We start from the raw sequence: 114,563 nt of genomic DNA, 5'->3' as shown, positions 1-114,563 counted from the left end.
AGTGAAGCGGCGATTTGATGCAGCCCCTTCGGCTTACAGCGCTTCGATGTTGTCCTGCACGGCTTCGAAGCGCTCCCCTCCGGGGCCGCGGAAGAACATGATCCTCAGCTGCGATCCCGCATCGCCGCAAACGGCGAACACGTCGGAGTCGCCGCCTGTCAAAGGGCGGTCGAACTCCAAGGGCGGATCGAACGGGCCCGCCTCGACGGCAACGCCCTTCTCGCCTAGATGCGCGACGAAGCCGTCCATGTCGTCCACGCGCAGCGCCACATGGTTGAGGCAGTTCGCGGCGGCCTCGCAGGTGGACTTGTCCTCGCATTCCAGCAGCTCGAAGACAAGGTTCCCTCTCCTGGCCCATGCCATCTTGAGCGGCTTGTCGCCCTCCAGGGCGTCCGACTTGAACAGCAGCCTGCATCCGAGCACGTCCTCGTAGAACGCGATGGACTCCTCGATATCGCGGCAGTAGATCCCAACATGGTGAAAGACCGATTCCATGGTTTCCCCCAATCGCATGTATTCGGCAAGAATCGGGATGCGCGTGCGAACTCGGTCGACGCGCATCCCAAAATGATGGTTTGCGGACGTTAGCCCTGGTCGCTCGACGTGGCGGCCATGACCTCGGCCACGGTGGCGTTTTTCATGCGCAGCTCGCGGATGCACGCGACGTCGGTGTCGAACTCCGTGACGCTGTTGCAGCCGCCGGCGTACACGTCGTCGGTTGCAGTGCGGCGCTTGGTGAGCCGGACGGCCTTGTCCGCGTCGTAGGGAATGAGCTGCTCCTTGGGCGGGTTCGCCTTGGCGACCCAGTTGGGCATGGTCGTCTCGGGATCGGGCATGGTCTCGATCTTGCGCACGTCGCCGTACTTCTCCACCAGCTCGTCGATGGGGCCGAAGTCCAACGCGCGCATGGGGCAGGAGGCCACGCACAGGGGCAGCTGGCCTTTCTCCAACCGGTCGATGCACATGGTGCATTTGCTCATCTTGGTGCCGGGCTCGTCGCTCGCGAACTTCGGGGCGCCGTAGGGGCATGCCTGGAAGCAGTTGCGATCGCCCTGGCACTTCTCCTGGTCAACCAGCACGGCGCCGTACTTCTCCTCTTTGAAGATCGCGCCATGCTCGCAGGCGGAAACGCACACGGGGTTGTCGCAATGGCCGCAGCTGAAGGCCAGGATGCCGATGGACGTGAGCGGGAACGCGTTTTTCTCCCACATGTAAACGCTCATCCACTTCTCGGGGCCGGGTGCGATGTCGTACCAGTCCTTGCAGGCCACCGAACAGGCTTTGCAGCCGTAGCAGCGTCCTTGGTCGAAGAAGAATCCGTACTGGGTCATGTTATTCTCCCACCTTCCTGATCTCCACAAGGCCGGCCGTCAGCAGCGCGCCCACCACATGCGGCAGATGCGTGTCGCCGATGAGGAGGTTGCAGTTGCCGGCTTCGTCGATGCCGTAGGGCATGAGCTTGGACTTTCTCACGTTGTCGAACTTCGACCATTCGCCATGCCCGATGGACACGGTGCCGGGCAATAGCTTCGACGAGACGTACGCGGTGATCTCGACCTCGCCGAACTGGTTGTACACCAGCACGCGGTCGCCCGTCTTGATGCCGCGGTCGGCGGCGTCGGCGGGGGACATGCGCACCATGTGCTCGTAGCAGTCGCCCTTGAGCCAGGGGTTCTGGTCGTTGGACGAGTGCTGGCGGTACGTGGACACCGGCGTGACCATGGACAGCGGGAAGTTCTTCGTCCACGGGTGGTAGTAGCTGTCGTTCGCGGGCAGGTCCTGGTAGGTGGGCTGCCAGCGCGGATAGGCGTCCATCTGCCCACCGTAGCGGGTCTTCGTCAGGTCGTTCTCCTTCACGAAGGAGCTCTCGAACTCGATCTTGCCGGACGGCGTCTTGAACGGCGAGCGCCCCCATTCGACCGTGTTCTTGAAGGGATAGAACCACTCGCCGGGCTCGCCGGGAACGCGGACGATGGGCAGCTTCTGGAACTCGTCCCACGAGGGCGGCTCGATCTCGTAGTAGCCCAGAAGACCGTTCTCGTCCTCGGCCCATTTCTCGTAAGCGGGCTTGTAGATGCGCTCGATGACCTGCTCGTCCCAGTCGCGCCAGTCGGTCACGTCGAGCATCTTCGGGCAGTACTTGTCGGCGAAGCCGAGGCGGCGGGCCAGCTCCATCCAGACCCAGTCCTTCGAGCGGACCTCGCCCGGAGGGTTCACGCCCTTGCCGGCGAACAGGAAGTAGTTCATCATGCCGGACGGCGAGTTCCAGAAGCGGTTGATGCCGAAGAAGTGCATGTCCGTGGACTCGAACTGGATGACGGGGGAGGGCAGCACGATGTCGAGGAACTCGATGGAAGGCTGGTCGTGGAAGTACTGCCAGCCCCAGGAGAACTCCATGTCCGCGAAGCCCTGCATGCGCTTCGACACGTGATGCTGGTTGTTGATGTAGTTGTTCGGGATGATGGCCATCTTCAGGTTCGGCAGCGGGCTGTCTGACGGGCAGCCGATGCGGCGGCGGAACTCATCCTCGGTGATCTCGCCGGCGGCGTAGAGTTTCTGGCAGTGCATGACCTCGGTCACCTTGTTGTTGTTATTGGTGATAGGGTTCACCACGTCGCCCTTGATCTGGCCGGTGTCGGGCACGGGGGCGAAGAGGCGGGGCTGGGTCACCAGGTTGGCGCCGCCGCCCTCGCAGCCGCCGGGAATGGACAGGTTGCCGGTCATAGCCTGCAGGAGCATGGCCACGGCAGCGGCGTAGTCGCCCAGGTTGCGCTTGGACACGCCGTACATCTGCTGCAGATGGACGGGCTTCATGGAGGCGTAGTAGCGCGCGAAGGCCTCGATGGTCTCGGCCGGGATGCCCGTGAGGGGCTCGGCCCATTCCGGGGTGTGGGCGACGCCGTCCACCTCGCCGACGATGTACCGGCGCCACTCCTCGAAGCCCTCGGGCTCCACCCACTGCGCCACGTACTCATGGTCGTAGAGGTCCTCGGTGTAGAGCACGTAGGCCACGGCCAGGCCGAACGCGGTGTCGGTGCCGGGGCGGATGGGGATCCACTGGGCGCCCAAGGCTTCGGCGCTCACGTTGTACACCGGGTCGATCAGGATGAACTTGCAGCCGCGCTCCTGGGCCAGCTTCATGTAGTAGGGCACATGGCCGAACCAGGACACCATGGGATCGAAGCCCCAGAGCACCACGAGCTTGGAGTTCAGCAGGTCGGGAGCCTCGAAGCCGGGAAACGCGTCGGACGTTCCCTTGATGAGGCAGTCGGTGAGGCGCACGCCTAGATGGAAGTCCTCGGCAGCGGCGCCGCCGGAGGTGGAATGGTCGCCCCAGCCGGTGATGGTGCCTGGCATGTAGGAGGCGAACGGGAAGTCGGAGCTTTCGAACGCTACGTAGTAGCAGTAGTACAGCCAGGGATTGTCGGGGTTCTCCTCGGCCATCTGCTTCATCTTGTCCGCGATGGTGTCGAGCGCCTCGTCCCAGGAGATACGCTCGAAATGGCCTTTGCCGGAGCCTTTCCCGCCCACACGCTTCATGGGATACAGCAGGCGGTTCTCCGAATAGAGTTCCTGGCGCCACGCATGACCCATGGGGCAGGCGCGGGCTTGGAGCATGCCGGTTTGGACGGCGTCCTCGTTGTCGTCCTCGCGGGCGACGCCCGGATTGACCGAGTCGTCGGGCTCGATGGCGACGATCTTCCCGTCCTTCACGCTGCACTTGATAAGGCAGGTGGCGTCCCAACAGCCGTTGTTATGGCAGGTGGTGTAGAAGAAGTCGACCCCCTCGTGACGCTCGCCTAGTTTCTCGACTACCGATTCTCTTGACATCGTGCCCCCTTTCGTATGAACTGCTCCCTCGAAAGAACGCGCTCGCGCCCATGGACGCAACCCGCTTGCCTGCAGGCTACTGAGCGCCGGAGGGGGTTCGCAAGGTATTTTCTGCTTTTCGGATATACGGGAATATCGCATGGTCCGAATTTTGCGGATTCCCCTCATTGCGAAGGATGAAGCGTCCCTGAAAGTCCAGATGCTAAAATGAACGGAGAAGTCTCGGAAAACGGCGCGCCGGCAGACGGGGTGGCGCGCCGTAAAGGTTGTTCGCGCATGCGGGGCAAAGGCGCCCGCATTGCCGGCCGGGAGTTTTCAGGGGAAGGACAGGGGGGCGATATGGGATACTCCGGATACCCTTATTCGGCCTTGACTCAGGCAGAGTTCTACAAAGCGGAGGCCGAGCTGATACGGTTCGGCGAACGGCTCGCGCACAGCCCCAGCGCGAAGTGCATGAAGGACACGCTTCTGGCCATCGACGCCATCTTCGCCATTCGCATGTCGCATGACGTGACGCTTCCGGCCGTCCCCTTGATCACCGCTTTCGACCTATCGAACTGGAAGTATCGTGGCGACGCCAACCAGGGCATACGCATGCAAAGGCCGGAGTTTCGGTTTCCCGACGGCTGCCTGAACGCCGCCCTGCAGGCGATCCATTACATGCAGGCCATCGAGTGGGCGACCGCGGTGAGCGGGCAGGATGCCGCCATCACCATGGAGACCGTCCTGCACCTTCACGAGATCCTCTTGAGCGGGAAGACGGGCGACAACCGCTACCACGGCTTCAGAAGCAACTTCCTGCCGCACAAGAAGGGGTCCGATCCCACCGCCATCCCTTTGGAGATCAGCGAACTCTGCGCTTTTGCGAGCAGCGAGGCGTACTCGCCGTTGGGGCAAGCGTCTATCATCCATTGGGCTTTCGAGAGAATCGTTCCGTTCGACACGATGATCGACCGGACGGGGCTGGTGCTTGCCTTCATGCCCATGTTCAGGCGCGGCCTTTTCTCGAACGGCTACATGGTGCCCGTATGCTGGGGCGCCTCCATCGGAAGGGAATACCGCCGGAAGCTGAAGGACTCCTCCCGCGTCGATCGCTCGGCGGGGAAGGGGGAGGACCTTAGAGAGCACTGGGCGGTCTACAATGCGCAGAACACGTACATGTCGGTGGTTGTCGCGGATTCGTTTTTGGCCGAAGCGGAGAAGCTGAGCGCGAAGTGGAGGTCGCAGAACCTGCGCATACCAGCCCATTCCGCGCTGGACAAGCTGCTTGACCTGCTCCTGGGGAACCCGGGGCTCTCCACCATCCGCGCCGCCGAATTGATCGGAAAGAGCTACGGCGCCACCAACGAGGCCATAAGGCAGTTGGCTCGGGCGGGGATCGTCAAAGAAGTGGCGGTTGACGGCAGGGAGCGCATCTTCGTGTGCCGGCAGTCTGCCGCCATGATCACCGATTTCGTGGAGAGCCTGGTCAAAATGGGCGACGAAGCGGAATCGAGCGGGGTGCGCTGCTAGGCGCACCCCGCTCGTCGGAAGGAGTCGTATCTTCTCCGCTTTTGATGGTACGAGCCTACTTCGCGGCTTCAGCGGTGGTGTCGCTATGGAAGTTGGAGAAGCCGCCGACGGCGTTGGCGACGAACCTGCCTTCGCCTTTCGAGAAGAACACCTGCGCCACCATGAGGTCCTTCAGGCTGACCCCTATCTGCGCCATAGCCTCTTTCTGGCTCATTCCCGCTTCGATGAAGACGTTCAGCTCTTCCGCCTTCTTCGATGATTCCAGAGCCATGAACTCCTCGCGATTCATAAGGTACCTCCCCAAGGATCGTCAGCCGCCGATACGCAAGCCCATTATAGGAAGGGGAGAGGCGTTTCCTAAGAACGTTTCCGTTTGGCCCGACAACGGAAACGTTCCCCATCGAAACCTAACAGCGAATACGCGCAGACGCGAATACGAACCGCGTTGCGCATATTGCTTGCCTATGGCAACACTAAGCAAGTTTCTTGGAGACGCGCTTCATCACGGCGCGCGATCGAATGTTCTGGCAAGAAGAATCCACTCCGATCTGGTAGATCATCAGACTCGTCAGATCCTCAATAAACGAGCGGAGCTTCGGAGTGGGGAGGGCGCCGAGACGATCATAAGCAAGCCACAACCCGTATACAAGGAGAATAATGATCGCCGCCATCACAATCTCGAAAATCAAGAACGCTACCACCTCTTCGAGCGACATACCATGCTCGAGCAATCCCACCAGATGATTGACGGTCGCGGCTAAAATGACCAAGACAACGGCATCGAATGTATATCGAATGATGGCAGCCCTACTTCGCTCTTTCCGATCCAACATCTCTGCTGCTTCGTTTCGCACGAGCTCTATCTGTCCATAACTCACAAGCCCTATTTCTTGATATACATCACGAAGACTCTGGGAAAAATCTGCAGCATGCTTAACCGAATATCCAGGCAGCCTTCGATGGAACGAGATGGATGTACGAAACGTGAGAAGCGTTAAGACCAAAAACAAAAGAATACCGAAGCCGAACAAATAAAGAAGAGAATGGTCGAACTGTACGATAATGCTGAAAGCAATCAGCGCAAAATCCGAAAACAAGAACAGTGCGATCATGAGTCGCTCCGGCAAATTCATGCTCCGCCAAACTTCATTGAACTTGCTGAGCGTCGGAGCAATCCCGCGTTCAGCCTTGTCGATTTCTAACCACGCATTGAAATAGGGCTCAACCATATCCATTCCTTGATAAAACCTAGAAGCTGGCTACTACAATTCGACAAGCACCGACTATGAAGAAAGACCTAGCTACTGTATGCTACTCAACTTTACATAAGACATGTTATCAATAAATCATCGATCGTTGCGGGGTAGTGTGTTATCCCCAGGTGGAGCTTCCCTTGGGCGCGTCGGGGCTTGTTCCCAGGTTGGAGCCTAGGTTTCCGTAGTCGCCGGATTCAAGGGCCTCGAGGACCATCGGGTACATCAGGTACGCCGAGATCGCATTCAGCACGAGCGCTATGCCGCATATTACGATGGCTGTTATGCAAACCCGCTTCAAGCGTTTCGCAGCCATGGCGAAATCACTGTTCTTTTTCGCCAGTCCGTTCAGTTTGTAGAGCGCAACAATGGCGCACACCAATCCGGCGGTGCTCAAGAAAACGCCTCCGATGAATATCGACACCGGACCCGCAAGGCTCGCCACCATGGCGAGGTTCTGGGCTACCTTCAGGGTGCGCATGTCTTGCATGTTCGGCTGGGGTTTCGGCTTCTGGTACGGGGGTTCGGGCGATTTCGAGGGCTGTGACGGCCTGTTTTGCTCGTCCATGGTAAATCTTGTCCAATCTTTAGAAAAACAACGTGTTTGACCTGCGGTTTTATAAACGAGGCTCTGAGAGCCGTTCTAAGGCCCTATCTTTGCTTCGGATGACTCCTAGGTCGTGCAAACGAGCCTTTTTCTTGTTCCGTTCACGCACTATAGCACGTCGGACCGATTCGGGTGATTGGTCGACTCCAAATCCACCGTAGCGGCATGGAGTCGTTTCAAACTTTCGTCCAACTCCTCGCGCTGGTATTCGAGCACGGTCTCTTGGGCTCGAAGTATCCTCAGGCGCTCGGGCTGCGTGGCGGAGCCTTGCTTGCAAAGGCGTACGAAATACTGGATGCCCTCGATCGAGAGCCCGCTTTTTCGAAGGGCTTCCACAAGGTGCAGTTGGGCGATGTCGGCTTCGGAAAACGAGCGCACGCCGCGTTTGTCTCGGTGAAGATCGGGAAAGAATCCGCACTTGTCGTAATAGCGAATGGTGAACGCCGATATGCCCGTTATGGAAACGACGTCGGCGATGCCGTATGCAGGATCACGATCGCAACCGGACGAACCTTCGAAGCCGATTCGGTCGATCTGTTCGGTATCGTCCATGGCTCTCCTTATGCTTGGGTTCTCGGTCGCGAGATTCGGAAGCAGACCATCGCATTAGAGTAACTCTAATACGAAAAACAACTTGCTTAGAGTAGCTCTAATGCAAACAATTCTAACTTAGAGTTACTCTAAGTGCAACGATGCGCTGCCGGTTGCGTCATGATCGGCCGTTGGTTCACCGCATGCATTCGAGGACGAAGAGGAGTATCGCGTCAGTTTCCCACGCCGCTGCTGCCGAAGCCTCCCGCTCCTCGATCGGTCTCGGGGAGATCGACGCACGGTTCGAACGTCGTATCGGCCACGCGCATGATAGCCAGCTGCGCGATACGATCTCCACGCTCGATAACGAACGGCTCATGCGGGTCGAGATTGACGAGCACGGCTTTGATCTCGCCGCGGTAATTGCTGTCGATGAGCCCCGGCGAGTTCACCAAGGACATGCCGTGCTTCGCGGCCAACCCGCTGCGCGGCAGAACGAAGCCCGCGTATCCTGCAGGAATGGCCACGGCTATGCCGCAGGGCACGAGCTTGCGCTCGAACGGCTGCAGCGTCGTGCCCTCGGTTGAGCGCAGGTCGACGGCGGCGTCGCCCGCATAGGCGCACGAAGGTATCGGAAGATCGGGGTCGAGCGACTTTATAGGCACGCGCAACTGTTCCATCAGCGCAGCCCTTCGAGTGCGGCGGCGAACTCGCCGACGTTTTGAAAGTCCTTGTAAACGCTCGCGAATCGAACGTAAGCCACGTCGTCGAGCTTGGCCAGGCGAACGAGAGCCATGTCGCCCAGCTCTTTCGACTTGATCTCGTTGCATGACGCGTTGCGCAGCTCGGTCTCGATGCTGTCGATGAGCGAACCGATCTGTTCGGGTGATATGGGCCGCTTCGCGCAGGCGATGAGCAGCCCCCGCATAAGCTTCTGGCGATCGTAGGCTTCGGAAGACCCGTCGGCCTTGACGACGATGAGCGGATTGTCGCCAAGGCGCTCGTACGTGGTGAAGCGCCGTCCGCAATCGAGGCATTCGCGACGGCGTCGAATGGCCGTGCCGTCTTCGGAAGGACGCGAGTCGACTACCTTCGATTCAGGGTTTCCGCAGGAAGGGCAGCGCATGAGAGCTCCTTTTGCTCGACTTTGGCTCAGCCTAACATACCAGATATTGTGGTTCAATCAACATCGTCGATCCATGCAAAAAAACCCGCCTTGCAGCTAGAGACGGGGACGCTCCTTCATGCTTGGGAGACGCGCTTGGACGCGCGTCTCCCCTGTTCGTCAGTGCTCGATCCGCACATAGGTGTCCCCCACCCCTTCTCGGGTCGTCCGTTCCACGTCGAACACCCATCTCGACGTTGTGAGCGCCTCGAGGAACCGCTCGTCGTGCGACACGAGCACAAGCGCGCAAGGGCAATCGGCCAGCACGGTTTGCAGCGCTTCGATGGATCCGATGTCCAAGTGGTTCGTAGGCTCGTCCATAACGATGAGGTGCGGCCGGCCCATGAGGCCCTGCGCCAGCATGAGCTTGCGCATTTCCCCGGGGCTGAGCTCGTCGCCGCCCAAGATGCGCTCCGGCGGAGAATCCAAGCGTGCGACGATGGAGAGCAGGCGCCCGCGGTCCGACGATCCCATGGCTTTCACGGACGCGAGCAGCGCTCGCCCGCGTTCGCGATCCATCTCTTGGGGAATGCTCACCACGCCCTCTGCGAGCGTAACCTGCTCGAGCATTGCGGCGAGCAAGGTCGATTTCCCTGCCCCGTTTTCCCCTACGAGGCCGATGCGATCCTCGTTGCCGATATGCAGCGCAGGATGATGGAGAACGCGACGGTTGCCCAGCGCTATAATGCCGGCTTCTTTCGAAGCCAGCACCTTTCGCTTGGCTGGCGCTGCGTCCAAGTCGAGAGGTCCGCCGTACGTTTTCTCGACGCGCGTCTCGGCCAAGCGCTTCTCGGCTCGTTCAACCTGCTTTCCCATGTGCGACGCCAGCCGCCCGGTTTTGCCGTCTTGGCCGGAGACCACGGCCAAGCCGATCTTGGCCCGGCCATCGTGGTCGCGCGGGTCGAGATGCCGCGCAGAGCGCCGAGAGGCGGAACGCGCGGCGACCCCTTCCCTTCGGGCGCTTTCGGCTTTGATGCGGGCAAGGTCGCGGCGCGCGTTCGAGCGCTCTGCGGAAGCGGTTCGACGCCGCAGGGCCATCTCCTCTCTCGCCTGCGTGTAGGTGCCGGAAACGGTTGTAGCCCGCCCCTTCTCAACGAACACGCAGGAACCGACGAGCTCGTCGAGAAGCGATCGATCGTGGGACACGAGCAAGCCGACTCCGTCATAAGCGGCAAGCGCTCGGGCGACTTGCCTGCGTGCGTCGGCGTCCAGATGGTTCGTGGGTTCGTCGAGCGCGAGCAGCTGCGGCTCGGCGGCGAGAGCGCACGCTATTTGGATGCGTTTGCGCTCGCCGTGCGAAAGCGTGTCGAACCGCCAAAGCCACGCATCGTCGATACCGAGCAGGTACCTGAGCCTCACGGCCGTCGGACCGTAATCGCAGGCGAACTCCTCAAGATCGGACGGCGGCTCGTCGGTCGACTGAGCGCAGACGTATCCCTTGATCCGCGGCGTCACGTTCCCTGTTTGGAGTTCCATGCTTCCGCAGACCAGCTTGAGCAGCGTGCTCTTGCCAGCCCCGTTCGAGCCGACAACGCCGGTCCAGCCGGGTGCGAACGCGACGGAAGCGTCGTCAAGGGCGGCGCTGTCGGCGCCGTCGTAGATGTACGTGAGGTGATGTGCGGTAACGAACATGAAGGGCCTCCCTTCGAGAGGCACCGGATGCGCGGTGTTTCGCCGAGATCGTTCGAACGGATCGATGAGATGGTTCGAATAGGGGATGAAAACGCGAGGAACGATAACGAAAGCGCACCCGATGCGTATCTGACATGATATGCGGGTGCCCGAAGGCTTTCGTTAGTGCTTCATGTTCCTTGTCTCCCTATCGCATGCGCCTTGACGTGGATGCCATACCATGACGCGGATGTCGCTGCCAGCGTCGAACGACCTTGCGGCTCATGCTCGACGTTTAACGCAGTTTATCACAAGCGCCCTGCCTGCGAAGCAACGTTTGGATGAAAACGGGCGCTCCCGGGGTGGCGGGAGCGCCCTGCAGCCACAGAAACGCAGCATCTGTGGGTATCGAAACGGCCGTTACAGGCCGACGAACATGCTCGCAAGCGCCAAGGCGGAGAAGACGCAACCGGCGATGGCCGCCTGCCACGGCCTTACGCGACCGTAAGCGCAGCCGCCTATGCTGCCGAAGCGGAAGGCGTGCGCCGTTCGGGAGGCTTCCGCGTAACGCGACGTGGAGGCCGCCCGAGCGGAAACGTCGCGGATCGCATCGCGCTCCGGATACGCGAGGGCGCGTCGGGAGGCGCGCCCGGGAAACTCGATGATAGCCCCCGTGCTCATGGGCGCGTAATCGAATTCCGGCTGCAGAGCCGATGTGCCATCGGTGGCGCACCGCACCTCGAAATTCTTCATCTTTCTGCCTCCTAGCCCTTGCGTAGAACCTTTGTTCGCATATATAATAGAGCGAACAAAGGTTCATGTCAATATGAAATTAAAACATTTGTTCGCCAAGGGAAAGGACGGGGCATGTCCGAAAAAGTGACGAAGCGCCAGAAGGCAGTGCTCGACTGCATCGAGGAGTGCATTCGCGAGAAGGGCTACGGCCCCACCGTGCGCGAGGTCTGCCAGAGCCTGGGCCTTTCCTCCCCCTCGACGGTTCACGTGCATCTCAAAGCGCTCGAAGACAAGGGGCTCATCAAACGCGATCCCCTCAAGTCGCGCTCCATCGCGCTCACCTATCCGTTGGATAACGTGGAAAGCCCTTCCAACGTCATCCAGCCCAGCTTCAACAAGGTGGTGAACGTGCCGCTTGTGGGCAACGTGGCGGCCGGCTCCCCCATCCTCGCCGAGGAGAACATCACCGACACCATCTCGCTGCCTACCGACATCGTGGGCGACGCGCCGTCGTTCTTGCTGTCGGTACGCGGCGAATCGATGATCGAGGCGGGCATCAACGACGGCGACTACGTGGTGGTGAAGGAGCAGCCCGTCGCCAACAACGGCGACATCGTCGTGGCCATCATCGACGACGGCGCGACGGTCAAGCGGTTCTACAAGGAGTCGGACCACATCCGCCTTCAGCCGGAGAATTCCACGATGGATCCCATCATCACCACCGACTGCTCCATCGCAGGCAAGGTGGTCGCGGTGTTCCGCCGCCTGTAAAGGCCGTCGGGACCGTAGCGAGGAAAGCCTTTCTTTCTCTCACGCACGGCAAGAGGCTGGGCATGCTGGTCCCCGCTGGGTGCGAGTTGCTGCCCGCCCGGTGCAGTAAGGCTTAGAGTCGAAAAATCAAGCGGCGAACGCACGGTGCGCTCGCCGCTTGATCGTTTTTACCGCCCGGTTTCGTGCCGGGCAGGCAGCAACCCGCCCTTGCGAGTGACTTAGAGTAACTCTAAGAGCGCTCGATCGAGAACGGACGGAACAGTCCGGCATAGGAAGGCGCCGCGAGCATGACGATGTGCGTGCCGCCCTCCTCGTGCGTTTCGGACAGGATATGGCATCGCTCGTGCGCGACGGACACCAAATCGCCGCGCCCGTAGGGCACGAGAACGTCCAAATGCTCGTCATGCGCCGAGGCCAAGCGGGCGATATGGTCCACCAGCTCGCCGATGCCCTCCCCTGTCGCCGCCGACACGAATTGCGCCTGCGATTGGCGCGCCTCGAGCGCGGCAAGATGTTCCTCGTCCAACAGGTCGCACTTGTTGAACACGAGCACGCGTCGGAGGTCCTGCGCGCCGATCTGCCCGAGCACGTCCTCTACGGCCCGTATCTGCGCCTCGTACTCGTCGGAAGACGCATCGACGACGTGCAACACGAGGTCGGCCCCCGTTATCTCGTCAAGCGTCGACTTGAACGCCTCGATCAGGGTGGTGGGGAGTTTCTGGATGAAGCCAACCGTGTCGGTGATGGTTATCTCGCGACCCTCGGGCAGCACGAACTTGCGCGTGGTGGAGTCCAAGGTTGCGAACAGCTTGTCGTAGGCGAGCACGTCGGCGTTCGTCAGGCGGTTGAGCAGGCTCGACTTTCCCGCGTTCGTGTAGCCGGCCAGCGCGACCTTGAACATGCCGCTTTCGTAGCGGCTCTCGCGCTGCACGGCGCGCACGTCGGCCAGGTGCTTGAGCTCGCGCTTGATGGACGTGATGCGCTTGCGGACCATGCGGCGGTCGACCTCAAGCTGGCTTTCGCCCTCGCCGAAGCGCGACCCCACGCCGCCGCCCATACGGTTCGAGGCCAGGTGAGCCCACATACCGCGCAAGCGCGGCAGCAGGTACTCGTTCTGGGCGAGGCGCACCTGCAGGCGGCCTTCCCTGCTGGTGGCGTGCAGCGCGAAGATGTCCAGGATGAGCGCCGTGCGGTCGATGACCTTCACGTCCTTGCCCACCACCTTCTCGAGGTTCGACTGCTGCGAGGGGCTCAACTCGTCGTCGAACACGACGAGGTCGGCGGCATGGGCGCGCGCCAACTCCGCCACCTCCTCGGCCTTGCCGGATCCGACGAACGTGCGCGGATTCGGGGCGTCGAGCTTCTGGGTCGTGGTCGCCACGACGTTGGCGCCCGCCGTGTCGACGAGCCGTTCGAGCTCGGCCAGCGACGATGCGAGCGGCCAGGAAACGCCGGGGCGGTCGACGCCCACGAGGACGGCGCGCTCGCGACGCTCTTCGGAAACAGGGGTCATCCCCCGCGTGATAACGGATTCGAATTCGGACATGGAGCCAACCTTTCAACGCATCGAGGCACGCGGCGGGAAGCGGCGTGCGGGAACAGTCAGATTGCCTTTCGCCGCGATGGCGAATCGGCCGTTAGATCACGAACATAGCTGGCTGCATGCTGGTTGCTCCGTCCTCGAACTGCAATAAGGCGCGCAGGCGGTAGCGTCTGCGCGCCTATCATAGCATATTCGCCGGCGCCGCCGAAAACAGGCGGGATACGGCGCTACATCGCTTCCTTGATGCGCCGCACCGCTTCGAGCAGCCGGTCGTCGGGCGTGGTGAGCGAGATGCGGACGAAGCCCTCGCCGTCCGGACCGTAGCCCGAGCCCGGCGTGACGATGACGTGGGCCTGCTCCAACAGCTTCGTGGCGAACGACGCCGACGTCTCGCCCTGCGGAACCTTCGCCCATACGTAGATGGTGGCCTTCGGCGCCGTGCATTCCACGCCGATGGCGTGCAACGCGTCCACCACGAGGTCGCGTCGGCGCTGGTAGAGAGCGCACAGGTCGGCAATGCAGCGTTGGTCGCCCGTCAAGGCGGCGATACCCGCATCCTGCACGGCCGTGAACTGCCCCGAGTCCAGGTTGTTCTTCACTGTGCCGAGCGCTCCCACCGCCGTCGCGTTGCCGCAGGCGAAGGCGATGCGCCAACCGGTCATGTTGTAGGACTTCGACAGGCTGAAGAACTCGATGCAGCATTCCCTAGCGCGAGGCCGCTCCAAGATTGAGGGCGCCGCGTACCCGTCGAAGCAGATGTCGCAGTAGGCGTTGTCGTGCGCGAGCAGGATGTCGTGCTCGATGCAGAAGTCGATGGCGGCATCGAAGTACTCCTCGGTCGCGCAGGCGCCCGTGGGGTTGTTCGGATAGCCCAGGAACATGATCTTCGCCTTGGAGAGCACCTCGGCGGGAACGTCGGCGAACTCGGCGAGGAAGCCGTTCTCCTCCCGCATGGGCATGAAGTACGTGTTGGCGCTCATGAGCGTGGCGCCGCCGGAGTACACCGGGTAGCCGATGGACGGAGCCAGCACGTAGTCGCCGGGATCGACGAAGGCGGTGTGCAGGTGCGCGATGCCCTCCTTGCTGCCGATGAGCGCGAGCACCTCGGTCTTCGGATCGAGTTCCACGCCGAAGCGGTTTTGCATCCACAAGGCGGCCGCCGTGCGGAACGCGGGCGATCCGGCGTAGTCGGGGTACTGGTGGTTCTCCGGCTTGCGGATGGCCTCGGCCATGGCGTCCACGATATGCGCCGGCGTGGGCAGGTCGGGGTCCCCGATGCCGAGCGAGATGACGTCGACCCCCTGCGCTTTCAGCGCATCGCGCTTCGCGTCGATCTGCGCGAACAGGTACGGAGCCATATGGTCGAGGCAGGAAGCGGTTTTCACGGAAAGATCCTTTCAGGAGTGGCGGGCAAGGCGGTTGGATCCATTTGCGGAAGCCAGGGGTTCAGCAAACGGGCGGCAGCGGACCGCTTCGAGCGGGAGCGGCTAGAGCTCCACGGTGCCGCGGTACACCTCGACGGCGGGCCCCGTCATGTGTACATGGTCGTCGTCGCCCCAGACGATGCGCAGCGTGCCGCCGCGCAGGCGCAGGTCGTTCTCGCAACCGGCCCGTCCCGTGAGCGAGGCGGCCACGTTCACCGCGCAGGCGCCCGTGCCGCAGGCGAGCGTCCCTCCGCAGCCGCGCTCGAACACGCGCATCTCGATGCCCTTCTCCCCCACGGTCGCGAACTCGATGTTCGCTCGCTCGGGGAACGCGGGGCAACGCTCGAAGAAGGCTCCGATCTTGTCCAGATCAAGCGTGGCGAGGCGCTTGTCGGCGGATGGGAACAGCGCGTCGGGAAACGATTCCCAATCGTCGACGAAGCAGACGGCGTGCGGGTTGCCCATGGAGACGCACGTGAAGGAGAACGCTCCCCACGGCGATTCGACCGGCAGCTCGCGCACGAAGGCGACGCCCTTCGCGCTTCGGGCGTTCGCCTGCGCGGCCACAGGGACCGAAGCGGGATCGAGCACCGGACGCCCCATATCGACCGTGGCCAGCGTCATGCTGCCATCGGCGTCGACCTCGAAGCGGATCGGCTTGGGACCTGAAAGCGTGTCGGCTGTGAGGCGCTTTTCGCTTGCGGGCACGTAACCCCGATCTACCAGGTACTTCGCGAAGCAGCGCACACCGTTGCCGCACATCTGCGACAGGCTGCCGTCGGCGTTGAGGTAATGCATGTACGCGGCGCAGGCGGGATCGTCCGAGGGCCGTATGAGGACGACGCCGTCGGCGCCGATGCCGAAATGCCGGTCGCACAGGAATCTGACCTGATCGTCGGTCAGCTCGATGTCGCGCGAAAAGTCGTCTACGAACACGAAATCGTTGCCGGTGCCGTGCAGCTTGGCGAAATGCAGTTCCATGGGGCTTGCGCGCCTCTCCTTCGTAACGTTCAGCCGTTCGAGGAGGACGTCCTTTCGATCGCCTCGTCCGTCAGCGACTCGACATCCCGGTCGCGCACGTCGATCCACTGGATGCGCTTGTCTTTGCGGAACCACGTGCGCTGGCGCTTGGCGTAGCGATGCGTGGCCGTTTTGATGCGCTCGGCGGCCTCCTCGATCGTCGTCTCGCCGTCCAAGGCGGCGACGATCTCCTTGTATCCTATCGCCTGCGGCGCCGTGACGCCACGCCGGAAGCCGCTCTGTAACAAACGTTTAACCTCGTCCACGAGCCCTGTCTCCAACATGGCGTCCACCCGCGCGTCGATGCGCTCGTTCAGCACGGCGGGGTCGACGGCCAGCCCCACGAACCGGGCGGGCACGAGCTGCGGGATGCTCGCCAGACGGGCCCGCTGCTCGGCCAGGCTCGTGCCGTCCTCCAAAAGCTCGAAGGCGCGCACGACGCGCTTGACGTCGGCCGGCGGCACGATGGCGGCGCTTCGGGGGTCGCGCTCGCGCAGCAGCTCCCAGAGCGCCTGAGCGCCCTGCTCGCGCGCGATGCGCGCGTAGCGCTCCCGCACGGCGTTGCCCACCTGCTCGCCTTGGGGAAACTCGTAGGCATCGATGGCGGCGCGCACGTACAGGCCGGTGCCGCCGCAGAGCACCGCGCGCTTGCCGCGCGCGTCGATGTTGCGGAAGCAGGCGCGGGCGTAGTCTTGGAAGAGAGCCGCGGAATAGGGTTCGCCGGGATCGACGAGGTCGAAGCCGTGGTGCGGTACGAGGCGCTCGTTCGAGGCGAGCTTGCCCGTGCCGATGTCCATGCCACGGTATATCTGCATGGAGTCGGCGCTCACCACCTCGCCGTCGAGGGCGAGGGCAAGGGCCTGCGCGAGCGCCGTCTTGCCCGAAGCCGTGGGCCCCACGACGCAGACGACGGGCGATGCGAGGGCGAACGGCTCGCGGGGCGATCGCGCTGGATCAGCGGCCATCCGCCGCTCCCGCATGGCCGGCAGCCCCGTCGTCTGCGAGCGTGCCCGATAGATACCACGTCTTCGCCTCGTCGATGCGCACCGGCACCACGGTGCCGGCGAGCTCGCCGGCCGAGACGCCGTCGGGCAACGGGGCGTGGACGGTCTGGTTCTTCGGGCTGCGGCCTGCGAGCAGGCCGGCGTCGCGCTTGGACGCTCCCTCCACGAGCACGTCGACCACGGCGCCGAGATCGGCCTGGTTGGCCTCGAAGGCCCGCTGCTGCACGAGGTCCACCAGGCGGTCGAACCTTCCTTGGATCACGTCGCGGGGCGTGGGGTCGTCGACGGAGGCGGCCGGCGTTCCCTCGCGCTTGGAGTAGATGAACGTGAACACCTGATGGTAGCCCACCTCGTCCACCAGGCGGTACGTGTCCTCGAAGTCCTTCGCCGTCTCGCCGGGGAACCCGACGATGATGTCGGTTGAAAGCGCGATATCCGGCAGCGCCTCGCGCAGCTTGCGCACGAGCTCCAGGTAATGGCCGCGCGTGTAGCGGCGGTTCATGGCGGCGAGCACCGCGTCGGAGCCCGATTGCACGGGCAGGTGCAGCGCCGGCATGAGGGAGCGCAGCGTGGCGAACTTGCCGATGACCTCGTCGGTGAGGTCCTTCGGGTGGCTCGTGGCGAAGCGCAGGCGCTCGACGCCCGTGGCGTCGAGCGCGTCGAGCACGGCCGCGAAGCGCGGGCTGCCGTACAGGTCGCGCCCGTACGAGTTCACGTTCTGGCCGAGCAGCGTGATCTCCTTCACGTCGGCCGCCACGTAGCTTTCCGCCTCGGCGACGATGTCCTCGAGCGGGCGCGACTTCTCGCGGCCGCGTACGTAGGGGACGATGCAGTACGAGCAGAAGTTGTTGCAGCCCACGGTGATGGGGAGCCACGCCGCCCAGGCGTGCTCGCGCGCCGTCGGCAGCTCCGTGGGGAACGAGGACGCGGCGTCGAGCACCTCCACGTGGTGCCCTCCCTCCTCGAGCGCCGCCTCCAGCAAGCGCGGCAGCGATCCCAGGTTGTGCGTGCCGAACACCACGTCGAGGTGCGGGAGCTCTTCGACGAGCCGCTCGCCGTCGCGCTGGCCGATGCAGCCGCCCACGGCCACGACGCGCTTCGAAAGCGGCGTGCCGGCGCGCAGCGGCGTGTTCTTGAGGGAGGCCACCTGGCCGTAGAGGCGCGTGTCGGCGGCCTCGCGCACGCAGCACGTCATGAACACGACGATGTCGGCTTCCTCGATGCTCTCGACGGGAAGCGCGCCCAGGCCCTCAAGCATGCCGGCGATGCGCTCGGAGTCGTGCTTGTTCATCTGGCAGCCGAACGTGCGGACGCAGAACGCGAGGTTCGTGAAGGGGGTATGGGTGTGCATGGGAGTCCTCAGAGCACGGGGTCGGTCGGGGCGGTTTCGGCTTCCCCGCCGCCGGCGGGCGCGGGTACGCCGCGCGTGTAGCGGGGTTCGACCGCGAAGCGGATGGCCGTGCGGTATTCGCCGTCTATGACGATGTCGGCGAACGAGGGAACGCAGACGATCTCGATGCCCACCGGCGAAAGAAAGCCGCGCGAGATGGCGATGGCCTTGACGGCCTGGTTCACGGCGCCGGCGCCGACGGCCTGGATCTCCACGTTGACGCCGTCCTTCACCATGCCGGCTATGGCGCCGGCCACGGATGCGGGCGATGATTTCGATGATACTTTCAGGCAGCCGATGTCCTGCTTGTGCTCAGGTGCGGTCATGCATATCCTTCGTCGTTTGAGTCCGTTGCTCGTGCGTTTGCGTGCGTTCAATATGCGTGCGGCGCGCTGGCGCCGTTTTTTCCGGTACGGCTATTCTAGCCATTAATGGTATGGCTTGCAACCTGCGGATATGGCCCGTCTGGCCGCATCGGCGCCGAAACCGGGGCGTCAATCGAGTTTGGTCACGGGGATGTGGATGCGGATGCCGTCTTTACCCACGCGCACCTCCGGGCGCGCGTCGGGTTCCAGATAGTAGCGTCGTGCGATATCGCGGTAGGCGGCGGCCACCCGATCGGAGAAATCGTCCAGATCCTCCGGGGCGATCTTGAGCCCGCGCGCGTCGTGGGCGCGGCGCGGCGCCTGCTTGCGCGCTTCCGGAGGCTCGGCCGCGTCGCCCTCGATGCGGATGCGGTCGAGCAACGGCGAAAGCGGCGCGATCTCGCCGTCGAGCACGCGCCGCGCCGAACGCTCGGACAGCGCGAGCCCCAGCGTCTCCGCGAGGCCGGCGAGCTCGGCGGGATCGGCCGCCAGCGCCAGGCGCTTGCACACCGGCAGCTCCTCGGTGCGGCCGAAGGCGCGGGCGGCGGCCGTGAGCGACGAGAGTCCGAACGCGTAGAGCGTGGCCACGACGTCGGTGACGGAGCCCAGGTAGACGGTGCAGTCGCGACGGCATTCGAGCGCGAACTCGCATACGGTGCGCAGGATGTTCTTGGGCCCCCGCACCGCCACCGTGCCGGCGTCGGTGCGCTCGAACACGGGGAAGCTGGACTGGTCGGCCTTTTCGCCCAAGCGTCCCAGATCGGTCTCCACGACGAACGAGGCGCCCTGGCCCTGTTCGGAAGCTGCTATGCGCGCCGTCTCGGCGTTCACGGCGATGGAGTAGAGGGCCATGCCGCGCCCGTGCACCCCCCATTTGTCCAGGTGCATGCTGTCCAGCTTCGAGGTGACGCGCGGCTCGAACACGCGCTCGTGCAGGGCGGGCGGCACGCCGTCGCCGTCGTCCACCATGACGATGTGCCGGCGGCTTCCCTCGCGCGACACGGCCGTGAACACGCTCTTGGCGTGGGCGTCGCGCGCGTTGCGCAGCATCTCTATGACGATGTCCTCCGTGGAGCGGATGTCGTGCGCGGCCTGGCGCCGCTCGGCCTCCGCGCTCCTCAAACGGACGAAGCCATCCCCGAGGTCCGCTTCGACCCGGAGATGGCTGTCGCCGTTGACGTTCTCTATGAATGATTCCAGCGAGCCGTCGGCCATGCCGAGCTGCGCCTTACTTCGCGACGCCGACCGCGCGGCTCTCGCGGATGACCACGACCTTCACCTGGCCGGGGTACTGCATCTCGTTCTCGATGCGGTGCGCGATGTCGTGGGCGAGCACGGTCGTGGCGGCCTCGTCGACCACCTCGGGCTCCACCATGACGCGTACCTCGCGGCCGGCCTGGATGGCGTACGTGCGCTCCACGCCCTTGTAGGAGTTCGCGATCTCCTCGAGCTTCTCGAGGCGCTTGATGTAAGCGTCGAGCGTCTCCTTGCGGGCGCCGGGGCGCGCCGCGGACACGGCGTCGGCGGCCTGCACGAGCACGGCGAGCACGCTCGAGGGCTCCACGTCGTTGTGGTGCGCCTCGATGGCGTGCACGATGTCCTGCTTCTCGCCGAAACGGCGCGCCAAGTCGGCGCCGATGACGGCGTGGCTGCCCTCGACCTCATGGTCGACGGCCTTGCCCAGGTCGTGCAACAGGCCCGCGCGCTTGGCCGGGATGGGGTCGAGCCCCAGCTCGGCGGCCATGACGCCCGAGAGGTAGGCCACCTCGAGCGAGTGGTTCAGCACGTTTTGGCCGTAGGAAGTGCGGTAGCGCAGACGGCCGAGCGTGCGCACGAGCTCGGGATGCAGGTCGTGGATGCCGGTGTCGAAGGCGGCCTGCTCGCCCGCCTCCTGCACGCGCTGGTTCACGAACGCCTCGGCCTTGCCAAACATCTCCTCGATGCGCGCCGGATGGATGCGCCCGTCGGCGACGAGGTTCTCCATGGTCACGCGGCCGATCTCGCGACGAACCGGGTCGAAGCACGAGATGGTCACGCACTCCGGCGTGTCGTCGATGATGAGGTTCGTGCCGGTGAGCTGCTCGAACGAGCGGATGTTGCGGCCCTCGCGGCCGATGATGCGGCCCTTGAGGTCGTCTGACGGGATATGGATGGCGCTCACCGTGTTCTCGGCCGAGTGGTCGGCCGCCACGCGCTGGATGGCCAGGCTCAGGATGGAGCGGGCCTTCTTGTCGGCCTCCGCCTTCGTGCGGGCCTCGGAGTCGCGGATGATGGCCGCCGACTCGTGCACGACCTCGTCCTTGAGCGTGTCGAGCAGCTCGGCCTTCGCCTCTTCGGGCGTCATGCCGGCCACACGCTCCAAACGGCGGTTGATCTCCTGAGCGGCCTCCTCGAGGTCGCGTTCGCGGCGGTCGAGCTGGCCCTGCTGGGACGATATCTGATGCTCGCGGGCGTCGAGAGACTCGACGCGGCGATCGAGCGACTCCTCGCGCTGCGACACGCGGTTCTCGGCCGCGCGCACTTCGCGCATGCGTTCCTTGTTCTCGGCCTGGGCATCCTGCTTCAGCTTCAAGACCTCGTCCTTGGCTTCGACGATGGCCTCGCGGCGCAGCGTCTCGGCCTGGCGCTTCGCGTCCGCCACCACGGTCTCGGCCTCTTGCGCCGCGCGTTTCGTAGACGCGTTGACCAGGAAACGGGCGACGACGAAGCCGAGGACGATGCCAACCACCAAGCCAACGAACAGCCAAATGATTTCGGGCATGCCTCCCCCTTTCGTTGCGTTTCGGTTGTGTGTTGTTCAAATTGCTCGTTTACATGAAAAAGCCGGTTCCATGAACCGGGCATGAGCGATGAGCACGCAATACGGGGTCGATCATATGGAGTTGTTTCTATATGAAATACCCTATCGGGTACGTCTCACTCAAGCTATACCACATGATAAGGCTTGTTCGCCGTTTGGTGAAGTCCTGTCAGAAAAATAGCGGAAAACGAGGTCGTCGGCCGGTTTGAGGACGGTTCGGAGCGCGGTGAAGCGCTCAAGGCGATCGACGGTACCGTCCGGCACCGTGCCGTCATCGAGCCAACAGGATCGTTCTGTCGGGCCATTCGGCGCTGACGACCAGCGTTCCCCCGAGACTCGCCACGTAACGAGAGAGCGTGTCGATCCTCATCGATGCCAGCCGCCCGCTTTCGAGCTCGGAAACGCGGCATTGGGAAACTCCCATCTGCGCTGCCACCTCGCTCTGCGTGAGGTCGAGCTCCCTGCGCGCTTGCGCCAGGCTGTAGGCGTCGATCTTCGCTTTGGTATCGCGCTGCGCTTGATCCCGCATCTCCTGGGTGACTCCACGCATCGCGGCGTATTCGTGAATGTTCATGCCCAACCGCCCTCTTTCAGATGCTCGAAGCACAGCTTTTCCGCTCGGGGAATCGCCGTTTTGTACCAGCCGTTCCATTTCTCCCGATCTCTTTTCCCCGACGATTTGTCGCCGGCAAAAAGCATGATGGCTTGTCTTTCTGGATCGAATGCGAACAGAATGCGTATCTCGGATTTACCGGGCGAAGCGGGACGCAGCTCTTTCATATGGTGAACGCTCGATCCTTTGATGCGATCGACAAGCGGCCTGCCAAGCCTCGGCCCCTCCTTCTCGAGCTCGCTGATCGCAGCTTCGATATGAGCGATGGTCGCAAGATCCTGATTGTCGAGCCAAGGTTTGATCAGATCGATGCCAACGGTCCAGCTCATCGATCCTCCTTATAGGGTAAGGGTAATAATATAAGGTTTTCCAAATACTGTCAAGCATAAGGGATGCACGGAGTCGGACGAAACGCGTTATGGGGTAACGCCAAAAGGATTGGGCGCTTGCGGCAGGCGGTTAGAAAGGCTCGTCCGCGTGCGCTTCGGCCCATAGGCGCGCGGCTGTGGACGACACGGAGGCGCCGAAGCCCTTCTGCGCGAGGCGGCGGTAGGCGGCGTCGCGCTTGTTCTTCGCGCGCGGGGGCTTCCGCTCGAGCAGCGCGAGCGCGCGGTCGACCTCGCTGTCGTGGTCGACGGGAAACTCGTCGGGCCACCCCGGCACGACGGCTATGTCGATTCCCAAGCCGTCGAGCTCGGCCGCGATGCCCTGGGCGCCCCGGCCCTGGGACACGCGGCTGCGCACGAGCACCTCGGCGTAGCGCGCGTCGTCCACGAGCCCGCAGGCGAGCGCGCGATCGACGGCCGCGGATGCGGCGCTCTCCGAGAAGCCGTCGCGCGCGAGGCGCTCCCGCAAGGATGCCGACGCCTGCTCGCGCGCGAGCGCGAGCCGCTCGATCTTGCGGAAGGCGCGCTCGCTTTCGCCGGGCCCTCCCCCGCCTTCGACGGGATCCGGCGCCGCGGCGTGTTGCCGCGATCTCGCAGCTTCGAAAACGCCGTCCAACGCGGTCGCACCCGCCGGGACCGAGCCCTTGCGCTCGGCGAGCTCCTCGAGCCGAGCCGCGGCGACGGCGACGGGATCGACCGAGCGAGGCTCCTCGCTCGGATCCGAGCAGCCTGCGGCTTCTCGCGGCTCTTCGGCGAAGGCGCTGCGACCCGACTCGATGGCGGCGATCTGGGCGCGCAGGCGCGCCTTCACCTCGGAGGCGTCGGCCATGCTATTTCTTCTTGGTGGGCTTCGCCACGGGCGTCATGGCATCGGCTTCGTCGGCCGAGCGGGTGATGACGGGGATCTCGAACGCCTCCCGCACCTTCAGCTCGATCTCCTCGCGCAGGTCGGGGTTCTCCTTGAGCGTCTGCTTCGCCGCCTCGCGGCCTTGCCCCAGGCGCTCTTCCCCGTAGGTGTACCAGGCGCCGCTCTTCTTGGCCACGCCGGCCTCCACGGCCATGTCGACGATGCATCCCTCGCGCGAGATGCCCTCGCCGTACATGAGGTCGAACTCCGCCTGCTTGAACGGGGGCGCGACCTTGTTCTTCACGACTTTGGCGCGCACGCGGTTGCCCACGATCTCGCCGTCTTTCTTGATGGAGTCGATGCGGCGGATGTCGATGCGCACGCTGGAGAAGAACTTGAGCGCGCGGCCGCCCGTGGTGGTCTCCGGGTTGCCGAACATGACGCCGATCTTCTCGCGCAGCTGGTTGATGAAGATGCACGTGGTGTTCGACTTCGACAACGATCCCGCCAGCTTGCGCAGCGCCTGCGACATAAGGCGCGCCTGCAGGCCGACCGTGGTGTCGCCGATCTCGCCTTCGATCTCGGCGCGGGGAACGAGGGCGGCCACCGAGTCGATGACGATGCAGTCGATGGCGCCGCTCCTCACGAGCATGTCGCAGATCTCGAGGGCCTGCTCGCCGGTGTCGGGCTGGGAGATGAGCACCTCGTCGATGTCCACCCCGAGGCGTGCCGCGTACACCGGGTCGAGCGCGTGCTCGGCGTCGATGAACGCCACGATGCCGCCCATGGCCTGCGCCTCCGCGAGTATCTGCAGCGCGAGCGTCGTCTTGCCGCTCGACTCGGGCCCGTACACCTCCACGATGCGCCCGCGGGGAACGCCTCCGATGCCGAGCGCCGCATCGAGCGGCAGCGCGCCCGTGGGGATCACGCCGATGTTGAGCTCCTTGCCGTCCTCGCCGAGCTTCATGATGGATCCCTGCCCGAACTTCGACTCGATCTGATCGGTCGTGAGTTTGAGCATCTTCGCTTTTTCGTCGTTCATGGTCCTTCTTCCCCCGGCGTAGCGGCTTTTCGTCATTCCCTTATTATGCGTACAAATGTTTGTCTGTCAAGTATCGACGCCCATTTTGCCGCGTGAAAAGCATAGCGCCGCGACCTTGCACGCCGACCGTAATCGAACCGTAGGAAAACCGGCGAAACCTTGCACGCATCCAACGGATCCGCCGTCTGCTTTTGGACGGGTTCCCAACGGGCATCCAGCGGATTCCCAACGCGGATCCAACGGAAAGCGCCCTCCGAGCGCGACCCTACGCCTCGACGTCCTCTAAGGCCTCTTTGAGGCGCCTCAACGCCGCGCGCACCGTTTGCAGGCGCACCTGCGTGCGGTCGCCCGGGAACTCGTGCAGCCGCGCGTCCGCGAACCCCTCGCTCGCCAGCCCGATCCACACCGTGCCCACCGGCTTGCCCGGTTCGGCTCCGCCCGGACCGGCGATGCCGGTGACGGACACGGCCACGTCCACCCCGAGGTCGCGGCGCGCGCCTTCGGCCATGGCGCGCGCCGTCTCGGCGCTCACCGCGCCGTGGCGCTCGAGGGTTTCGCGGGGCACGCCCAGAACCTCGCGCTTCACGTCGTCCACGTAGCTCACCACGCCGCCGCGCACCGCGTCGGAGCTGCCCGGCACGGCGGTGAGGGCCGCCGCTATCAACCCGCCCGTGAGGCTCTCGGCCGTGCCGACGGCCGCGCCCGCACGACGCGCCGCGTCGAGCACCTCGCCCGCCAGCGTCCCTAAAGCCGCCGGCTCGATGGCCGCGATCTCCTCCGCCGTGATCTCGCGTGCGGACGAATCGTTGTCGCCGTCGGCGGCGCGCGAGCGGCGCGCCTTCGGCCCGAAGCCGATCAGGTGGCGCGCCTTCGCTATGTAGTCGAGCATGGACACGACGGTGAGCACGAGCGCGACGAGCATCACGCCCCAGCTCAACAGCCACAACCCGTCCGAGAACGCCGCGTTCAAGCTTCCCACCATGTAGGATTCCTTGACGCAGAACAGCACGATGGCGACCATTTGGAACACGGTCTTGAACTTGCCGTACCAGCTGGCGGCGATGACCACGCCTTCGGTGGCGGCCACCATGCGCACCCCCGACACGATGAACTCGCGAGCCAAGATGACGAGCACGACCCAGCTGGGAAGCGCACCCAACTCGATGAGCGCCAAGAGCGCGGCGCACACGAGGATCTTGTCCGCCAGCGGGTCCATGAACTTCCCGAAGTCGGTGACCTCCCCCCTGCTGCGCGCCAGGTAGCCGTCGAGCCAGTCGGTGCACGATATGAGGATGAAAATGCCGGCCGCGATGAGGCTCTTCGCGTCGTCGGCCACCTGCGGCAGCCCCAGCCACTGCGGCCAAGGGCTCAGCAGCGCCACCACGAACACGGGCACGAGGCAGATGCGCACGAGCGTGACGACGTTCGCGGGCGTCCACAGCTTGTCGGTCGACATCGGTTTCTTCTGGTCGCTTGGAGCCATGGAACCCGTCACGCACCTTCCATCTCGTAGAGCAGCGTGTCCTCCACCCTCACGCGCACGATATCCCCCACCTCGCCGGCCTCGAGGTACGTGACGCCGTCCACCTCGGGCGCCTGGCACATGGCGCGGCCGAACAGCTGCCCGTCTTCCTCGCGGCCCTCCACGAGCACGTCGAGCTCGCGCCCTATGCGCGCGGCGATGCGCGGAGCGCACACGGCGTCGGCCAAATCGCGCAGGCGCTGCGCGCGATCTGCCTTCTCGTCCTCGTCCACCTGGTTCGGCAGGTCATGGGCGCGCGTGCCCTCCTCGCGGGAGTAGGGGAACACCCCGATGTAGTCGAAGTCGGCGTCTTCCACGAAGGAGCACAGCTCCTCGAACTGCTCGTCGGTCTCGCCGGGAAAGCCCGCGATGAGCGTCGTGCGCAGCGCGGCGTCGGGCATGCGGCGGCGCACGCGGGCCGCAAGCGCCTCGAAGTCCGCACGCGACCCCGTACGGTTCATGGCCCGCAGGATGTCGGCGTCCACGTGCTGCAGCGGGATGTCGAAGTAGTCGCACACGTTGGCGTGCGAGGCCACGGCCTCTAGCAGCTCGTCGGTCAGGCCTTCCGGCTGGATGTACATGAGGCGGAACCACGTGCTCGGATGCTCTTCGGCCAGCGTCGACACGAGCGCGGCGAGCGTGGAGGGCTCGGGGAAGTCGGCGCCCCAGCGCCCGGTGTCCTGGGCGATGAGCACGATCTCGCGCACGCCGCGATCCACCTGCTTGCGCACCTCGGCCCGCACGTCGTCGAGCGGGAAGCTGCGGTAGCGGCCGCGGATGAAGGGGATCGTGCAGTACGAGCAGAAGCGGTCGCAGCCGTCCGATATCTTCACGTAGGCCGACACGGGGCCGTGCGGTGCGGAAGATCCTTCGACTGCGGCGGCTTCGCCGCTCGTCGCTTCGCGACGCCTCCCTGCGCTCGCTTCGCGTGCTCGGGAGTGCGACAGTCCACTGGACTGTCGCATGCTCAGGATGACAGGGGTAGCGCCCGCCTCGCCGCCCGTCGTTTCCCCTTGCTTCCCCGCGCTCGAAGCGGCGCAGGGGGCCGCGCCCTCGCCATCCGCCTTCCCTATCGTTTCGGCCAGTACGAGCGCTATGTCGTCCTCGCGCGAGCACGGCACGAAGGCGCCCGCCTCCACGAGCTCGGCTTCGAGGTCGGCGCCGTAACGCGCCGGCATGCATCCGGCCACGACGAGCGCCGCGCACCCGCTGGCGACGTTCGGCAGGTCGGCCGCCTCGAAAACGGCCTCGAGGCTCTCCTCGGTGGCCGCCTGGATGAACGAGCAGGTGTTGACAACGATCGCGTCGGCGTCGGCGGGATCGTCCGCGAGCGCGTAGCCCGCATCTGCGACGCGCTCGCGCATATGCTCCGTGTCGACCTCGTTCTTGGCGCAGCCCAACGTGACGAACGCCACGGACTTCCGCCCTTCGGCCTGTCGGCTCCCCTTCCCGTCCATCGCGGAGCCTAGCGGTAGTTGACGTACTGGAGCGGCTGGCCGTAGTCTTTGCCCTTCAGGAAGGCGATGACCTCCTGCAGCGTGTCGCGCGAGGCGCTCGAAACGCGCAGCTTGTCGCCCTCTATCTGCACCTTCACCTTGAGTTTCGTGGCTTTGATGTCCTTGTTGATCTTGCCGGCGGTGTCCTTGTCGATGCCCTCGACGATGCTCGCCGTCTGCCGCACGCTCTGGCCGGCGGCCGCCTGCGGGTCGCCCCACTTCACAGCGCCCAAATCGATGCCGCGCTTCACGAGCTTCGTGGCGATGACGTCGATGACCTGCTTGGCCACGAAGTCGGCCGGAGCGGCCACCGTGATGGCCTTGTTCGCCTTGTCGAGCGTGATCTCCGCGCCGGAATCCTTCAGGTCGTAGCGCTGGGCAAGCTCCTTCTTCGCCTGCTGGAACGCGTTGTCGACCTCCTGCATGTCCACGGTGGACACGACGTCGAAACTGGACTCTTTCGCCATGGATGGATCCTTTCCTCACCGGCCCGCCGCACGCGCGGGCCGCCTCGTTTTCCGTTTCCGACCAGCATACCTTATTTCTCGGCGCACGCCGCGCGATTGCAGGCGAGTTCCACAGGGGGCGAAGGGAAACGGCGTGGAAACGAGAACCGCCCGCTTGGCCAGCGGGCGGTTCGGTCGAAGCGCATGCGGCGGGAGCCTACGCGCCCGTCGAGGTTCCGGTTCCCGTTTCCGTGCCGGCGGATCCCGTGGTGCCCGTCGTCGCAGCGGTTGGATGGTCGGCCTTCCACTGCTCGAGGATGGCCGGGAAGTCCACCGAGTAGGTGTAGACGCCGATACTCTCGTCGACCTCCGGTTCGAGCTTCGTGCCGTTCACGGTGACGGTGACGGCGTCGGGATTCGACGTGACGAGCTTCCACGTGGTCGTGACCTCGACCTCCTGCTTCGAAGGCCCGTCGACGGTACCGCCGGAGGTGATCTCGTCATCGGTGTAGACGTCCATGTAGGCCGATTGCCCCGAGGCAACCTCGTACACGACCTTGGCGCTCGTTGGCGCCGTCTCCACCGGGGCGGGCGTCGGCTCCTGCGTCTCTTGCCCCTCCTCGCCCTGCGTGGTGTCGTTGATGCCCGTCACCGGCACGGCGGGCACGTCGTCGCCTCCGCCGCCCTTGTTGCCGAACGCGAACACGAGTACGATGATCAGCAGCACCAGGATGACCGCCCCGGCTATGACGAACGGCAGCTTCGACTGCACGCCGCTCGGGGCCTTGGGCCCCGCGTAGAAGTTCGTGTACTGGCCGTTCGGCAGCGCCGTGTGGCGGCTCGTGTGCGTGCGCCCCTCGGAGTACAAACGCCCGCCGACCGCCCCGCCCCGCTGCTGCTGCCCGTAATCCGAGCGGCTGTAGGACGTCCGATCGTCGTAGAGCGTGCGGCCGAACGCGTTCTGGCGCGCTGGACGCTCCTCGGGCTCCTCGATCTGGGACGCGCGGGGGCTGCGCTTCGTGCGCGACGCGCCGCCCATGTCGAAGCCCGACGGCCGCACGTCCGAGCGCGCGCGCCCCACCTGGTAGGCGTAGGCCTCGTCCAGGTACATGCGCGTGATCTCGGTGGGGTTGAGCCCCAGAAGCCGCGCGTAGGCGTTCACCATGTTGCGCGTGTAGCCGCGCGGGGGCATGCGCGCGAAATCGTCGGCCTCGATGGCGCGCAGGATGTCGGGCCTGATGCGCAGACGACGCGCAGCCGCGGACAGGTCCATGCCCTTTCGCTCGCGGGCCTCCTGCAAAACCGTTCCGAATGTCACCTGTGCCACGTCGTCACTCCTCGCTTGAGTCCTGCGCCTCGAACGCCTTCAGCGTTTCCAGCTCCATGGCGTCGACCAGGACCTCGCGGGGCTTGCTGCCGTTCGGCGGCCCCACGACTCCCTTTTCCTCGAGCATGTCCATTATACGCCCGGCGCGAGAATAGCCAACTTTCAAGCGCCGCTGGATGTTCGACGTCGATCCCAAACCGCTCGAGACCACGATCTCGGCGGCTTCCCAAATGAGCGGGTCGTCCGACGTGCACGAGCCGCCGCTGCCGTCGGGTTGCGATGCCCCCAGCGTGATGAGGTTCGTCTGCAGGATCTCGGAATGGTACTCCGGCTCGCCCTGCTCCTTCAGCATGTCCACCACGGCGTTGATCTCGTCCTCGGACACGTAGCAGCCCTGGATGCGCTGGGGCTTGGCCAGCTCCGGCTTCGAGAGCAGCAAGTCGCCCAGGCCGATGAGGCGCTCGGCGCCCGGCGTGTCGAGCACCACGCGGCTGTCGATGCCGCTGGCCACGTTGAACGCGATGCGGTTCGTGATGTTCGCCTTGATGAGGCCCGTGACCACGTTCGTGGACGGGCGCTGCGTGGCCACGATGAGGTGGATGCCGGCCGCGCGCGCCAGCTGCGCGATGCGGCTGATGGAGAACTCCACCTCCTTGCCCACGTTCATCATGAGGTCGGCCAGCTCGTCGATGATGATGACGATGTAGGGCAGCTCGTCGCCGAGCTCCGAGGCGGGGGGCTCCTTGCCGGCGTCCTCCGCCTTCTTGATGGCAGCCTGCTCGGCCTGCACCTTGGCGTTGTACTGCCCGATGTTGCGCGCGCCCACCTTGGAGAACACCTTCAGGCGCCGCTCCATCTCGGCCACGCCCCACGACAGCGCGCTCGCGGCCTCGCGGGCCTCGGTGACCACGGGCACGTACAGGTGCGGGATGCCGTTGTACGGCGTGAACTCCACGCGCTTGGGGTCGATCATGATGAAGCGCACCTCGGCCGGCGTGGCGCGCATGAGGATGGACATGATCATGGCGTTCACCGACACCGACTTGCCGGAGCCCGTGGTGCCGCCGATGAGCAGGTGGGGCATCTTCGCCAGGTCAGACACGATGGAGCGGCCCTCCACGTCCTTGCCGATGGCCACCTGCAAGGGCCCGGCCGGCGCGTCTTTCAGCACGTCGCCCAGAAGCACGGTCTGGCGCGTGCGGTTCGGCACCTCGATGCCGACGTAGTTCGTGCCGGGGATGGGCGCGAAGATGCGCACGCCGGGCGCGGCGAGCGCGAGCGCGATGTCCTGCTCGAGCGCCGTGATGCGGCTCACGCGCACGCCGGCGGGCAGGTCCACCTTGAACAGCGTCACCGTGGGGCCGGCCACCCAGCCCACGACCTCGGCCATGATGGTGAAGCTCTCCAGCGTCTCCTGCAGGCACTCCGCCGTCTCGGAGAGCTCGGCGTCGGTGGCCTTGTCCTTCTTGGCCGACGTGCTCGTGGCCAGGATGTCGAAGGGGGGTAGCTGGAAGCCGTCCTCGGGGCGCGGCGTGGCGAGCGGCGTCGAGGCGGACGACGACGCCTTCGCGGCGGCCGGGGCCTTCTTTCCGGCATCGGCCTCGGCGCGCGCGCGGCCGAGCTTGCGCGTCAGGGGCTGCTCGACGGCGTCTGGGGCGTCGAAGGGCGCGCGCCGTCCTCCGATGACCTGCGTTTCGAGGGACGCCGAAGCGCGGCGGGGCTTGCTCTTGGCCCCTTCCTCCGCCTTGGCTTTCCCCTTCTTCGCGCGCGGCAGCAGGCTCGTGGCGGCCGCGCCCTCGCCGGCCGTGAGCGGCACGAAGCCCGCCGCCCCCTCGGCGCGCTGCACGCGGGCGTAGGCCGGCGCTCCCAGCACCCCGTCGTCGGAGGCCGCCTCGGCGCGCTTGTCCTGCACGCGCTCGATGAGCTTGGAGAGCGAGAACCCTATGATCACGAGCCCGGCCGCCACGACGCCGAACATGACGATACAGGAAATGACCTGGCCGAACAGCGTGAAGCCGACCCAGGCGACGCCGGCGCCCACGTAACCGCCGCGCGCGGAGAGCTGCGCGGGGTCGAACAGGGCCGCGGGCGCGCCCGTCTCGCCGGGGGCGAGCGGGGTGAACAGGGCCAGCAGCACGAGCACCGCCACCAATATCATGACGAGGCCCACGGCCACGCGCGCGGGCACGCGCTCGCGGTCGAAGCGGACGAGGAAGCTCGCGCCGATGACGAGCAGGAAGAACGGCAGCAGGTAGGCGCCCAGGCCCAGCGTGAGGTGCAGCGCCGTCGACACGAACGACGTGACCACGGCGTTCGTGGGCATGACGGCCGCCACGAACAGCACCACGGCCGCCACGGCGAACGCCACGCCGGTGATGTCGCGGCGCGCGCGGTCGTCGATGATGCGGCCCTCTTCGGCGGCGGGAGCGGGCGCGGCTTTGCCGCCGCCCTTGCGGGCGCTCTTCTCGGCGGGGGACGCCGCCTTGCCCTTCGGCTTGGCGCCGGAGGACGGCTTCGACTTGTTCGATGCGGGTGCTGACTGTCGGGCCACGGCCCAGCTCCTTTTGCTGCGTTTAGAGTGCGTTTCTGGTTCGGTTGCGCGACCGGAGAGCCGCATGCGCGCAGGCGCATGCGGCCATTATAGCCTAAACCTCCAGCAAGTTCACGATGACCATGGGGCGCTGCTTCGTGCGCTCCCACAGAAGCGAGAGCAGCGCGTCGCGCGCGGCCTTCTTGAGCTCCTTCTGGCCCCCGCCCTTGCCCAGCTGGCGCTTGAGGGCGTTCTTCACGGTGTTGCGGGCGTCGCGCACAAGGTAGTCGTCGTCGCCGCCCGTGATGCCGTGCATCTCCACCTGCACCTCGCCGACCACGTCCTTGCGCTTCGACGAGATGGCGGCCGCCACCGAGGCGAAGCCCTGGGACCCCAGCGCGTTGCGCTCGTCGAGCACGTCCTGCGACGTGTCGCCCACCGACAGCCCGTCCACGAACACGATGCCGCTCTGCACGGTCTCGCCGCGCTTCACGCCCTTGCTCGACAGCTCCAGGCTCTCGCCGTTCTCGCAGATGAACACGTTCTCCGCCGGCACGCCCGTCGCCTCGGCGAGCTTGGCGTGGGCGCGCAGGTGCGTCGCCTCGCCGTGCACCGGCATGAAGGCGTTGGGCTGCACGATGGACAGCACGAGCTTCAGCTCCTCGGCGCCGGCGTGGCCGGACACGTGCACCATGGCGCGCTTCTTGTCGTAGACGTCCGCGCCGATCTTCGCCAGCGAGTTGATGACGCGCGTGACGGCCTTCTCGTTGCCGGGAACCGGCGTGGCCGAGATGATGACGGTGTCGCCCTGCTCCAGATCGATGGTCTTGTGCTCGCCGTTGGCGATGCGGGCCAGCGCCGAGAGCGGCTCGCCCTGGCTGCCCGTGCACATGATGACCACCTGCTCGGGCGGGATGCCCTTCAAGTCGTAGGCGTCGACGATGTCCTCGTCGGGGATGTTCAGGTAGCCCAAGCGGCGCGCGATGTCGGTGTTCTGGATCATCGAGCGGCCCGTGACCACGACCTTGCGCCCGTTGTCGCGCGCGGCGTCGCAGATCTGCTGCATGCGGTGGATGTGGCTCGCGAACGACGCGATGATGACGCGGCCCTTCGCCTGCGAGATGATCTTGCGCAGCTCCTTGCCCACCTCGGCCTCGGAGGGCGTGAAGTTGGGGTTCTGGGCGTTCGTGGAGTCGCTCATCATAAGGTCCACGCCCGTCTTGGAGAACTTGGAGAGCGCGCCGAAATCGGTGGTCACGCCGTCGATGGGCGTTTGGTCGAGCTTGAAGTCGCCCGTGTGCAGCACGTTTCCGGCCGGGCTCTGGAAGAACACGCCCACCGCGCCCGGGATGGAGTGGTTCACGGCGAAGAACTCGGCGGTGAAGCAGCCGAGCTTCATCTGGTCGCCCGGCTTGATCTCGATGAGCTTGGCGTTCTTGATCTTGTGCTCGGCGAACTTGCCCTCGATGAGGCCGAGCGTCATCTTCGTGCCGTAGATGGGCACGCTCCGGTCGAGGTCCTTCATGAGGTAGGGCAGCGTGCCCGTGTGGTCCTCGTGGCCGTGCGTGATGACGATGCCGCGCAGCTTGTCGGCGTTCTCCAGCACGTAGGTGTAGTCGGGCAGGATGAGGTCGATGCCCGGATGGTCGTCGTCGGGGAACATGAGGCCCGCGTCGTCCAGGATCATGTCGCCCTTGCACTCGAACACGGTCATGTTCTTGCCGATGGCGTCCAGGCCGCCCAGCGGGATGATCTTGAGCGTGGCGTTCGGATCCTTCTTGGGCGAGTTGAAGTTGCGGCGCGCGTTCTGCTGGCCGCCCTGCTTCTGCTGGCCGCTCTGGCCCGCCTTCGTGAGCTGGGGCCGGTGGTGCTCGATCTGCACGTGCTTGTACGAGCGGGTCTTCTTCTCGTCGCCCGAGCGCGCGGCGCCCTTGCCTCCGTTGCGGGCGTTGCCGCCGCGGGACTGCTCCTGGGCGCGCCGCTCGGAGCGCTGGTTGTTCTGTTGTTCCATAAATTCCTTGTCTTTCCGGTCTTGCGCGATCGGGCGCGCATAGGCGAAGAGCCGGGAATCCCGGCTTCGCCCCGCCCGCCGCCTACCCCGCGTCGCGGAGCGCGGCATGCAAGGACGCACCATGAAGAGGCGCGTCCGATCGTCGCGGTTGTCTATCGCAGCACCGCCCGAAGGCGGCGCAACCTTTCGTTGTCAGTTCGGACGCGCCTCACGCGTCCAGCACGCCGACTTCCCTCATGATGGCGGCCAAGCGCTCGGACTGCTCGGGCGTGGCGTCCACGAGCGGCAGGCGCACGCCTCCCACCGGGAAGCCCAAAAGCTTGAGCGCCTCCTTCACGAGGATGGGGTTCGACGTCTCGAACAGGCCCTTCATGAGCGGCATGAGCGCCTCGTTCGCGGCCGCGGCCGCTTCCCAATCGCCGGCCGCGCACAGGTCCACGATCTCCTTCATGCGGGCAGGCGCCACGTTGCCGATGGTTGAGATGACGCCGGTGCCCCCCAGCTTCATGATGTCGAACGTGACGGCGTCGTCGCCCGAGTACACGGCGAAGCCCTCGGGGGCGGCGTCGATGATGGCCTTGATCTGGTCCATCTTGCCCGACGCCTCCTTGACGGCCACGACGTTGGCGCAATCGCGGGCCAAGCGCAGCGTGGTCTCGGCCTCCATGTTCACCACGCAGCGGCCCGGGATGTTGTACAGGATGATGGGCAGCTCCACCGCGCTGGCGATGGTGCGGAAGTGCTGGTAGATGCCCTCTTGCGGGGGCTTGTTGTAGTACGGCACCACGCACATGAAGCCGTCCACGCCGAGCTCGGCCACCTCGCGCGCGAAGCTCACCGTGTCGGCCGTGCAGTTGTCGCCCACGTTCGCTATGACGGGAACGCGGTCGCCCACGGCCTCCACCACGGCGCGGAACAGGTCGATCTTCTGCGGGTAGAACACGGTCGGGCTCTCCCCCGTCGTGCCGTTGATGATGAGGGAATCGCTGCCGCCGTCCACGAGGCGCACGGCAAGCGCCTGGACCTTGTCGAGGTCGAGCTCGCGGTTCTCGTCGAACGGGGTGACCATGGCCGGGATCATACGGCCGAAACGGGGCTGCGACATGCTGACTCCTCACCTAACTGCGCGGCGGTGGAAACGCGCACCGCCGAACCTTGCCCTTACGTACAAACGTTTATTATGCCATGGACGCGTCCTGCCGGCGCGCTCACGCCATGAAGTTCTCCAAACCTACAATCAGGCCCGATCGCTCCCCTGCGCTGCGGATGCCCAGCAGCACGCCCGGCATGTAGGACTCGCGGTCCCACGAGTCGTGGCGGATGGAGAGCGTCTGTCCGAGCGAGCCGAACACGACCTCCTGGCTGGCAACGTAGCCCATCGAGCGCACCGAATGCACCGGCACGCCCGCCACGAGCGCGCCGCGCGCGCCCTCGGCCCCCTCGATCTCGGTCTCGCGGCCGGGAGCCTCGCTCGCGCGGCCTCCGCGCGCCTCGGACACGATCTCGGCCGTGCGCACCGCCGTGCCGGACGGGGCGTCCTTCTTGTTGCAGTGGTGGAACTCGATGACCTCGGCTTCCGGGAAGTACGGGGCGGCCGCCTTCGCGAACTCCATCATGAGCACGGCGCCCGTCGTGAAGTTCGGCGCGTAGAACAGGCACGTGCCCTCCGGAGCGAGCGAGGCCAGCTCCTCGAGCGTCTCGTTGGACAGGCCCGTCGTGCCCACGACGCAATCGACGCCCGCGGGCAGCGCCGCGCGCAGGTTGCCGGCCACGACGGAGGGCTGCGTGAAGTCCACGAGCACATCGAAGTCCGCGCCGTCGAGGGCCTCGGCCACGCTCGCGAACACGGGGAACGCGCCCGTCTGCCCGTGCGGGTCGATGCCGCAGACGACTTCCATGTCGTCGGCCGCGCCGACGGCCTCCACCACCGTGGCCCCCATGCGCCCCGCGCATCCCGATACAGCGACTTTTATCATGTTTCAGCCTTTCGCTTCGCGATTTCTTCCTTATCGTACCACGCAACGCCGAGCGTCCCGCGCATTGTTGCCCCGACGGCATCGAAGGTCGGAGTGCGGCAGCCCGCCCGACAGGGGTTTCCGCACCCCAAAAGCGAAGGGCCGCTTGCGCGGCCCTTCCGGTGGTGTTTCCTAGCCCTCGTGGCGACGGCGCGGCGTGCGGCCGTTGCCGCCGTTGCCGTTGCCGTTGCGGTTGCTGCGGCCGGGGCGGTTGTCCTTGTCGCCGTGGTCGTCGCGGCGCGGGCGGTCGCTGCGCTCGCGGCTGGGGGCCGATCCCTCGGGGGCGTCCGGCTTGTCCAAGCGGTCGAGCGAGATCTTGCCCGTCTTCGGATCCACCTCGAGCACCTCGACCTTGATGACATCGCCCAAGGTGAGCACGTCCTCCACGGAGCCCACGCGGCCGTTGGCCACGCGGCTGATGTGCAAAAGGCCGTCCTTGCCGGGCGTCAGCTTGACGAAGGCGCCGAAGTCCTTGATGCCCACGACCTCGCCGTCGAACGTCTCGCCCACCTCGGGCTCCTTCACGATGCCCAGGATCATGGCCTTGGCGGCCTCGCCGGCCGGGCCCTCGATGGCGGCGATGTGGATGGTGCCGTCCTCCTCGATGTTGATCTGGGCGCCCGTCTCCTCCTGGATGCCGCGGACGACCTTGCCGCCGCTTCCGATGACGTCGCGGATCTTGTCGACGGGGATGTGGATGGTCTCGATGCGGGGCGCGAACTGCGAAAGCTCCTCGCGCGGCGCCTCGATCTCCTTCAGCATGGCGGACAGGATGTGGGCGCGGCCCTCGCTCGCCTGCGCCAGCGCGCGGGCGAGGATGTCGACGGACAGGCCGCGCGCCTTGTTGTCCATCTGCAGGGCGGTGATGCCCTTCTCGGTGCCGCACACCTTGAAGTCCATGTCGCCCAGGAAGTCCTCGATGCCTTGGATGTCGGAGAGGATGACCACGTCGTCGCCCTCCTTGATGAGGCCCATGGCGATGCCCGACACGGGCGCCTTGATGGGCACGCCGGCGTCCATGAGAGCCAGCGTCGAGCCGCAGGTGGAGGCCATGGACGACGAGCCGTTGGACTCGAGCACCTCGGACACCACGCGGATGGCGTAGGGGAACTCGTCCTCGTCGGGCAGCACGGGAATGAGCGCGCGCTCGGCAAGGGCGCCGTGGCCGATCTCGCGGCGCTTCGGCGCGCCCATGCGGCCCGCCTCGCCCGTGCAGTACGGCGGGAAGTTGTACTGGTGCATGTAGCGCTTGCCCTCGGCGGGGTCGATGGTGTCGAGGCGCTGCCACTCGTTGAGCATGCCGAGCGTCACCACGGAGAGCACCTGGGTCTGGCCGCGCTGGAACAGGCCCGAGCCGTGCACGCGGGGCAGATAGCCCGGCTTGATGTACAGCGGGCGGATCTCCTCGGGCGTGCGGCCGTCGGCGCGCTCGCCGGTGGCGATGACCATGGCGCGCATGGCCTTCTTCTCGAGCTTCTTGAGCTCGGCGGCGATGTCGCCCTTCCAGGCCGCGCGCTCCTCGTCGGAGAACTGCTCGGCCTTGACGCGCTCCTTGAGCTCCTCGACCTTGGCCATGCGGGAGAGCTTGTCGGCGTCGTGCAGGGCGGCGGACATCTCGCCCTCGAACGGCGCGATGCGCTCGGCGATGGCCGGGTCGGCCACATGGACGGGCCACTCGACGGGCTGGATGTTCGCGCGGTCGAGGAAGCGCTGCTGCACCTCGCAGAACGCGGCGATGGCCTCCTGGCCGAACGCCATGGCGGCGAGCATGTCCTCCTCGGAGATCTCGTCGGCCCCGGCCTCCACCATGGAGATGTAGTCGGCCGTGCCGGCGATGGTGAGCTCGAGGTCGGAGTGCTCGGACTCCTCGAACGTGGGGTTCACGATGAACTCGCCCGTCTCCACGTCGCGCCCGATGCGCACGCAGGCGGCCGGGCCGTCGAACGGTGCGGCGCCCAGCATGAGGGCGGCGCTGGCGCCCATGACGCAGATGGTGTCGGGCGGGTTCACGCTGTCAACCACGAGCGTCGTGCACACGACGTGCACCTCGCGCTTGAAGCCGTCCACGAAGCCGGGACGGATGGGGCGGTCGACCATGCGCGCCGTGAGCGTGCCCTTGTCGGAAGGACGCGCCTCGCGCTTGAGGTAGCCGCCGGGGATGCGGCCGACGGCGTACATCTTCTCGATGAAGTCGACCGTGAGGGGGAAGAAGTCGTAGTCCTTCTCCTGCCCGATGACCGCCGTGACCAGCACGGTGGTGTCGCCCTGCGTGACGACCACGGAACCGGTCGCCTGCTTGGCCAGTTCGCCCGTCTCCAAGCGGTACTCTTTGCCGTACAGCTCGAAGGATTCGACGATTTTTTCCATATGCACATTCTTTCTCTTCACCTTGACCGCCCTAGTGCGGCCAAGCTTCTTCGGCACCGTCCGCTCCTTGCGGGGGCCGCGAGCAGAAGCGCCCTTGCGCTTCCGACCGCCTCTACGTTTTCAATCCCGTTGTCCGAACGGGATGCGACGCCTATGCGAAAAAGCCCGCGGAGGCGGGCTTTCGTTGCTAGATGTTGTCGCGGATACCGAGCTTCTTGATGAGGGCGCGGTATTCCTCGATGTCGCGGCCCTTGACGTACTTCAGAAGGCCGCGGCGCTTGCCGATGAGCATCATGAGGCCGCGCTGCGTGTGCTTGTCCTTCTTGTGCACCTTCAGGTGCTCGGTGAGGTTGCGGATGCGCTCCGTGAGGATGGCGATCTGCACCTCGGGGCTGCCGGAGTCGCCCTCGCCCTTGCCGAACTCCTTGATGAGCTCCGCCGTGCGCTCCTTGGTGATGCTGAGCTTGTCTGCCATGGTTCTCCACCTTTCTGAGCGGCCCTCGCGCGCCGCCTTCGCGTGCGCCGCCGCCCTGCCCGGGCGGATGCGCCTTCGTTGCGCTCCCCTCTGGGTGAACATGCGGTGAAACATGCGGACCAAGCGGGAAGTGCCTGCGTTTTCGCAGCTGGCCTATTGTAGGCGAACGCGCGCCTGCGGGCAAGGCGGGTCGGAAGCGCCCACAGGTTGCCCACATTGCGGGCGGCCCGACCGCGCGCGGATGCGCCCTTTGCCGTCCTGGTCGAACGAAACGCGCCCTGTCATCCTGAGCGGAGCAGACGCAGTCTGCGGAGTCGAAGGATCCCATGCGGCGATAGCTGAAAGACCTCCGGTTGACACCGCACGGGATCCTTCGACTCCGGCCTACGGCCTCCGCTCAGGATGACAGGGTGTGTTACGCGAGGTCCAGCTCCATGAAGACGTCGGCCAGCGGGTTGTCGTCGTAGCGCTCGATGTCCCGAAAGCCCAGACGGCGGTAGAGGCCGATGGCGTTGGCGGACGTCGAGATGGTGTCGAGCCGGATGGCGCGGCATCCTCGCTCGCGCGCATGGTCGATGGCGCGCTCGGCCAAACGGCGGCCCAGGCCGCGACCTTGAAGCCGCTCGTACACGAACAGCGTTTTGAGCTCGCACGCGTCCTCGGAAAGCGGGCGCACGCCCACGCAGCCGACGACCTCGCCGTCTTCCACGAGGCACCAGAAGGCTTCGTAGCTCGCCTCGACGTCCAGCAGATGCGCGTGGCGGCCCGCCGGGTCGAAGGATCGGCCCGATTCGGGCAGGCAGTTCGCAAGGAACGAGAAGAGCGCGCCGTGGAGGGCGGGCCCATAGGGCTCGAGTTCGATCATGCGGGTTTCCTTTCACGTGCGAACGGGGATTTCCCCAGGATAGCGCGGAGGTGTTTCGCGGACGTTACGCGACCGGGCCGCCGGCGCGCTCGGTCTCCGAGTTCGCGGGCGGAATGCTCGGGCCCTGCGGGATCCACACGGTGAACGAGGTGAGCCCGGCGTCGCTGCGCGCGTAGATGTCGCCGCCGTGGGCGCGGGCGATCTCCCGGGCGATGGCCAGGCCGAGACCCGCGCCGCCCTCGTCGGAGCCGCGCGCGGCGTCGGCGCGGAAGAACTTCTCGAAGATGCGCTCGAGGTGCTCGGGCGAAAGCTCCCGGCCCCGATCGCTCACGGTGAGCTCCCACCACACGAAGCCGTCCGGGGCGCACACCAAACCCGTGCGCACGCGCACCTCGGTGCCCGCGTCGGCGTAGGCCACGGCGTTCTTCAGCACGTTGTTCAGCACGCGGGCCACGCGCCCCGCGTCGGCGAACACGGGCAGCTCCTCCGGCCCATCGTAGACGAGGGCGAGCGAGCGCCCTTCGGCCAGCGGATAGAACTCCTCTATCACCTGGTTCACGAACAGCGCGCCGTCGAAGCGCGAGCGCTCGATGGGGATGGTTTGCAGGTTGTAGCGCGTGATCTCGAAGAACTCGTCGAGCAGCTCCTCCAGCCGGTACGCCTTGGCCAGCGTGATGCCGGTGTAGCGCGCCCGCACGTCCACCGGCAGATCGGGCGACTCGTCCATGAGCGTGAGGTAGCCGATGATGGACGTAAGGGGCGTCTTGATGTCGTGCGCCAGGTACACCACGAGCTCGTTCTTGCGCTCCTCGGCGGCCTTCGCCGCGCGCTCGTTCTGCTCGCCTTCGGCCTTGATGTTGTTCAGGAACAGGGCCGTGGGGGCGAGCTCGCTCGGCAGCATGACGGGTCCCTCGCGCTTGGCCAGCACGTCGGTCACGGAGTCGAGCAGCAGGTCGAAGTAGCGCAGCGCCCGGTTGATGCCGGAGCGCACCACGAGCACGATGCCCACCACGAAGCCCACGGCCACGCACAGCAAAAACAGGTTGGCGATGGTCGTGTGGGCCCAGTAGCTCTGCCCCACGAGGTTGTACACGAAGTTCGAGAGCGGCGAGCCCAGCGTGAGCATGAAGCCGAAGAACAGCACGAGGTACACCACCGCGAACACCACCACGTTCACGAGCGTGCGCCGCAGCACGGCGTTCGAGAGCCGCCTTGTCTGGTCCTGTTTCGCCAGGTCGAACCCGGTCGCGTCCATTGTATCCTCCTCGCATCGCCGATACCGCGTAGGCGGTCCTGTAGGGGCGATCTCCTGATCGCCCGTTCCGGCGAAGCCGGAAAAGCAGTCGCAGCCCGCGTTATCGCGCTTTGCGTGATCGGGCGATCAGGAGATCGCCCCTACGAGCGGCAACGCTGTCGTGACTTAGCCCAGCTTGTAGCCCACGCCCCACACCGTCTCTATGAACTCCTGCGAGGAGTCGATGGCGGCCAGCTTCTTGCGCAGGTGCCTGATGTGCACCATGACGGTGTTGTTGCTCTGCGCGTTGGCCTCTTCCCCCCACACCGACTCGAACAAATCGCGCGACGCCACCGGTCGGCCCTCCGCGCGCAGCAGGCAGGTGAGGATGGCGAACTCCTTGGGCGTGAGCGCGAGCGGCTCGCCGTGGAGCGTGGCCGCGTAGGCCGATTCGTCGACCGCGACGTCGCGCGCTTCGAGCAGCCCCGACCCGGCTCGCGCCTCGTCGAGCGGAACCGAGCTGCGGCGCAGACGGGCGCGCACGCGAGCCAAGAGCTCGCGCGGCTTGAACGGCTTGACCACGTAGTCGTCGGCCCCCAGCTCGAAGCCCACGACCTTGTCGATCTCCTCGTCTTTGGCGGTGAGGAAGATGATGGGCACCGAGCTCGTGCGCCGCAGCTCCCGGCAGCAGGCGAACCCGTCCATGCCCGGCATCATGATGTCCAAGACGACGAGGTCGAACGTCTCGCGCTCGGTCGCCGCCAGCAGGTCGGCGGCCGCATAGAACGCGCGCACCTCGAAACCGCTTCCCACGAGCAGCTGCGCCACAAGATCGGCGATGGCCGCCTCGTCGTCGCACACCGCTATGGTCTTAGCATCCGCCACGGCCCGTCCCTTCGTCCTCGTATCCTTGCGGCCATTGTATCGGCCTGCCGCGCTCCCAAGCCGCGCACGGCGGTAATTTTAAGGAAAACTTAAAGGTTTCGTAGCCGGTTCTTCTGAGACACGGCGCTCCGACATGCGGATACTGGTGAAAGAGGCGAGAGGATCGGTTGCCCGCGTAGGGGTGCCCTCCAGAGCGCCCGCTCGCGCGGAGCGCGAAATGCGCCCCTCGGTTGCTTTTCCGGCTTCGCCGGAACGGGCGCTCTGGAGAGCGCCCCTACAGGGTGTCGAACGATGGGAGCTCCCCGCCGTCGAAGAAGAAAGGAAGCGCTATGACGTACACGAACTCGTTCGGAACGCCGCGTAGCAGGACGGCGGCACGCGCCGCGCGCATGTCCGCGACCGCGCCGATGCCGCGCACGGGGAGCGCCGGCGCGCGCACTTATTCCCGAACCTCGTATCGCGCTCCGGTCCCCTCCGCATCGCGGCGGCGGCGAGCCCTGTTCGCCCGCGCGACGTTGGCGGCGGCCCTGGTTTTGGCGATAGCCGCAGCGGGCTGGTACGCGGTCGGGGCGCTCACCGCGCTTGGACACGGCGGCGCGGCCGGCTCGACGTCTTCGACCGCGCCCCAAAGCACGCCCCGGAGCGCCTGGCGGGCCGGCGAGGTGCCCGCGCTGTACCAGCGCGACCCCGCTTGGGCGCAGGCGAGCTACGCGGGCGACGCCTTCGGCGAGAGCGGATGCGGCCCCACGTGCCTGACCATGGCGTACGTGGCGCTCACCGGGAGGAGCGACCTCACGCCCGCCGACGTAGGGGCCCTTTCCGAGCGATTGGGATGCGCGACGGCAGACGGCACCGCCTGGGCCTTCATGACCGAGGGGGCCGCTGAACTGGGCTTGATCGCCGAGGAGATACCGGCCGACGAGGCTTCCGTGCGCCAGGCGGTCGTGGCGGGACGGCCCGTGATATGCAGCGTGGGCCCGGGCGACTTCACCACCACGGGGCACTTCATCGTGCTCACCGGCGTGAACGAACGCGGGCAGTTGACGATACGCGACCCGAACAGCCCCGAGCGCACGGCCGAAGCCTGGGACTTCGACACGGTGCTCGGCCAATGCCGCAACCTGTGGGCTTACTCGGCCGCCTGAGCCGCGCGCAAGCCGCGGACGAGCTGGTCGGCGCACGACGTGGAGCGGCGGCCGCAGGTGTTGCCCTCCAGCTGAGCGGCGATCTCGTCGACCGTCATGCCCTGCACGAGCTTCGACACGGCCTTGAGGTTGCCGTCGCAGCCGCCGACGAACTCGATGCGCGACACGCGATCGCCGTCCAGCTCGATGTTGATGGCGCGCGAGCACACGCCGCGCGGGGTGTAGGTGTGCATGGTTCCTTCTCCTTTTCGCGAGCTTTCATTATCGCACAACCGAACGGTCGGCATCGGCTCGTTGCGACGGGCGGGCCGCCTAGAACAGGCCCGAGGTGAACAGGAAGTCGAGCGATTTCAGCTTCGAGCCCACGTGCTCGCGCACCCATTGCTGGCAGAAGCGCAGCACCGAAAACGATGCGGACGGCTCGACGTTCAGGGCCTCGATCTCGGCGAACGTCGAGCCCATGAGAACCCGGCACCATCCGACGGTGCCTGCGGGCACGGCCACGACCTCCATCGAAGGGCGGCAAGCGGGGCATACGACGCCCCCTTCGCGGAAGGACACGAACGTCGACCCGCCCGGCGGGGAATCCGCGACGTCCGCGCCGCACCCCACGCATGCCTCCAGGCTCGGGCGCAGCCCGGAGAACGCCAGGGCCTTCAACAGGTGCGCCGCGCAGAAGGCGGGCGCCTGCGCGGTTTCCGCCCCGTCGAGCCAGTCGAGCGCCGCGGCGGTGAGCGCGAAGAGGCGCGGGCTCTCCAAACCCGCCTGCGTCACGCGGTCGAGAAGCTCGGCCATGGGGGCGGCGCAGGCGGCGTGCTCCAAGTCGCGGCGCAAGCGCTCGTGCGAGGCCGCGATGCGCGCCTCCTTCACCAGGTCGAGGCTGCGGCCCTTCGAGCACAGCACGTCGACGACCGAGTACAGCTCGAGGCGTGCGGCGAACGAGCTCGACGGCTTGCGCGCGCCCTTGGCCACGGCTCGCAGCTGCGAGCCGTCCTCGGCGAGCAGGGTGACGATGAGGTCGCTCTCCCCCAGCTTCGTCTTGCGCAGCACGATGGCGCGCGCCGTGTACGTCGCGCTGGCCACGCCCTAGGAGATGCTCACGATGTTGTTCGAGTCGTCCCAGACGATGGTGCCGCTCTTCTGCTTGGCCGAGCCGCGAACCGTCTCGCCGTCGAGCGTGGTCACGGCGGCCGCCGTGACGGTGAACGACGTTTGGTTGTACGCGGTGTACTCCACGCCGTCTACCGAGACGATCTCGTAGGTCGTTCCGCCGAGGGAGATGGTGCCGACGCTGCCGAGGTAGTCCTTGGCCGCGGCCACGAGCACGCTCGCGCGCGACTTGGCCACGTTCACGGTCACCGTGGAGCCGGAGGCCAGCTTCTCTCCGGCGGCGGGGTTCGTGCCGACGACCGTGCCCTCGGGCACGTCCTCGGTGTAGTAGTACGCGACGTCGGGCACGTAGGTGGCCTCCTCGAGCGCGGCCTTCGCGGCGTCGAGCGTCTGGTTGGCCACGTCGGGAACCGTGAAGGGCACGGCCACCGTCACGGTGACGTTCGTGGTGGCCTTGGCCTTCTCGCCCGCCTCGGGGCTCACGGCCAGCACGGTGCCCTCGGCCGTGTCGGATTTCTCCTCGACGAACGTCACGCGCTCGAAGTCCTCGGCCTCGAGGAGCTTGGCGGCCTCTTCCCTCGGCTTTCCCACCACGTCGGGAATGGTGCGCGACACCGCCACGTGGATGACCACCTCGGTGCCCTTCTCCGCACGCCAGCCGGCCTCGGGGTCGGTGAGCAGCACGAGGCCTTCCGTCTCGTCGGACTTCACCTGCGTGGCGCGCACGGTGAATCCCTTGCCCTCCAGCTGGTAGGTGGCGTCGGCGCGCGTCATGCCCGTCACGTCGGGAACGATCTTGCCTCCCCACATCTCCATCTGGTACGTCACGCCGGCAGCCGCCGCGGCGGCGAGCACGAGCAGCACGAGCACGATGACCACCACGCGGCCGCGGCCGTGCTTCTTCTCGCGCGGGTCGGGCGCGCGGAACTCCTTCTGCTTCGGGGCGGCCTTGCCCTCGACGCGCGGCATCTCCATGGTGCCGCCCGAGCGCCAGGCCGCTTGGGGCGGCGTGTAGCCCGGATCGACGAGGCACTCGTCGAGGCCGGAGAGATCGGCCGTGACCGCGGCGCTCGGCGCGTCCGCACGGGCATCCTGCGCATCGGCGTCGTCGATGTCGCCGAAATCGAACTCGTTGCCGTCCTCGTCAACGTCGACGCCCGCCAGGCCTATGACCGGCAAGCGCGAGGGGTCCAGAGGTCCCGAACCCTGCGAGGGGCGAACCGGGGCGTCCTTTTCGGGCTCGGGCTCGGCGACGTCGTCTTCGCGGGAGCCCTCTTCGGATCCGGCGGCCTCCGGAGCCTCCGGCTCCGCCTCCGCGTCTTTGGCGCCCGCGTCGCCCGAAGGGGCGTCGAGGACGGGTTCCTCGTCGGCGGGCCCTCCGTCCGCTATCGAGCGCAGCGTCGCGTCGCTCGTCGAGGCGGCGGCCACGGCGGCCATGCGCCCCGTCAGCGGAAACCCGCACTCGTTGCAGAATTTGGCGCCCTCTTTGTTGTCAGATCGGCAATTAGGACAGATCATGCTCATGCGTCTCCCTCGCGAAGTCAGCTTCGCTGCGTATTGTACCGGAAAATCCGCGGATACAACGGAGCATCCGAACGATACCCGGTTTCGTGACAATACCTGCAAGAAGAGGGAGCGGCGATCCTCGCAAGGGTGTTCCCGGGAACACCCTTGCGATCTCAATCAGGACGCAAGGTCGCGATCAATCCGCAAGCTTCCTAAGCCGCAGAGCGAACACGAGCGCGCACGCCGCAGTGATGATGGACACCGTCAGCGCGACGGGCATGCCGTCGACAACGCCCATCACACCCAAGATAACCGTGTAGATGGCTGTTCCGATGGAACCGCCCAAGTTTTGCCCCACCTGGATGATGGAGTTGCCTTGAACGCGGATGTCAGCCGGCAGCTGGATCTGAGGACCGGCCGAGAACGCCGAACTCTGCACGCTGTTGTAGCAACCGGCTACAACCATGATGACGTAGATGACGAATATGTTGGCGTCGGGAGCGACGAACAAAAGAAGAGCGCTCGCAACCACGATGCGCATGATGCAGCCGAACGACAGCACGCCGCGCGCGTTACCCGCCTTGCCGATCATGCGGCCGAGGATGGGGCTGAGGAACAAGCCGACGAATGAGTACACGGTGGTGACGAGCCCCGCCTCGGTGGCCGTATGCCCCATGACCGTGATTACGTACATGGGCAAGAAGAAGAAGACTGCCATGTTCGAGAACATGCAGAAGAAGTTCGCGATGCCGAAGCTCAAGGTGTTACGGTTTTTGAGAGCCGTTGCCGGGATGATGGCGTCTCCTTGCTTCTTGCGGATTACCAGAACGAGGGCGACGAGGGCGACGAGGGCGACGGCGAACAAGACGTTGCTGGCCATGCCCCCGAACGGGGCGAAGCTCGTTCCCAGCGAGAGCGCAGAGATAAGGGCCGTCAAAAACACGACGACCGCAATGGTGCCCGAAGTGTCGAACTTGCCGCTCGCGCTGGCCATTCCTGCCGTCTCCTCCTTGGTTGCCTTGACGCCGAAAAACACCATAAGTCCGCCCGCGAGCAGGATGGGCCAGATAACGTGGCAGACGATCCGCCAGCTGGCGACGTCCATGATGAATCCGCCCATCACGGGACCGGCCAGCATGCCGATGGCCATCATGGTGCCGCACGCCCCAAGATAGGTGCCCGCCTTCTTCTGGTCGTACATGTCGCGGATCATCGAATAGCCGAGCACGAAGATGCCGGCGGAAACGAAACCCCACAGCGTCGACGGTACGACGAGCGCCATCATGGTCGGCGCGAGAGCGCGAGCAAAGATGACCGCGGCTCCGACGAGGAGAGATGCCGTGAACAGCGGCCGCTTGATAGCCGGATTCTTGGCCCCCAAATAGCCCCATAAGGGCATGACGGCGACGCTTACAATGCCGGACAGCGTGCTCGCCAACGAATAGTAGTCGAGACCTCCGATCTCGCCGACGGCCACCGGCAGCAACGTAGACAGCGTCGACGATTGGACAATGGATCCGACAACGGCGATGTAAATGCCAACGAGCGTGATCGTCTTCTTCGCTGTCGGAGCCGCCATGAATGGATTCGTGCTCTTCGAAGCCGGACTTCCCTGCTTTAATTCGCTTTCCATAACTCCTCCCCCCTTAACGAATAACGCTGATTGATTCTTCCGGGGCAAAACTGCGTTGTCGCACCTCTTCGACGGAACGACCTCAGCAGCAGCTCATCCCGCCGTCCACCGATATCACTGCCCCGTTGATGTGGCTGGCATCGTCGCTACATAGGAAGAGACAGGTTCGCGCAATGTCTTCCGCATCTCCGAACCACCCTTGCGGCATGGCGGCCACGATGCTTGACAGACGTTTGCCATCCGCATGGTATGCGCCGCCGGAATGGGCGCCGATATCGGTGCGGGTCCCTCCCGGATGGACGATGTTGCAGCGGATGCCCTTGTCCATGAATTCGAAGGCGATGCTTCTCGTCAACCCTTCCAACCCCGCTTTGGCGGCCGTGTAGCTCACGCCGTGGTTGCCGCGCAGGGCCGCGTACGACCCGATGTTGACGATGGAGCCGCCGGTATCGAGCATCAAGGGGACAACGCAACGGCATAGGCGAAACGGGGCCTTGAGGTCGACGTCAATGACCTTATCCCAACGTTCGTCGTCAGTATCTAAGAGCGGATAGTTGAGATCGTTGATGCCGGCGATGTTGCACAGCGCATCGAGCCGTCCGAAACGTTTTCTCGTTTCAGTCGCCAGCCGTTCTAAGTCCTCGATTCTCGTAACGTCGATATCGAGCGGAACGACGTTGCGCACCCCATACCATTGGGCCAGATCGTCTTTTCGCACATCGACAGCGATCACATGGGCGCCTTCATCCGCGAAGAGCTGGGCCGTGGCACGGCCCATGCCGTTTCCGGCACCCGTGACGATGGCGACTTTGTTCTGAAGCCTCTTTCTCATTCGAGCAGCCTCGATCCCATCGTCTTTTCGCGCATCAATTAAAAAATTTCCCAGACCTGCCGTTGCCATAGCGAAACCACCTCCTGCACCGTTGCTTCCATTCGGAGAGGTCGGAAAGAACGTTCAACCTCCCCGGCATTCATCAATGCCCGTCTCCCCTCACCATGCGGAAGAAGGGACCCTCAAAGGTTAGCGATGATGGCCTCCACCGAAACCTTGGCGTCGCCGAGCAACATGTCGGTGTTGTCGTTGAAGAACAGCGGGTTCTGAACGCCCGCGTAACCGGCGTTGCCCATGGATCGCTTGGACACGATGACCTTGCCCGCCTCCCACACCCGCATAACCGGCATGCCGGCGATGGGAGAGTCGGACTCGGTTTCGGCAGCGGGGTTCACGGTGTCGTTGGCTCCGATGACCAGAACCACATCCACCTCGCCGAACTCGTCGTTGATCTCGTCCATCTCGAACACGTTGTCGTAGGGAACCTTGGCCTCGGCCAGCAGCACGTTCATGTGCCCCGGCATACGTCCGGCAACGGGGTGGATACCGAACTGGACGTCGACGCCCATGTCGATGAGCTTGCGCGTCAGCTCGGCAACGGGATACTGCGCTTGGGCAACCGCCATGCCGTAGCCCGGCGTGATAACGACGCGCTTAGCCTCCTTGAGGAGCTGTGCGACTTCGTCGGGGGACGTTTCCGTGTGATTGCCGTAATCCCGAGCCTCGCCGGACTTCGCAGGAGCGTCGCCGCCGAAACCGCCAAGGATGACCGAGACGAAGGAACGGTTCATCCCCTGGCACATGATGTAGGACAGATACGCACCCGACGAACCGACCAGCGCGCCGGTGATGATGAGCAAGTCGTTGCCCAGCGTGAAACCGGCCATGGCCGCGGCCCAGCCGGAGTAGGAGTTGAGCATCGACACCACGACTGGCATGTCGCCGCCGCCGATGGCGAGGACCAAATGGGCGCCGAGAACGAGCGAGACAGCGGTGAGAACGCACAGGGGCACCAACCCCTCCCCGACCCCGGTGGTGTTGATCGCCCAAGCGATCAGCGCGATGCAGGCGACGAGCATGACCAGGTTTATGGCGTTGCGGCCGGGAAGCGTGAGCGGTTTGCCCGATATCCTCGCCGAGAGCTTCAGGTAGGCCACGATGGACCCGGTGAGCGTCACTGCGCCTATGAACACGGCCAGCCCGACCTCGCCCATATGAAACGCATTCGACGCGTCTCCCGCCATGCCCGGTTCGGTGAAAAACGAGTTGAAGCCCACGAGCACTGCAGCCGCGCCAACGAACGAATGGAGCATGGCGACAAGCTCGGGCATGGCGGTCATCTGAACCCTGGCGGCCTTCCATATGCCGATCGCCGCGCCGATGACGACTGCGGCTAAAATTAAGGCGATGGTAAGAACCGCAGCCTCTTGGTCTTGGAATACCGAAACCGCCACGGTGGCGATCAGCGCGATCGCCATACCGACAACGCCCATCGTATTGCCTCGCCTGGCGGTCTTTTGTTTGGACAGGCCTGCAAGGGCCAAGATGAACAGAAGCGCCGCTAGAATGTAGGCAAGCGATTGGAAACGCGTCAGGGCGTCGAGCACCTCGGCGGAGGCGTTGAAGCCCGAGAGCAGGAAGGTATCCATTATTCAGAGCTCCTCTCGAACATCTTGAGCATGCGGTTGGTGATCAGAAAGCCGCCGAACACGTTGATGCTGGCGATGACCATGGCGATGAAAGACAGGGCGGCCACAAGGGGATTGCTCGATCCTATGAGCAGGATGGCCCCCACGACGATGATCCCCGAGATGGCGTTCGTCACCGACATGAGCGGCGTGTGGAGCGTGTGGGTCACGCTCGTGATGACGTAGAAGCCCACGACGACCGCCAGCTCGAACACGATGAAATGCCCCGCCATCTCGGAAGGAGCCGTCACGACGAGCGCCACGCCCAGAACGCCCAAAGCTATCTTCCACCACCATCTCCTCCAAGCGGGCGCCTCGACCGCTTCTCTCGGCTCCTCGGCAGGTGGAGCCTGAACGGGCGGGGCGGCGGACACCTTCACCGGAGGCGGCGGCCACATAACGCTACCCTCTACGGTCACCATCATGCCGCGGACGACCTCGTCCTGCGCGTCCCACACGGGCTCGCCGTCCTTTTTCGAAGTGACGAGCTTGAACAGGTTCACGACGTTCTGCCCAAAAAGCTGCGAGGATTGCCCTGGAAGCCGACTCGGCAGATCGCCGTAGCCGATGATCGTGACCCCGTTTTCGGTCGTATAGGCTTCCCCGGGCCGGGTAAGCTCGCAGTTGCTTCCCAGCTCGGAAGCGCCCATGTCCACGATGACGGAACCGGGCCTCATGCCCGCAACCGCCTGAGCGGTGAGCAGAAGCGGGGCCGGGCGGCCCGGGACTTGGGCGGTCGTAATGACGATGTCGCTTTTGGCGGCTTGCTCCTCGTAGACCTTGAGAACCGCTTTTTGCTGCTCGTCCGCCAGCTCCTTCGCATAGCCGTCCGAGGACTCCTGCTTGACGGGTATCTCGACGAAGGTGCCGCCGAGGGATTCAACCTGGTCGGCGACCTCGGGCCGCACATCGGTGGCAGACACTTCGGCGCCCATGGAACCCGCAGCGCCGATAGCCGCCAAACCCGCAACCCCCACGCCGATGACGTAGACCTTGGCGGGCGGCACCTTGCCTGCTGCCGTGACCTGGCCGGCAAACAGGCGCCCGAAGCGGTTGGCGGCTTCGATGACGGCGCGGTTGCCCGCCACGTTCATCATCGAAGAGCGCACGTCGAGCGCTTGGGCGCGTGAAATGCGCGGCACCATGTCGAGCGCCAGCGCTGTGACGTTCATGGCGGCAAGCCGCCCGACGAGCTCCGGGTTGGCGCCGGGGTTCATGCGCGCGAGAAGCACCGCCCCTTCCTTGATCAAGGAGAGCTCTTCGGCGGGCGGCGTGTCCAGGCACGTCACGATGTCGCAGCCCCACGCCTCTTCCTTCTCGACGATCCCGGCACCCGCTGCGAGGTACTGGTCATCGAAGTAGTCGGCGCGAGCGCCCGCTCCCCTTTCGACGACAACCTCGTAGCCCAGCTTGATGAGCTTGGCGACGGTGTCGGGCGACGCGGCGACCAGGGTTTGCCCTTCGAAAGGTTCCTTCGGTATACCGATACGCATAATCATCCTCCTTTTTTCTCCAGCCTGCGTATAAAAGCCCACAGTGGTTAGCAAGTTCGTCCGCGTCGACGGCTTCGCCGGCAACCCGCGATATCGAATCGTTCAGGTGCGTTAATACAGTTGGAAAGGGGCGATGCCGCATGGCCCGGACAGCGCGGCTGCGATGCCCGTCTGAATGTCCTTCGGGTCTTCGAAAAACGCGACCGGGACCTTCTCTTCCATGGCGACATCGTCAAGCTCCTCCAATTTCATGAGCTCGCTGCCCCTAAAGCCCCCTGCTGGCACCCAGATCAGCGTGGGAATGCCCAAGCGCAGGCATGATTTCAGCAGTGGCGCCGTCCGGCAGAGATCGCCCGCGCAGTCCACGACCACGTCTGTGCCCACGTGGCCGAGCACGTCGAGGAAGCTCGACTCGTCCTCGACGGGAAACCCCGTCGGGCCGATTCCCGCCACAACTCCCATGTCGCGATCGTCCCTTTCCCCTCCGACGGCGCCGACCGCCAGCACATCGGAGCCTTCGAGGTTCCGCAGGCTCTCCAGGCCCGGCTCCGAGAGGGGCTCTACGAACACTGCAAACAGATTCTCGTCGCGCATAGCGGCCCCTTCCCCTCCCGCAGCCGCTCGCCGCGGAAGGATTTTCGCCTCCCGAGGAAGGCCCCACCCCTCCGAGGAGCGGGGCCGGTTCGTTTAATCGAGCTGTTTGACAACGGACATGGCGTACTTTCCGCCGTCCATGATGATGTCGCATCCCGTCAGGTAGTCGTGCCCGGGACCCATGAGCTTCACAACGAGATCCGCCATCTCCTCCGGAGTTCCGAAGCGTTTGAACGCGGTTCTCTCGGCGATGCTCGCCTTGTCTGTGCTGCCCCCTTGCAGCATCGGGGTGTCGAAGGAGCCCGGGGCGATAGAGAAGATGCGGGATCCCTTCTTGCCAAACCGAACCGTGTTGGCCATGGTGTAGTACATGACGAAGCGCTTTGATCCGGCATAGTACGTGTAGCCGTCGTCGAGGAAGCTCGGCTTCGGATGCTCTCCGGCGGCCACCGCCGCCTTCCACTTCTCCCTAAAATTCACGGCGGTCGGATCATTCCAGACGGCAAGGTCTTCAGCGAAGGGAGTGTAGAAATAGCCCGTGATGGAGGAGTAATGGACCATGACGCCTTCGTCAAGATAAGGAAGGAAGGTCTCGGTGGTGTTGACGACGCCCTTCATATTGACGTCGATGATCATATCGGGTGTGACGCCCTCCCAATCGACGCCCGCCGCATTGACGACGCTGCCGATATCGCCGAGGCTTCGGGCGTATTGGGCGAACTCCTCGACCGAGCCCGCATCGGAGACGTCGCAGGTCTTGCCGTAGGCCTCGACACCCGCCGCCTTCAACTGCTCGAGAGCTCCTTCCAGGCGCTTCTCGCTACGCCCACCGACGAGCACGGGGCCGAATTTGCCAAGCTCGATGGCATTTGCCAGACCCATTCCGGAGGTGCCGCCCGTTACGACTTGGAGTTTTCCCATTAGTGTCATTTCTCTTCCTTTCTCGATGATCCGGCATTCCCTCAACGAGTGGTCTCCCCTTGCCGCCGAGGAAGCTGCTGGATCGCTTTAACGGCTACTCGCCGTTTATCCTGAAAATGACCTTCATGCCCTTGTTTTTATCGCAAGCAGTCTCAAAGGCTTCCATCGCCTGGTCGAGCGTGAACTCCGAGGTTATGATCGACGCGATGTCGACGGCCCCGTCCTGGAGCACCTCGATGACCTCCTTTATGTCCTCTGGCGCATAGGCGCGTGAGCCCGTTACCGTGAACTGCTTGCTCATGAACTCGGCAGGGTTGATGGTGATCGGGCGCGAATCGAGGCCGAGCGTGGCAAACGTGGAGTTGCAGCGGCCGTTTTCCATGTACTCGTTGATGAGGGCCCCGAGGCCGACGTAATCGAGGTACCGGTCGACGTTCGCTCGTTCATAGGAATTGATGCTGACGATGCCGAACTTCTCGCCTGCGTAATCGATGGCGCTCTTCTCGGTGTTGTCGAATACATCGGCCCCTAGGTTGCGTGCGAACTCGATGCGCTCGGGCATCTGCTCGGCAATGAAAATGTTCTCGACACCCTGGTGCCGCATGGCCGCCCATCCCATGAGGCCGATAGGCCCCGCACCCCACATGAGCACGTTGTCCGTCGCCTGCACGCCGCCGCGGTTCTTCGTGTGCACGGCGACGCCGAACGGCTCGATGAGCGCGGCGCTGCGAAGCGGGACCTCGTCGGGGATGACGAAGACCGTTTCGTCCTTGATCGCCTTGTAGGTGCCGCAGTACTCGCCAAAACCGCCCGCCATGCAACAGAAACGAGGATCTGTGTTGCTGAAGGTGGGGTCGATCCATACCCGGTCCCCCAAAGCCAAATCCTCGACGTCCGCGCCAACCTCGACGATGGTGCCGACGAACTCGTGCCCGAACTTCGAGCCGTCGCCCAACCCGCCGTACCTGCCGCCTTTGGTGAAGCCGTGCACGTCCGAGCCGCATATGCCGGCGTAGGCGACTTCGACCAACACGCCGTCGTCCCCGTACGAGGGAATGGGAACCTCCGTTAATTCCACTTCGCCTTTTGTTTTGAAGATCAGCTGTTTCATTGAGCCATCCATAGTGATACCCCTTTCTGAAAACATCCTGACTTGCTTTCGCACGGCATGGCGGCCATGCGAAACGAAGGGTGGCGGCGCCCCTTCAAGGGCGCCGTTTTTTCAAGCGGATTCCAGCAGGCGCGGCAATCCACGCCTGCATTCTGGGTAAGCCCTCAGCCCTGCTCTTGGCCTTCGAGCTTCTTGAGGAACAGTGAGCACATGAGCGCAACGCCCGCCGCAACAGCGGAAATCGTCAACGCGATCGGCATGCCGGCCACAACACCGAAGCTCGCGAGGATGATCGTGTAGATCGCCGTGCCGACGGAGCCACCGAAGTTCTGGCCAAGCTGTATGACGGAGTTACCCTGCATGCGAATCTTGGCAGGCAGCTGGATCTGGGGGCCGGCGGAGAACACGACGCCGAAGGTGACGTTGTAGAACCCACCGACGAACAAGATCACGTACAAGACGAAGATGTTCAGATCAGGTGCCAAGAAGAACATGAGCGCAAGGGCGATCAAGATGCGCAGAAGGCTTCCGACCGCGAGGACGCCGCGTGCGTTGCCGGCCTTGCCGATCATGCGCCCGAGGATGGGGCCCATGAACAGGCCGACGATGGAGAGCATCGACGTGGTCAAACCGGCTTCGGTGGCGGACAAGCCCATCGCGCTGATGGCGTACATGGGGATGAAAAAGAATATGGCCATGTTGGAAAACATGCTGAAGAAGCTCCCCGCCGTGAAGAGCAGCGTGTTGCGGTTCTTGAGCGCGCTGAGCGGAACGACCGCGGAGTCCTTCTTCTTGGCCACCACGAAGACGAGCACGACGAGCGCCGCGGCGGCCAGGATGAAGACGATGTTGCTTGACATGCTGCCGAACGGAAGGAAACTCGTTCCCAGGGAGAGCCCGCAAATGAGGCAACCAAGACATACGACGACGGCGAGCGAGCCGGGCGCGTCGAACTTACCTGTAGCGGTGGCCATGCCGGCGGCCTGTTGCTTCGTCGCGCCGACACCGAAGAACACCATGACGGTGCCCACCGCGATGATGACCGCGATCAGCACGCAAGCGGCACGCCAGCTCGCGAAGTCCATGACCAATCCTCCGACCACGGGTCCGGCGAGCATACCGATGGACTGCATGGTCGCACAAATGCCCAAATACATGCCAGCCGTTTTCGAATCGTACATATCGCGCATCATGGAATAGCCGATAACGTAGAGGCCGGCGCTGGGAAGGCCCCAGAAAAGCGATACGACGATCATGAACGTCATGTCCCCCGCGACTGCGCGGCCGACCAAACACACAAGGCCGCACACCATCGATACGACGAACAACGGCTTCTTGATGGCAGGGTTCTTTGCTCCGAAAAGCCCCCAGAGCGGCATGGCGATAACGCCGACGGCACCGGAGAGCGTGTTGGCCAGCGAGTAGTAGTCAAGGCCGCCGATCTCCCTGGCTGCCATCGGCAGAAGCGTCGATGCCGTCGCGGACTGAAAGATGCAACCAACCAGGCAGATGTAGATGCCGACGAGCGTCAGCATCTTCTTGCTCTTCGGCGCCGCAAAGAACGGGTTGCCCGCTTTCCCCTCTTCTCCCTGTTTTGCTTCCGTTTTCTTGGTATCTGCTGTATCCATTACCCCTCCTTAAGGTTTTGGATGAACAGGCCCGGGGATCCGAAGATGCCCCGAGATACGTCACGTGCCCATTTTTCGGAACGGATTAGACCCGTCCCACCCTTCGGCGAGCTTCCTGCACATGTCGACCAGGTACGGCTGGGGATTGTGTATTTCGACGTAGTGCCCCCACAGGTCAAGGCAGTCGATGTAGGCGACCGTCAGCCCCCCACTCGACTTCATGAGCATGGCAACCTCGAATCCCGCATCCTCGAAGTCTTTGACGGCGCCTTCGAAATCGTCGACCCATACCGAGAAGTGGTTGAAACCCAAACGTCCCGGCACGGTGTAGGGAGTCGGATCGGTGCTCGTGGGTTTGATGAGCTCTATCTGAAGATCTCCGTACATGCCGTAGGCCACGTCGACCGTGTTCTTCACCTCCTCGTAGTGAAAGACCGTGTTCTCGGGCTCAGGGGCGGAAAAATAGACGAACGGCCCCGATCCGAAAAGCCTCGAGTGGGCAAGAGCCGCCTGCTCGAGGTCGTTTACCACGTAGCCCAGCTGGTTTATGGCGTACTTGTTCAAAAGCCTCTCGTACATGACGGGGCCTCCATTCGCAGGATTAGTCCGTAGACGCTAACTAGGTTTATTGATACGTTTTTGCTGTTTCGACGCTGTCGTTACGGGCGGGGTGCCCCCGGAGCCTTGGGGGCGGTAGGGACTTTGGGGGCGTTCGGGATTTTCGCCGCCGAATCAAGGTTCGCCTGATCGGCGTCGAAATCCTTGATTGCATTTTCCAATTCGGCTCCGCACGCCTCGCACACCTTCGCGACAGGCTTGTTGACCTTGCCGCATTGAGGGCATTTTTTCATCGATACCTCAGCTGGTCTGAAACACATGGTTCGCTCCTACCTCTATCCGCCCGCAACCGCGCATTCGCCTACCGTTTCGGGCGCCTCTAGTTTCCCGGCCGGGCGACTCCTTTCGAAGCCGCCCGGCCAGCATCGTTACGCCAGGGCTACATCACCCAGACCCAAGTCCTTTTCCATCGTGCTTACCTCAAGCGACTTCGTCTTGCCGCCGGCTTCAATGGACAGCATCCAATCGGCATCGGGGAGGCCGCGCAACCAGAAATCCCCCCAGTCGTCGGTCGTGGCGGTGAAGGTTCCGCCCTCGCCCGTTGCCGTCACCGTCGCGCCGACGACGACCTCCTTGGTTTCGGGGTCGTACACCGTGGCGGCGATGAACTTCTTCGGCAGGCCGCGGTAGAACACGCGTGGCTTCGTGCCCCACTCGGGATGCAGCACCTCGGTGCCGTCGAGGTCGAGGTCCGCTTCCTCGCCGAACGTGATGACGTCCACATGGCAGTTGTCAACGCAGCGCGGCACGCTGATGGGATGGCCACCGTCGAGAAGATGCGCGCAACCGGTGCACTTCTGCGGGATGTTGAGCTCGTCGTTCCAATAGACGGCATGGTACGGGCAGGCCTCCACGATGGCCTTCTGGCCTTTCGCCTTCACCGGGTCGATGAGCACGAGGCCGTCCTCGCGGCGGTACACCGCGCCGTCCTTGGCAGCCTTCATGCACGGCGCGTTCTCGCAGTGATTGCACATCACGGGCATGTAGGTGACCTTCACGTGCGGGCGGGCACCGCGCTCGTACTGGTTCACCTTGAGCCAGAACTGGCCCACTTCGGGCTGGGGTTTCGCATAAGGTGACCAGTCGTTGCCCACATGCTCGTCCTTGCAGCCTATCTGGCAGTCGTGGCAGCCCACGCACTTATCCAAATCGATGAGAAAAGCTTTCATGATGAGCCTCCCTTTCTACTCCACGACCCAGGAGTTGTAGTTGATGCCGATCGCCGGATCGTAGTCGCGAGCGAAGGCGTCGGGATAGTCTTGCTTCCACCGGTCCATCTCGGCATCCTCGACCTTGGCGGCCTCCACCAGGTAACCCGAGACCGCGAAGCCCTTGCAGTGCTTGGACACCTGGTTGTTCGGGCTGATGAGGTTGGCCGCTCCGCCGCGGTCCAGATGCGGGGCGATGGGGTCGACGCGCGATCCTTTGTGCACCATGACAGCGCCGGGAATGACGCGCTCGGTAAGATAAGCAGCCGTGAGGATGGTGCCGCGGTCGTTGTATATCTTCACGATGTCGCCGGCTTCGATGCCGCGGGCCGCTGCGTCGGCAGGGTTGATCCAGATCGGCTCGTAGCTGTAGCCGTCCTTGCCCTTCACCTTCACGTTCTCGATCTCGCGGAACCACTTAATGTCGTCGCCCTGCACGTGCACGCGGAAGCGGGCGGGGTTCGCCACCAACAGCAGCGGGTAGTCGTGGCAACGCTCGCCCCACAGGGTCTCGTCATGCGACCAGCCATCCTCCTTGGGTCCGCCGACGATCCACTTGGCCATGGGCTGGCGCTCCATGTCGTCGGGGAAGTTCTCGGCTAGGGCCTCTGACCAGAACTCGAGCTTGCCGGACGGCGTGTCGAGCGGCCAGTTCTCCGGATCCTCGTAGAAGCCGCGCATGCCGGGAAGCACCTGGTCTTGATCGGGATCCTGCTTCGGAATGTAGAACAGCTTCTCGTTAAGCTCTTCCCAGGTGATCTCTTCGCCGAGGCGCGACTGCTCGAACCCGTAGCGGATCCACTCGTCCTGGGTCATGCCCATATCGATCTGGTCGCGGACACCGAAGCGCTCGCCGAGCTCGCATGCGATCTCGAAGTCGCTCTTCGACTCGCCGACGCGGTCGCAAGCCGGAGGCGTAAGGGAGTCGTGACGGACCGAAACGACCATCGATCCGCCCATAGCGTCGTTGTCTTCGACGCACGTCGTAACCGGCAGCACCAGATCGGCGAACAGCGAGTCGTTCTCGAGCCACTGGTGGTTGGTCACGAAGAACTCGACCTCGTCGGTGCGGATGGAATCCTGGTAGTTGAAGCCGCCGTCCCAGCAGTTCATGTTGCAGGGTTTCTCAGACCACAGCATATGTATCTTGTTGAACTCTGGCATGTTCTTGAGCTTCTCGTCGATGGCAGCCTGCAGGTCTTCGAGGGACTTGCCTTGGGAGCGCGCCAACTCGGGTGACACGGTTCCAAGCGCCGCCGCATAGGTCTCCGGGGTCGTCGGGTAGCTGTTCATCTGGAACTGCTCGGAAGTCTCGACGTACACGATGGCGGGAGAGCCCCACCATTCCGCATGCCCGTTCTTCAGAGCCTCGGCAACGAGCGTACGCGGGATCTTCTGTTCGCTGGGATAGAACATGCGGCACTGATTGATGGACGAGAAAGGAGACGACGTCGAGCGAGCGATGGTCTCCTTGCCGATGAGCGAAGCGTTCATGAACGCCTGCTGCACGCCGGGCTTGCCAAAGCCCTGCATGCCCAAGAGGTAGGCATGGGTGCGACCGGGCTCGTGAGAGTAAGGGCCCTTGATGGCGCCGGAGCTGAAATGCACCGAGGCCGTGACTTTCTTCGCGCGGTTGCGCGCGTATGCCTTGATGGTCCACTCAGGAACGCCGCAGCGCTCGGCGGCCCAGGCGGGCGTCTTGGCGATGCCCTCTTCGTCCTCGCCAAGGACATATGCCTTGACCTTGTCGAAACCGACGGAATGCGTTTCGATGTACTCCTTGTCGTACAGGTCCTCGGTGATCCACACGTACATGACGGCGAAATCGAGCGCCGCGTCGGTGTTCGGCAGGATGGGGATCCACTTCATGGTGTCGTGGCAGACCGCCGTGTAGTTGCAGAACGGGTCGACGATCACGAACTCCTTGCCCACCTTCTCCCAGAACTTGAGCAGGCGCGACCACATCTGGCTGGCATAGTTTTGCGTGAGCTCCCAGTCGCCTGCGGCGAACGCGATGAGTTCGGTATGCTCGGAGATGTCGCGCAGGACGTGCCACGGGTTGTAGCCGGTCTGCGGAGGGGCCGGCATGCCGAGGCCCTTGTTGCATCCGGAGCCCCAGAAATGCTTGGCACCCCAGTACCATCCCTCGACGGAGTCGGGCGTGCGCACTTCGCGCGTGTAACCGCCCAGCTTGCTCATGAACGTCGAGTGCATGCCGCCGCCTGCATGAAGGTTCTTCGACTCGCGATGGCCGTCCTCGCCGATGGTGAGCACCGAGTAGGGGCCGTACTTCTCGACGATGCGCTTGACTTCGGACTCCATGATGTCGAGGGCTTCGTCCCAGCTGATGCGCTCGAATTTCGACTTGCCGCGATTGGCGGCGTTGATTTTGGCGGGATCGCCGCCCGGCTCCCAGTCCACGCGTTTCAAGGGATACCGCACGCGGTTCTTTGAGTACACGCGGTTCTTGTATGCCAGTGCGAAGTAGTTTGGTGCCGACTTGTAGCCGGGCGTGAACACCTCGTCGCCCACCTTGATTTTCCACATCGAGGGCTCGAGCTCCTCCTCGGTGTAGGTGTCCAGGTAGTTGATGGGGCGAATGCGGACAATCTTGCCGTCCTTGGCATCGACCGCCGTCAGGTCTCCCCCCGTGCCGCCGCAGGCGATGCTCTGCAACGTGGTCGTCTCAAGCTCCCCGCATGCGCCGACGGCCGTGCCGCTCTTCTCTTCCTTCATCTGTTCTCCTTCCCACAACAGGAATCTCGACCCTCTCTTAGAGGTTCGCGTGATTGATATTGTAAGAAGGCCGTCTGCCGGCGGTAATCCTCCGCCGGCCCTAAATGGACCGGGCCGATCAGGTTGGATTCGAAAGGAAACGGAAGAACACTTGCCCCGTTCGACCCCTTCCGAGGCCGAACGGCTCCACGCAAGGCGAAGGGGGTTAATCGACGAGGCCGACGCGAATCGCGTACACGGCAATTTGAACGCGATTCGATAGATAGAGCTTCTGCATGAGGGCACTCAACTGCTTTTTCACTGTGCCGGCGCTCAGGTACAACTGCGCGCCGATCTCCTCGTTCGAAAGGCCTTTGGCTACGAGGCGAAGTATCTGGATTTCGCGTTCAGAAAGCTTTGCGGGAGCGCCTTGCTCGTCGCCTCGCGCAACAAGATGGCGTTGCGCGCGACTCGACCCCAATTCTCGAAGCACCCGTTCCGTGACCGCATCGGAAAGAACCCCTCCTCCCCGTATGACGCCCTGAAGACGGTTACGCAGTTGGCGCGAGGGCATGTCTTTCAAGATATAGCCGCGTGCGCCGTTGTAGAGTGCGCCGAACAGGTACTCGTCGTCATCGGTCACTGTGAGCATGACCACGGCGATCCCGGGATGCGCGTCGCATATGATGCCCGTCGCCTCGACGCCGTCCATGACGGGCATCTGGACATCCATGAGCACGAGGTCTGGAACGCTCCGACGGCAGAACTCCACAGCCTCCCTGCCGTTCGACGCTTCTCCCGCCACTTCGAACTCCGGCCAACGGCGCACCAGCCCGCACAGGCCCTCTCGATAGAGCACCTGATCGTCCACGAGGAGCACTCGTGCAGGCACTTCGTGCGCCGCTGTTCCGGTTTCGTCCATATGGCCTATCCTCTCATGCCGTCCAATCTGTCCAGCGGGATATCGATGCAGACCGTTGTGCCGTTCAATCCTGAAATGATGGTGAGCTTGCCATCCACCACGGCGGCGCGTTCGTGCATGATCTTGAGACCGAGCCGCTCCGAAGGCACGGCGCTCGGATCGAAACCGCGTCCGTTGTCCTCCACCGTCATCGTGAGAAAGCGGGTGCTTTTCTCAACCGTCACGACGATGCGCGTCGCCTCGGCATGCCTAAGCGTGTTCGAGAGGCATTCGTTGAGAATGCGTGTCAACTGCAATGACGTCTGCAGGGATATGATGAGCGGCTTGTTCGATGCCTTCATATGGAAGTCAACGGGAATACCCCAGTTGGCTTCGAAATGGGCTAGGCAATCCTCGACGCCCGTGATGAACCCGTCAGTGTGCTCAAGGGGGATGCGCAGCGAAAGCATCTCGTCGCGCAGCATGTGCATGACCTTACTACTCAACGCTTCCAATCGCTCGAGATCCGCTCGCACCGCATCCTCGTCGCCTGCCTCGTAGGATGCGAGAATCGCAGCGACGCTTAGGGAAAGCGATCCGACGAGCTGCGATATGTTGTCGTGTATCTCCGAGCTAAGACGCTTTCGCTCGTCCAGAACCTGCAGTTCGCCAGCCTTCTTCGTGATCTGCATGCGCTGGATGGCCACGCCCAGCACGCGACCGATTTGCAGCAGGTAGGCAAGGCCGTCCTCGCTCCATTCCACAGACGTCTCGTAGACGATCGAGCACATGCCCAGAAGCTCGTCGCCGGCCAGAAGCGGAATGCTCACGGCGCTTTTGAGGCCGCTTTCGAATGCCTCGGGCGGGATCTCGTCTTCGCAGTTGGGATGCTCGTAGTCCATGACGATGGGGTTGTGTGTCCTCATCATCCATTGCGTGCGGCCCGTCGTTGCGAGCAGCACGCTTTCATGAAAGGCTTGCTGCTGCTCGGAGGCGTGGTAGGCGAGTTTTACGAACCGATCGCCACCCACCGTTATGAGGTGCAGATGTGCTTGGGCGCAATGCAAAACATCTGCCACAGCGTCGATCATGCGCTGATAGGCGAGACCGGGCTCGGCGGACCAAGCGGTGGCCTCGCAAATGCGCGTCAAGCCCTCGCAGCGATAGCGCCAGTGAAGAGAACCGGCTTCTTCGCGCGTGTTCTGCGAGAGCAGTTCAGCAGCGTTTCGGATGTCATCCATCACACTTCTAATCCCTTCAAAGGGAGTCGACTGCAAGGAATGTACCATCCTCGCAGTCGACTCGTCAAACGGAAGGCAGCGTGTTGAAGGGCGCCGTACGCCCGGTCGACACGTTGAGCCATGTGCCGCAGATCTGCACGTACAGCGGTCTGAGCACGATGCCTCCGCCGTGCCTCCCCGTTCCTAGGTAGAGCACGTCCGGCGTTGCACTTGCGGCCCAGATATTTGTCTCGATTTCGCGGTATGCGCGACCGTCGGTACCGATCAGCAAAGAGTGTTCCCAGTCCATGTCGCAAACGGGGACTTCCTCTACCGCATGCTTCCCTGCGAAGGCCTTGGATTTTTCTGTAACGCTCCTATGCACCCGCGCCTCCCCTCGTCGCATCGTGCCGCATCACGATGCGAGCGACTGTTTCAACCGGTCGCACCCACATGCGCAACCTGCCGGATGCCTTTCGCACTCGATGGCCGACTCTCGCACGATGGACACAAGTTCAAGAGAAAACGTTAGATCCTTTCCGGCCAACTCATGATTGAAATCAAGTGTCACCGATTGATCGCCCACCTCGACGACTTTGACGGTCAGCGGCCCCGCCGGACTGGAAAGCACAACAATATCGCCGTCATGCAGTCGCCCGGCACCGGGCAGTGAATCCATGGGCACGGTCTGTATGAGGTCTTCGTCGTAAACGCCGTACGCTTCGTCGGCCGGTATACGCACAATACGTTTTTCACCGATTTCCATCTCGTTTACGGCCTTCTCGAACCTGGAAAGCATCGTTTTCGAACCCACGACGAGCTCGAATGGTTCGCCGCGCCGCGCGCTGCTGTCGAACTCGGTTCCATCATCGAGCGTACCCGTGAAACGAAGACGAACTTTTTGCCCGATATCAACCACAATCTCCCCTTTCCCCAGCGATCCTCCGTCGCATGCGACGGAGGATCGCTCTCCCACTCAGATGTCATTGTAGACCTCCGCCTGACCAGAGAGGGAACGTTCGGCCCAAGTGGGCCGAACGAGGGGCGCATCAGGCAAACATAGAGGATCGCCCTTGCGGACCAAATCAAAATACGATGATGCTCAAGCGCCCTCGCCGTAGCCGAAGCGGCGGATCTGGGCGGCGTCGCGGCGCCAGTTTTTCTTCACCTTCACGGACAGGTCCAGGTACACGCGCGTGCCCAGCAGCTGCTCCAGGTCGGCGCGCGCCTCGGTGCCTATCTGCTTGATGGCCGCGCCCTTCTTGCCGATGATGATGCCCTTCTGGCTGTCGCGCTCCACGTAAACGACGGCGAAGATGCGATGGAGGTCCTTCTTCTTGTCGTACTCCATCTCCTCCACGCGCACGCCGATGGCGTGGGGCACCTCGTCGTGGAAGGACCGCAGGATCTTCTCGCGGATGAATTCGGACACCACCACGTCGATAGGCTGGTCGGTCTCCATGTCGGCCGGGAACCAGGAAGGGCCCTCCGGCAGCAGGTACACGACCTCCTCCACGAAGGCCTCCACGTTCTTGCCCGTGGCCGACGACAGGCCCACCATGGCATCCCATGTGCCCAGGCGCTCGGCGGCCTCGCGCTGGGCCTCTATCTGCTTCGGCGTGGCCAGATCGACCTTCGACAGCACGCATATCTTCTTCGCGCGGGCGCGCTTCAGCTGCTCGGCCACCCACTCGTCGCCACGGCCGATGGGCTGCGAGGCGTCGATGAGCATGGCCACCACGTCCACGTCTTCGAGCGCCTTGAGCGCCGAGGTGTTCAGCTCCTCGCCGAGCGCGTCGTGGGGCTTGTGCAAGCCGGGCGTGTCCACGAGGATAAGCTGGAAATCCTCCCGCGTGAGCACGGCGCGGAAGCGGTGCCGCGTCGTCTGCGCCGTGTCGGATGTGATGGCGATCTTCTTGCCCATGATGGCGTTGACGAGCGTGGACTTGCCGGCGTTCGGCCTGCCCACGAGCGTGACGAACCCAGATTTGAAGTGCTCGGGCGCGTTAGATTCCATTGACCGTTCCTTGTCGTCGAGCCGGCCGCGCCGGCATGCCTTGTCCTATCGTCGAGCCGCGCGCGACACTTGCCTCAGCCGAACACCAGCGCCCAGGCGGGCGGGATGAACACGACGCAGGCCACCACCACGGCCACGGCGGCGAATATGAGCACGGCGCCGGCGGCGCAGTCCTTCGCGCGGCGGGCGAGCTCGTGGTACCCGGGCGACACGAGGTCCACCACCGACTCGATCGCCGTGTTCACGCATTCGGCCGCGAACACGGCCGCGATGCACAGGATGACGGCGGCCCACGAGGCCGTGTCGATGCCGAACGCGAAACCCAACGCCACGGCGACCACGGCGATGACCAGGTGTATCTTCATGTTGCGCTGCGTACGCACCGCATAGGCTATGCCGTCCCAGGCGCATTTGAACGCGCAGAGGAGCGGGAAGCGCGAACGCGCGCCCTTGTCCGCGTCGTTGCGCACGAACCCCGCGCCGCCGCAGCGGGCGCTTCCGTCGCGTTCGGCCTGGCCGTCCTCGCCGGAGGTGCTCACGGGCTCGTCCTCTATCGCCGTTTCAGCGGACATGCTACACCGTGCGCTTCGACCACGCCTCGAGGATCTCCGCCTCGCGCTTCTCCATGACCTCGGCCTCGTCGTCCTCGATGTGGTCGTAGCCGCACAGGTGCAGAAGGCCGTGCACGAGCAGCAGGCTGATCTCCTCTTCGAACGTGGTGCCGAACTCGCGCGTCTGACGGCTGGCCACGTCCGGCGCGATGATGACGTCCCCCAGCTCGAAGACGGGGTCCTCCGCCAGCGTCATGGCCGACAGGTCGTCGTCCACGCCGTCGCACTCGAAGGACAGCACGTCGGTGGGCCCTTCCTTCTTGCGGTACTTCTCGTTGAGCTCGGCGATGGCCTCGTCGGTGACGAAGCTGACGGAGACCTCCGTGTTGAAGGGCTTGTCCTCGCGGGCGAGCACGAACTGCGCCAGCTCGTGCAGCGGCAGCTTCTCGAGCTCGTCTTTGCGGTAGTCGTAGTTTATCTGGATGTCCATGTTCCTAAGCCTTCCCGGTGGCCTCGTCGTAGGCGGACACGATGGCCGCCACGAGCGAGTGGCGCACCACGTCTTTGCCCGTGAAGTCGCAGAACGCTATGTCGTCGATGCCCTCGAGGATGGCGCGCACGCCTTTGAGGCCCGAGATGCCGCGCGGCAGGTCGAGCTGGGTCACGTCGCCCGTGACCACCATCTTCGAGCCGAAGCCCAGGCGCGTGAGGAACATCTTCATCTGCTCGGGCGTGGTGTTCTGCGCCTCGTCGAGGATGATGAAGCTGTCGTTCAGGGTGCGCCCGCGCATGAACGCGAGCGGGGCGATCTCGATGACGCCGCTCTCGATGAGCTGCGTGGCGCGCTCCATGTCGGTCATGTCGAACAGCGCGTCGTAGAGCGGGCGGATGTAGGGGTCCACCTTCTCGGTGAGGGTGCCGGGCAGAAATCCCAGGCTCTCCCCCGCTTCCACCACGGGGCGCGTGAGGATGATGCGGCCGACCTCCTTGCGCTTGAGCGCGGCCACGGCCATGGCCATGGCGAGGTAGGTCTTGCCGGTGCCCGCGGGCCCGATGCCGAACGTGATGGTGTGCTCGCGGATGGCGTCCACGTAGCGCTTCTGCCCGGCCGTCTTGGGGCGGATGGCCCGACCGCGGTACGTGAGCAGGATGTCCTCGCGCAGCGCTTGGGGCGAGAACTCCGCCGTACGCAGCAGGTCGATGGCGCGACGCACGTAGTCGGCCGTGGGCTCGCCGCCGCCTTCCGCGAGTTTGATGAGGTCGGAGAACAGCGCCGTGAGCGACTGCACTTCCAGCGGGTCCCCCTCGAGCACGATGGTGTCGCCGCGCACGGTGATGCGCGCCTGAAACGCGTCTTGCACGAGATGGAGGAGTTCGTCGGCCTGGCCCACAACGAGCGCCATGTTCACGCTCGTGGGCGCCGTGAGGGTGATTTGCGTCTGGTCTGTCATGGGGGCATTGTACCACGCGCAAGGCTCACCTGCGCCGTTGTCATCGAACCGACAGAGGGAAATAGTGCGGATGCACAAGAACTTCGGCAAACAACGGGGCGCGGGGCGTCTTCCGCCATTCGAACCGACGCCCTGCGTCAGGCGCGACGGTAGGCGTAGAGGGCCTGGGTTTGGCCGAGAACCTGCTGGACGTCCCAACTCTTCGCGGAACGCTCGGTCGAGTACGGATCGTTGACGACGAGCGTGCCGTCGTCGGCGAAGCCCGTTACGACGAAGAAGTGGCCCGCCGAAGTGAAGTCGCCCGGCCCCACGTTGCAGATGACGAGCCCGCCGTCGGAAAGCGCGGCGGCGAGCGCGTCGGCGCTGACGTCGATCTGCGTGCACGACAGGCCGAGCGCGGAAGCCTCGTTCACGAGGAACGTCGCGTCGGTGCCGTCGAACTGGGTCTCGTAGCCGCCTTCCCTCGCACGCACGCCCATGTCGTAAGGCGACAGGTCGTTCTTACCGGTGAGGCCCTGGTACACCATGGAAAGCGACGTGGGGCAGCAGCCCGTGAGCGCGAACGTCGTGGAGCTGTACACCGTGTAGCCCCAGCGCTGGTCCCATTGGTAGAGCAGCGGCGCGCCGCCCTGGGTCTTCTCGCCGCCCGAACCCTCCCCCGTCTCGGCGGGGTACCGCTCCGGAAACGCGCGCACGAAGGGCACGGCCTCGGGCTCGTCCGCGGCGAGCTTGAGCAGCTTGTACTGCACCGCGTCGCCGTCGACCGCGTACTCGTCGGCGTGGTTCGCTATCCAGGCCACGTCGGCGTCGTTCGCGGCGGCTTGCACGAGGGAGGTGGCCAGCTCGGCATCGAGGTAGTCGGGCACCGACACCGTCTCGGGCTCGGGCCCTTCGTTCTGCTCCCCGCTTGCCGGGACGTTGTCGACGGGCTCCGGCGCGTCGGCCGCGCATCCGCGCGCCGCGAGCACGACGGCCGCGACGAGCACGAGCGCGACCACGCCCGCCGCGACGAGCGTGCCGCGCGGGCCGAGGATTCCGAAGAGGCGCGAGGCGGCGTTGCGCGCGGCGGAGAGAACGCCGGCGACGGCCGACGGGAGCGGCGAGCCGGCAGACGACGCGCGGGGCGCGGCGGGGGAAGGCGCACCCGCTTTTCGCGCGGAGCCTTTCGGAGCGCCGACGCGGGACGATGGGGCTCGGGAAGGGCGGCCCTCCTCTTCGTGCATGCGGGCCCGGCGCGCCTCGAGGCGCGCTCGCGCGGCCGCACGTTCGTCGGCAGCCCCGTTTCGATGCTCGCGATCGGAGATGGCCCGCTCCTTCCCCTTGCCGTCCATGCGCACATTCTATCACGACGGGAAGCGCAGAAGCCTGCCTGTAACGCAATGCGGGAGCGGCGGCGAAAGAACGCGCCTTCGCGCACGCGCGCCATCGGCATACGCTCGGGGCCTTTCGGCACAAAAATCACCGATGCCCCCGCACCCAAGGTCGCCGCCGGGAACCTTCGAAGCCCGACCCTGCAAGAGTCGAGCGAGTTTCCGCAGGTCGCGGAAAACGACAGGCAGAGAGGTCGCCTCGAGGGACCTTCAAACACGGGGGCGTCGGTGATTTTTGTACCGAAAGGACCCCATTGGCTGTCAAACCACCGTTAACATTACGCAAGCCAGCGCGTCGTCATCCTGAGCGAGCGGAGCATTCGACGGTCCGGCGGGCTGTCGAGGCCCCGGGCACGCAAAGCAGGCGCAGGGAGGCCCCGCGGAGCGGGGACGGGAGTGCAACAGTCCGCTGGACTGTTGCATGCTCAGGATGACAACCTGGCCGGATGCATGTCGATGCTGGTTCAACAGCGGCGGCACGCCATGGCGGCTCCCGCCTAGCCTCTGGGGAACGTCACTTCCACGAGCGAGCCTGCCGGCGCGCCCTCGGGTGCGGGGAGCTCGAAGTAGCTTTCGGTGAGGGCCGTTCCGCCCGGCTCCACGACCGCGAGCTCGCGCGTGCCGGCGCGGCGCGCAAGCTCTTGGGAGCGCAGCGCGCGGCCCGTCTCGCGCAGGCGGCGCGCGCGTTCGGCCTTGACGGGCGCGGGCACCTGGTCACAGCGCGCGGCCGCCGGCGTTCCGGTGCGGATCGAGTACGGGAACGCGTGGATCTTGGCGAAGCGGCAGCGGCGCACGGCCTCGAGCGTCATCGCGAAGTCGTCTTCGGTCTCGCCGGGAAAGCCCGCGATGACGTCCGTTGACAGCGAGAGCTCGGGCACGGCGGCGTAGAGCCCGTCGACGAGCTCGCAGAAGCGCTCGGCCGTATAGGGGCGCGCCATCTCGGACAGCACGCGCGTCGACCCGGACTGCAGCGGAAGATGCAGGTGGCGGCACACGCGCCCCTCGGCCGAGGCCAGCAACGACACGAACGCGTCGTCCACGTCCATGGGCTCGACGCTGGACACGCGGAAGCGCGCGTCGGGGCCGCCGCTGCGGGGTCCCAGGCCGCGCGTCTCGTCCAGCAAGCGCTCCAGCAACCCCGCCAGGCGCAGGCCCTCGTCGTCGTAGGAGCCCAGGTTGATGCCCGTGAGCACGACCTCCCGCACGCCGGCGGCGACCAGGGCCCGCACCTCCGCCGCCACCCCGTCGGCCGGCCGGCTGGTCGCGCGCCCGCGCGCCACGTGCACGATGCAGTACGTGCAGGCGTTGTCGCAGCCGTCCTGCACCTTCACGCCCACGCGCGTGCGGAAGCCCTCCCCCGCCCGCAGCGCGGCGTCGTTCGGCGCGGCCGCCGCGAGCTCGCCCTTGGGCACGACCTCCACGCGGAGGTCCATGGACGAGAACGCGTCCGCGTCGAGCGCGGCGGCGCATCCCGTGACCACGACGCGCGCCGTCGGGTTCGCGCGCAGGGCGTGGCGCACGGCCTTTCGCGTCTTCTTCTCGGCCTCGCCGGTGACGGTGCACGTGTTCACCACCACGAGGTCGGCTTCCTCCTCGGCCGCCGGGACCCCGCCGCGGGCCATGAGCGCGGCGGCGAATGCGTCCGACTCCACGCGGTTGACCTTGCAGCCCAGGTTGACGATGGCGAACCTCATCGCACGCCCCTCGTCTCGCGCGGGAACGAGAAGGCCCCTTCCCGCGCCCCTTGGCTTCGCCGCGCGAGGCGGTCGAGCTCGTACAGGACGAACGCGGGCGCGACGATACCCGCCGTCTCGGTGCGCAAGATGGAGGGCCCGAGCGTGACGAGCGAGGAGCGGGGGTTGCAGCCGAGAAGCGCCTCGACCTCGTGCTCGGCGAGGCCGCCCTCGGGGCCCACCACCACGGCCACGCGGGCATCCTCGGGAAGCGCGCCCGCGCGGGCCAGCCCCTGCGCGATCGCTTCGTCGATGCGCGCGGTGCGCGGAGCCTCCTCCCAGCACACGAGCAGGACGGTGGCGCCGGCCAGCAGCGCGCACGCCTCCCCGACCGTCGCCGGCTCCGCCACCTCGGGCACGGCGCGCTGGCCCGACTGCATGGCGGCGCTCTTGGCCACGGCGCGCCATCGCTCGGCGCGCGCGGCCGCCTTCTTGGCGTCGAGCCTCACGATGGAGCGCTCGCACGCGAGCGGGACGAACCCGGCCACGCCCAGCTCGGTGGCGTGGCGCACCACCGAGTCCATCTTGTCGCCCTTGGCGAGCCCTTGCACCAGCAGCACGGTCGGACGGGGTCCCTCGTCGTCGAGGCGCTGGGCGATGCGCACAAGCGGCACCGCGTCGGAGAAGTCGACTACCTCGCATTCGAAGTAGTCGCGCGCAGCGTCCACCACGGCCACGTGCTCGCCGGGAGCCAGGCGCAGCACGCGCGCGTGCTTGGCGTCGTCGGGGGCCAGGCGCAGCGGGAACACGCCGTCGGCCTCGTCGGCAAGCGCCTGGTCTTCGAGATAGAAATGAGGGAGGGACATGGAAACCCTTTCTCCGACGGATGTTGATGCCTGTCATCCTGAGCGCAGGCCGTAGACCGAAGTCGAAGGATCCCGCGCGGCGTCAGCGGGAAGCGTCACAGCTATCGCCGCACGGGATCCTTCGCCCCCGCTCCACAGGGCCTCCCTGCGCCCGCTCCGCGTGCTCGGGAGTTCGACAGTCCACCGGACTGTCGAATGCTCCGCTCGCTCAGGATGACAGGGGTACCGCCTGATGACAGGGGCGCCGCTGCGCTCGCTCGGACAAAGAGGCAGCCAACCGGCCCGTCGGCTCTACTGGAACGCGTCGCGCAGCTTCTGCAGCGGCGTGCGCTCGTCGGGCACGTCCTCGCCCATGTCGGCGGCGAGCTGCTCCAAGAGCTCGCGCTGCTTCTTCGTCACCTTCTTCGGCACCACCACGTTCACGTGCACGAACAAGTCTCCGCGCGCATCGCTGCGGAACTTCGGCATGCCGTGGCCCTTCACGCGCACCACCTGCTCGTTCTGGCAGCCCTCGGGAATGCGCACCTGCACCTTCTCGTCCTCGAAGATGCCGTCGATCTCGATCTCGGCACCGAGCGTGGCCTGCACGATGGACACGTTCGCGCGCGCATGCAGGCTGTCGCCGTCGCGCTCGAAGAACTCGTGAGGCTGCACACGCACCGTGACGATGAGGTCGCCGGGCGCCGCGCCCTGCAAACCCGCCTCGCCGAAGCCGGACAGGCGCAGCTGCTGCGAGTCGCGGATGCCCACCGGCACCTCCACGGTCACGCGCTGACGGTCGGGCACGCGACCCTGGCCCTCGCACTCGGGGCAGGGGTTCTCCACCGAGCGGCCCGTGCCGCCGCACTTCTTGCACGTCGTGGCCGACTGCATGTCGCCGAGGAACGTGTGCTGCACCGTGACCACGCGGCCCTGGCCGCCGCACTCGGGGCAGGTGACCTCGCGCCCGTCGGGGCCGAGGCCCGTGCCGTCGCAGTCGGGGCACGGAGCCAGGCGGTCGTACACGATCTCCTTCTTGGCGCCCGCCGCCACCTCTTCCAGCGTGACGCGCAGGCCCACGCCCATGTCGCGGCCCTCGCGGCGCTGCGCCTGACGCGCGCCGCCTCCGCCGAAGAACGAGCTGAAGATGTCGCCCATGCCGAAGCCGCCGCCGAACAGGTCCTCGAAGTCGACGTATCCGCCGCCGTAGGGGCTGCCGCCGCCGGCTGCGCCGGGAACGGTGCCGAAGCGGTCGTACTGGGCGCGCTTGCCGGGATCCGACAGCACGTCGTACGCCTCGTTCAGCTCCTTGAACTGGTCCTCGGCGTCGGCGGCTTTGTTCACGTCGGGGTGAAGCTCGCGCGCGCGGCGTCGGAACGCCTTCTTGATCTCGTCTTCCGTGGCGTTCTTCGAAACGCCCAGAACCTCGTACAGATCCTTGGCCATTGCTCTTCCGTGCACCTTCCTCGTGAACGGCGCCGCCTCCGTGCCGGCGCCGTGCGAATCCTATACGTCCTGAAGCGCGGCGGACGCGATGCGCACCGCCCGCAACACCTTCGAGTAGTCCATGCGCGTGGGCCCGATGACGGCCACGACGCCGGCCGAATCCCCGCGCCCGTAGCGGCTCGCCACCACCGACACGCCCGCCAGCTCCTCCGCGTCGTTCTCGCGCCCGATGCGCACGCTGGGCGTGCCGTCGACCTGCTGCACCGCCTCGTCCAGGATGTGCAGCATCACCGTGTCGTTCTCGAGCACCTGCATGACGGGCAGCAGCGCCTGGGACTGGCTGAACTCGGGCTTCGTCAGAAGCGAGCTCACGCCCAGCCGATGCGCGCGCGAAAGCTCGCTCTCCTGCAAGCACGACAGCACCTCGTCGAGCGCCATGCGCACGAGTGGGTCGCGGAACGCCTCGGCCATGCCCTGGCCCAACCCGTCCTCGATCTGCTGGAGCGACTTGCCCGTGAACACGTCGCCCAAGAACACCTGCACGCGGGCGAGGTCGTCGGGAGCCACCTCTTCGGCGAACTCCATCTGGCGGTTGAACACCTGGCCGTCCTCGGTGACGAGCACGACGAGGGCGCGATAAGGGGAAAGCGAGATGAGGGAGAGCTGCTTGATGTGCAGGTTCAACACGGACGGCGCCAGCACGATGGACAGGCAGTCCGTGATGCGCGTGAGGGCCGACGACGTCTGCTCCAACAGCGCGTCGAGCTCGCTCGCGCTGCGCCGCAGCTCGTCCACCACCGGGCGGTACCGTTCGTCATCGCCCGTGAAGTCGGTCGTGAGCAGGTTGTCGACGAACGCGCGGTACCCGGTGTCGGTGGGTATGCGGCCGGCCGAGGTGTGCGGCTGCGTGATGTAGCCCCCGTCCTCGAGCACCGAAAGCTCGTTGCGCACCGTCGCCGGGCTCACGCCCAGCTGGTAGCGCTCCGTGAGCGTGCGCGAGCCCACCGGCAGAGCGCGCGCGACGTATTCTTCTATGAGCGCGGCAAGCACCCGCTGCCTGCGATCCGATAGCACGCCTCTCCACCTTCCTCTCTCACAGGACCTCCCCGCCCCCGCATCCGAGCCGTCCCCCGGCTCGCGCGAGCGGCGATGCCTTCGCCTTGACGACGCCAAGAAGACATTTTAGCAGCCGATGCAAGAGAGTGCTAAGAAAAGCGGAGGAAATATGCAGAAAGGCGCCGAAACCCGCCGATCACCCCGCGAGCGGGGGTTACGGCGCGACGGCGGGCGTCCGAGCGCCGTGCGAGGCGAAACCGGGCATCACGCCAAATCGAACAGCGCGCCGTAGAGGTCGTTGCCGCAGAGCCAGCCGCGCTCGGTGGGCCTCCAGCGGCCGTCCTCGTGCATGACGAGGCCCTCCTGCTCGAGCTCCTCCAGCACGGTCGGGGCGTCGGGCAGCAGCGCCGCCGCGCGCGCTACGTGGTCGTCGGACACGCCGCGCGTCATGCGCATACCCAGCATGAGGTCCTCAGCGGCCATGCCGCGCGCGTCCAGGTCGTCCGTCACCTGGCCGTCCTGCACGCGCATGCGGCGCTCCGCGTTCTGGGTCATCGTGGCCGCCGAGCGGCCGAGGCCCAGGTACGGCACGCCCGTCCAGTAGGCGATGTTGTGGCGGCTCTGGAAGCCGGGGCGCGCGTAGCTGGCCACCTCGTAGCGCTCGAAGCCGGCCTCGGCCAGCACGTGCGCGGCGATCTCCATGTGCTCGGCCTCCACGTCGTCGTCGGGCTCGTCCAGCTCGCCGGCCAGCACGGCCGCGTTGAAGGGCGTGTGCGCCTCGATGGTGAGCGGGTACACGCTCACGTGCGCCACGCCGAGCGAGACGGCCTCGCGCACGCTCGCCTCGAAGCTCGAGGCGCTCTGGCCGGGGATGCCGCACATGAGGTCCACGCTCACGTTCTCGAACCGCGTCTGCGCGGCCGCCACGGCGCGGCGGGCCGCATCTGCGTCGTGGGCGCGGCCGAGCACGGCCAGCACGTCGTCGTCGAAGCTCTGCACGCCGATGGACAGGCGGTTCACGCCGAGCGCCCACACGTCGCGCACCATGCGCTCGGTGAGGCTCTCCGGGTTCGCCTCCATCGTGCACTCCACGTCCGGTTCGAGCCGCATCGAGAGCGACAGCGTGTACAACAGCATGGACAGCCGCGAGAGCCCCAGATGGCTCGGCGTGCCGCCGCCCATATACACCGTCTTGATCGCGCCCAGCTCGCCCTCCTTCGCCTTGCGGCGGATCTGCAGGCACAGGTCCTCCACGTACGCGTCGATCTCCGGCGAATCGGCGGGCACGGCCGCCGTGGCGAAATCGCAGTACCCGCACCGCTTCACGCAGAACGGCAGATGCAGGTAGAGCGCCTTGTAGGGATCATGGGGCATGGGAGCAACCTTTCCGAGAGCAACCGTCATGCTAAAAAGCGTATCCGATCGACAGCCGTCGGAACGCCCTCGCGCACCTTTTTCCATGCGCCGCGCTCAAACACCTCGTAAGAGGCGAAGGCGCACGGGAGGCCGGCGGCGCACGTCAAATCAGGGTCGTCCATGAGCTGGAAGTGCAGATGCGGGTAATAAGAGTTGCCCGAATGCCCGACGCCGCCCAACAGCTCGCCCTGCGCCACGACCTGGCCGAGCTCCACCTTCACCGTGGAGGGACGCAGGTGGCAAAGGGCGGCGTACACGCCATCCCGGCAGCGCAGGACCACGTGGTTGCCCGCCAGCTCGCGCACGTCTCCGACCTCTGGGTCGAAGTTGCTGTTCCTGGCAGCCCGACGCGCGTCGGAGAGCAGGCGCGCATGCGTGCGCTCGGGCCAATCGGCCTCCGCCCCCACCACCGTGCCGTCGCAAGGGGCGTACACCGCCTCCCCGTAGCAATAGCAGGAATCGATGGGAACGCCCAGCAGGAGGTAGCGCAGGAAGCTGGCACGGTAGCAGGGCCAGCCCGCGCGCTGCCAGTCCACCTGCAGGAAATCGTAGGCGAAACGCGAGCCCAGCGCGTCGGTGCCGTGGCTGGGAACCCGCGTTCCCGGCGTGTTGGGAACCGCCCACTCGCCTCTGAGCGGGAACCCGACGACGATCGGGTCGTCTGCGTCGTGCATGTTCAACGCATCCCCTTCCGCCACGTGAATGGTCACTCGGCGTGCGCTTGCGCGCACGCCAGCAGCTCGTCGAACACCGCGTCGAAGTCCTCCACCGACACGCAGGCGTTTATCCGCGCCCGCGCCGTGGCGGCGCCCGGCAGGCCGGCCATGTACCACATGGCGTGCTTGCGCATGCGCACGATGTTCTTGCCCTCGCGCTCGGCGAGCAGGCGCGCGTGGCGGCGGGCCATGGCCAGGCGCGCCTCCACGGAAGGGGGCGCGGGTTCGGGCTCGCCCGCGAGCGCCGCCTTCGCCTGGGCGAACACCCACGGGTTGCCCTCGGCGCCGCGCGCGATCATCACGGCGTCGCAGCCCGTGCGGCGCGTGATCGCCACGGCGCACGCGCCCGTGCGCACGTCGCCGTTGCCGATGACGGGCACGCCCACGGCCGCCTTCACGCGCGCGATGGCGCCCCAGTCGGCGCTGCCGCGGTAGAGCTGCTCGGCGTAGCGCCCGTGCACGGCCACGGCGCACGCGCCCGCGTCCTCCATGCGGCGCGCGAAGTCCACGCACGTCTCGTCGCCCTCGGCCCAGCCGCGCCGGAACTTCACCGTCACGGGATGCTCCACGGCCGCGCGCACGGCGCGCACGATGGCGGCGGCCAGCTCCGGGTCCTTCATGAGCGCCGAGCCGTCGCCCTTCGACACGATCTTGCGCGCCGGGCAGCCCATGTTGACGTCGAGGTAGGCCAGCGACTCCCCCATCGCCTCCTCGATCCACGCGCCCTGCGCGGCCATCGTGTCGGGCTCGTGGCCGAACAGCTGCACGGCCACCTGGTCCTCGCCGGGTGCCAGGCGCAGCAGGTGCCGCGTCTTCTCGTTCGCGTAGGAGAGCCCCTTGGCCGACACCATCTCCGTGAAGGCCAGGTCGGCGCCCTGCTCGCGGCAGAGCGCCCGGAACGCCTCGTCGCTCACGCCCGCCATGGGTGCGAGCAGGAGCCTATGGCTTCGGAAGAAATCGAACATGGCGATGAGGCCCCTAGGAGGCCAGCACGTCGATCATGTTGATGCCGACGAAGATCAGCAGCACCACGATGCCCACCACGACGGCGAGGCAGCCGCATCCGAGGGCGATCTTCGTGCCGCCCGACGTGGCGGCCTGCGCCTGCTCGCGCGCCGCCTTCTTCTCGTCGAACGGATCGTCCAACCAGTCGAAATCGTCTTTGCGCGCCATATTAATCGTCCACCTTCAAGATGGCCATGAACGCCTCCTGCGGCACTTCCACGTTGCCGATGTTCTTCATGCGCTTCTTGCCGGCCTTCTGCTTCTCCAAGAGCTTGCGCTTGCGGCTGATGTCGCCGCCGTAGCACTTCGCCAGCACGTCCTTGCGCTTGGCCTTCACCGTCTCGCGCGCCAGCACGCGCCCGCCGATGGCGGCCTGGATGGGCACCTCGAACATCTGGCGCGGGATGATCGCGCGCAGCTTCTCGGTGAGCACGCGGCCGCGGTCGTAGGCCTTGTCCTTGTGGATGATGAACGACAGCGCGTCCACCGGCTTGCCCGACAGCAGTATGTCCAGCTTCACCAGCTTGCTGGGCTTGTACCCGTCGAAGTCGTAGTCGAGCGAGGCGTAGCCCTTCGTGTTGGACTTCAGCTTGTCGAAGTAGTCCATGATGAGCTCCGAGAGCGGGATCTCCCAGAGCATCTCCACCGTGGTGGGCGACAGGTAGTTCATGGTGACGAAGGTGCCGCGGCGCGCCGTGGTGAGCTCCATGACGGCACCCACGTAATCGGGCGGGATGAGGATCTTCGCCTTGAGGTAGGGCTCCTCGATGTGCTCGATCTCGCCGGGGTCGGGCATCTCCTGCGGGGAGTGCAGGCTGATCATCTCGCCGCCCGCCTTGTACACGTGGTACTCCACGGACGGTGCCGTGGCCAAGAGGTCCAACCCGAACTCGCGCTCGAGGCGCTCCTTGATGACCTCCATGTGCAGAAGTCCCAGAAATCCCACGCGGAAGCCGAAGCCGAGCGCGTGCGACTTCTCCGGCTCCCAGGCCAGCGCCGGGTCGTTGAGCGAGAGCTTCTCCAGCGCCTCCTTGAGCGGCTCGTACTGGTCGCCGTCGATGGGGAACAGGCCGGTGAACACCATGGGCTTGGCGTCGCGGTAGCCGGGCAGCGGCTCGTCCACGCCGTGCGCCGCGGCCGTGACGGTATCGCCCACCTTCACCTGCCGCACATCCTTCAGGCCCGTGACCAGGTACCCCACCTCGCCCACGGACAGCTGCGGCATGGGCGTCTCGGCGGGGCGGCGCGCGCCCACCTCCTCCACGAGCACCTCGGTGCCCGTGGCCATCATGCGCACGCGGTCGCCCTTCTTGAGCGAGCCGTCCACCACGCGGATGAGCGCCACCACGCCGCGGTAGGGGTCGAAGTACGAGTCGAAGATGAGCGCGCGCAGCGGCCCGGCGGCGTTGCCCGTGGGCGCGGGGATGTTGTACACCACGGCCTCGAGCAGATCGTGCACGCCCGCCCCCGTCTTGCCGGAGGCGAGCACCGCGTCGTCGGCGGGGATGGCCAGGCCCTCCTCGATCTCCTCGCGCACGCGGTCGGGCTCGGCCGCGGGAAGGTCGATCTTGTTGATGAGCGGGATGATGTCGAGGTTCGCGTTCATGGCCATCATGGCGTTGGCCACGGTCTGCGCCTCGACGCCCTGGGTGGCGTCCACCACCAGCACGGCGCCCTCGCACGCGGCCAGGCTGCGGCTCACCTCGTAGGTGAAGTCGACGTGGCCCGGCGTGTCGATGAGGTTGAACTGGTAGGTCTGGCCGTCGTCGGCCGTGTAGTCCACGCGCACGGCCTGGCTCTTGATGGTGATGCCGCGCTCGCGCTCGATGTCCATGCTGTCGAGCAGCTGCTCCTGCATATCGCGGTGAGCCACGGTGCCCGTGAGCTCCAGAATGCGGTCCGAGAGCGTGGACTTGCCGTGGTCGATGTGCGCGATGATGGAGAAATTGCGGATGAGGGTCGGGTCGGTGGTCATAGTCGCTTTCTTCTATATACGGGCGGTGCACGAGCGAAAAACGTGTTTTCGGGAATTTCCTCGTGAAAACGTACTCAACGTTTGGTATTCTATCGCATTGTGTATCCAGCGATACGTGCGTGCGATGATCTTATCGCCAAATCTGCAGACGTGGCTGCATTACGGATTCGTCCTCGCTGGTGACCGGTTGGTCTGCGAAACAGAGAAATCCCGCCTGTTTCCTATGCATCGTCAACGCCCCGCGCGTCTGCGCGGGCGGCTCCTCCGGGGCCTTGTTGCGAGGCGATCGGTTACCGTGCGACCGCGAGGGCAGGCATCGCCCGCCCGTATCGCTGGAAGCGCAGCGCGATTAGTTTCGCAAGACAAGGCATTCGATTTTTTGGAGGAACGAAGTACATGGCGAACATCAAGAGCCAGAAGAAGCGCATCATCACCAACGAGAAGGCCCGCATGCGCAACCGCGCGGTGAAAAGCGAGCTGAAGACCGCCATCCGCCGCGTGAAGGACGCCGTGGCCGCCGAGAACGGCGCCGAGGCCTACGCCGCCGCACTGGCCGCCTGCCGTCTTCTGGACAAGGCCGCCTCGAAGGGCGTCATCCACAAGAACCAGGCCGCGAACCGCAAGAGCGGCGTCATGCTGCTCGTGAAGGACGTGGTGACCGACGCCGACCGCGCCGCCTACGTGAAGCCGGCCAAGAAGGAGCAGAAGACCGGCTCCAAGAAGGCCGCCGCCAAGGCCGAGCGCGAGGCAGCCATGAAGGCCGCCTCCGCCGAGAAGGCGAAGCGCCGCGAGAAGACGCAGAAGGACGAGGCCGCCGCTGCGAAGCGCAAGGCCAAGGAAGCCGAGGAGGCCGCCAAGGCCGAGGCTGAGGCCGCTGCCGCCGAGGGCGCCGAAGAGGCCGCCGAGTAAGCTCGATGCAACGGGATCGCCCGCGATCCGTCCGCATATCAAGGGAAGAGGAAGCCCCCGGAACCGGGGGCTTCCTCGCGTTCGGGAAAGGAAAATGCTCCAAATGGGGACTGTCCCCATTTGGAGCATTTTCGCAGCGAAGGCGACCCCGTAGGGGCGATCTCCTGATCGCCCGTTCCGGCGCAGCCGGAAAAGCAACCGCGGGCCGCGTTTTCGCGCTTCGCGCGAACGGGCTATCATGAGATCGACCTTACGGGGAGCGTCGGGCTCGTGAAACCGGCCTCGGTTCAGCCGGCTTTGCGGACGGTCACTTGCAGCACCCAGTCGAGGAAGGCGGCGTCGGGGTCCGCGCCGCTTTTCATGGCGCGTTCGGTGTCGCGGGCGGTGACGATGGCGCGGCGCAGCTCCTCGCCGCTGAAGCCGCGAGCCCAGGTGCCGTGGTTCTTGCACCGCCAATCAGGCATCTTGAGGGCGGCGGCCACCCCGCGCGGGTTGCCGCGTTCGGCCAGCGTGCGGGCGCACACCAGCTCGCGCAAGCGCGACGTGCACATGGCGAGCAGCGCATGGGGTGACACCGATTCCATGCGGCCCAGGTACAGCAGGCACTTGCGTGCGTCGCGCGCGGCGAACGCGTCCACGAACTCCCAGGGCTTCACCTCGGCCGTGCGCGTGACCAGCCCCATGATCTCGTGCTCGTTCACGGCGTCGGCGCCGCGGTGCGCGAGCGCTATCTTCTTCAGCTCGTTGTCCAAGTGGACGGTGTCCTCGCCCACCAGGTCCACGAGCTTGTTCGCCGCGCCCTCCGTGAGCGTGACGCCGTGGCCCACGGCCATGGCGCGCACCGTCTTGGGCAACTCGTAGCGCTTAAGCGGGGCGCAGTCGATCACGGCGGTCTTGCCGTGCGCGGCCACGGCCTTGTACAGCCGCGTGTTCTTCGCCAGCTTCTCGGCCACGAGCGCGAGCACGGTGGTCTCGCTCGGCGACGAGAGGTAGGACACGAGCGCCTCGGCGTCCGCCTTCTTGAGCTTGTCGGCCGCGCGCACCTCCACGAGGCGCACGGGGCTGGCGAACGGCACGGTGTTGCAGGCCGTGACGACGTCGTCGCCGACGGCCGTCTCGCCGTTGAACTCGTCGGCGTTGAACGACAGGTCTCCGAGCGCGGCGAGACGGGCGCGCAGGCGCTTCATCACGGTGTCGCGCTTGAGCGCGTCCTCCCCCACGATAAGGTAGATGGGCAGAAGGGGCGCTTCTTGTTTCTTGTTCGTCGGCATGCCCCGCATTCTACCGCAGAGCCTCCACGGCGATGCCCTGCGCGGTCAATTTGCACGAAACATCCCCCTCCTCGTCGGTGCGCCGCACCTGCGCGCCCGCGTCGGCCAGCTCTTGGAGCGTCTTGTCCGCCGGATGGCCGTAGCGGTTTCCCGCGCCCGCGCTCACGAGCGCGATGCGCGGCGAGAGCGCGGCGGCCAGCTCGGGCGTGAGCGCGTTCTTCGAGCCGTGGTGGCCCACCTTGAGCACGTCGACGCGGCCCACGAGGCCCCGATCCTCCATCTCGGCCAGCTGCTCGTGCTCGGCGTCGCCGGTGAAGAGCGCCGTCCAATCCGGGTTGCCGTCACCGTCGGGGTCGGCGCGGGCCAGCAGGCACACGCTGTCGGCGTTGCCGCCCTCTTCGGAGAAGGCGCGCGGCCACACCACGTCGAGGGCGAAGGATCCCACGCGCAGCTCGTCGCCTTGCGCGAGGCCCCGCACCCCCTCCTCGCCCACGAGGTGCGCGGCGTCGGCGCGCAGGCGAGCGCAGGCCTCGCACGGACAGGAGAGCGCGTCGTTCGCCACCAGCACGCGGCCCACCTGCACCACGCCCTTCAGCGAGGCGAGCGAGCCCATGTGGTCGTCGTCGCCATGGGTGACCACGACGGCGTCGAGCCGGTACACGGCGTGCCGGGCCAGCGCCTCGCGCAGAAGCCGGTCCTGGTTGCCCGTGTCCACGAGCACGGCGGATCCCCGGCTGCGGACGACGAACGCGTCGCCCTGCCCCACGTCGAGCATGACGATCTCGTCCCCGGCTAGGCGAGGTGCGATCACGGCGACCGCGAGGGCGGCCGTCATGGCCGCACCTGCGACGATCACGGCGGCGCGCGGGTTCGGAGCGGGCCAGAGCGCCCACAGCAGCGCGGCGAGGACGGCCGCGCAGGCGAGCGCGGGAACGACGGGGACGTCCACGGGCACGCTCGCGTACGGGAGGCCGGCGCATAGGCGGGCGACCGCGCAGAGCGCCTCGGCCGCCAAGGAGGCCGCGCCCAGCAGGAACGGGCCCGCAGGCGGCACGGCCAGCGCCGCGACCGTCGCCGCCAAGCCCCCGGCGCAGGCGAGCGGGAAGAGCGGCGCCGAGGCGGCGTTCGCCAGCGGCGCGACCAACGGCGCCTGCGAGAACAGGGCGGCCGAGAGCGGCTGGGCGAAGACGCTCGAGGCGGCGGTGAGCGCGAGCGCCTCGACCGCGAAGCGCGGAAGGAACGGCGCGAGGCGCCCGATCCAAGCGGTGGCGAGGCCCGCGAACAGCACGATGCCCAACGTCGAGAGCACCGACAGGGCGAACGAGGCCGAAAGCGCCGTGGCGGGAGACGAGGCCACGACGCCGGCCGCGCACAGGCCGACGGCGTTCAAGCTGGCCGGCCTTCTGCGCGCGAAGAACGACGACATGCCGGCGAACGTCATGAGGGCCGCGCGGACGGCCGACACCGGCGCGGCGGACAGCGCGAGGTAGCACAGCAGCAGCGCCGCCTGCACGCCTGCGGCCAGGGCCCGCGGTGCCCGCAGCGCCTTGAGCGCCGAACCCGCGAACGCGCACACGATGACGAGGTGCGCGCCCGACACGGCCACGAGATGCGCGAGGCCGGACGTTTTGAAGGCCCCGTACGCGTCGGTCTCGTCGAGCGCGGTGCGGTCGCCGCACACGAGCGCCCGCAGCACGGCGGCGCCTTCCCCGCCCGCGCCAGCGATGGCCCGGGCGGCGCGGGCCCGCACGCCCAGCAGCGCGCCCAACGCGTCACGGCGCTCAACCGCATCCATCTGCCGCAGGGTGGCCGTGGCGGCCGTGCCGCGCTGCCAGCACCGGTCCGCCTCGCGCTCGCCCGGCGCGGACAGCGACGCCTCCGCCTCGAACACGTCGCCGTAGCGCGGCACGGGCGCGCCCTCGGGGAAGCGCAGGCGCACGTCCACGGCGCGGCCCGAAGCCAATCGGACGCGGGCGACGCACTGGGCTCCGTACAGGCCGGCGTCGCCGTCCTCGAGCGCCTCGAACCGCAGGCGTCCCGGAGGCTCGTCGGCAGCCTCTTGCCATGCGGCGTGCAGCGAGGCCGCGCCTCCGCAGCCGCAGGCGGCGCCCGCGAGCGCCCCGAGCGCGACGCACCAGGCGAGCACGCCGCGTCGACGGCCAAGCAGGGCCGCGACGGCACCGGCTGCGGCCGCCAGGCATGCGGCGCCGAGCGCCAGGCACGCCTGCGGGCTCCAAGCCTGCGCGGCGGCGTAGACGGCCGCGCAGGACGCCCACAGCCCCAGCCCGCATGCGAGCACCGGCGGCAGGGCCGGGCGCGGGGGCATCGGGGGCGCGTATCGGCGCGGCACGGGTCAGCCGACGCAGATCGCGTCGGCGAGCGCCGCGAACTTCTTGTCGCCGATGCCCGACACGCGCTTCAGGTCCTCGGCCGTTTTGAAGGGTCCGTTGGCCTCGCGATCGGCCACGATCTTCTCGGCGGTGGAGGCGCCCACGCCGGGAAGCGCGTCAAGTTCGGCCGCCGAGGCCGTGTTGATGTTGATCTTGCCGCCCACCGCCGCAGACGAGCCCTGCGCCGCCGCGGCGGCGTCGGCCTCGCTCGGAACGACCACCTGCTCGCCGTCGGAAACGGCCCGCGCGAGGTTGAGGGCGTCGCGCGCGGCCCCGTCGGCGAAGCCGCCCGCCGCCTCGATGGCGTCGAGCACCCGCGCGCCCTCGGCCAAGTCGTACACCCCGGGCGCGGACACCGCGCCGCCCACGTGCACGCGCATCGGCGGAGCCGGAGCCGGCTCGGAACCCGCGCCTGCACCGTTGCCGGCCTGCTCCGCGCTCTCCGACCGCTCGACCGCGAAGCCCTCCGACGTCGCCGCATCCAGCAGCAGCCTCCCCGCGCCGACCATGACGACGACCGCCACGGCGGCCACGCCCACCAGCACGGGCAGGCGCATGCCCGACAAGTGCAACCGCGCCCGCCACGACTCCGCGCTCCGTTGAAACGACATGGCCCCTCCCCGCTTCCGACCGACACGCCGCAGGCGGGCGCCGCCCGAGTTAGGTAGCAGCGCCCGTACCCGCAGCCCCGATCATAGCGCCGCGACCTTGCACGGCGACCGTCGGAAACCCAACGCGCAGCCAACGCGGACCTTCCGCGCATCCAACGCCGCCGCCGTCGAAACCTTGCACGGATCCAACGCGCATCCAACGCGGTTCCAACCAAAACCAAACGCCTGCGGAGTTTTCCACAGGCGTTCGGCATATTCGAGAAGAAGGGTTTGCGGGTACGACCCCGCAGGGGCGGGCTAGCGCGCCTTCGGCTTGTAGGCGGGGCAGGCGTAGTCGCGGACCTCGACGGCCTCCACGATCTCGGCCACCCAGCGCTCGACGGGCAACGCGGACTCCACCTCGCGCACCACCGGCAGCTTCGCATGCGTTTCGGGGCTGCGCGGCATGAACAGCGTGCAGCAATCGGGCGCGTCCTGCGACGATATCTCGTAGGAGCCCAGCCGCTGCGCCTCGCCGATGATCTCCAGCTTGTCCGTGCCGATGAGCGGGCGGAACACCGGCATGTCCACCGCGTCGTCGGTGGCGCGGATGTTGTCGAGCGTCTGCGAGGCCACCTGCCCCAGGCTCTCCCCCGTCACGAGCGCGCCCGCGCGCTCGCGCGCGGCCAGCGCCTCGGCCACTTTGAACATGAGGCGGCGGTACATGATCACGCGCAGCTCGGGCGGCACGGCGAGCGCGATCTCGCGTTGGTAGTCGCCGAACGGAACCGTGTACACGCGCGCGATGCAGCCGGTGCGCTCCAGCACGCGCGCGATGTCGTCCACCAGGTACTCGCTCGCGTCCGAGGTCTGCGGCCGCCCGGAGAAGTGCACGCCGATGCACACCGCGCCGCGCCGCGCCAGCTTCCACGTGGCCACCGGCGAGTCGATGCCGCTCGACAGCAGGCACATCACCTTGCCGGAGCTACCCACCGGCAAGCCTCCCACACCCGGCACGGAGCGCGCGTACACGTACGACGCGTTTTGAACCACCTCGACGCCCACGGTGACGTCGGGATCCTTCATGCGCACGCCCTTGTCGGGATACGCGTCGCAGAGCGCCCCGCCGATGATCCGGTTCATATCCATCGACCCCGTGGCGAAGTCGGTGTGGTTGCGCCGCGCCGCCACCTTGAACGTGGAGAACTCCCCCGCCTCGGTGAGCGCGAGCACGGCCGCTTCGACCATCTCGCCCAGGTCGCGCTCGCATTTGTAGCCGCTCGACACGCGCGCCACGCCCGGCACGCGGCCGATGACCTCGGACGCCGCGACGGACGTGTCCCAATCGGCGCCCTCGCGCAGAAACACGCACAGCCGCCCCGAAATGCGATGGATCGTCACCACGGGGAAGCCGGCCAGCAGCGCCTCGAGGTTCTTCAGGAGCCTCGTCTCGAACGAGGCGCGGTTGTGCCCCTTGAGGCCGATTTCGTGGTAGTGGACGAGGATGATGCGTTGGAAGTCAGTCATGGAAGTCTCTCATGTCGAACGATTCGCGCGAAGCGCGTGCGTTGCTCGTGCAGGACACACTCGATTCGCGCGCAGCGCGAAAACGGCCGCACAGGTTGGCGTAGTAAGTCAGCGAGAAGCCCCACGGTCGTTCAGATGCCGCGAAAGCAACTCGAAGCGTGCTTCTGCACGCGAGGGTTGCTTGGAGCGAGCAGCTGGGCGACCGTGGGGCTTCGCAGCGTCGGCAGGTTCCGCCGTTCGGAGAACGGCGGAACCCTAATGGTTCTTGATATCGATGGAGTTCGGGTCGTACGACACCTCGCCGCGGGCGATCTCGTTGAACGCGAGCGACAGCGGCTTCTTGTCGGCGGCGCGGGCGATCTCCACGGCCGTCTGCAGCTGGATGGCGCGGTCGCGCTGTCCGCGCATCATGTCGTTGATGTCGTGCGCGCGCTTCGACGCCAGGGCGCACAGCAGGAAACGGTCGTTGTCCGTCTTGTTCAGCAGCGCGTCGATCTTAGGTTCGATGATGCTCATATATCGTTTAACCTCGTGCTTTCTCAGCTTGCTCGTTGACGTAGCCCACCAACGCGGCGACGGCCTCGTCAAGGTTGTCGTTTACCAGCCGCATATCATACTCCATTTTGTGCGAAAGCTCCACTGCGGCCGCCTGCATGCGCTTCTCGATGACCTCGTCGGTCTCGGTTCCGCGTCCCCGCAAGCGCTCTTCGAGCACCTCGAGCGAGGGCGGTTCGATGAACACGAGGTGGGCCGAGGGCATCTTGTCGCGAACCTGGAAGGCGCCCTGCACGTCGATCTCGAGGATGACCTGGTCGCCGCGGGCCATGTGCTCCTCGACGGTCGCGCGCGGCGTGCCGTAGCGGTTGCCGGCGTAGGTCGCCCACTCCAAAAGCCCGTCGGTGTCCACCAGGTTCTGGAACTCCTCGGCGGTGGCGAACCGATAATGCACGCCGTCGACCTCGCCCTCGCGCGGAGCGCGCGTCGTCACGGAGCGCGATACCCAGGCGTCGGGCACCTCGCGCAACAGACGGGCCACCAGCGTGCCCTTGCCGGCACCTGATGGCCCTGAAATAACGAACAGATTGCCGTGTCGCATGCGGCGTGTTAGCCCAGACGCTCCAGAAGGGCGGTCTGCTGGCGCTCGCCCAAACCGCGCAGGCGACGGCTCTCGGCGATCTGCAGCTCCTTCATGATCTTCTCGGCCTTGGCCTTGCCGTAGCCCGGCATGGTCTCGATGAGCGTAGACACCTTCATACGGCCCACCACGGGGTCGTTCTTCATTTCGAGGACTTTCGCCAAGGTGAGCTTGCCGCTCTTCAGCTCGTCGCGAACCTCAGCGCGCTTGATGCGAGCCGCCTTCGCCTTCTCCAGGGCCGCCTGACGTTCTTCCGGGCTGAGTTGAGGAATAGCCATCTGTTTCTCTCCTTCTTCTCCAAAGCGATTCCGTGATACTATCACGCAATTATCCGTCTTGCCTTGTCAATCGCTGTAATTCCAAAAAATTCTAACGCGACGCCACACATTGTATGAGCAGCTTCCCGATAAAACCCTTTTTCGTCGCCTAACCGTTACATTCCGCCTCGCCCGAGGTCGGAAGCGGGAAACAACCGAGAAGGGGCGGCGCGCAGGTTACAGTTCCGCTACGATGGCCTCGAACGCGGCCGCCGGGTCGGGCGCCTGGGTTATGGGCCGTCCGACGACGATGTGCGACGCGCCGTTGGCGAACGCCTGGGCCGGCGTGGCCACGCGGCTCTGGTCGCCCTTGTCGCTTCCCGCCGGGCGCACGCCGGGCGTGACGATGTAGGCGTCGGGGCCCAGGATGTCGCGCAGGCGCGCAGCCTCCTGCGGCGAGGCCACCACGCCCGAGATGCCGGCGCGCTTCGCCTGCTCGGCCAGCACCACCACCTGGTCGGACATGGCGCGGCTCACGCCCGTCTCGGCCAGCGCGGCGTCGTTCATGCTCGTGAGCACCGTGATGCCGAGCGTGGCCGGCACGTCGTAGCCGTACTCGGCCGCCGCGCGCACAGCTCCCCGCTGGGCGGCCTGCATCATGTCCACGCCGCCCACCGTGTGCATGGTGAGCATGTCGGCCCCGCTGCCGGCGGCGGCGTACGCGGCGCCCTCCACCTGGTGCGGGATGTCGTGGAACTTGAGGTCGAGGAACACCTTGAAGCCGCGCTCCTTGAGCGCGTACACGATGGCCGGGCCGTTCGCGTAGAACAGCGTCATGCCCACCTTCATCCACGCGGCCTTGCCCTGAAGCTGGTCGGCGAGGTCGAAGGCCTCCTCGATGCCGCAGTCGAGCGCCACGATCACGCGATCGCGCGCGGGGACCTTCTCGAACGAACTTAGCATTCCAACGCTCCTATCAGCTCGCGCACGTCCTGTACGCCCTGTTCCTCGCAATACTGCGCTATCCCGTCCACGATTTCAACCGAAGCGCGCGGATTCACGAAATTCACCGTACCGGCCGCCACGGACGTGGCTCCTGCTAGCATGAACTCCACGGCGTCGATGCCGGTCGAGATGCCGCCCATGCCGAGCAGCGGCACCGACACGGCCCGATGCACCTCCCACACCATGCGAAGCGCCACGGGCTTCACGGCCGGGCCCGAAAGGCCGCCCACCACGCGGGCGAGCTGGGGGCGGCGGCGCTTCGCGTCGACGGCCATGCCCAGAAGCGTGTTGATGAGCGACAGCGCGTCCGCGCCGGCCGCCTCGGCCGCGCGCGCGATCTCGGCGACGTCGGTGACGTTCGGCGTGAGCTTCACGATGAGCGGGCGCTTCGTGGCGGCGCGGCAGCGGCCCACCACGGCCTCAACGCTGTCCGTGCACGTGCCGATGGTCATGCCGCCCGCGTCCACGTTCGGACACGAGATGTTCACCTCGTAGGCGTCCACCGGCGCGTCTTCCAGCGCCTCGATGACCTGCACGTACTCGTCGAAGCTGTGGCCCGACACGTTCACGATGACCGTCGCGCCGCGCTCCTGCAGCCACGGCAGATCGTGCTCCTTCAAATGCGCCACGCCGGGGTTCTGCAGGCCGATGGAGTTCAGCATGCCGCTCGGCGTCTCGGCGATGCGGGGGCTCGCGTTGCCTTCCCAACCGTTCAACGACACGCCCTTGGTGGTCACGGCGCCGAGCGAGCCGACGTCCACGAAGTCCCCGTACTCCCGCCCCGCCGCGAACGTCCCCGAAGCCGTCGTCACCGGGTTCTTCATCTCCAACCCGCCCAGGTTCACCGCCATGCTCACCTTCGTGGGGGCCGTCGTCTGCGGCAGCGCGTTTTCCATCTCGCCCATCTACCACACCACCTTCCGCGCGTCGAACACGGGGCCGTCGACGCAGGCGCGCTTCTTGCCGTCAACCGTGTCGACCACGCACGACAGGCACGCGCCGATGCCGCAGGCCATGCGCTTCTCGAGCGAGACCTCGCAGGGCACGCCCGCTTCGGCGGCCATGCCGGCCACGATCTTCATAAGGGGCTCGGGGCCGCATACGGCCAGGTAATCGTATTGCTCGCCCGTCTCGGAGGCTTCCGCCAGCGCCTCGGCGACGAGCGAGGTGCAGAAGCCCTCGCGCCCGAAACTGCCGTCGTCGGTGGCGCAGCGCGGCGGCGCGTCGAGCAGCTCCTCGTAGCGGGCCCGGCACGTGAGCGCCTGCTCGGTCTGCGCGCCCAGTACCACGTCCGCGCGCGCGCCTGCGGCTGCGAGCGACTCGGCCAGCATGAACAGCGGAGCCGCGCCCACGCCGCCGCCCACGAGCAGCGCGCGCTTCGCGTCGGCGGGATGCCAGGCGCGCCCGACGGGGCCGATAAGCTCGGCGTCGCCGCACTGCCCCGGCACGAGGCCCGTCATGTGCTCGCTGCCGAAGCCCACCGCCTGGTAGAGGATCTCCAGCGTGCCGGTGCGCACGTCGCGCGCGTACACCGAGAACGGGCGGCGCAGGATGTGCGCCTCCATGCCCGGCACCTTCATATGCACGAACTGCCCCGGCTCGATGGCCGCCGCGATGTCGGGCGCATCGAGCGTCATAAGGTAGAGGTTCGGGCCGACCTTCGCATTCGCAAGGATGCGCGCCCGCTCGTTGACGAGTGCCACGTTCGTCCTTTCACTCCTCGCCGCCGCTCGCAAGAGCGACGGCGCGCGTTTCGTCTCTCGGCCGATGATTGTATCATCTGCGCGCGCGACGCGCGGCTGACAAGCCAGAATGCAAGGAATGCGCACGCGGGTACGCGGACGCGCCGTTGACGCGACGGACGAGGCGAACGGCGAAGGTCCTAGCGCCTGCGGCGCTCGGGTACGCGGGCGCGGCGGCGAGGTGCAACTCGGCGTTCCCCGCGCCAGCGAAGCGCTCTCGATACGAGTAGCCATGCGACGACGGCCGCGAGCGCTCCCACGAGGAAACCTGCCAGCACATCGGAGGGATAGTGCGCCACCAGATAGCAGCGTGCCGCGCCCATGCCCAGCATGACGAGCGAGCCGCCGAGCACGGCCTTCCAATTCCGGCACGCGAGCATGAGCGCCACCATCGCCGCGGAGGCCGCGGTCATATGCCCGGAGGGGAACGAGAACCCGTCCTCGGGCGCGGCGCCGGTGAAGCGCCACCAATCGAGGAAGAGCGCGGACGACTCGAACGGCCGCGGCCGCGCGATAAGGTCCTTGAGCACGATGTTGGTGGCGAGCGCGCCCAGGCAGATGGCGACGAACATGACCGCCCCCGCACGCCGCGTGCGCCTGAACGCCATGAGCACGATTGCCAGCGCGAAGAAGCACGCGCCCTTCTCGCCTACGAAGCTCACCGCCTCGAACAGCGGCGTGAGCGCGAAGCCCCCGCATTCTGCGAGCGCATGGAGCGCTCCCAAGATCGTCGTATCGAACGCGGCGAACGCGTCGTTCAGCCACGCGGCCATCAGGGTCGTTTCCATCAAACCGTCCTTTCGTTTCACGGATGCTGCGAGCCCCTTGCGGGCCCGAGCCTCCATGAAACGATCCGCGCCGGCGTGCGGCAAGCCACGATGCGTCGCACGGGCGACACGGCGCGTGGCATAGCGGGCGATCAGGGGTTACGAGCGCAGGATGCGATAGCCGACGACGGCCTTCGCCACGAGCAGCGCGAACATGAGCGTTGCGGCGTAGGGCTGCATGGTCGCCGTGAACACGACCACGGCGACCGCCTGCACCGCGAATCCTGCGAGGGCGGCGAAGCGCGAGGCCCTTCGCGCAGCGGCCAAGGCCACCGTCGCCTCCACCGCGCCCATGAGCACGAGCACGGCGACGGTCGCCGCCATGAGGGCGAACGACACGCCGAAGCCCACGGATGCGCCGTACTCGGCCAAGCCGGCCATGCGCACGAACGAGCCGTCGTCCACGCCGTACAAAGGCAGGAACGCGAACGCGATCGCCAGCATGTCGAGCAGTCCGAGCGACAGGATGCCGTTGCTGCGCGCCGTTGAGCGGCGCTCGTCGCGGGCGAGCACGATGAGGTCGTCGGCGGACAGGAGGTCGTCCACCGACACGTCGAACAAGCGGGCGACGGCCTGCAGCGAATCGAGGTTGGGCGAGCCGCCGCCCGTCTCCCACTTCGACACGGCCGTGCGCGACACGTACAGCTTGGCGGCAAGCTGCTCCTGGGTCAGGCCGCGCTCGGCGCGCAGCGCTTTCAGCTTCTCTCCGAAATCCACGGGCATGCCTCCTTTCGGCCTTCAGGATGGCCGACCCGCGCCGTCGCGGCAAGACACGATTCGTGTCATCGACCGTCCGCGCCGGTCGCAGGCTTGCGCGCGACCACGGCGATCGTCGGGCTGGTCTCGTCGAGCGGCGCACCCGCCGCGTCGCCGACCAGCTCCGCCACTGCGAAACCGGCTTCTTCGAGCTCTTCCGAGAGCATCTCGGGGGTGAAGTACGTGTTCCATAAATGGTAGGACGTCGCGCCCTCGGCGATCACCGCGATCTGCTCGAGCGACACGGCGTCCGCAAAGCGGCAGCACCGTTGCACCTCGAAGTGCGGGCCCGCGTTCCAGAACCCGCCCGCAGGATGGTCTTCCCACACCGTGCGCTCTTCGAAGGCCTCGAGCTTGCGCCGCGAGAACACGTCGAGCACGAGGGCACCGCCCGGACGCAAGCGGTCGCGGACGCGCTGCAGAACGACGCGGCGCTCGTCGGTCGACAGCGCGCCGAAGTCGCAGTAGATCATGACGGCGACGTCGAAGGCGCCGTCCAGGTCGAGCTCGAGGTAGTTCTGGCGCCGATAGTCGATGGCGAGACCCTGCTCGCCCGCCGTGCGGCGCGCGTAGTCGAGCGAGCGCGGCGAGAGGTCGACGCCCGTCACCGCGTAGCCTGCACGCGCGAAGCGCTCGGCGTACAATCCCGGGCCGCAGCCCAAGTCGAGCAGGCGCGGATGCGTCGTCGGAGGCGCCGCGGCGCGTATCCAATCGGCGGAGCGGTCCATGAACGCGAAGCTGCGGCTGGCCCCTTCGAACCCAGGGTCGAGATGCGCCGCCAGCATGCCGCGCGATATGTGCTCGTCGTCCCAGAACGCCGCATCGGTCCGCTCGTACAGCGCGGGCGGTTTCATCAGGTCGTGCAGGTCGTCGTAAAGCGTCACGGGCACCCCTTCTTCGACGGTTCGTCGGCATTCACGGCGATCATTCTACCATCTGATATCATGCTGTCTCCGAGCACGACACCGCGACCGAAGGAGCACCGTGGAGAAGCTGCCGCCTCTTGAGAAGGTTTACGAAGCGTGGTCCGCCATCGCCGACGGGTGCGTCGCGCTGCACCCCGACGAGCGGCGCGCGACGGTCGCGTCCTCGAACGGCGCGAAGGCGTACACCGTGGCTTGGAGCGAGGACGGCTCGACCTATTCCTCGAACGACAACGCCACGTACTGGCAGGGCTACGCGGGCTACCCCGTCATCGCCGTGCTCATGCTGCAAGGCAGGCTTCCGCTCGATCGCGCCGCAGCCGACGAGTTCGCGCACGTGGGCTGGACCGAGCTCAACGAGCGCTTCCGGCGCGACTACGCGGCCGCGGTGCGCGTCGTCGTCGAGGAGCGCGGCCTCGATGCGACTCAGGTGGAAGCGGCGGCGCACGAAGCTTACGCTGCGCTCGGAGCGCTGGAGATCGCGATCAAGCGCGGGTCGGCAAGGCCGCCGAAATCCCAAAAACCGCAAGACGGGGCGCCGGCGAGGCAGGGCTCGTAACGCCCGCCCGTCGATCCCGCGGTCGCCGGGTGCGACCGTCCCGCCTGCGCGGCCGCACCTCACATGGGCTTCAGGTTGCGGTCGAGCCGGTCCGTCATCCAGGCGAGGCGGCGCGCGCGACCGGCGTCCGTCTTGGCGTCGAAGTACGCGCGGGCGTACGTCTTCCTCACCGAAGGGGGCATGGCCAGAAAATTCGCATGGGCCGGCTCGCGCCCTTCGAGCAGCGATTCCAAGGCCGCGATGTGCTCCTCGGTGACGTCCGGCGCCTTCGGGGCGTCCCAGCTTCCGTTTTCCTTGGCGGCTTCCACCGCCCTTATGCCGGGATCGGCCATCGCGCCGCTCCGCTCGAGCTTCTCAACGAGCGCCTTGTTCTTATCTGACCACGCGCTGTTCTTTCGGCGCGGCGCGAAGTACTTGCGGTAGGACCCCTCGTCGATACGGCGCATCTGCCCGTCGATCCAGCCGAAGCACAGAGCCTCTTCCAGCGCCTCGCCCGCTTTGAGCGTGCTCGGGCCGCCGGGCTTGCCGAACAGCAGCCAGACGCCGGAGCTCGACTCGCCGTTGGCCTGCAGCCACGCCCTGAACTCGTCTCTGGTCGCGAACTTCAGCGGCTCGTCCATGCGATGCGCCTTCCTCTCCTTAAAGAACGTGCGCCCCTGACGCGAAGATGCGCCGGCAGCGGTTCGCATCCATTATGGGCCATCGCGACGCCGACGGGCGCGAAAGCGTCGACCCTTTCACGGCTTCGCCCGCACCGGAACCGCGCCCCGCCGCGTCGCACCTTGCTAAGAGCCGTCGTGCACGAGCTTGAGGCTGACGACGCAGGCGATGAGGCCCGCGATGAGCAGCACCTTCGCCACCGAGACCGGCTCGGTTCCCGAGAACATGCCGTAGGCGACGGTGAGCGAGGCGCCGATGCCCACCCAGACGGCGTACGCGGTGCCGGTCGGCAGCGTCTTGACCGCATAGGACAGGCCAACCATGCTCAGAACCAGCGCGACCAGGAACACGATCGAGGGCGCCAGCTTGGTGAACCCCTCCGCGCGCCCGAGCGCCGTGGCCCACACCGCTTCCAAAACACCCGATACGATAAGAACGACCCATGCCATGAGAAAACTCCCTTCCGTAGGTTGCGCGCCGTCTTTGCGTTCCTGGTACGGCTGCCCTCGTCAGGGAATCATGGAGAATCACGAAACGCATCCAGTGTAGCAGATCGCCCGTTTTGCGGGAGAACCGTAACCTTTCGGTTGCGACTGGCCATTTCGTCGCGCGCGGGGTATGCTTGACTCCTGATTTCGATGCGATGGGAACAGGGCGCGATGCGAGACGACCTATACGTGACTTCGCTGTCAATCGATTGGGAAGGCGTCCCCGAGAGGGGCGTCTACCCGTTCGCCGTTCCGGCCATCGCGAGCATCGAGACGCTTGACCTGGCGAGCTCCATCACGTTCTTCTGCGGCGAGAACGGCACCGGCAAATCGACGCTGCTCGAAGCTCTGAGCGTCGCCTACGGGCTGAATCCCGAGGGCGGCACGCGCAACTACACGTTCTCGGTGCACGACGACCATTCGGAGCTCTGCGATCACGTGCGCCTGCTCAAAAGCATCTTCCGGCCGCGCGACAGCTTCTTCGTGCGCTCGGACACGCTGTTCAACCTCATATCGGAGATGGACGTGCTCGAGGACGACCGCCGCTACTTCGGCGGACGCTCGCTGCACAGCGTGTCGCACGGCGAGGGCATCCTCGCGCTCGTGTCGCGCCGTTTCGGCGGCGGCGGGTTCTACGTGCTGGACGAGCCGGAGACAGGGCTGTCGCAGCTGGGACAGGTGGCGCTCTTGGCCGAGATCGTGCGGCTGGCACAGGCAAGCTCGCAGTTCGTCATCGCCACGCACTCCCCCATCCTGCTCACGGCGCCCGGAGCGGTGATCTACCAGTTCGACGACGAGGTGCGCGAGGTGGATTTGCGCCAAACCATGGAATGGGACGCCCTCAACCGCTTCCTGGACGACCCGGAGGGCATGCTCGAGGAATTCCTGGACGGCTGACGAAAGGAGCGCCGAACGTCGTTTGTGCCCTTCTCGCGATCTTGCTACTATGTCTATACATAGTTTATACGGAAGGAGGCAGCGTCCGGCGCACGTCGTCAGCTCCGACACCTTCAACAGACGCTCCAGTCTAACCGCCGTCTGCCCCATCACCTCGGTGAACAACGGGTACCCCCTGCACGTGGGCATCGAGAACGACGACGTGCGGTGCTTCGTCTGCGTCGAACAGGTGAGGACAATGGATCTGACGCACCGGAAGTGCAAGTGCCTTGGCAGGGCGAGCGAGCACGAGGTCGACCTCGTGCTGTCTTATCTGGCATCGGTTTTCGGATGGTGAGCCCTCTCGCTTGAGGGCATCTCTACAAGACGGGCGGGGGCTTTCCGGCTCCTGCCCGCCGTTCGTGTCAGCGGTAGTTTACCCCCACTGGGGCAGGTCCTGCAGGGCTACCACGGTCAGGCCGTTCTCGCGGGCCATCTCCATGCCGGCCACCATGGCCTGGGCGCCGGCCAGGTTCGTCACGTGGGTCACGCCGTGCTTCACGGCCTCCAAACGCAGCTCGTAGCCGTCGGCGCGCGTGGCGTGGCCGAACGGGGTGTTGATCATGAGGGCGATTTCCCCGCTCGCGATGCGGTCGAGCACGTTGGGCGAGCCCTCGTGCACCTTCTTCACCTCTTTGCAGTCCACGCCGGTGGCGCGCAGGGCGCGGGCGGTGCCGGCGGTGGCCACCACCTTGAAGCCCAGGCGCACGATGTCGCGGGCGATGGACACGATGGAGCGCTTGTCGCGGTCGCACACGCTGATGAACACCGTGCCGCCCTCGGGCAGCGCGTAGCTGATGGCCAGCTGCGTCTTGGCGAAGGCGGCCGGGAAGTTGCCGGCGATGCCCATGACCTCGCCCGTGGACTTCATCTCGGGGCCGAGCACCGTGTCGGCGCCGGGGAAGCGGCCGAACGGCATGACGGCCTCCTTCACGCTGTAGTGCTCGAGGCGGCGGTCGTCGGGCGGCAGGCCGAGGTCGGCTATCCGCTCCCCCGCCATGATGCGCGCGGCCATCTTCGCCAGCGGCACGCCCGTGGCCTTCGAGGTGAACGGCACGGTGCGGCTGGCGCGCGGATTGGCCTCGATGATGTAGATGACCTGGTCTTTGATGGCGAACTGGATGTTGATGAGGCCCACCACGCCCAAACGCAGGGCCAAGTCGCGCGCGATGGAGCGCAGCTGGGACACCAGCGACTCCGACAACGCGAACGGCGGCGTGCAGCAGGCCGAGTCGCCCGAGTGGATGCCCGCCATCTCGATGTGCTCGAGCACGCCGCCCACGTACACCCGCTCGCCGTCGCAGAGCGCGTCGAGGTCCACCTCCACCGCCCCTTCGAGGAAGCGGTCGAGGTACACCGGGTGGTCGGGGGAAATCTTGGCGGCCTCGGCCATGTACTTCTCGAGCTGGGCACCGTCGTACACGATGCCCATGCCGCGCCCGCCCAGCACGTAGCTGGGGCGCACGAGCAAGGGGAACCCTATCTGGTCGGCCACGACGCAAGCCTCTTGGTACGTGGAGGCCATGCCGGCGGCCGGGTAGGTGATGCCCATCTCGTCGAGGATGGCGGCGAAGCGGTCTCGGTCCTCGGCCAGGTCGATGGCCTCGGGCTGCGTGCCCATGATGGGCACTCCCGCCTCGGCCAGGGCCGTGGCCAGCTTGAGCGGCGTCTGACCGCCGAGCGTGACCACCACGCCGTCCGGGCGCTCCACGTCCACGATGTCCATGACGTCCTCGAACGTGAGCGGCTCGAAGTACAGCTTGTCGGACGTGTCGTAGTCGGTGGACACCGTCTCGGGGTTGCAGTTCACCATGATGGTCTCGAAGTCCGCCTCGGCCAGCGCGTAGCTCGCGTGCACGCAGCAGTAGTCGAATTCGATGCCCTGCCCGATGCGGTTGGGGCCCGCGCCCAGGATCATGGCGCGCTTGCGCGTCTTGGGCGCCACCTCGGTCTCGGCGGCGTCGTAGGTTTTGTAATGGTAGGCCGTCGAGCTGGGGAACTCGGCGGCGCAGGTGTCCACGGTCTTGAACGCGGGCTTCACACCCAGCATCTTGCGGCACGTGCGCACGGTGAGCTCGTCGGAGTTCGTGAGGTGCGCGATCTGCGCGTCGGACAGGCCGAAGCGCTTGAGCGTGCGGAACGCGTCGGCGTCCAGCTCGTCCAGGTGCGTGCCGCGCAGGTTCTCCTGCACGCGCACGATGTCGGCCATGCGGGAGACGAAGAACGGGTCGATGTCCGTGGCGTCGCACACCTCCTCCACCGTCCAGCCGCGGCGCAGCGCCTCGGCCAGGTAGAACACGCGCTCGGCCGTGGGGCGCGCCACGAGGTCGGCGAACGCCTCGCCGTCGGGCAGCTCGCCTTCCTTGCCGTCGGCGCCCAGGCCCGCGCGCCCGTTCTCCAGCGAGCGCATGGCCTTGCCGAGCGACTCCTCGAACGTGCGGCCGATGGCCATGATCTCGCCCACGGCCTTCATGCGCGTGGACAGGGTGTCGTCGGTTCCCTGGAACTTCTCGAACGCGAAGCGCGGCACCTTCACCACGCAGTAGTCTATAGACGGCTCGAAGCACGCCGGCGTGGCCTTCGTGATGTCGTTCACGATCTCGTCGAGCGTGTAGCCCACGGCCAGCTTCGCCGCCGCCTTCGCGATGGGGAAGCCCGTGGCCTTCGACGCGAGCGCCGAGGAGCGCGATACGCGCGGGTTCATCTCGATGACGATCATGCGGCCGTTGTCGGGGTTGACGGCGAACTGCACGTTGGAGCCGCCCGTCTCCACGCCGATCTTCTCCAAGATGGCGAGCGACGCCGCACGCATGCGCTGGTACTCCACGTCGGAGAGCGTCTGAGCGGGCGCGACCGTGATGGAGTCGCCCGTGTGCACGCCCATGGCGTCGAAGTTCTCGATGGAGCACACGATGATGCCGTTGCCGGCATGGTCACGCATGACCTCCATCTCGTATTCCTTCCAACCCTCGATGCTCTCCTCCACCAGCACCTCGCCGGCCGGGGAAAGCTCGAGTCCCTGCCCTACGATCTCGTGCAGCTCGGCCGGGTCGTGCGCGATGCCGCCGCCCGCGCCGCCCAGCGTGAACGAGGGACGCAGCACCACGGGGTAGCCGAGCTCCGCCACGATGGCCTCGGCGTCGGCCAGGGAGTAGGCGTAGCCCGAGCGCGACGTCTCGATGCCCAGCTCCGCCATGCACTCGTTGAAGAGCTTGCGGTCCTCGCCGCGCTCGATGGCGGCCAGGTCGCAGCCGATCATCTCCACGCCGTAGTTGTCGAGGACGCCGGCGCGGGCCAGGTCGACGGCCGTGTTGAGGCCGGTCTGGCCGCCGAGGGTGGGCAGCAGGGCGTCGGGGCGCTCCTTCGCGATGACCTGCTCCACGAACTCGGGCGTGATGGGCTCGACGTAGGTTCGGTCGGCGAGTCCCGGATCGGTCATGATGGTGGCGGGGTTGCTGTTCACGAGCACCACGCGGTAGCCGTCGGATTTCAGCACTTTGCACGCCTGCGCGCCCGAGTAGTCGAACTCGCACGCCTGCCCGATGACGATGGGCCCGCTTCCGATGACGAGGATGGTTTGGATGTCGGTGCGCTTCGGCATGGCTACCGCCCCCCTTCGGTCGCAGACCCGTGTGCGGGCGCGCCCGCCACGGTGGCGGCTTGCTCGCCGAACGTCCAGCCGGCCAGGCGGTCGGCGGCGATGTCGATGTCGAGGTAGTCCTCGCGGCCGTCCATGAGCCGTCCGAACGCGGTGAACAGGTAGTGCGCGTCGGTGGGGCCGGGCGAGGCTTCGGGATGGTACTGCACCGAGAACGCTGGGATGTCCAGGAAGGCCACGCCCTCGGCGGTGCCGTCGTTCAGGTTCACATGCGTGAGGCGGATGCGGCCGAACCGCTCGTTGTCCACAACCGGCGCGATGCCGGCCCGCGCCCAGAAGCGCAGGTCGTCCTCGTGGCCCTTGAACCCGCCCGACAGCTCGGGCACGAGCGTCCCCAAGCTGGGGAACAACAGGCCGAAGCCGTGGTTCTGCGCCGTGATCTCCACGCGGCCGGTGAGCAGGTTCATGACGGGATGGTTGCCGCCGCGGTGGCCGAACTTGAGCTTCTCGATGCCTGCCCCGGCGGCCTTCGCGATCATCTGGTGCCCCAGGCAGATGCCGAACACCGGCACGCGGCCCAACAGCTTCTGCACCTGGGAGTACGTTCCCTCCACGGCCTCGGGGTCGCCGGGGCCGTTCGACAGAAACACGCCGTCGGGGTCCATGGCCAGCACGTCTTCGGCCGGCGTGTCCCACGGCACGACGGTCACGTCGCAGCCCGAGCGCACGAGGTTCTGCAGGATGGAGCGCTTCGCCCCGCAGTCGTAGGCGACGACGCGGTGGCGCGCCGGCGCGGGCTCGGCCACGGCGAACGCGTGGCTCGCGGGCAGCGCGTCCGCCGGGTGCGGCTCCGCGCACGACACGGTGGCCGCCAGGTTCTGCCCGACGAGGGGCTCGCTCGCGCGCACCTTGGCGAGGAGGCTGGCTTCGTCGACGTCGACGGTGGAGAGCACCGCGCGCTGAGCGCCGTGGTCGCGCACGTGACGGACGAGGGCGCGGGTGTCGACGCCCTCGACGGCCACCACGTTGTGCTCGCGCAGGTAGTCGGGAAGGCTCGCGGTGCTGCGCCAGTTCGACGGCGTGGCGCACATATCGCGCACCACCAGCCCGCGCAGCGCCGGCTTGTCCGCCTGCGCGTCTTCGGGGTTAACGCCGTAGTTGCCGATCTGGGGGTACGTCATCGTGATGATCTGCCCGGCGTAGGACGGGTCGGTGATCACCTCGAGGTAGCCCTCGAGCGACGTGTTGAAGCATATCTCGCCGTACACCTCGCCGGGTGCCGCGCACGCCGTGCCGCGGAACACCGCGCCGTCCTCCAGCACGAGCGCCGCCGGCGCGGGCGCGGGCTTCGACGTGCCCTCCAGCAGCTTGTTCGCTATCTCGCTCAAAATCTTCCTTCCGCTCGGGCAGCATATACGAAAAAACGCCTTCGTCGGGGACAAAGGCGCACGTGGTCCTGGGAAAGCTATGCTGCGCACCTTGTCGGTCTCTCCGTACCGCCTTAAAGGTCGCAAGCTAGTATACGACTATTTAGATGATTATGCTTGTGATTTGCATTATTTTCGGTGTTTCGGCAATAAATATGCAGTTTTGAAACAAGCGGAGGAAACCGCCTCGGCGCGGTGCGAACGGAAGGGAACGCGGTTAGGGAGGATACGGCGGCTCAGAAGGCCGAGACGCGGGGCGCGGCCGCCGGGGACGCGACGAGGCCCGTCAAGGCCACCTCGGCGCATGCGAGCGCGACAGCGACGGCCAGCAACGCGACGACGCCGACCCAGCTCGTGCCGCCATGGGCGCGCACGTACGCGACCGCCTCCCGCTCGCTCGCCGCGCCTTGCGCGAACGCCTTGGCGTGCAGCCGGTCGGCGCGCCAGCGGTACAGGTACGGGAAGGCGAAGCCCAGCACCACGCAGGTGACCAGGCTCAGCAAGGCCCAGAGAAAGCTTTCGGGCAGGAAGCCCGCAAGCACGTTGAACGCCACGAGCACGGCCGCCTCCGCATAGCACTTGCGGTACGCCCAGTACAAGGGCCCTAGGAAGAACGTGCACCAGCTGAAGCCGCCGTCGCGAACCTTGCCCAAGAGCGTCCAGTCGGGAGCGCCGTCCGGACCCGCGACGAGCGCCTCGTAGCGGTCGGCCTCAGGAGGAACCCAGCCCTCGGCGCCGCCCTGCCCATTTGTTCCAAAATCGTCCATGTCCGCAGTATACGCCATCCGAAACCGGCAGGGGTCGGCAACCGGCGACGCCGGCGGGCCGTCCGGCGGTTTCGGAAGGCGCGCTCCCGCCCAAAAGCCCGCGCGTCGAGGGAGCCTGTAACCGGCCGCTTGCAGCGCTATGCCGCCGCGAGCGACTCCACCGCCTCGGCTGCCAGGGCGGCCGTGCGGGCGTAGAAGTCGTCGTCGGCCGCGCGCAGGCAGTGGGCGGCCTTGCCAAACCATGCGGCCGCGTGCTCATGCGCGAACTGGCGCAGCAGCTCCGCGGCGCGCTTCGCTGCCTCGGGATCGCCCTGCGCCGCATTCGCCCCTGCGCGGGCGAGGAAGGCCATGAACGCCAGCTCGCACGCCATCGAGTCGGGCTTCAGCGACTTCACGGCCGGAGCGAACCCTTCCATGGCACGGTAGTCGAACCCCACGGCACGGTAGCACTTGAGAACGTGGTCGGCCCTGGTACCCGTCGCGGGAGCGTACGTCACACGCCCGCCCTCCTCCACGGCGCCGCGCACGCTGCTCTCGACGAGCGGCACGTAGAAGGGGCTCGTGGGCACGAAGAAGCGGTCGGAATATCGTTGCGCGAGCGCGGCGTCGGACTCGACGGCGTCGAAGCGCTCGTCGCCCAGCGCGCGGGCCACGCGAGCCATATCCCCCACCACCCGCTCGGAAGGCTCGTTTACGAGCGCCTCGGCGCAGGCTTCCGCGATGACGGAGAAGCCGCGCAGCTCATCGGCCGGCAAGGGTGTTGCATCGTTCAAGGTCGAACCTCCCAATCGATAAGGAAACGATAGTCGCACCGGTTGATCCGCAGGGGCGATATCCCGACAGCCGCCGTGCGCGGTTCGGGAAGGGGAACCGCCGCTGCTTTTCCGGCTTCGCCGGAACGGGCGATCAGGAGATCGCCCCTACGGGGCAACCAGCGAGAGCGAAGGGTGGAAGGGCCTGCGGGCCCTTCCACCCAGCAGCGCGCGCCTCTAGGCGAACGCGACCGCCAAGGCGGCCATGATCACCAGGTAGCGCAGCATGAAGCCGCCCACGAGCACGCCGGCTTCGCCCACGAGGGCAAGCGCCTTGCCCGAACCCGGAGCGACCGCCGCGGCACCGTCAGCGGCAGCTTCGGAAACGGCGGCCTTCGGGGCGCCGGACTTCCCGCGCCGCGCCAGCTCCAGCGCGAACGGCAGCACCAGGCCCACGCACACGAACCCGAGCCAGAACGGCACGGCGTACGCACCGGAAAGCAGGTTCGCCACCGAAGCCGACGCCGCGGCCGCGGCCGAGCCCGACGCGGAGGCCGTCACGCCCAGCAGGGCCGCCACCAGCACGAGTTCCAGCACGGGCAGCACGAGGCCGGCCTTGGGAAGCGCCGGCAGCGCCTCGGCCTCGTCGGGCGCGACCAGGTGCGTGACGAACAGCACCGCGGCCATGCCGGTGGAGGCCGCCGAAACCACGAACAGCACCGGCAGCAGGGCCATGTTCCACAACGGGAACGCCACCCCCGCATCTCCCAGCAGCACGCCGGTGTAGGCGGCCACGCACACGGCCAGCAGCGCGCCTGCGACGTCGAGCGCCTTCGGCGTCTTCTTCCGCACCAGCAGCAGCGCCAAGTCGACCACGCTCACCGCCAAGAACACGCTCAGGATGACGACGCCCCAAGCCATGACGGAGTTCAGGTTCGACACCAGCATGAAGAACCGCAGCGGGTTGTTGAACCCGGCCTTCGCGTCCACCACGAGCACGAGCGTGCCCACAGCCACGGCTACCGGCGCGATGACGAAGGCGATCTTCTTCATGCGCGGCGCCGGTTTCTTCGCCCAGTTCGAAAGCGCGCCCAGGACGAACGCCCCGGCCCCCAAACCGGCCAGGAACAGATAGATTGCTATGAATGCGTCCCAAACCATCTCGATCACCCCTCGTACGGCCGCATGACGTTGCCGCCGCGATGGATGGCGGACGCAACCGGCATGGCTTCGGTTTCTTTAAGGCCGATGTAGCGCAGCGCGGGGTGCAGGCCCAGGTCCTCGTAGAGCACCTCGCCGCCCAACGCACCGGCCAGGCGCTTGGAGATGTCGCTCTCCGGGTCGTTCAGATCGCCGAACGTGCGGGCGTAGCCCACGCACGTGCTCACGCAGGCCGGCAGCAGCCCGACGCTCGTGCGGTGGTGGCAGAACGTGCATTTCTGCACCTCTCCGGACTCCAGCTGGTAGCGCACCTGGTACGGGCACGCCGCCATGCAGTACTTGCACCCGATGCACTTGTCCTGGTCGATCTGCACCGTGCCGTCGTCGGCTCGATAGCTGGCGCCCGTGGGGCACACCTTCACGCAGGGAGCGTCCTCGCAGTGGTTGCACTGCTTGGGCACGTTCGCGCGCGCGATGCGCCCGTCCGGCCGCTCCACGTCGAAGCTCTCGATCCAGGTGTTGAACGCGCCCAGCGGCACGTCGTTCTCGCGCTTGCAGGCCACGGTGCACGCGTTGCACCCGATGCACAGGGATAGGTCAATCAGCATGCCAAGCTTTTTCTCACTCATGATCGCACACCCCCCTTATGCCTTCTCGATTTTGAACATGCCGCCGCAGCGTCCCGGGCTCGCCGCGTCGTTCTCGGCGATGATGCTGATGACGTCGTCGCCGGTCACGCCCGTGACGGTGGGGTCGAGCATCTGGTGGATGCGCACGCCGGCCGCGACGGCCGGATCGCCCTTGGTCACCGCGCCGTCCACCTCGATGTCCTGGGCGCCGTAGTTCTGGTGCCCGTAGCCGAACGCGAGGGCGAATGCGCCCTTCGTCTGGCCGGCGCGCACCATGGCGATGCCCTCGCTCACGTCGCCGAGCGGCGTGGTGGCGCGAACCTTGTCGCCGTCCTTGATGCCGAGGGCGACCGCGTCCTCGCGGTTGAGCTCGATGTAGTTGTGGCTGCACAGATCCCGCATGACGGGGCTGTTCGACAGCATGGATATCGAGCGGAAGCGGGGCTTGTGCTCGGAGGCCCCGAACGGGTACTCCTCGCGCGAGAAATGGTCGGTCATGGGCGAGAGGTCGGTGAACGTCTCGGGGTTGTAGCCGAACACGCCCGGCAGGCGCTTGCCCGAGTAGCAGTTCTTGTTCAGCGCGCGCTTCTCGCTGTAGTAGTACGTCTGGTTCTCCTTCTCGAAGCCGCGGCTGCGGCGCCCGTCGGCGTCGTGCACGTAGGACATGGGCCAGTAGCGCCCGCCGCGCGAGAGCACGTTGAGCACCTTGGGCCACTCCTCGGCGGTGACGGCGGCTTTGAAGCTTTCGGGCAGCTCGTCGAGGGCCTGGACGCGCATCTCCTCGTCGGAGATGTCGGCCACCGGCTCTTCGGCGTACGCGAGGTTCGCGACCGCCTTCAGGTAGAAGTCGCAGGCGTCGCGCAGGGGCCACGCCTTGCCGTCGGCGTCCTTGATAGCGTTCTCGCCCCAGCCGGGCAGCTCGCACGCCTGGGCCACGTCGGCCAGGAACGTCTCCCAGCTGGCATGGCGGCCGTCGTCGAGCAGCATGCTCTCCGGCTCCTTCACCTGCCAGCGCACGGTGGTGCCAAAGCCGGTGAACGTGGTGCCCGTGGTGGGCAGGCCGAAGCTCTCGTAGGGAGTCACGTCGGGCACGATGTAGTCGGCGTACTGGGCATGCTCGCCCACGAAGACGTCGCACACGATGTGCAGCGGCAGCACCTCGGGATCGCACAGGCGCTCCACGACCTCGTCTCGCATGGCGCCCGGCGTGGCCTGCAGCGTGTTGCACATGAAGGAGGTGAGGATCTTCGCCTGGTAAGGATAGCGGTTCACGATGGAGAGCAGCGCCTGGCTGTCGGATGCCGCGCCGTTGCCGAACCAGGGCATGAGCGGCTTGGGGTCCTTCTCGCCCGCCGCCACGCGATTCTTGTACTCGTCGGTCTTCTCCCACGCCTTCACCGTGCGCGAGATGTAGGTGGCGTTCTTGGTGGAGACGTCGGGCTTGCCGGCGATGGTGCCCAGCTTGTAGCGCGCGCCGTTGCCCGCCGTGGTGGGAGCCGGGCTGTTGGGGGCGTTGCCGCCGATCATCTGGTTCGCGCCGATGATGGCGTGCAGCACCGCCGCGCCCATGACCGTGTCGATGCCGTTGACCGAGGCGGCCGAGCCGCCCTTGTGGCAGATGCCCGCGCGCGTGCCGTGGGAGGTGTACTCCTTGGCTATGCGCTCCAGATCCTCCACGGACACGCCGGTGATCTCGGAGTACTCCTCCATGGTGTACTCGTTGACCGAGTCCTTGAGCAGCGAGAAGCCGGTGCGCACCTTCACGCCGTTCACTTCGCCCTCGAACTCGAGCGCGCCCTTGCCGCATGCGGAGTGCACGGCGGGCTGGCCCGTGGCGGCATCGATGACGACGAACTGGTCGAGCGCCTTGCCGTCCTTGTCCTTCTCCTCGGGCGCGTCGATGCCGGCGTCGGCAGCGCGCATGAGCTTGAGGTGGTTGGGATGGCCCTCGTCGACGATGACGAGGTACGTGGCGTTCGTGTAGGCGCCAAAGCCGCCTGCGACGGCCGCCTTCTGCGTGGTGAACGAGAGGGCGTCGGCATCGTAGGTCTTGTCCGCGATGATCTTCTGCACGAGGGCCGCGCAGAAGGCCGCGTTCGTGGCCGGCTTGATGGGTATCCAGTTGATGCCCGGGATGGTGGGCGTGACCGAGCCGTTGGCCAGCGTGCAGTCGATGACGTCGATCTTCAGCTTGCCGGCGGCCAGGTTCGCGAGCGTGCGCTTGCCGGAGCTTTGGAAGTTGATCATGCTGCCGCCGGGGAAGGCGCCCAGCCAGATTGCGTATTCGGCCTCTTCGGGTTCAGGTGTGAGGCCGTTATCACCTTTTGATGCCAGCGAACTCGCTGAGTTGGCGACCGCTCAACTGCTGGCGTGCCCGTAGGCGTTGATCGTGCCGAACGTCGAGGCGAAGCGGCTCGAGAAGTTGCCGCGGCCGTCGGAACGGCTTCCCAGCATGACCAGCTGGTTGGACACGGGGCCGAGGCTCGGCTCGTCGGGGTTCAGGGGCGTTTCGGTGTCGTGCAGCGCCTTGAAGCCCATGATGTCGCGGTCCTCTCCGATGTCGGCGAACAGCTTGCCGCCCTCGGTGACCTCTTTGATGAGCTGATCCCATCCGATGGCCTTCCACTTGCCCTCGCCGCGCTTGCCGGCGCGCTTGAGGGGCGCGGTGATGCGGTCGGGCTGGGTGTAGCCGTCGAGCGTGCCGTTGCCGCGCCCGCACACCGTGCCGCGCAGCAGGTTGCCTTTGCCGTTGGCGTAGCTGAGCGACTGGTAGGCCTCCGTGAGCGGCGCCTCGAAATCAAGGAACGGGTACGCGTCGGCCGGGTTGTAGGGGTTGCCCCCCACGCCCAGCACGCTGCCCGTTTCCCGGTCGAGCTTCACGCGGTTGCCGCACGAGCAGTAACAGCCCACGCAGCCGGAATAGCGCACGACCACGTCCTCGTTGACGGCCACCTCCCCCGTCTTGGGGTCGACGCTCGCCTCGACGGGCTTGCCCTTGGCGGGCGCCGGGAACGCGGACTCCGCCGCCACGGCGGCCGTGGGCTGGGTCCCGAGGGTCGCTCCCGCAACCGTCAAGGCGCCGAGCGCCCCCATCGCCTCGACGAACGTTCGCCGGTCGATGTTTTTCGATCCCATACTCTCCTCCTCCTTCGTTGTAGCGATCGAACACAACGGTTGGCAAGTCTAGGCGGGAGGAAGCGCCGCTTCATCACCTGAACGAGGCGTTTTGCCCCGGTAACCTCGTCTAAACGCCTCACCTGATCCAGGTGAAGTTTTCGTTTTCCCCGTTCAAGTACGAGTTGAGCGAAAAGAGCCCGCTTTCAGGGCGTGGCGGGGCGCACCGGCCATGCTCTATAATCGACAGCGGGGGTGGAAAGCAATATGAAGGAATACTATCGGCGGAACCTGCCGCTGTACCGTCACGAGACCATCGGGTTCGCGCTCTTTTTGGCGTGGGTGTTCTGCACACTGTTCGGGTGCGGCCTGGCCACGCACGACACGGCCATCGACGGCACGTTCACCACGTACAACCTGGAGCGCATCTGGATGGTGAGCGGCCTGTTCGAAGGGCTGGGAGGCGCGGCCGGGCTTATCGCCTCGCGCTTCGTGCGCGATCCCGACCGCCTGGTGCGCCGGCGCGCCTTCGGAGCAACGGCGCTCGCCTGCGCCGTCTTGGGCAACGTGCTCACCTGGTTCGCGTGGACCGACCGCTTCGGCGCGGCCTGGGCGTTCCACGTGCCGGGCGGCGCGCTCACGGGCGTCGCCGTGGCGCTGTTCGCCATGCTGTGGAGCGACCGTCTGGGATCCTACGACGAAGCGCACGTGGAGTTCGCCATACCCTTGTCGTTCACGGTGTCCTTCGTGCTGTACTCCGTGCTGCTGTTCACGAAGCGCGGGTCCATCCCGTTCCTCGCGCTGCTGCTGGCCATGATCGCCCTCTCGTTCTGGCTCGCCTGCCGCCGCCCGGCCGAGGCGCGCCCATGCGGATCCGAGGCGCGCGCGACGCTGCCGCCCCATCGCGGAATGCTCTCGTTCTGCCTGCTCGTGTGCTTGTCGTGGGTGCAGGTGGCGTTCTTCCGCGTCGTGTCCACGCCGGCCATCATGGGAGACCGCGTCACCCACTTCCTCATACCCTTCTCCTGTGCCTGCGCGCTCTCCATCGTCATGCTCGTGCTGTGCCTGCGCATGTCGCGCTACCTGAACCTGTCGCTGGCCTACCGCTGGAGCCTGCCGCTGTTCATGCTGAGCTACGTGCCCATCCTGGTGGACTACGGCAACCCCATGCTGCGCCTGGCGGCGTATTCCATCAACTTCCTGGGCATGTTCGGCGTGCAGTTCGGCTGCTGGCTGGGAGCCTGCAAGTACCTGAGGCGCTCGGGCAGCGGGGCGCTCGCGGTGTTCGGCACCTACGCGCTCGGCGAAGGGATCGGCATTTTCGTCGGCTGCCTGGTGGGGCTGTTCGCCATGGAGTCGCTGGAGACGAAGGGGCTCGTGGTGCTGTCGGCCGTCATCATGACGATCGTGCTGTTCACCATCATGGTGACGGGCTTCAACCCCAATTGGGTGCTCAACCGCACCCGCGAGCGCGGGGATGCGGACGATGCGGGAACGGTCGCCGGCGACGGGGCGCCCGACCTGACCGCGCTGTTCGAGCAGGAGGCGTGCGCGCTGCAAGCCGCCTACGACCTGACGAACCGCGAGACGGACGTGGCGGCCCTGCTCTTGGCCGGCCGCAGCCGTCCCTACATCCGCGACGAGCTCACCGTTTCCATCAACACCGTGAGCTCGCACGTGCGCAGCATCTTCTCGAAATGCGGCGTGCATTCCCAGCAAGAGCTCATCGACCTCGCGCGCAAGGGCTCGGGAGAAACGGACGGCAAAGCGTAGCGCGACCCCGGACGAACGTCGAGCGCTCCGCTCCGGCGAAGGCGGGTCGGAGCGCGCTCGCCGCATCTTTGTTGCACTTTTGTTGTCATCCCTTCCCTACCATGGTGCCCAGGTATCACACGGCTGAAGCGCGAAGCGCCGAGGAGTCGGTCACGGGCTTCGGTCGCTTTCGAGGAATGGGGAGGTACACGATGGGATCAGCGAGGAAAATCGGGTCGTTCGCCTGCGCGGGACTGCTGGCGTTCTCGCTCGGCGTCCCGTTCGCCTGGGGCGAGCCGGCGGAACCGGCCGAACCGGACAGCGGGCAGCCGAAGGCCGCGCAAGAGGAGCCGAGCGGCGGCGCGCTGGGCGCCAACCAGGCCGAAGGGACGAACGGCGCTCTGGACGAAAACGGACCTGCCGGCGAAACGGGGCCGGCCGCCCTGTCGAACGACGTTCTGCCCGAAGGCGCGAACGGCGATTCGAACGGGATCGAACCCGCTGACAACGAGGTGTTCGATCCGTCCAAGATTCCGGCGGCAACCGAAGGCGACTCCCGCGGCGTGTGGGTTCGCGTGGCCCAAGACCCGAACGACACCAGCGCCGTGGTCGTTTCGGCCCTGCTTTCGGATTCAGCTCCCAGCGACTGGACCGGAGCTGTCGCCGTCGACAAGGAAAAAGGCTTGGCGAGCGCGGATCCCTCTGTCGCCTTGGGCCGCGATCTGCACCTCGTGGTCGATGCGGTGCCGTCGAAGGCCAGCGAGCCGGACGGCGAGTCGGTGTCGCATGCCGTCGAGCTCTACTTCGGCAACCTCAACCTGTCGGGCAGCACGATGTCGCTCGCGTTCAATGCGACCCTCCCGGAAGGCGAGGATCCGAGCCTCTCGTTCAACGCCGCGGGCGGCGGAACCCTGCAGGTCGGCCGCCTCGACGGGTTCGGCGATGCCGGCGTCATGGTCGGCTGCCCGCTCGTGCTGGGCTCTGCAGCCGACAATGCGGCAAGCGAGGTCGGCCAGCTCATCGTCATGGACCTCGCCGGCATGGGCGACGCGATGAAGGACCTGATCGGCGATATGGGCGGCTCCGGCGAGAGCGGCGGTTTGGGCGACCTCGGCGATTTGGGAGGTCTGGGCGGCCTCGGCGGCGGAGACGCTTCGGGGGGCCTTGGCGGCCTCGGCGATCTGGGCAGCATGTTCCCCGGCTTCTCCGGCTCGCTCGCCAACAACGGGGCCCTGCGCGTCGGGTCGGCCATATTCCTCGGCTCGCCGCTGGTCAACAACGGCTCCATCGTTGTGAGCGGCGCCTGCCAGGCCATGATGGGCGGCAACGTGGAGAACGGCCGGAACGCCCACTTCGTGTGCGAGGAGGGCTCGCAGTTCCAAGCGCAGCTCGCCAAGATAAGCAACAACGGAACCATGCGGTTCTCCGGCAGCGTGGCGCAGCTCATGTACGCGCCGGTCGTCAACAACGGCGAGCTGCGGTTCGCCGCGCAGATGCAGTCGTTCGGCAGCGTTTCCTCGGGCGACATGTCCGCCATGCCGGCAGGGTTCATGACGAGCATCCAGAACAACGGCATCATGACCGTGTCGGGCAAGACCCGTTTCATGAAGGACGCCCCTGTGACGAACGCCTCCGGCGCGGACCTCACGCTCGAGGGAGCGCCTCTGGACGTGTACTCGTACCGGTTCGATAACGCCGGCACGCTGCGCAACGCAGGCGAGCTGAACCTGTACGGGCCGCTTTCCAATGCGGGGTCGTTCGACAACGCGGGGCTCATAACCCTCAAGCAGAACTTCGACGACGAGACCGGCGCGCTCGACTCGGTCGGCTCCATCGTCGATGAAGGCGGCACGTACGGCAACGGCGAAGGCAAGGGCCGCGTGGTGAGCGAGGTGCCGGTAGGCGATGCCGAGCGCGCCATCCTCGAGCGCCTAGGCGCGTTGACCGTGCCCGCTGCCGAGCCTGCCACAGACACCGTTGATGGGAAGAAGCTGGCCTCCACCGGCGACGGCGCGACCCCCTTCGTTGCGGGCGCATCCGCCGTCGCGGCCGGCGCCTGCGCCGCAGCGGCCGGCCTGCTCTCGAAGAGGCGTTCGGACGGCATGCCGGGCGCGCGCCGCTAAGCGACATCGCTTGAGACCTTTCGACGGGGCGGCTGCAAACGCGGCCGCCCCGTCGCCGTTGCGGCGCCTCCGCGCTGCTACAATGATCACCGTTCGAGGCACCCGCTTTACGCGCAACGCCTTGCCGTCGCAAGGTCGCCCCAAGCGAACGGGACGGAGCGCCAGGGCCCGCGACCAGCCCCATGAGAAGGGGCCCTCGACTCCGCAGCGCGTTCATTTGAAACGGCGAGCGCGCTGCGCCTCACGACGCCGGCAAAGGAGGAGTGGTGCATCAGTTCAATATCGCGCTGGACCTCTACAGCGCCCTCCTATGCCTGGTACTGGGCGTCTACGTGCTGGTCAGCGGGGACCGGCGCGATCGCGCGAACCTCTGTTTCGCCGGCATCTGCGCCTGCAACGCCGTCATGGCCCTGGGCGACATGACCTCGTGGATGTTCGCCGCCCCGCTCGACGGCGTCGAGCACGCCGTGATGCTGGTCGGCACGTTCTCGTTCTACGTGGCGCCCGCTCCCCTGTTCATGTTCTTCACCAGCTACATCACGGCTTACCTCGGCAAGCGCACGACCCTTCCCCACGACTACCTGCGCCTCTCCGTCGCGCTGTTCGCCCTCTACACGGCAGGCTGCGTCGTCTCCCTGTTCAACGGCATGTTCTTCCGAGTCGACCCCGCGACCGGCTACGAGCGCGGGCAGCTGTTCTGGCTGGCGCAGGTGGTGCCCGTGATACTGCACTTGCGCAACGCCGCCATCGTCGTGCGCCATCGCGGCTGCCTCGAGCGCAAGGAGCTGCTGGGCTTTGCCAGCTACATCGCCCTGCCCATCGTGGCCGAGGTCGTGCAGGTGGCCTTCTACGGCATCGCGCTCATGAACACGGCCGTGGCGCTGGCCATCCTGCTGGTGTTCCTGAGCATCCAATCCGAGCGCAAAGCGCTTCTGGCCCAACGCGAGCGCGAGCTGGCAGAGGCGCGATCCGACATCATGCTGAGCCAGATCCAGCCGCACTTCCTGTACAACACGCTGGCAGCCATCCGCGAGCTGTGCGCGAGCGACCCCGCCGAGGCGGCGCGCACGGTGACGGACTTCTCGTCGTTTCTGCGCGAGAACATGGCTTCGCTCACCAGCAAGCAGCCCATCCCCTTCGAACGCGAGCTGCGGCACACGACAACCTACCTCAACCTGGAGCAACGCCGCTTCGGCGACCGGCTGCGGGTGGAGTTCGACATCGCGTCGCGCGACTTCGAACTGCCGCCGCTCGCCGTGCAGGCGCTGGTCGAGAACGCCGTGCGCCACGGGGTGTCGCCGCGCGAGGAAGGCGGATGCGTGCGCGTTTCGTCGCGCGACGACGGCGACGAGCACGTGGTGGAGGTGCGCGACGACGGCATGGGGTTCGACTCGGCCGCCGCGCCGGACGACGAGCGCATCCACGTGGGCATCCAGAACGTGCGCGTGCGGCTGGCGGAAGGCTGCGGGGGAACGCTCGACGTGCGCAGCGCGCCGGGCGAGGGCACGGTGGCCGTCATCCGCATCCCCCGCACGCCGCGGGAACCCGAGCATACCGACAGGAGGCATCCATGAACGTCATCGCCATCGACGACGAGCCGCTCGCGCTCAAGGACCTCGTTCGCACCTTGCACGGCGTGATGCCCGCATGCGAACCGCTCACGTTCGCCACGCCGAGGGCGGCGCTCGAGCACGCGCGCCGCGAACCCGTGGACGTGGCGTTCCTCGACATCGAGATGCCGGGCATGAGCGGGCTCTCGCTGGCGAAGGAGCTCAAGGACCTGTACCCCGACCTGCACGTCGTGTTCGTGACGAGCTACAGCCAGTACGCGGTGGACGCGTTCGCGCTCCACGCAACCGGCTATCTGCTCAAGCCGGTTCATGCCGAGGACCTGGCGCGGGAGCTGACGTTCATCTACGAGCATCGTGCGGGCAACCCGCGCAAACGCGTGCGCGTTCAAACGTTCGGCGGCTTCGAGATCTTCGTGGACGATGCGCCGCTCGCCTTCAAGCGATCGAAATCGAAAGAGCTGCTGGCGCTTTTGGTCGATCGCCACGGCGGCAGCGTGTCGGCGCGCGAGGCCTGCGCCCTTCTATGGGAAGACGCCCCGCACAACGCGTCGCAGCGCAGTTACTACCAAACCATCGTCGCCGACCTGCGCTCCGCGCTCGCGAGCGTCCAGGCGGACGACGTGCTGGTGAAGGCGTGGAACAGCCTGGCGGTCAACCCCGACCTTCTCGATTGCGACAGCTACCGCTTCCTCGAGGGCGATCCCGCCGCCATCAACGCCTACCGCAACGATTACCTGCCCTCGTATTCGTGGGCCGAGTTCTCGGTGGGCGCCTTCCACAAAGGCGCGCGGCCGAGCGCCTGACCCGTCTGCGCCCGGTTTGAAACTATCGGGCAACTACGTCCTTTCCCCACTATCATGTGTTGCACTTTTGTTGTCCCCCTTTCTGTATGGTTGCATTTGTGTATCAACCAACCAAGAAAGGAGACAACTATGAGAGAGCTTTCAGGAACGGCGAAGGCAGGGTACTTCCTCATCGGTTTGTTCGGGAGCTTTCCCGGCGTGCTCTTCGCCTGGCTCGTGGGAAAAGACGGATGGGGCTGGAGCGAGGGCGGAAAGATGTTCGCCTGGATCGGGTGCCTGTTCTTCGTCATCCTCTCCATCATCATGACGCTCACCGGCAGCTTGGTGGCCGTCTTGGCGCTGCTCACCGGCAACGGCACCGTGACCATATCCTAAAAACCACCGGCGTGGGAATCCGCGCCGCAGCCGTCAACGACCGGTTCGCGGGCGACCGAGGCACGGCCCAACGGCTTGCCCGCTCGCGAACCGCCTCTTGCCGACCCTACACCGGGAGCACCGGGGAATCGGCATCCTCAACGTAGGCTTCCACGAAGTCGATGACCTTCTGCTGGGTGTGGATGTCCAGCTTGGTGTACACGTGGTACATGTGGGTTTTCACCGTGTACGGGGACAGGACCAGCTTGTCGCGGATATAGGCCGCGTTCCTTCCCTTGGCCATGAGGGAGAGGACCTCCGTCTCGCGGGCGGACAGCCCGAACCGGCGGGCGATGAACGCGATGCGGCGTTGGAACGCCTCGTCTTCGCTCGGCCTGTCCGCCGCAGCCGGCTCCCCCCTAGCCTGCTCGGCAGCTTGCGGGCCCTCAGCTTTCAGGTGGTGGTTGTCGACCGGGAAGAACACCATCACCACCAGCACCAGCACGATCACCATGGCGAGGAACAGCAGCGTGAACTCTCCGGCGCCGACGCCGTACAGAACCGTGAAGCCCGCCGCCAGGGCCCATCCTGCCGCGAAACCGGACGCGGCGAAGATGACCCTCTGAGGAAGCTGGCGGAACACCGGCACGTCGTATTCCAGCATGCCCTTCTTGACCATGTGCTCGTAGTTCACGGACAGGAACGCCGCCCATGATGCGACGACGCAGCAGGCGCAAACCGGTTTCGCCCCTTCGGGCACGAAGGGGTACACGACGCAGGTGACAACGTCCACCGCCAGAAGCAGGCGCTGGAACACCACGATGTTGGTCTTCACGCCCAGGCAATCGAACACCAGAACCAGCAACGCGCCCGCCATCGCGCTGGCCAAGCCGAGGAACAAGACGAGCAGCTCACCGTTCGCCAACACGCAGAAGCCCAAGCCGAACACCATGTTGAACGTGACGAGCGACGGCTCGATCTCGCGCACGTTCTGACGCGTCCACGTGTCGACGGGCGGATGGCTTGCCCGGGGGCGGCTCTTCACCTCGTCGCGCGAGGCGACGAAGTGCAGCAACCCGACGGAAGCCAACCCGAAAACGGCGCTGAAGGCCGCTTGGGCGGCAAGGGGCAAGAAGGCGATCGACGCGAACAGCGCGCATCCGCTCAAAACGCCGAGCGAGTAGAACCGCGCCAGGCGCTCGCAGCGGAAAAGCGAGGGCGCATCGAGCCAGCCGTTGGTGACGAAGGCGGCGCCGACGCCCGCCAGGAAGCAGGCCGCAGTCTGGATCGGAGCAGAGGGGATCGTGCCGCATGCGGCGCAGAGCGCCGTCGCCGGGACGAGCGCCAGGCACGCCGCGTCGAACAAAAGGACGGCGGGGCGATACGGGCTGAAGCGCGGGCTTTTGGCCAGCATCCACTGACCGGCGTAGCCCGCCGCAAGCCCCAGGAACGCGAACAGCTGGACGACGCCGCGCAACCCGGCGCCCCCTCCCCTTCCAGCCGCTTCGAACGAAAGGGGCACGAGCCAATAGAAGGCGCAGAACATCCACGCGAAGAAAAGCCCGCATCCGCAAAGAGCGAGGAGTTCCAAGGAGCTGATCTGCTGTTTCGAAACAGTCACATCGCCGCGCACGTCCAACCCTTCCGTAGCAAGAGCATTCGCGACCGCGATTCGAACCCCCGGCTTGCCCCCTCGAGGGATCTCGTCAAAACAAATACCGCGGCGTTCGAAGCGAACAAGCTGATTCTACTACAGAAGAGACCGTCCACGTTCCGTCTATTTCAAAGAACTCCCTGCTTATGCACGAGAAAGCAAGGAGATCGGAGGGGCTTTGCCGGCAGCGTCCCGCCTCCCGAAGGCGATGGCCGGGAGCGCGGTCGCCCGCGCCCCCCTATCTTGCGCGCCGCTTCAAGCGCGGGCGCCATCCCCTTCGAAAGCTTCGACGTCATCCGAAGGCGCACCGCGCCCTTCGTCCTCGTCGAACACCGGCGGCTTCGTGGCCACGTAGATTATCCAGCAAACCAGGCCGCACACCGCCGTGACCGCACACAGCGGCGCCACGTTCGTCCACACCTGGGCCTCGCCGATGACGTAGCCCACGACCGGCGTGCACAGCAGGTTCGAGATGCCCTGGAAGAAGATGATGATGGCCATGCCGATGGGCATGGTGACGCGCTTGGGCATGGTCACGGGCACCATCGACCACACCACCCCGCTCGTCCAGCCGCTCTCCAGGCCCAGGAGCACCAGGTAGTAGGGCAGGTACTCGTAGGGGATAAGGAACGCCCCCACGTAGAAGAACGCGCAGAAGCCGGCGATGACCACCATGACGTTGCGCGCCTTGATGGTCTGGAACCTCCCCAGCAGAAACGCCGTCACGAGCGCCATGGGGATGGAGGCCGCGAAGCCGAGCGAGGCCATCGAGCCTCCCGCGACCCCGGCCTGCGCCTGGGCCGCCGCCATGTCCATCCCGCCCGCCACCATCTTGCCCAGCTCGATCTCCTGCACGTAGTTGGGCACCCATGTGAGCACCGAGAGCGACGTGAACATGAGGAAGCAGAAGCCCAGGCCGAACAGCCACATGCGCTTGACCTTGAACCCCTCCAAGAGGATGGAGGCCGGGCGATGGGCGGGCCGGCCCGTCTCGCGCTCCTTCTTCGCGGCGATGCCGCGCCCTGCGTGGGGCACGCTCACGAACAGCGCGAACACCACGAACGCCACGAGGGCGAGCACGTCGGAGAACCACCACCACGCGTGCCAGTTGTGCGGGTCGCCGGTGAGGGCCAGGGCCACGGGCACGCCGATGTTGTAGGCCAGCGTGCTCCCCACGACGTACCACAGGTTCCAGATGCCCATGGGAAGGCCGGCCTTCTCGCGGGGGAAGTACATGGAGATGACGGTGGTGGCCACCACGCCCATCATGGCCACGCCGATGCCCTCCAGCAAACGCCCGACGATGAGCTGGGCGAAGGAGGTCGCGGGCGCGCCGACCGCGCACCCGACCACCATGAAGGCCAGCCCGAACAGGCCGATGCGCTTCGGGCCGAAGCGGTTGAGCAGGAACGCCGA

At 66.1% G+C, this 114,563-nt stretch carries 106 protein-coding genes; 12 read left to right on the top strand and 94 right to left on the bottom strand.

Annotation, left to right across the window (positions count from 1 at the left end):
- Nucleotides 1–33: 33 nt before the first annotated feature.
- The 3 genes from HCH03_RS12805 to HCH03_RS12795 all read right to left on the bottom strand — a co-directional run bounded on the left by HCH03_RS12805 (nt 34) and on the right by HCH03_RS12795 (nt 3,831).
- Nucleotides 34–495 carry a VOC family protein gene (locus tag HCH03_RS12805; RefSeq protein WP_221689804.1) on the bottom strand — a complete coding sequence of 154 codons (462 nt, stop codon included), beginning with the start codon at nt 493–495 and terminating at the stop codon, nt 34–36.
- 89 nt (nt 496–584) lie between these two features.
- Nucleotides 585–1,331 (bottom strand): 4Fe-4S dicluster domain-containing protein, encoded by a 747-nt coding sequence (locus HCH03_RS12800; protein ID WP_221689803.1) that lies wholly within the window; start codon nt 1,329–1,331, stop codon nt 585–587.
- A gap of 1 nt (nt 1,332) precedes the next feature.
- Nucleotides 1,333–3,831, bottom strand: a complete 2,499-nt coding sequence (locus HCH03_RS12795; protein ID WP_221689802.1) for a molybdopterin-containing oxidoreductase family protein — start codon at nt 3,829–3,831, stop codon at nt 1,333–1,335.
- A gap of 339 nt (nt 3,832–4,170) precedes the next feature.
- On the opposite strand from HCH03_RS12795, the gene HCH03_RS12790 reads away from it, so the two are divergent.
- The gene (locus HCH03_RS12790; protein WP_080143062.1) at nt 4,171–5,343 is read left to right on the top strand and encodes a winged helix-turn-helix transcriptional regulator; all 1,173 of its coding nucleotides are present in this window, start codon (nt 4,171–4,173) and stop codon (nt 5,341–5,343) included.
- Nucleotides 5,344–5,398: 55 nt separating this feature from the next.
- Here the strand turns inward: HCH03_RS12790 and HCH03_RS12785 are convergent, their stop codons facing one another.
- The 8 genes from HCH03_RS12785 to HCH03_RS12750 form a co-directional block, all read right to left on the bottom strand.
- Nucleotides 5,399–5,614: a hypothetical protein gene (locus HCH03_RS12785; RefSeq protein WP_221689801.1), complete on the bottom strand. Its 216-nt coding sequence runs from the start codon at nt 5,612–5,614 to the stop codon at nt 5,399–5,401.
- Nucleotides 5,615–5,816: 202 nt separating this feature from the next.
- Nucleotides 5,817–6,572 (bottom strand): hypothetical protein, encoded by a 756-nt coding sequence (locus HCH03_RS12780; RefSeq protein ID WP_185906176.1) that lies wholly within the window; start codon nt 6,570–6,572, stop codon nt 5,817–5,819.
- A gap of 142 nt (nt 6,573–6,714) precedes the next feature.
- Complete coding sequence (locus HCH03_RS12775) at nt 6,715–7,164, bottom strand: hypothetical protein (protein WP_185906177.1); 450 nt, start codon at nt 7,162–7,164, stop codon at nt 6,715–6,717.
- A 147-nt stretch (nt 7,165–7,311) separates the two neighbouring features.
- Nucleotides 7,312–7,755: a MerR family transcriptional regulator gene (locus HCH03_RS12770; protein WP_221689800.1), complete on the bottom strand. Its 444-nt coding sequence runs from the start codon at nt 7,753–7,755 to the stop codon at nt 7,312–7,314.
- A 212-nt stretch (nt 7,756–7,967) separates the two neighbouring features.
- Nucleotides 7,968–8,414, bottom strand: a complete 447-nt coding sequence (dut, locus tag HCH03_RS12765; protein WP_221689799.1) for a dUTP diphosphatase — start codon at nt 8,412–8,414, stop codon at nt 7,968–7,970.
- Nucleotides 8,414–8,860 carry a transcriptional regulator NrdR gene (gene nrdR / locus HCH03_RS12760; RefSeq protein WP_080143067.1) on the bottom strand — a complete coding sequence of 149 codons (447 nt, stop codon included), beginning with the start codon at nt 8,858–8,860 and terminating at the stop codon, nt 8,414–8,416. Before nrdR ends, dut begins: the two co-directional genes overlap by 1 nt.
- A gap of 159 nt (nt 8,861–9,019) precedes the next feature.
- Nucleotides 9,020–10,531, bottom strand: coding sequence for an ATP-binding cassette domain-containing protein (locus HCH03_RS12755; RefSeq protein WP_221689798.1), 1,512 nt, complete (start codon nt 10,529–10,531; stop codon nt 9,020–9,022).
- 399 nt (nt 10,532–10,930) lie between these two features.
- On the bottom strand, nt 10,931–11,263 hold the full coding sequence (locus HCH03_RS12750; RefSeq protein WP_221689797.1) for a hypothetical protein: 333 nt from the start codon (nt 11,261–11,263) through the stop codon (nt 10,931–10,933).
- Between the two features lie 114 nt (nt 11,264–11,377).
- On the opposite strand from HCH03_RS12750, the gene lexA reads away from it, so the two are divergent.
- The gene (lexA, locus tag HCH03_RS12745; RefSeq protein ID WP_080143070.1) at nt 11,378–12,016 is read left to right on the top strand and encodes a transcriptional repressor LexA; all 639 of its coding nucleotides are present in this window, start codon (nt 11,378–11,380) and stop codon (nt 12,014–12,016) included.
- 229 nt (nt 12,017–12,245) lie between these two features.
- Here the strand turns inward: lexA and hflX are convergent, their stop codons facing one another.
- The 25 genes from hflX to HCH03_RS16850 all read right to left on the bottom strand — a co-directional run bounded on the left by hflX (nt 12,246) and on the right by HCH03_RS16850 (nt 41,623).
- Nucleotides 12,246–13,562: a GTPase HflX gene (gene hflX, locus HCH03_RS12740; protein WP_221689796.1), complete on the bottom strand. Its 1,317-nt coding sequence runs from the start codon at nt 13,560–13,562 to the stop codon at nt 12,246–12,248.
- A 224-nt stretch (nt 13,563–13,786) separates the two neighbouring features.
- Nucleotides 13,787–14,944: an LL-diaminopimelate aminotransferase gene (locus HCH03_RS12735; protein ID WP_185906182.1), complete on the bottom strand. Its 1,158-nt coding sequence runs from the start codon at nt 14,942–14,944 to the stop codon at nt 13,787–13,789.
- A gap of 102 nt (nt 14,945–15,046) precedes the next feature.
- On the bottom strand, nt 15,047–15,964 hold the full coding sequence (gene dapF, locus HCH03_RS12730) for a diaminopimelate epimerase (protein ID WP_221689795.1): 918 nt from the start codon (nt 15,962–15,964) through the stop codon (nt 15,047–15,049).
- A 29-nt stretch (nt 15,965–15,993) separates the two neighbouring features.
- A complete protein-coding gene (miaA, locus tag HCH03_RS12725) occupies nt 15,994–16,968 on the bottom strand; it encodes a tRNA (adenosine(37)-N6)-dimethylallyltransferase MiaA (RefSeq protein ID WP_221689794.1) in 975 nt (324 codons plus the stop codon).
- Nucleotides 16,958–18,358, bottom strand: coding sequence for a tRNA (N6-isopentenyl adenosine(37)-C2)-methylthiotransferase MiaB (gene miaB / locus HCH03_RS12720; RefSeq protein ID WP_221689793.1), 1,401 nt, complete (start codon nt 18,356–18,358; stop codon nt 16,958–16,960). The genes miaA and miaB overlap by 11 nt, the downstream gene beginning before the upstream one ends.
- Nucleotides 18,359–18,366: 8 nt before the next feature.
- Nucleotides 18,367–18,723 (bottom strand): stage V sporulation protein S, encoded by a 357-nt coding sequence (locus HCH03_RS12715; RefSeq protein WP_185906186.1) that lies wholly within the window; start codon nt 18,721–18,723, stop codon nt 18,367–18,369.
- A gap of 168 nt (nt 18,724–18,891) precedes the next feature.
- Nucleotides 18,892–19,977 carry an ATP-binding protein gene (locus tag HCH03_RS12710; protein ID WP_221689792.1) on the bottom strand — a complete coding sequence of 362 codons (1,086 nt, stop codon included), beginning with the start codon at nt 19,975–19,977 and terminating at the stop codon, nt 18,892–18,894.
- Nucleotides 19,978–19,990: 13 nt separating this feature from the next.
- On the bottom strand, nt 19,991–21,523 hold the full coding sequence (rny, locus tag HCH03_RS12705; protein ID WP_080143076.1) for a ribonuclease Y: 1,533 nt from the start codon (nt 21,521–21,523) through the stop codon (nt 19,991–19,993).
- Between the two features lie 310 nt (nt 21,524–21,833).
- Nucleotides 21,834–22,136, bottom strand: a complete 303-nt coding sequence (locus tag HCH03_RS12700; protein WP_185906187.1) for an XRE family transcriptional regulator — start codon at nt 22,134–22,136, stop codon at nt 21,834–21,836.
- Nucleotides 22,133–22,504 carry a type II toxin-antitoxin system RelE/ParE family toxin gene (locus HCH03_RS12695; protein WP_221689791.1) on the bottom strand — a complete coding sequence of 124 codons (372 nt, stop codon included), beginning with the start codon at nt 22,502–22,504 and terminating at the stop codon, nt 22,133–22,135. Before HCH03_RS12695 ends, HCH03_RS12700 begins: the two co-directional genes overlap by 4 nt.
- 130 nt (nt 22,505–22,634) lie before the next feature.
- Nucleotides 22,635–23,390 (bottom strand): regulatory protein RecX, encoded by a 756-nt coding sequence (locus HCH03_RS12690; RefSeq protein WP_221689790.1) that lies wholly within the window; start codon nt 23,388–23,390, stop codon nt 22,635–22,637.
- A gap of 1 nt (nt 23,391) precedes the next feature.
- The gene (recA, locus tag HCH03_RS12685) at nt 23,392–24,450 is read right to left on the bottom strand and encodes a recombinase RecA (protein ID WP_080143078.1); all 1,059 of its coding nucleotides are present in this window, start codon (nt 24,448–24,450) and stop codon (nt 23,392–23,394) included.
- 265 nt (nt 24,451–24,715) lie between these two features.
- Nucleotides 24,716–25,945: a CDP-diacylglycerol--glycerol-3-phosphate 3-phosphatidyltransferase gene (gene pgsA, locus HCH03_RS12680; RefSeq protein ID WP_438821628.1), complete on the bottom strand. Its 1,230-nt coding sequence runs from the start codon at nt 25,943–25,945 to the stop codon at nt 24,716–24,718.
- Nucleotides 25,942–27,336, bottom strand: coding sequence for a 30S ribosomal protein S12 methylthiotransferase RimO (gene rimO / locus HCH03_RS12675; RefSeq protein ID WP_438821630.1), 1,395 nt, complete (start codon nt 27,334–27,336; stop codon nt 25,942–25,944). The genes pgsA and rimO overlap by 4 nt, the downstream gene beginning before the upstream one ends.
- A 101-nt stretch (nt 27,337–27,437) precedes the next feature.
- A complete protein-coding gene (locus HCH03_RS12670) occupies nt 27,438–27,935 on the bottom strand; it encodes a YajQ family cyclic di-GMP-binding protein (protein WP_080143080.1) in 498 nt (165 codons plus the stop codon).
- A gap of 196 nt (nt 27,936–28,131) precedes the next feature.
- Nucleotides 28,132–29,241 (bottom strand): helix-turn-helix domain-containing protein, encoded by a 1,110-nt coding sequence (locus HCH03_RS12665; RefSeq protein WP_368042454.1) that lies wholly within the window; start codon nt 29,239–29,241, stop codon nt 28,132–28,134.
- 4 nt (nt 29,242–29,245) lie between these two features.
- On the bottom strand, nt 29,246–31,792 hold the full coding sequence (locus HCH03_RS12660) for an FtsK/SpoIIIE family DNA translocase (protein ID WP_221689788.1): 2,547 nt from the start codon (nt 31,790–31,792) through the stop codon (nt 29,246–29,248).
- A 94-nt stretch (nt 31,793–31,886) separates the two neighbouring features.
- Nucleotides 31,887–33,782, bottom strand: coding sequence for a ribonuclease J (locus HCH03_RS12655; RefSeq protein WP_221689787.1), 1,896 nt, complete (start codon nt 33,780–33,782; stop codon nt 31,887–31,889).
- Nucleotides 33,783–33,990: 208 nt separating this feature from the next.
- On the bottom strand, nt 33,991–34,887 hold the full coding sequence (gene dapA, locus HCH03_RS12650) for a 4-hydroxy-tetrahydrodipicolinate synthase (protein ID WP_185906192.1): 897 nt from the start codon (nt 34,885–34,887) through the stop codon (nt 33,991–33,993).
- Between the two features lie 103 nt (nt 34,888–34,990).
- Nucleotides 34,991–35,758 (bottom strand): 4-hydroxy-tetrahydrodipicolinate reductase, encoded by a 768-nt coding sequence (gene dapB, locus HCH03_RS12645; protein WP_185906193.1) that lies wholly within the window; start codon nt 35,756–35,758, stop codon nt 34,991–34,993.
- Nucleotides 35,759–35,929: 171 nt separating this feature from the next.
- Nucleotides 35,930–38,164: a polyribonucleotide nucleotidyltransferase gene (gene pnp, locus HCH03_RS12640; protein WP_221689786.1), complete on the bottom strand. Its 2,235-nt coding sequence runs from the start codon at nt 38,162–38,164 to the stop codon at nt 35,930–35,932.
- 187 nt (nt 38,165–38,351) lie between these two features.
- Complete coding sequence (rpsO, locus tag HCH03_RS12635; protein ID WP_080143086.1) at nt 38,352–38,639, bottom strand: 30S ribosomal protein S15; 288 nt, start codon at nt 38,637–38,639, stop codon at nt 38,352–38,354.
- Between the two features lie 415 nt (nt 38,640–39,054).
- Nucleotides 39,055–39,504 (bottom strand): GNAT family N-acetyltransferase, encoded by a 450-nt coding sequence (locus HCH03_RS12630; RefSeq protein WP_221689785.1) that lies wholly within the window; start codon nt 39,502–39,504, stop codon nt 39,055–39,057.
- Between the two features lie 64 nt (nt 39,505–39,568).
- Complete coding sequence (locus tag HCH03_RS12625) at nt 39,569–40,759, bottom strand: sensor histidine kinase (protein ID WP_221689784.1); 1,191 nt, start codon at nt 40,757–40,759, stop codon at nt 39,569–39,571.
- 165 nt (nt 40,760–40,924) lie between these two features.
- On the bottom strand, nt 40,925–41,623 hold the full coding sequence (locus tag HCH03_RS16850) for a response regulator transcription factor (RefSeq protein ID WP_080143089.1): 699 nt from the start codon (nt 41,621–41,623) through the stop codon (nt 40,925–40,927).
- Nucleotides 41,624–41,952: 329 nt separating this feature from the next.
- Here HCH03_RS16850 and HCH03_RS12615 point away from each other — a divergent pair, with 329 nt between their 5' ends.
- Entirely contained in the window at nt 41,953–42,768 is an 816-nt protein-coding gene (locus HCH03_RS12615) for a C39 family peptidase (protein WP_246600015.1), read from the top strand.
- Here the strand turns inward: HCH03_RS12615 and HCH03_RS12610 are convergent.
- From HCH03_RS12610 to lepA, 33 genes are all read right to left on the bottom strand, one after another.
- Nucleotides 42,753–43,001 carry a TIGR03905 family TSCPD domain-containing protein gene (locus HCH03_RS12610; RefSeq protein WP_114601178.1) on the bottom strand — a complete coding sequence of 83 codons (249 nt, stop codon included), beginning with the start codon at nt 42,999–43,001 and terminating at the stop codon, nt 42,753–42,755. The genes HCH03_RS12615 and HCH03_RS12610 overlap by 16 nt on opposite strands.
- A gap of 79 nt (nt 43,002–43,080) precedes the next feature.
- Nucleotides 43,081–43,851 (bottom strand): DNA repair protein RecO, encoded by a 771-nt coding sequence (gene recO, locus HCH03_RS12605; RefSeq protein ID WP_221689783.1) that lies wholly within the window; start codon nt 43,849–43,851, stop codon nt 43,081–43,083.
- 3 nt (nt 43,852–43,854) lie between these two features.
- Complete coding sequence (locus HCH03_RS12600; protein WP_246600014.1) at nt 43,855–45,402, bottom strand: PASTA domain-containing protein; 1,548 nt, start codon at nt 45,400–45,402, stop codon at nt 43,855–43,857.
- 178 nt (nt 45,403–45,580) lie between these two features.
- The gene (locus HCH03_RS12595) at nt 45,581–47,017 is read right to left on the bottom strand and encodes an MFS transporter (RefSeq protein WP_221689782.1); all 1,437 of its coding nucleotides are present in this window, start codon (nt 47,015–47,017) and stop codon (nt 45,581–45,583) included.
- Between the two features lie 82 nt (nt 47,018–47,099).
- Nucleotides 47,100–47,918 (bottom strand): SDR family NAD(P)-dependent oxidoreductase, encoded by an 819-nt coding sequence (locus HCH03_RS12590; RefSeq protein WP_221689781.1) that lies wholly within the window; start codon nt 47,916–47,918, stop codon nt 47,100–47,102.
- 113 nt (nt 47,919–48,031) lie between these two features.
- Nucleotides 48,032–49,498, bottom strand: a complete 1,467-nt coding sequence (locus tag HCH03_RS12585) for an NAD(P)(+) transhydrogenase (Re/Si-specific) subunit beta (protein WP_221689780.1) — start codon at nt 49,496–49,498, stop codon at nt 48,032–48,034.
- On the bottom strand, nt 49,498–51,030 hold the full coding sequence (locus HCH03_RS12580) for a Re/Si-specific NAD(P)(+) transhydrogenase subunit alpha (RefSeq protein ID WP_221689779.1): 1,533 nt from the start codon (nt 51,028–51,030) through the stop codon (nt 49,498–49,500). The genes HCH03_RS12585 and HCH03_RS12580 overlap by 1 nt, the downstream gene beginning before the upstream one ends.
- 111 nt (nt 51,031–51,141) lie before the next feature.
- Complete coding sequence (locus HCH03_RS12575; protein ID WP_221689778.1) at nt 51,142–51,624, bottom strand: hypothetical protein; 483 nt, start codon at nt 51,622–51,624, stop codon at nt 51,142–51,144.
- Between the two features lie 93 nt (nt 51,625–51,717).
- Nucleotides 51,718–52,590, bottom strand: a complete 873-nt coding sequence (locus HCH03_RS12570; RefSeq protein WP_221689777.1) for an SDR family NAD(P)-dependent oxidoreductase — start codon at nt 52,588–52,590, stop codon at nt 51,718–51,720.
- 49 nt (nt 52,591–52,639) lie between these two features.
- The gene (locus HCH03_RS12565) at nt 52,640–53,656 is read right to left on the bottom strand and encodes a zinc-dependent alcohol dehydrogenase (RefSeq protein ID WP_221689776.1); all 1,017 of its coding nucleotides are present in this window, start codon (nt 53,654–53,656) and stop codon (nt 52,640–52,642) included.
- Nucleotides 53,657–53,820: 164 nt separating this feature from the next.
- Entirely contained in the window at nt 53,821–55,284 is a 1,464-nt protein-coding gene (locus tag HCH03_RS12560) for an MFS transporter (RefSeq protein WP_221689775.1), read from the bottom strand.
- A gap of 60 nt (nt 55,285–55,344) precedes the next feature.
- Nucleotides 55,345–55,863, bottom strand: a complete 519-nt coding sequence (locus HCH03_RS12555; RefSeq protein WP_080143101.1) for a VOC family protein — start codon at nt 55,861–55,863, stop codon at nt 55,345–55,347.
- 80 nt (nt 55,864–55,943) lie between these two features.
- A complete protein-coding gene (locus HCH03_RS12550) occupies nt 55,944–56,162 on the bottom strand; it encodes a zinc-ribbon domain-containing protein (protein ID WP_221689774.1) in 219 nt (72 codons plus the stop codon).
- A gap of 108 nt (nt 56,163–56,270) precedes the next feature.
- On the bottom strand, nt 56,271–57,071 hold the full coding sequence (locus tag HCH03_RS12545; protein ID WP_221689773.1) for a 4Fe-4S dicluster domain-containing protein: 801 nt from the start codon (nt 57,069–57,071) through the stop codon (nt 56,271–56,273).
- A 15-nt stretch (nt 57,072–57,086) separates the two neighbouring features.
- The gene (locus HCH03_RS12540) at nt 57,087–59,846 is read right to left on the bottom strand and encodes a molybdopterin-dependent oxidoreductase (RefSeq protein ID WP_221689772.1); all 2,760 of its coding nucleotides are present in this window, start codon (nt 59,844–59,846) and stop codon (nt 57,087–57,089) included.
- Nucleotides 59,847–60,051: 205 nt separating this feature from the next.
- Entirely contained in the window at nt 60,052–60,747 is a 696-nt protein-coding gene (locus HCH03_RS12535; protein ID WP_221689771.1) for a response regulator, read from the bottom strand.
- Nucleotides 60,748–60,752: 5 nt separating this feature from the next.
- Nucleotides 60,753–61,967, bottom strand: coding sequence for a GAF domain-containing sensor histidine kinase (locus HCH03_RS12530; RefSeq protein ID WP_246600021.1), 1,215 nt, complete (start codon nt 61,965–61,967; stop codon nt 60,753–60,755).
- 64 nt (nt 61,968–62,031) lie between these two features.
- Nucleotides 62,032–62,256, bottom strand: a complete 225-nt coding sequence (locus HCH03_RS12525; RefSeq protein WP_080143107.1) for a hypothetical protein — start codon at nt 62,254–62,256, stop codon at nt 62,032–62,034.
- Between the two features lie 105 nt (nt 62,257–62,361).
- On the bottom strand, nt 62,362–62,865 hold the full coding sequence (locus HCH03_RS12520) for an FKBP-type peptidyl-prolyl cis-trans isomerase (RefSeq protein WP_221689769.1): 504 nt from the start codon (nt 62,863–62,865) through the stop codon (nt 62,362–62,364).
- A gap of 183 nt (nt 62,866–63,048) precedes the next feature.
- Nucleotides 63,049–63,963 carry a GTPase Era gene (gene era, locus HCH03_RS12515; RefSeq protein WP_221689768.1) on the bottom strand — a complete coding sequence of 305 codons (915 nt, stop codon included), beginning with the start codon at nt 63,961–63,963 and terminating at the stop codon, nt 63,049–63,051.
- A 74-nt stretch (nt 63,964–64,037) separates the two neighbouring features.
- On the bottom strand, nt 64,038–64,535 hold the full coding sequence (locus HCH03_RS12510; protein ID WP_185906199.1) for a diacylglycerol kinase family protein: 498 nt from the start codon (nt 64,533–64,535) through the stop codon (nt 64,038–64,040).
- Nucleotide 64,536: 1 nt separating this feature from the next.
- Nucleotides 64,537–65,004 carry an rRNA maturation RNase YbeY gene (gene ybeY / locus HCH03_RS12505; protein WP_221689767.1) on the bottom strand — a complete coding sequence of 156 codons (468 nt, stop codon included), beginning with the start codon at nt 65,002–65,004 and terminating at the stop codon, nt 64,537–64,539.
- A gap of 4 nt (nt 65,005–65,008) precedes the next feature.
- Nucleotides 65,009–65,965: a PhoH family protein gene (locus tag HCH03_RS12500; RefSeq protein WP_221689766.1), complete on the bottom strand. Its 957-nt coding sequence runs from the start codon at nt 65,963–65,965 to the stop codon at nt 65,009–65,011.
- A 137-nt stretch (nt 65,966–66,102) separates the two neighbouring features.
- Nucleotides 66,103–67,296: a C39 family peptidase gene (locus HCH03_RS12495; RefSeq protein ID WP_246600013.1), complete on the bottom strand. Its 1,194-nt coding sequence runs from the start codon at nt 67,294–67,296 to the stop codon at nt 66,103–66,105.
- Between the two features lie 536 nt (nt 67,297–67,832).
- A complete protein-coding gene (locus HCH03_RS12490; protein WP_221689765.1) occupies nt 67,833–69,029 on the bottom strand; it encodes a MiaB/RimO family radical SAM methylthiotransferase in 1,197 nt (398 codons plus the stop codon).
- Nucleotides 69,026–69,874 (bottom strand): RsmE family RNA methyltransferase, encoded by an 849-nt coding sequence (locus HCH03_RS12485; RefSeq protein WP_221689764.1) that lies wholly within the window; start codon nt 69,872–69,874, stop codon nt 69,026–69,028. The genes HCH03_RS12490 and HCH03_RS12485 overlap by 4 nt, the downstream gene beginning before the upstream one ends.
- A gap of 291 nt (nt 69,875–70,165) precedes the next feature.
- Nucleotides 70,166–71,299, bottom strand: coding sequence for a molecular chaperone DnaJ (dnaJ, locus tag HCH03_RS12480; protein ID WP_080143115.1), 1,134 nt, complete (start codon nt 71,297–71,299; stop codon nt 70,166–70,168).
- A gap of 60 nt (nt 71,300–71,359) precedes the next feature.
- Nucleotides 71,360–72,373: a heat-inducible transcriptional repressor HrcA gene (hrcA, locus tag HCH03_RS12475; protein ID WP_221689763.1), complete on the bottom strand. Its 1,014-nt coding sequence runs from the start codon at nt 72,371–72,373 to the stop codon at nt 71,360–71,362.
- Nucleotides 72,374–72,619: 246 nt separating this feature from the next.
- Nucleotides 72,620–73,729, bottom strand: coding sequence for a radical SAM family heme chaperone HemW (gene hemW, locus HCH03_RS12470; RefSeq protein ID WP_221689762.1), 1,110 nt, complete (start codon nt 73,727–73,729; stop codon nt 72,620–72,622).
- A gap of 26 nt (nt 73,730–73,755) precedes the next feature.
- Nucleotides 73,756–74,445, bottom strand: coding sequence for a M23 family metallopeptidase (locus tag HCH03_RS12465; RefSeq protein WP_221689761.1), 690 nt, complete (start codon nt 74,443–74,445; stop codon nt 73,756–73,758).
- A gap of 32 nt (nt 74,446–74,477) precedes the next feature.
- A complete protein-coding gene (gene dusB, locus HCH03_RS12460) occupies nt 74,478–75,452 on the bottom strand; it encodes a tRNA dihydrouridine synthase DusB (protein ID WP_221689760.1) in 975 nt (324 codons plus the stop codon).
- 13 nt (nt 75,453–75,465) lie between these two features.
- Complete coding sequence (locus tag HCH03_RS12455; protein WP_221689759.1) at nt 75,466–75,660, bottom strand: hypothetical protein; 195 nt, start codon at nt 75,658–75,660, stop codon at nt 75,466–75,468.
- A 1-nt stretch (nt 75,661) separates the two neighbouring features.
- Entirely contained in the window at nt 75,662–77,467 is a 1,806-nt protein-coding gene (gene lepA, locus HCH03_RS12450) for a translation elongation factor 4 (protein WP_221689758.1), read from the bottom strand.
- Nucleotides 77,468–77,863: 396 nt separating this feature from the next.
- Here lepA and rpsT point away from each other — a divergent pair, with 396 nt between their 5' ends.
- A complete protein-coding gene (gene rpsT, locus HCH03_RS12445; protein WP_221689757.1) occupies nt 77,864–78,376 on the top strand; it encodes a 30S ribosomal protein S20 in 513 nt (170 codons plus the stop codon).
- Nucleotides 78,377–78,663: 287 nt separating this feature from the next.
- Here rpsT and holA read toward each other — a convergent pair whose 3' ends face one another.
- From holA to HCH03_RS12380, 13 genes are all read right to left on the bottom strand, one after another.
- Complete coding sequence (gene holA / locus HCH03_RS12440; protein WP_221689756.1) at nt 78,664–79,647, bottom strand: DNA polymerase III subunit delta; 984 nt, start codon at nt 79,645–79,647, stop codon at nt 78,664–78,666.
- Nucleotides 79,648–79,657: 10 nt separating this feature from the next.
- Complete coding sequence (locus tag HCH03_RS12435; RefSeq protein WP_221689755.1) at nt 79,658–81,973, bottom strand: ComEC/Rec2 family competence protein; 2,316 nt, start codon at nt 81,971–81,973, stop codon at nt 79,658–79,660.
- 27 nt (nt 81,974–82,000) lie between these two features.
- Complete coding sequence (locus HCH03_RS12430) at nt 82,001–82,648, bottom strand: ComEA family DNA-binding protein (RefSeq protein ID WP_221689754.1); 648 nt, start codon at nt 82,646–82,648, stop codon at nt 82,001–82,003.
- A 297-nt stretch (nt 82,649–82,945) separates the two neighbouring features.
- Nucleotides 82,946–84,154 carry a tRNA uracil 4-sulfurtransferase ThiI gene (thiI, locus tag HCH03_RS12425; RefSeq protein WP_221689753.1) on the bottom strand — a complete coding sequence of 403 codons (1,209 nt, stop codon included), beginning with the start codon at nt 84,152–84,154 and terminating at the stop codon, nt 82,946–82,948.
- A 255-nt stretch (nt 84,155–84,409) separates the two neighbouring features.
- The gene (locus HCH03_RS12420) at nt 84,410–84,670 is read right to left on the bottom strand and encodes a DNA-directed RNA polymerase subunit omega (RefSeq protein WP_080143130.1); all 261 of its coding nucleotides are present in this window, start codon (nt 84,668–84,670) and stop codon (nt 84,410–84,412) included.
- Between the two features lie 7 nt (nt 84,671–84,677).
- Nucleotides 84,678–85,250, bottom strand: coding sequence for a guanylate kinase (gene gmk, locus HCH03_RS12415; RefSeq protein WP_080143131.1), 573 nt, complete (start codon nt 85,248–85,250; stop codon nt 84,678–84,680).
- 8 nt (nt 85,251–85,258) lie between these two features.
- The gene (gene mihF / locus HCH03_RS12410) at nt 85,259–85,567 is read right to left on the bottom strand and encodes an integration host factor, actinobacterial type (RefSeq protein WP_041239777.1); all 309 of its coding nucleotides are present in this window, start codon (nt 85,565–85,567) and stop codon (nt 85,259–85,261) included.
- Nucleotides 85,568–85,783: 216 nt separating this feature from the next.
- The gene (gene pyrF / locus HCH03_RS12405; RefSeq protein ID WP_221689752.1) at nt 85,784–86,509 is read right to left on the bottom strand and encodes an orotidine-5'-phosphate decarboxylase; all 726 of its coding nucleotides are present in this window, start codon (nt 86,507–86,509) and stop codon (nt 85,784–85,786) included.
- On the bottom strand, nt 86,503–87,456 hold the full coding sequence (locus HCH03_RS12400) for a dihydroorotate dehydrogenase (protein ID WP_246600012.1): 954 nt from the start codon (nt 87,454–87,456) through the stop codon (nt 86,503–86,505). Before HCH03_RS12400 ends, pyrF begins: the two co-directional genes overlap by 7 nt.
- Nucleotides 87,457–88,254: a dihydroorotate dehydrogenase electron transfer subunit gene (locus HCH03_RS12395; RefSeq protein ID WP_221689751.1), complete on the bottom strand. Its 798-nt coding sequence runs from the start codon at nt 88,252–88,254 to the stop codon at nt 87,457–87,459. It abuts the gene before it with no gap.
- A gap of 179 nt (nt 88,255–88,433) precedes the next feature.
- The gene (locus HCH03_RS12390) at nt 88,434–89,081 is read right to left on the bottom strand and encodes a phosphatase PAP2 family protein (RefSeq protein WP_221689750.1); all 648 of its coding nucleotides are present in this window, start codon (nt 89,079–89,081) and stop codon (nt 88,434–88,436) included.
- A 138-nt stretch (nt 89,082–89,219) separates the two neighbouring features.
- A complete protein-coding gene (locus HCH03_RS12385; protein WP_246600010.1) occupies nt 89,220–89,843 on the bottom strand; it encodes a helix-turn-helix transcriptional regulator in 624 nt (207 codons plus the stop codon).
- Between the two features lie 59 nt (nt 89,844–89,902).
- Nucleotides 89,903–90,760 (bottom strand): SAM-dependent methyltransferase, encoded by an 858-nt coding sequence (locus tag HCH03_RS12380; RefSeq protein ID WP_221689748.1) that lies wholly within the window; start codon nt 90,758–90,760, stop codon nt 89,903–89,905.
- 100 nt (nt 90,761–90,860) lie between these two features.
- Between HCH03_RS12380 and HCH03_RS12375 the strand changes: the two genes are divergently transcribed.
- Nucleotides 90,861–91,358, top strand: coding sequence for a hypothetical protein (locus HCH03_RS12375; RefSeq protein WP_221689747.1), 498 nt, complete (start codon nt 90,861–90,863; stop codon nt 91,356–91,358).
- 59 nt (nt 91,359–91,417) lie between these two features.
- Here HCH03_RS12375 and HCH03_RS12370 read toward each other — a convergent pair whose 3' ends face one another.
- Entirely contained in the window at nt 91,418–91,978 is a 561-nt protein-coding gene (locus HCH03_RS12370; RefSeq protein ID WP_185906354.1) for a YdeI/OmpD-associated family protein, read from the bottom strand.
- Nucleotides 91,979–92,143: 165 nt separating this feature from the next.
- Nucleotides 92,144–92,467: a DMT family transporter gene (locus HCH03_RS12365; RefSeq protein ID WP_185906355.1), complete on the bottom strand. Its 324-nt coding sequence runs from the start codon at nt 92,465–92,467 to the stop codon at nt 92,144–92,146.
- Nucleotides 92,468–92,677: 210 nt separating this feature from the next.
- On the opposite strand from HCH03_RS12365, the gene HCH03_RS12360 reads away from it, so the two are divergent.
- Both HCH03_RS12360 and HCH03_RS12355 read left to right on the top strand, forming a co-directional pair.
- Nucleotides 92,678–93,403 carry an AAA family ATPase gene (locus tag HCH03_RS12360; protein ID WP_185906356.1) on the top strand — a complete coding sequence of 242 codons (726 nt, stop codon included), beginning with the start codon at nt 92,678–92,680 and terminating at the stop codon, nt 93,401–93,403.
- Between the two features lie 22 nt (nt 93,404–93,425).
- Nucleotides 93,426–93,740 (top strand): type II toxin-antitoxin system PemK/MazF family toxin, encoded by a 315-nt coding sequence (locus HCH03_RS12355; protein WP_246600009.1) that lies wholly within the window; start codon nt 93,426–93,428, stop codon nt 93,738–93,740.
- A gap of 78 nt (nt 93,741–93,818) precedes the next feature.
- Here the strand turns inward: HCH03_RS12355 and carB are convergent, their stop codons facing one another.
- From carB to HCH03_RS12315, 8 genes are all read right to left on the bottom strand, one after another.
- On the bottom strand, nt 93,819–97,043 hold the full coding sequence (carB, locus tag HCH03_RS12350) for a carbamoyl-phosphate synthase large subunit (protein ID WP_185906358.1): 3,225 nt from the start codon (nt 97,041–97,043) through the stop codon (nt 93,819–93,821).
- A 2-nt stretch (nt 97,044–97,045) separates the two neighbouring features.
- Nucleotides 97,046–98,428 carry a glutamine-hydrolyzing carbamoyl-phosphate synthase small subunit gene (gene carA / locus HCH03_RS12345; RefSeq protein WP_185906359.1) on the bottom strand — a complete coding sequence of 461 codons (1,383 nt, stop codon included), beginning with the start codon at nt 98,426–98,428 and terminating at the stop codon, nt 97,046–97,048.
- Nucleotides 98,429–98,703: 275 nt separating this feature from the next.
- A complete protein-coding gene (locus HCH03_RS12340; protein ID WP_221689746.1) occupies nt 98,704–99,234 on the bottom strand; it encodes a DUF2628 domain-containing protein in 531 nt (176 codons plus the stop codon).
- A 137-nt stretch (nt 99,235–99,371) separates the two neighbouring features.
- Nucleotides 99,372–100,007 (bottom strand): molecular chaperone TorD family protein, encoded by a 636-nt coding sequence (locus HCH03_RS12335; protein WP_185906361.1) that lies wholly within the window; start codon nt 100,005–100,007, stop codon nt 99,372–99,374.
- A gap of 216 nt (nt 100,008–100,223) precedes the next feature.
- Nucleotides 100,224–101,147 carry an NrfD/PsrC family molybdoenzyme membrane anchor subunit gene (gene nrfD / locus HCH03_RS12330; protein ID WP_185906362.1) on the bottom strand — a complete coding sequence of 308 codons (924 nt, stop codon included), beginning with the start codon at nt 101,145–101,147 and terminating at the stop codon, nt 100,224–100,226.
- Nucleotides 101,148–101,152: 5 nt separating this feature from the next.
- On the bottom strand, nt 101,153–101,776 hold the full coding sequence (locus HCH03_RS12325; protein WP_185906363.1) for a 4Fe-4S dicluster domain-containing protein: 624 nt from the start codon (nt 101,774–101,776) through the stop codon (nt 101,153–101,155).
- Nucleotides 101,777–101,791: 15 nt separating this feature from the next.
- Nucleotides 101,792–104,023: a molybdopterin dinucleotide binding domain-containing protein gene (locus tag HCH03_RS12320; protein ID WP_185906364.1), complete on the bottom strand. Its 2,232-nt coding sequence runs from the start codon at nt 104,021–104,023 to the stop codon at nt 101,792–101,794.
- Between the two features lie 111 nt (nt 104,024–104,134).
- Complete coding sequence (locus HCH03_RS12315) at nt 104,135–104,911, bottom strand: hypothetical protein (RefSeq protein WP_185906365.1); 777 nt, start codon at nt 104,909–104,911, stop codon at nt 104,135–104,137.
- 246 nt (nt 104,912–105,157) lie between these two features.
- Here HCH03_RS12315 and HCH03_RS12310 point away from each other — a divergent pair, with 246 nt between their 5' ends.
- From HCH03_RS12310 to HCH03_RS12290, 5 genes are all read left to right on the top strand, one after another.
- Entirely contained in the window at nt 105,158–106,663 is a 1,506-nt protein-coding gene (locus tag HCH03_RS12310; RefSeq protein ID WP_221689745.1) for a response regulator transcription factor, read from the top strand.
- Between the two features lie 191 nt (nt 106,664–106,854).
- Nucleotides 106,855–108,765 (top strand): hypothetical protein, encoded by a 1,911-nt coding sequence (locus tag HCH03_RS12305; protein WP_221689744.1) that lies wholly within the window; start codon nt 106,855–106,857, stop codon nt 108,763–108,765.
- A gap of 266 nt (nt 108,766–109,031) precedes the next feature.
- Nucleotides 109,032–110,339 (top strand): sensor histidine kinase, encoded by a 1,308-nt coding sequence (locus HCH03_RS16845; protein WP_221689743.1) that lies wholly within the window; start codon nt 109,032–109,034, stop codon nt 110,337–110,339.
- Nucleotides 110,336–111,139, top strand: a complete 804-nt coding sequence (locus tag HCH03_RS12295; protein ID WP_221689742.1) for a response regulator — start codon at nt 110,336–110,338, stop codon at nt 111,137–111,139. The genes HCH03_RS16845 and HCH03_RS12295 overlap by 4 nt, the downstream gene beginning before the upstream one ends.
- Nucleotides 111,140–111,268: 129 nt before the next feature.
- Nucleotides 111,269–111,514 carry a hypothetical protein gene (locus HCH03_RS12290; protein WP_221689741.1) on the top strand — a complete coding sequence of 82 codons (246 nt, stop codon included), beginning with the start codon at nt 111,269–111,271 and terminating at the stop codon, nt 111,512–111,514.
- A gap of 106 nt (nt 111,515–111,620) precedes the next feature.
- On the opposite strand, the gene HCH03_RS16840 is transcribed toward HCH03_RS12290, so the two are convergent.
- Both HCH03_RS16840 and HCH03_RS12280 read right to left on the bottom strand, forming a co-directional pair.
- Nucleotides 111,621–113,126 carry a helix-turn-helix transcriptional regulator gene (locus HCH03_RS16840; protein ID WP_221689740.1) on the bottom strand — a complete coding sequence of 502 codons (1,506 nt, stop codon included), beginning with the start codon at nt 113,124–113,126 and terminating at the stop codon, nt 111,621–111,623.
- 276 nt (nt 113,127–113,402) lie between these two features.
- On the bottom strand, nt 113,403–114,563 hold a 1,161-nt coding region (locus tag HCH03_RS12280), incomplete at its 5' end, for an MFS transporter (RefSeq protein WP_221689739.1).

The organism is Gordonibacter massiliensis (ex Traore et al. 2017), from assembly GCF_019731765.1.
Taxonomy (GTDB): Bacteria; Actinomycetota; Coriobacteriia; order Coriobacteriales; family Eggerthellaceae; genus Gordonibacter; species Gordonibacter massiliensis.
Note: the sequence above shows the minus strand (reverse complement) of the source record. Positions and strands in the feature narration are given on the sequence as shown.

Bases quoted from the DNA above. Each gene is read 5' to 3' on its own strand.
- HCH03_RS12560 (WP_221689775.1), bottom strand. From the start codon at position 55,284: ATGGATACAGCAGATACCAAGAAAACGGAAGCAAAACAGGGAGAAGAG.
- HCH03_RS12490 (WP_221689765.1), bottom strand. From the start codon at position 69,029: ATGAGGTTCGCCATCGTCAACCTGGGCTGCAAGGTCAACCGCGTGGAG.
- HCH03_RS12290 (WP_221689741.1), top strand. From the start codon at position 111,269: ATGAGAGAGCTTTCAGGAACGGCGAAGGCAGGGTACTTCCTCATCGGT.
- HCH03_RS12305 (WP_221689744.1), top strand. From the start codon at position 106,855: ATGGGATCAGCGAGGAAAATCGGGTCGTTCGCCTGCGCGGGACTGCTG.
- HCH03_RS12805 (WP_221689804.1), bottom strand. From the start codon at position 495: ATGGAATCGGTCTTTCACCATGTTGGGATCTACTGCCGCGATATCGAG.
- HCH03_RS12525 (WP_080143107.1), bottom strand. From the start codon at position 62,256: ATGGACTGGGAACACTCTTTGCTGATCGGTACCGACGGTCGCGCATAC.
- HCH03_RS12655 (WP_221689787.1), bottom strand. From the start codon at position 33,782: ATGGAACAACAGAACAACCAGCGCTCCGAGCGGCGCGCCCAGGAGCAG.
- HCH03_RS12700 (WP_185906187.1), bottom strand. From the start codon at position 22,136: ATGAACATTCACGAATACGCCGCGATGCGTGGAGTCACCCAGGAGATG.
- HCH03_RS12360 (WP_185906356.1), top strand. From the start codon at position 92,678: ATGCGAGACGACCTATACGTGACTTCGCTGTCAATCGATTGGGAAGGC.
- nrfD (WP_185906362.1), bottom strand. From the start codon at position 101,147: ATGGTTTGGGACGCATTCATAGCAATCTATCTGTTCCTGGCCGGTTTG.
- rny (WP_080143076.1), bottom strand. From the start codon at position 21,523: ATGCCCGAAATCATTTGGCTGTTCGTTGGCTTGGTGGTTGGCATCGTC.
- HCH03_RS12400 (WP_246600012.1), bottom strand. From the start codon at position 87,456: ATGGGCGAGATGGAAAACGCGCTGCCGCAGACGACGGCCCCCACGAAG.
- HCH03_RS12325 (WP_185906363.1), bottom strand. From the start codon at position 101,776: ATGAGTGAGAAAAAGCTTGGCATGCTGATTGACCTATCCCTGTGCATC.
- lepA (WP_221689758.1), bottom strand. From the start codon at position 77,467: ATGACCACCGACCCGACCCTCATCCGCAATTTCTCCATCATCGCGCAC.
- HCH03_RS12485 (WP_221689764.1), bottom strand. From the start codon at position 69,874: ATGTCCCTCCCTCATTTCTATCTCGAAGACCAGGCGCTTGCCGACGAG.
- HCH03_RS12295 (WP_221689742.1), top strand. From the start codon at position 110,336: ATGAACGTCATCGCCATCGACGACGAGCCGCTCGCGCTCAAGGACCTC.
- HCH03_RS12625 (WP_221689784.1), bottom strand. From the start codon at position 40,759: ATGGACGCGACCGGGTTCGACCTGGCGAAACAGGACCAGACAAGGCGG.
- pnp (WP_221689786.1), bottom strand. From the start codon at position 38,164: ATGGAAAAAATCGTCGAATCCTTCGAGCTGTACGGCAAAGAGTACCGC.
- HCH03_RS12695 (WP_221689791.1), bottom strand. From the start codon at position 22,504: ATGAGCTGGACCGTTGGCATCGATCTGATCAAACCTTGGCTCGACAAT.
- HCH03_RS12600 (WP_246600014.1), bottom strand. From the start codon at position 45,402: ATGAGCATGATCTGTCCTAATTGCCGATCTGACAACAAAGAGGGCGCC.
- HCH03_RS12595 (WP_221689782.1), bottom strand. From the start codon at position 47,017: ATGGAAAGCGAATTAAAGCAGGGAAGTCCGGCTTCGAAGAGCACGAAT.
- HCH03_RS12795 (WP_221689802.1), bottom strand. From the start codon at position 3,831: ATGTCAAGAGAATCGGTAGTCGAGAAACTAGGCGAGCGTCACGAGGGG.
- dusB (WP_221689760.1), bottom strand. From the start codon at position 75,452: ATGTTCGATTTCTTCCGAAGCCATAGGCTCCTGCTCGCACCCATGGCG.
- HCH03_RS12455 (WP_221689759.1), bottom strand. From the start codon at position 75,660: ATGGCGCGCAAAGACGATTTCGACTGGTTGGACGATCCGTTCGACGAG.
- rimO (WP_438821630.1), bottom strand. From the start codon at position 27,336: ATGCGCGAGCGCGTCGCAGATGCGGGCTACGCGCTCGCGGACGATCCC.
- HCH03_RS12535 (WP_221689771.1), bottom strand. From the start codon at position 60,747: ATGGACGAAACCGGAACAGCGGCGCACGAAGTGCCTGCACGAGTGCTC.
- HCH03_RS12365 (WP_185906355.1), bottom strand. From the start codon at position 92,467: ATGGCATGGGTCGTTCTTATCGTATCGGGTGTTTTGGAAGCGGTGTGG.
- HCH03_RS12770 (WP_221689800.1), bottom strand. From the start codon at position 7,755: ATGGACGATACCGAACAGATCGACCGAATCGGCTTCGAAGGTTCGTCC.
- rpsT (WP_221689757.1), top strand. From the start codon at position 77,864: ATGGCGAACATCAAGAGCCAGAAGAAGCGCATCATCACCAACGAGAAG.
- HCH03_RS12710 (WP_221689792.1), bottom strand. From the start codon at position 19,977: ATGGCCGACGGCTCGCTGGAATCATTCATAGAGAACGTCAACGGCGAC.
- HCH03_RS12580 (WP_221689779.1), bottom strand. From the start codon at position 51,030: ATGCGTATCGGTATACCGAAGGAACCTTTCGAAGGGCAAACCCTGGTC.
- dapA (WP_185906192.1), bottom strand. From the start codon at position 34,887: ATGTCGCAGCCCCGTTTCGGCCGTATGATCCCGGCCATGGTCACCCCG.
- HCH03_RS12790 (WP_080143062.1), top strand. From the start codon at position 4,171: ATGGGATACTCCGGATACCCTTATTCGGCCTTGACTCAGGCAGAGTTC.
- HCH03_RS12780 (WP_185906176.1), bottom strand. From the start codon at position 6,572: ATGGTTGAGCCCTATTTCAATGCGTGGTTAGAAATCGACAAGGCTGAA.
- HCH03_RS12755 (WP_221689798.1), bottom strand. From the start codon at position 10,531: ATGTTCGTTACCGCACATCACCTCACGTACATCTACGACGGCGCCGAC.
- gmk (WP_080143131.1), bottom strand. From the start codon at position 85,250: ATGCGACACGGCAATCTGTTCGTTATTTCAGGGCCATCAGGTGCCGGC.
- HCH03_RS12545 (WP_221689773.1), bottom strand. From the start codon at position 57,071: ATGAAAGCTTTTCTCATCGATTTGGATAAGTGCGTGGGCTGCCACGAC.
- miaA (WP_221689794.1), bottom strand. From the start codon at position 16,968: ATGGCCGCTGATCCAGCGCGATCGCCCCGCGAGCCGTTCGCCCTCGCA.
- HCH03_RS12670 (WP_080143080.1), bottom strand. From the start codon at position 27,935: ATGGCGAAAGAGTCCAGTTTCGACGTCGTGTCCACCGTGGACATGCAG.
- HCH03_RS12715 (WP_185906186.1), bottom strand. From the start codon at position 18,723: ATGACCGCACCTGAGCACAAGCAGGACATCGGCTGCCTGAAAGTATCA.
- HCH03_RS12435 (WP_221689755.1), bottom strand. From the start codon at position 81,973: ATGCCCCCGCGCCCGGCCCTGCCGCCGGTGCTCGCATGCGGGCTGGGG.
- HCH03_RS12320 (WP_185906364.1), bottom strand. From the start codon at position 104,023: ATGATCAACTTCCAAAGCTCCGGCAAGCGCACGCTCGCGAACCTGGCC.
- HCH03_RS12370 (WP_185906354.1), bottom strand. From the start codon at position 91,978: ATGGACGAGCCGCTGAAGTTCGCGACCAGAGACGAGTTCAGGGCGTGG.
- HCH03_RS12310 (WP_221689745.1), top strand. From the start codon at position 105,158: ATGAAGGAATACTATCGGCGGAACCTGCCGCTGTACCGTCACGAGACC.
- HCH03_RS12390 (WP_221689750.1), bottom strand. From the start codon at position 89,081: ATGGAAACGACCCTGATGGCCGCGTGGCTGAACGACGCGTTCGCCGCG.
- miaB (WP_221689793.1), bottom strand. From the start codon at position 18,358: ATGCACACCCATACCCCCTTCACGAACCTCGCGTTCTGCGTCCGCACG.
- HCH03_RS12565 (WP_221689776.1), bottom strand. From the start codon at position 53,656: ATGAAACAGCTGATCTTCAAAACAAAAGGCGAAGTGGAATTAACGGAG.
- dnaJ (WP_080143115.1), bottom strand. From the start codon at position 71,299: ATGGCCAAGGATCTGTACGAGGTTCTGGGCGTTTCGAAGAACGCCACG.
- HCH03_RS12420 (WP_080143130.1), bottom strand. From the start codon at position 84,670: ATGAGCATCATCGAACCTAAGATCGACGCGCTGCTGAACAAGACGGAC.
- HCH03_RS12500 (WP_221689766.1), bottom strand. From the start codon at position 65,965: ATGACAGACCAGACGCAAATCACCCTCACGGCGCCCACGAGCGTGAAC.
- HCH03_RS12385 (WP_246600010.1), bottom strand. From the start codon at position 89,843: ATGCCCGTGGATTTCGGAGAGAAGCTGAAAGCGCTGCGCGCCGAGCGC.
- carB (WP_185906358.1), bottom strand. From the start codon at position 97,043: ATGCCGAAGCGCACCGACATCCAAACCATCCTCGTCATCGGAAGCGGG.
- thiI (WP_221689753.1), bottom strand. From the start codon at position 84,154: ATGACTGACTTCCAACGCATCATCCTCGTCCACTACCACGAAATCGGC.
- lexA (WP_080143070.1), top strand. From the start codon at position 11,378: ATGTCCGAAAAAGTGACGAAGCGCCAGAAGGCAGTGCTCGACTGCATC.
- HCH03_RS12615 (WP_246600015.1), top strand. From the start codon at position 41,953: ATGACGTACACGAACTCGTTCGGAACGCCGCGTAGCAGGACGGCGGCA.
- pyrF (WP_221689752.1), bottom strand. From the start codon at position 86,509: ATGCTAAGTTCGTTCGAGAAGGTCCCCGCGCGCGATCGCGTGATCGTG.
- HCH03_RS12630 (WP_221689785.1), bottom strand. From the start codon at position 39,504: ATGATCGAACTCGAGCCCTATGGGCCCGCCCTCCACGGCGCGCTCTTC.
- HCH03_RS12785 (WP_221689801.1), bottom strand. From the start codon at position 5,614: ATGGCTCTGGAATCATCGAAGAAGGCGGAAGAGCTGAACGTCTTCATC.
- HCH03_RS12495 (WP_246600013.1), bottom strand. From the start codon at position 67,296: ATGGACGGCAAGGGGAAGGAGCGGGCCATCTCCGATCGCGAGCATCGA.
- HCH03_RS12340 (WP_221689746.1), bottom strand. From the start codon at position 99,234: ATGGACGATTTTGGAACAAATGGGCAGGGCGGCGCCGAGGGCTGGGTT.
- nrdR (WP_080143067.1), bottom strand. From the start codon at position 8,860: ATGCGCTGCCCTTCCTGCGGAAACCCTGAATCGAAGGTAGTCGACTCG.
- HCH03_RS12540 (WP_221689772.1), bottom strand. From the start codon at position 59,846: ATGAAGGAAGAGAAGAGCGGCACGGCCGTCGGCGCATGCGGGGAGCTT.
- era (WP_221689768.1), bottom strand. From the start codon at position 63,963: ATGGAATCTAACGCGCCCGAGCACTTCAAATCTGGGTTCGTCACGCTC.
- HCH03_RS12610 (WP_114601178.1), bottom strand. From the start codon at position 43,001: ATGCACACCTACACCCCGCGCGGCGTGTGCTCGCGCGCCATCAACATC.
- HCH03_RS12585 (WP_221689780.1), bottom strand. From the start codon at position 49,498: ATGGATACCTTCCTGCTCTCGGGCTTCAACGCCTCCGCCGAGGTGCTC.
- holA (WP_221689756.1), bottom strand. From the start codon at position 79,647: ATGCCGACGAACAAGAAACAAGAAGCGCCCCTTCTGCCCATCTACCTT.
- HCH03_RS12590 (WP_221689781.1), bottom strand. From the start codon at position 47,918: ATGGCAACGGCAGGTCTGGGAAATTTTTTAATTGATGCGCGAAAAGAC.
- HCH03_RS12800 (WP_221689803.1), bottom strand. From the start codon at position 1,331: ATGACCCAGTACGGATTCTTCTTCGACCAAGGACGCTGCTACGGCTGC.
- dapB (WP_185906193.1), bottom strand. From the start codon at position 35,758: ATGATAAAAGTCGCTGTATCGGGATGCGCGGGGCGCATGGGGGCCACG.
- HCH03_RS12465 (WP_221689761.1), bottom strand. From the start codon at position 74,445: ATGCACGACGCAGACGACCCGATCGTCGTCGGGTTCCCGCTCAGAGGC.
- dapF (WP_221689795.1), bottom strand. From the start codon at position 15,964: ATGGAACTGCATTTCGCCAAGCTGCACGGCACCGGCAACGATTTCGTG.
- HCH03_RS12750 (WP_221689797.1), bottom strand. From the start codon at position 11,263: ATGAAGAATTTCGAGGTGCGGTGCGCCACCGATGGCACATCGGCTCTG.
- ybeY (WP_221689767.1), bottom strand. From the start codon at position 65,004: ATGGACATCCAGATAAACTACGACTACCGCAAAGACGAGCTCGAGAAG.
- HCH03_RS12550 (WP_221689774.1), bottom strand. From the start codon at position 56,162: ATGTGTTTCAGACCAGCTGAGGTATCGATGAAAAAATGCCCTCAATGC.
- HCH03_RS12775 (WP_185906177.1), bottom strand. From the start codon at position 7,164: ATGGACGAGCAAAACAGGCCGTCACAGCCCTCGAAATCGCCCGAACCC.
- HCH03_RS12555 (WP_080143101.1), bottom strand. From the start codon at position 55,863: ATGTACGAGAGGCTTTTGAACAAGTACGCCATAAACCAGCTGGGCTAC.
- HCH03_RS12690 (WP_221689790.1), bottom strand. From the start codon at position 23,390: ATGGCCGACGCCTCCGAGGTGAAGGCGCGCCTGCGCGCCCAGATCGCC.
- recA (WP_080143078.1), bottom strand. From the start codon at position 24,450: ATGAACGACGAAAAAGCGAAGATGCTCAAACTCACGACCGATCAGATC.
- rpsO (WP_080143086.1), bottom strand. From the start codon at position 38,639: ATGGCAGACAAGCTCAGCATCACCAAGGAGCGCACGGCGGAGCTCATC.
- HCH03_RS12575 (WP_221689778.1), bottom strand. From the start codon at position 51,624: ATGCGCGACGAGAATCTGTTTGCAGTGTTCGTAGAGCCCCTCTCGGAG.
- dut (WP_221689799.1), bottom strand. From the start codon at position 8,414: ATGGAACAGTTGCGCGTGCCTATAAAGTCGCTCGACCCCGATCTTCCG.
- HCH03_RS12530 (WP_246600021.1), bottom strand. From the start codon at position 61,967: ATGGATGACATCCGAAACGCTGCTGAACTGCTCTCGCAGAACACGCGC.
- hemW (WP_221689762.1), bottom strand. From the start codon at position 73,729: ATGCCCCATGATCCCTACAAGGCGCTCTACCTGCATCTGCCGTTCTGC.
- mihF (WP_041239777.1), bottom strand. From the start codon at position 85,567: ATGGCTATTCCTCAACTCAGCCCGGAAGAACGTCAGGCGGCCCTGGAG.
- HCH03_RS12510 (WP_185906199.1), bottom strand. From the start codon at position 64,535: ATGTCCGCTGAAACGGCGATAGAGGACGAGCCCGTGAGCACCTCCGGC.
- HCH03_RS12430 (WP_221689754.1), bottom strand. From the start codon at position 82,648: ATGTCGTTTCAACGGAGCGCGGAGTCGTGGCGGGCGCGGTTGCACTTG.
- hflX (WP_221689796.1), bottom strand. From the start codon at position 13,562: ATGTCCGAATTCGAATCCGTTATCACGCGGGGGATGACCCCTGTTTCC.
- HCH03_RS12315 (WP_185906365.1), bottom strand. From the start codon at position 104,911: ATGGGATCGAAAAACATCGACCGGCGAACGTTCGTCGAGGCGATGGGG.